Consider the following 111,070-nt stretch of genomic DNA (forward strand, 5'->3'; position numbering starts at 1 on the left):
CTTGGATCGTTGGGGCGGCCGTTTAGCCGGTTGGGGGGCCTGCCCCCCGCCGCCCCTAACGGGGCGACTCCCCCGGGATACTTTGGGCCAGATGAAGTCTGGATCCCCTGTTCATCTGGCCAAAAATATCCCCGCCGGAGGCATCGCGCGGCACGCGCGATTCAGTATTGAACCATCAGTTTTTCCAAGCCGTGGAAATGGTAGCTGTTTGAAAATTGCGGAGGTTCGGTCAATTGCAAATCGGGGCATTTGTCGAACAAGATTGGCAAGGCGATGCGCATTTCAAGCCGGGCGAGCGGCGCGCCGACGCAGAAGTGAAGACCGCCCCCAAAGCTGGAATTGGTTTGGACGGGCCGAGTTGGATCGAAGAGGGTTGGATCAGGCCAAACCGCGGGGTCTCGATTGGCCGCCCCGAGCAGCAATGCCAGCTGATCGCCGCGTTTGAATGGGTGACCGAAGACCTCGATGTCTTCATAGGCGTAGCGTGTGAACATATGTAGGGGCGGGTCGTAGCGCAGGATTTCTTCGACCGTGGAGTCTATGGCATCAGATGCGAGCGCAGTCGGGGCGGTTTGAGTTTGTAGTAGAGTTTTTACCCCATTGCCGAGCGAATGCACCGTTGCCTCATGCCCGGCGTTCAAAAGCAGGATACAGGTCGAGACCAGTTCATCCGTCGAGAGTTTCTCTCCTTCCTCCTCAGCTGCAATCAGGCGGGTGATCAGATCTTCGCGCGGGTCCGAGCGTCGTTGATCGATGTAGCCCAGAAGGAAATTGGCAAACTCGCGCGAGGATTGCGCCGCCCGATGTTCTGTTTCGATCGTTCGGCTGGCCTGGTACATGGCGACCATGTCATGGGACCAGCGCAGAAGATCTGGGGCCATTGCCTCGGGTACACCGAGAAGGCGGCAGATTGTGATGACCGGAACTTGGGTGCAGTAAGCCTGCAGCAGGTCGAACGGCGTATCAGGAAAGTGATCGATCAGTTCATGGCAGAGCGTTTCGATGGAAGGCGCAAGGCTGGTAATAGCCCGAGAGGTAAAGGCGCGGGTAACCAAAGCGCGCAGGCGCGTGTGGCGGGGCGGTTCAGTTTCGAGCAGCGAATGCGCTTCGACCGCAAGCCACGGGGCCAGATGATCTGGCGCGGGTTGGGCGTGTTCGAGTGGAACTTCACGGCCAAATCGTCTGTCACGAAACAGCGCCTGCACAGCTTTGTGTGAGACTGTCGCGACCATCCGGTAGTCCTCCCAATAGAATAGATCGCCACAGGCGCGGGCCGTGTCGTAGAACGGGTACGGGTTTTGGACAAAAGTAGGGTCGGTCGGGGATTGTGACAGGGTCTTCATGTCGCGCAGACTTGCCATCGAGCGTGGTGAATGCAAGACCCTATGTCATGCAGAGGCTTTGGGTCATTGTCGGATTCCTGTTGGCGGTTGGTTTGCTATCGACGGCTGTCTGGTCTTATGGGTATCGGCAAGCCCTGTCGCAGCTGAGTCAAAAGGCTGAGGCCGATCTTGAATTGGCGGCTGACCGGTTGAGTACGCAGATGCAGGTCTATCAAGAGCTTGCTGTCCTGATGGCGAACCATCCGACGCTGCAAGAGCTCAGTACTCCTGAGCAAGAACTGGCGGCCCGTCTCATGCTGCTGGATGTGGCGGATAAGACGGCCGCGATCAACATGATTTATCTGGATCAGTCGGGCCGGGTTCTGGCATCCGCAAAGCCCGTGGGACCGCGTAATATGGCCGAGCATCCCGCATTCAGGCGTGCCCTGCAGGGGGCCATGGGCAGCGCGCATGGGGTTGAGCCGGAGAGCGGAAACAGGATCTATTCCTATGCTGCGCCCAGTTTTGGCCCCGCCGGGCAGGTTGTCGGCGCCTTGATGGTAGTCGCGGATGTGCAGGATGTGGAACAGACCTGGCGCGGCAGTACCGAGGCGGTATTTTTTGTGGACAATGACGGGGTTGTCTTTATCTCAAACCGGTCCGATCTTTTGTTCTGGTCACGTGTCGAGGGGCAACGGGGGCTCACACCGCCCGATGGGACCCCGATTGATTTTGCCACGTCTTGGGTGGATGGGCATGAGTTGTGGTCGTTGAACTGGGGTCGTTACCTGCCTCGGCGGGCTTTGCATCTGACACTTGATCTGCCCGTGATTGACATGACGGCTGAAGTGCTGGTGGACGTCGCCCCGGCGCGGCGGTTGGCGAGCCTGCAGGCGGCGGCGGTTGCGGCCATCTGTCTGGCCTTTGGAGCCTTGCTGTTTCTGGCAACCGAGCGACGGCGCACGCTGGCCGAGGCAAATACGGTGCTCGAAGGCCGCGTGGCGAAACGAACGCGTGATCTGACCACGGCCAATACGGCCCTTCGGCGCGAAGTGGCAGAGCGGCAGGAGGCTGAAGCGGCGCTGAAAAAGGCTCAGGCAGATTTGGTTCAGGCCGGCAAACTCAGCGCTTTGGGTCAGATGTCGGCAGGCATCAGTCATGAGTTGAACCAACCGTTGATGGCAATCCAGCAATTTGCGGACAATGGCGCGGCTTATATGGAGCGCGGGCAGGGCGAAAAAGCCGGGAAAAACCTCGGGCGTATCTCAGAAATGGCGGCACGCATGGCGCGGATCATCAAGAACCTCAGGGCTTTTGCTCGTAATGAGAGCGAGCCTATGGGGAAGGTCGATCTGGTGCAGGTCATCCAGTCGGCAATCGAACTGACCGAGCCTCGCCTGCGAGAGGAGCGGGTGACACTAAACTGGTCGCCTCCCTCGCATCCCGCGAACGCCTGGGGTGGAGAGGTCCGTCTGGCGCAGGTTTTTGTGAATCTGATCAACAACGCTATCGATGCCATGGACGGTCAGGTGGACAAACGGATCAGTATTCAGATCGATAACGGGGATCGTCTGGTTGTGTTCATCCGCGATACAGGCCCGGGGATCGAAGATCCGGACAAGCTGTTTGAACCCTTTTACACTACAAAATCTGTAGGCTCGTCCGAAGGTTTGGGGCTTGGGCTGTCGATCTCTTACGGATTGGTGCAAAGCTTTGGCGGCAATATCCGGGGTGCGAACGCGGAAGGTGGTGCTGTATTCAGCGTGGAACTGGAGCATTTTGCAGAGGGTAAGGTGGCATGACGCGCAAAGTGCTTTTGGTGGACGATGACGCGGCGGTGCGCGAGGCGTTGTCTCAGACGTTGGAGCTGGCGGAATGTGAGCCTCTGTCCGTGGGATCGTTTGTGGCAGCCAAGGATCATATACGCGCCGATTTTCCGGGTGTGATCCTGTCAGACATTAGAATGCCGGGGCGGGATGGGTTTCATCTGTTGGCCTATGCACATGAGATTGACCCGGACCTGCCGGTTGTCCTGCTGACAGGTGAAGGCGATATCCCGATGGCAGTAAAAGCCATGGGGCAGGGGGCTTTCGATTTTCTGGAGAAGCCCTGCGCCGCAGCTGATTTGCTGAACGTGCTTGAACGTGCTTTCTCGGCACGCTGTGAAGTTTTGCGTGAACGTGCACTAAAAACCGAGTTGGAGCGTGGCGACCCAGCCGCACGGTTGCTGTTTGGCTTGTCCGCGCAGGCAGCGGCTTTGCGAGACCGGGTCCGCAATGTTGCAATGACAGGCGCCGAGGTTTTGGTCACCGGTCCGCCGGGCAGCGGCATATCCAAGGTCGCGGAGGTTGTGCACCTGATGTCACCCGTTGCTCAGGGATCGTTTGTGAAACGCCCGTCCTCGGGGCTGAGCGCTGATGATCTGGTACAAAGTGCTGCTTCTGCTGTCGGCGGATCGTTGTTTCTAGACGAGATATCGGCGCTGCCAGTGGCAACCCAATACGCCGCGCTTGAGCTGATGGAACAGGGCACTGAGACGCGGATTATCGCGGGAACAACGGCTGATCTGTCAGCGCTTTCAGACCAGGGTCAGTTCAACGCCGATCTTTTCTATCGGTTGGATGTGATGCGTGTGCGTATTCCGTCACTGGCAGAACGGCCTGAAGATATTCCTGTCATCTTCCGCCACTATGTCGCGCAAGCGGCTGAACAGGCGGGCATTCCCGAGCCAGAGATCACCTCGGAACACCTTGCCTCGCTGATGGCGCGTGATTGGCCGGGCAATGCGCGGTCTCTGATGTCGGCAGCGATGCGGTTTGTTCTGGGGATGCCGGACGATGTGGCGCAAGCGGCTGAGCTTGGGCTTAGCGATCAGATGGCTCGGGTCGAACGATCGTTGCTGATCGCTGCGTTAGGGCGGCACAATGGCAAAGCCTCGGACGCGGCAAAGGCACTGAAGCTGCCACGCAAGACGTTTTATGACAAACTCGCGCGGTACCAGATCAAACCGGAAGACTACCGAAGATAAGCAGATACTCCCGCCAGCTTAACCCGCATGTCATGCGGGCAAGTTGTTGGGCCGGGCAGCCCGCTGGAGCGGGCTGCGGTCGGCGCGTTTGGGTATCAAATGCGATTCGTACCAATTGATTCGAAATCCGTGCGAAAATCCGCACATACAAGATTTCTGATGTGCGGATTTTCGCACAAGCGAGTTGTCTTATGTAAAGGGGTGGTTCGGGATGAAATATAAAATATTGTTATTAAATATAAAAATAGAGGAGTGACTAAAGTCGATCAAATCGTTGTGCCGTTAGAGTTGATTCGTTTGACTGCCCGGCATGCGGTGCCCGTGTGGCACCTATTGAACTGTTTTGAAGTCAGGGAGGAAGACAGATGAAACTTCTAGCAACCGCCGCAACGGCGATGGCGCTTACGGTAACCGCCACAGCAGGCATGGCGGCCTGTGATGACGGCGAGATTGTCGTCAAATTCGCGCATGTGACCAACACCGACAAACACCCCAAGGGCATCGCTGCCTCGCTGCTGGAGCAGCGCGTCAATGACGAGATGCAGGGCGTGATGTGCATGGAGGTCTATCCGAACTCCACCCTCTACAACGATGACAAAGTGCTTGAGGCGATGCTGCAGGGCGATGTGCAATTGGCCGCGCCATCGCTGTCGAAGTTCGAGAAATTCACTAAGCAGTTCCGCCTGTTTGACCTGCCGTTCATGTTCAAGAACATCGATGCTGTGGATGCGTTCCAGGCATCAGCAGATGGTCAGGCGATGAAAGACAGCATGCAGCGCCGTGGCCTGCAGGGGCTGGCCTTCTGGCACAATGGCATGAAGCAGATGTCGGCCAACAAGCCTTTGGTTGATCCGTCCGATGCAGATGGCCTGAAGTTCCGCGTACAATCTTCGGACGTTCTGGTTGCTCAGATGGAAGCCATTGGTGGCAGCCCACAGAAAATGGCCTTCTCGGAAGTCTATGGCGCGCTGCAGCAGGGCGTTGTGGACGGTCAGGAGAACACCTGGTCCAACATCTACGGCAAGAAGTTCTTTGAGGTGCAGGACGGCATCACCGAGACCAATCACGGCATCATCGACTATCTGGTCGTGACCTCGGTGGACTGGCTGGACAGCCTGGACCCGGAAGTGCGTGACCAATTCACGACCATTTTGGCCGAAGTGACCGAGCAGCGGAACAAAGAAGCCTTCGCAGTGAACGAAGAGGCTAAAGCGTCAATCACAAATGCAGGCGGTATCATCCGCGAGTTGAACCCCGAACAACGTCAGGCTTGGGTCGATGCGATGAAGCCCGTTTGGGATCAATTCGCCGGTGACGTAGGTCAGGACAAGATCGACGCCGCTCAGGCGATCAACGCCGGGTTCTGATCCGGATCGGGCCACGCGTCGGGGGACTGGGGAGTATTCGACGCGCAGGCCGGGCGGGCTGCGAAAGCCCGCCCGCTATCACTCTCATCACAAAAATTGCGGGGACAGAAAGATGTCTGGTGCGAAATCCGGCCCGACCGGGCTGGTCGATCATATCGAAGAAACCCTGATCGCATTGCTGCTGGGCCTGATGACGGCCGTAACCTTTGCCAATGTGATCGCCCGGTTCTTCTTTAATTCCAATATTCTATGGGCGCTGGAGCTGACAGTGTTCATGTTCGGCTGGCTGGTTCTGCTGGGCGCTTCTTATGCGGTAAAAAAGCACGCGCATCTGGGCGTTGATGCGATTCTGAATATGCTGGCCCCCGCGCCGCGGCGTATATTGGCGCTGATTGCCGTCGCCTGTTGTCTGGTCTTCTCGCTTTTGCTGCTCAAAGGGTCCTATGACTACTGGGCGGTGTTCGCGGATTTGCCGCCCACATCAGGCCGCTGGTTTCCCACGGGTCTGAATTTTGATGCGCGCAGTCAGAGCTTTTACGAAGTTGACGATATCCCGATGATCGCTCCGCTGCGGTTTCTGGAGGGCCTGATCAACTACGGCGAATACTACGAAAAACTACCCAAGGTCGTTCCTTACTTCATCCTACCCCTTTCGATGCTGCTGCTGGTGATCCGCTTTGCGCAAGTCGCCGTTCAGATCTGGCGTGGTGAGACCGACCGCCTGGTCGCCAGTCACGAGGTCGAGGACGAGATCGAAGAGGTCCGGGCTCAGCAAGGAGAGCACAACTAATGGACGTCGTACTTCTCTTTTCAATGGTCATTGGCCTCCTGCTGATCGGTGTTCCGATTGCCGTGGCTTTGGGCCTCAGCTCGACCCTGTTCCTGCTGATCTATTCCGACAGTTCATTGGCTTCGGTCGCAGGAACACTGTTTGAGGCGTTCGAGGGGCACTTTACCCTTCTTGCGATCCCCTTCTTCATTCTGGCCTCGTCCTTCATGACGACGGGTGGCGTGGCGCGGCGGATCATCCGGTTCTCGATTGCGTGCGTGGGGCATTTGCCGGGCGGTCTGGCAATCGCGGGTGTTTTCGCCTGTATGCTGTTTGCAGCACTGTCCGGGTCGTCCCCGGCGACCGTTGTGGCCATCGGCTCCATCGTGATCGCCGGGATGCGTCAGGTGGGTTATTCCAAGGAATTCGCCGCCGGTGTGATCTGTAACGCGGGCACTCTGGGCATTCTGATCCCGCCGTCGATTGTGATGGTGGTCTACGCCGCGGCCGTCGAGGTTTCGGTCGGGCGGATGTTCCTGGCGGGTGTTATTCCGGGCCTGATGGCCGGTCTGATGCTGATGATCACCATCTATGTCATGGCCAAGGTTAAGAACCTGCCGAAGGGCGATTGGAAGGGCTGGGGCGAAATCTTCGTCTCGGCGCGCGAGGCTGGTTGGGGCCTGTTCCTGATCGTAATCATCCTGGGCGGTATCTATGGTGGTATCTTCACACCAACCGAGGCCGCAGCCGTGGCCGCTGTCTACGCCTTCCTGATTGCCAGCTTTGTCTACAAGGATATGGGGCCGCTCAGCACGGAAGAAGGGACTGCGAATATCTCGCTGTTCAAGAAACCCCACGCGCTGATCACAGCGTTCTTCCATCCTGACACCAAGCACACGCTGTTCGAGGCTGGTAAGCTGACCGTCACGCTGCTGTTCGTCATCGCCAATGCGCTGATCCTGAAGCATGTTTTGACCGACGAACAGGTGCCACAGCACATTGCCGAGGCGATGTTGTCTGCTGGGCTGGGTCCTGTAACCTTCCTGATCGTCGTGAATGTGATCCTGTTGATCGGTGGTCAATTCATGGAGCCTTCGGGTCTGTTGGTGATCGTTGCACCTCTGGTGTTCCCGATTGCAATCGAACTGGGCATCGACCCGATCCATTTGGGCATCATCATGGTGGTGAACATGGAGATCGGGATGATCACACCGCCGGTTGGGCTGAACCTGTTCGTGACGTCCGGCGTTGCCGGCATGCCGATGATGGGTGTCGTGAAGGCTGCGCTGCCTTTCCTGGCGGTGCTGTTCGTCTTCCTGATCATGGTGACCTATATCCCGTGGATTTCGACCTTCCTGCCGAACTCGGTCATGGGGCCCGAAATCATAACGAACTAGCGCGTGGATGGCCGGGCAGCAGATGTTGCCCGGCCAGACTTGAACGTCGGGACAGGGATACCCATCTCTGGATCAGAGGACGACCTCCCCACCACGGGCAGATCATGCGGGACGACCCGCTTTGATATGGGGTCACCTCATGGCATGGATCATGCTTGTTTTTGCCGGAATACTAGAAATTGTTTGGGCGGGTGCGATGAAGCAATCCGCTGGATTTACACGGCTGTGGCCGACCGCGATCATGGGCGTTTCGATGATCGGGTCGTTTGGACTGCTGTCGCTGGCGATGCGAGACCTGCCGCTAGGCACCGCTTACACGATCTGGGTCGGTATTGGTGCGGTTGGCGCGTTTGTGGTTGGCGTCACCGTGTTGGGTGAAGCGCTGACTCCCATGCGCTTGTTGGCCGCGGCTCTCATCATTGCGGGGATCGTAACGATGAAGCTGGCGTGATGGCGGCGTTGACGCCTGCATCTGTATTCGTCACGCTGCTGACAAAACACCGATCCGAGGAGGTTTGCTCGACATGATGACAGACACCGACATGCGCCTACTGCGCATTGCCTATGATGAGGCGAAAGCGGGGTTTGACGAAGGTGGCTGCCCAATCGGGTCGGTGTTAGCCCGGGGTGGAGAGGTTGTGTCCAGAGGGCGCAACCAACGGGTGCAGCGTGGTGACCCGATCGCCCATGGCGAAATGGATGCCTTGCGCAAAGCGGGGCGACAGAAGACCTATCGCGATACGGTCCTCTATACCTCTTTGTCACCCTGCATGATGTGTGCGGGCACCATCGTGCAATTCGGAATCCCACGCGTAGTGATCGGGGACACTCAGAACTTTGGCGGTAATGAAGCGTTTCTGCGTGAACGCGGCGTTGAGGTTGTCTTAGCCGAAGACCCAGAATGTATCGCCTTGATGAAGCGGTTTATCGCAGAGAAGCCCGAGCTTTGGGCGGAAGATATCGCTGAGTAACATCCGTCTCACATCGCACGCAATGCGTCGACAATGCCCGAGAAATCATCTGCTTTCAGACTTGCGCCGCCCACCAGCGCGCCATCCACATTGGATACGCCAAAAATCTCCGCCGCGTTCGACGGCTTGACCGAGCCACCGTAAAGCACGCGCACCGAACGTCCAACACCCTCGCCAAATCGGCGTTCAAGACGGGCACGAATGAAATCGTGTACGGCCCCAATCTCGTCCAGCGTTGGGACTTTGCCGGTGCCAATGGCCCAGATCGGTTCATAGGCGACGATCAGGTTCGCGCCAGTGGATTGATCGGGGATCGAGCCTGACATCTGACCGCCGATGATGTCCAGCGTGTTGGCCGCTTCGCGCTGTTCCAAGCTTTCACCGACGCAGATGACGGCTTGCAGCCCTGCGTTCATGGCAGCACGGGCCTTTGCGCGGATATCCTCATTTTGTTCGCCATGGTCCACACGGCGTTCCGAATGGCCCAGGATCACCGCTGAGGCACCCGCATCCCGCAGCATCTCGGCGCTGATGTCGCCGGTATGTGCCCCCGCGCTTTCCGCGTGGCAATCCTGGCCACCAACGGCCACACCAGAGCTTTCGACGGTTGTCGCCGCACGCTCTAGCAACGTGGCTGGCGGGCAGATCAGGATATCGACCTCAGGCGTTGGATAGCGCGCTGCCAATGCTTCAAGCTCGGCAAGGGCCGCGCCGGTTCCGTTCATTTTCCAGTTTCCCGCCGCCAGCTTGCGCCGCATATCCGTTTCTCCTGCTAGATCCGCGATTTGCCTTTCGGATAGCACCGTTGATCGGAGCTTACAATTCAGGTTGCAGTTCCGGCTGCACCTCGGCACGGTCCGCCGTGATTCGGTGAGGGCGCCATGATTGATAATCTTGATCTCGAAAAACTGGATAGCCGCGATAAGGACGAACTTGCCCGGCTTCAGCAAGCCATCGGGCAGGTGGGTTTTTTAACCATCGGGAATACCGGGCTGAGCGCTGAACGGGTGCAGCAGGTGATTTCGACTTACTTCGACTTTTTCCGGCTGCCTGAGCAGGATAAGAAACTGGTCGATATGGCTGCGACCGGGTCAAACCGGGGGTGGGGCGCGCCGAAATCCGAACAGGTGGATCCGAACGCCAACCCGGATTTCAAAGAGGTCTTTGATTGCGGCTATGAACTGCCTGAACTGAGCCCGTATCGCGCGCGCAAACTAAGCGTCTATGCGCCGAACCAGTGGCCCGAGGCACCGGAAAGCTTCGAGCAGACCATCCGTGCCTACTATGCGGATGCGTGTGGTGTAGCAATGCGGGTACTACGCGCCATCGCCGTGGCCCTGGGTCGAGATGCTGACAGTTTCGACACGGCCTTTGACACACCAATGGCTCTGCTGCGCGGGAACTATTATCCGCAGCGGCCTATCTGGGCGGGCGAGAAGGATTTCGGTATCGGGGCCCATACCGATTATGGCTGCCTGACCCTGCTGGCGACCGACGGAACCGCAGGCCTGGAAGTTCGTATGCCCGACGGGACCTGGGAAAAGGTCGAGGCCGCGCCGGGTACGTTCATCATCAACTTTGGTGAAATGCTGGAGTTCTGGACCGCAGGTCGCGTCAAGGCGACCGAGCATCGGGTGGTTGGCGGGGCTCATGAACGGATTTCGGTCCCGTTGTTCTTTAACCCGTCCTACGACACCAATGTTGCGCCGCCTGAGTCAGATCAGGTGATTTCGGCAGGTGAGCACCTGACGAAACGCTTCAACGAAACCTACGTGCATTTAAAGTCGGCCTAAGCCTGCGAAGACAGGCTTTCGTCAAATTTGATTGACTCGCCGCATCCGCAGGCGTCGACCACGTTCGGGTTTCTGAACTTGAAACCGGATTCAAGCAGCGAGACCTCATAGTCAATCTCGGTGCCGAACAGGAACATCTGCGCCATCGGGGCGATCATCACGCGTGCGCCATCTTGCTCGACGACCTCATCATGGGGGTCGGCCTCATCCACATAGTCCATCGTGTATTCCATGCCAGCGCAGCCGCCCTTTTTAACGCCGATGCGCAAACCGGCATGCCCACCTGTTGTCATCAGGCGGGTGATCTGCTCTGCAGCCTTGGGCGTCATGGTCACGGCTTGTTTGCCGGGAATGCCGAACATCTGTGTCTCCGTCGTCGCGCGTTTGTTCTAATCTAGGCCCGACACGGGCCGGGCTCAAGAGAGCGCGCATTCAATTTCTGTTTCCGCTGCGGGTTGTCATCGGTGGCTGCGTCGCTTTAGCCTGCGAGCAGACTGTTTTGAAAGAGGTCAGACGCGATGACGGTGCAACACATAGTTAGAAAAAGCATCTTGATGGGTTTGCTCTGCTTCGCTGTTGCGCAACCGGCGATGGCTGCCGATGATACAAAGCGGCATCCAGTTAACTGCGCGACCGCACCCGGTGATTTACGCGCGATCGCGGCTGAGAAACGACATGCTGAAGATCAGCAGGTCGAAAGTGTTGTTTCGATTCTGCCTGCTGGCGCTCTGCTGGGTCTGGTGACGGGAACTGAGAACAAACATCTTAAGATGTTAGCAGGCGACTATATCAAACAGCTTGATGCACGCGCGGCCGAGATCAGATCGACTTGTGGCATACCATAAGTGTTAGTTAGACAATGAAAAAGACCGCTCTCGGGCAAGAGCGGTCCAAATTCGGGGCCGAGCGACGGGGGGCGGCGCATTGGTCACGGCCCAAGTGCATCACTGCGTTCAACCTGTGCGATTGTAGATGCGCCGTATATGTCCCTCACCAATGTGACAGCCGACACACAGCAAGGTAACGCAAAAGCTAATGTTTTGTGACAATCAGCCTTCAGCAGGCTGTTCAGGCTGAATTACATAAAGCCGAGTTCTAGCCGCGCTTCGTCGGACATCATGTCCATGCCCCAAGGGGGTTCCCATGTCAGTTCGACATCAACTTCTTTCACGCCAGCCACGGGTTCGATGGCTTCGACAATCCAGCCTGGCATTTCCCCGGCAACCGGGCATCCGGGTGCGGTCAGGGTCATGATGACTTTAACAGCGTTATCTTCCTTGATGTCGATTGTGTAGATCAGGCCCAGGTCATAGATATTGACTGGAATTTCAGGGTCATAAACCGTTCGGCACGCATCCACCACTTGATCGTATAGAGGATGTTCGATTGTCGAGGGCGCAATCAAGGGTGCACCTTCAAACTGTTCGCTGGGATGGGTCATCATTGCCTCGGGTCAGTTGCCTGACTTTTTATATAGGGAATGGCCTGCCCAGCGTCCAGTCATGCCGTCCGGGCAATGCCAGAATGGTGTCAGTCATTGATATCGTGTTGGAAGGTTTTCACTTGGCCGTGCGGCAGCGCGAACAGCTTACGCAGGATCAGCCAGGCAATCAGCGACAGAACCGCAAAAATCAGCAACAGGATGGGCAGCGACGGCGCGACTCCGGGGATGACCAGAATCAAACCTGTGATCGCGGCTCCGATGGCAAAGCCCAAAAAGATGAACCCGGGCAGAACCAGTTCCAGTATGCCGAGCGCCAGGGCGCCCGCCAACCAGATCCACCATGTCAGCCAAAAGGGATCAGCCATTACTTTGCTCCTTTCAGCATCTTAAACGCATCTCCAAATGCTTCCAAGGCGTTGGCCGGAACAACGATAGTCTGTTTGCCCGAACCATTGCCCAATGCGTTGAGCGATTCCACCTGTTTCAGGGCAACTTGGTACTGGGCGGCCTCAATCCCGTTGTCCTGAATGGCCTTGGCCACGACACCGGTAGCATAGGCTTCGGCATCGGCCTGAATGCGGCGCGCTTTGGCCGATTGCTCGGCGGCGTATAACTCAGCATCTGCCTGTAGCTCAACCGCGCGTTTCTGACCTTCCGCCTCGGTCACCTGCGCACGGCGCGCACGTTCGGCGTTTAACTGCTGCAACATCGCGTCCCGTGTTGCTTGGTCAAGGTTCACGTCCAGAATTTCTGCACGCGTCACCTCAATCCCCCAGTCATCCACGGCAGTTTCAACGCTTTCCTGAATCCGGTTTATCAGTTGGGCTCGGTTCGATTGAACCTCATCCAGATCCATTTTACCGATCTCGGCGCGAACGATACCGGCGACGGTGGTGGCAATCGCGCCGTCCACATCGCGGATACGGTAGACAGTCTTTTCAGGCTCCAGAATCCGGTAGAAAACCGAGGTGTCGATCTGCACCAACACGTTGTCCTTGGTAATCGCGTCCTGCGTTGCATTTGGCAGCTGACGTTCCAGGATCGAGATCTTGTGGCGTGCAACATCCAGAAATGGAACGATAAAATTGATTCCGGGCCCCAGCACCGAGTGCAAACGCCCGAACCGTTCAACTACGTATTTCTCAGATTGTGGCACGATTTTAATGCCCTTGAGAATAACGATGACGACCAGGACGGCGCCAAGCAGGTAGATAATGTTCGATGAAAGCAATCCGATAATCTGCTCTTCTGTCATATCTGTCCTCTTTTATTGTGTACTATAGTATACATTTGGGGATTGAGTCGCCCGTTTTCAACTCTGGTATGGCGCGAATGCAGTTGGATGCAAATAGTGTAGCGCCTGAGCGAAGACGACAGTGATCGCTTTGCATCTGCATTTGACTGCGGTATCGGGGCGGAATGAAACTGATAATTGATACAGACCCCGGCATCGATGACGCGATGGCCATCGCTTACGCTGCTGCGGCACCCGAGATTGACCTGATCGGTCTGACAACGGTTTTTGGCAATACACATGTCAACCAATCCAGCCGGAACGCTCGGTTTCTGGTCGACAAATTGGGTTTGGATATCCCTGTTGCCCAAGGCGCGAGTGCGGCTCATGGCAAAGACGATCACAGCCCGTCCGAGCATGTGCACGGGCCAGAAGGCTTTGGGGATCTGACCGATATCCCCGAGATCGGGCAGAACCATGACCTGACAGCGGCTGAGTTTCTGGTGGAAATGGCGCGTGAACATGCTGACGAACTGGTGATTTGTGCCATCGGTCCGCTCACCAATATCGCCGAAGCGATGGCGCTGGACCCGCAGTTTTCAAAGAACCTTGGACGCTTGGTGATCATGGGGGGTGCTGTCTATTGCCCCGGAAACATCACTCCACATGCCGAAGCCAATATCTATCACGATGCGCATGCCGCCGATACGGTTTTTGCCGCGCCGCCCGAAACGGTTCTGGTGGGTTTGGATGTGACGCTGAAAACGCTGTACCAAAACGCCGATTTTGAGGCGCTGGCGCAGAAATCATCCGATATGGGGGTGTTCCTGCGCGACATCTCCAAGTTCTATTTACAGTTCTACAAGGAGATTGGCGGCCTGGATGGCTGTGGCCTGCATGACTCGACCGCTGTGATCGCCTGTACCCATGACCATATGTTCGATTTGGTTCAAACAGGGTTGCAGGTGACTACCGAAGGAGATGCGTTGGGCGCGACAATGCCGCAGGATGACCGCCCGCCCGTGACCGTATGTCGAGATGTGGATGGGGCAGGGGTGGTTGACCTGTTCACGGCTCGGGTCGCCTCGCTGCCCTGACGGGTTGCAATGCATCAGCGGATCGGGCAAAGCCTGCCCGGTTCCGCGATCTGAGATGATGATATGACCCAGCCGTTTTCATTTGACCTCAAAGCCACCGATGGCAAGGCCCGCACAGGTGTTATCAACACGCCCCGTGGTGAGGTGCGCACGCCAGCGTTTATGCCGGTCGGAACGGCGGCGACGGTCAAGGCGATGATGCCGGAAAGCGTGCGCGCAACCGGGGCGGATATCCTGCTGGGAAACACCTATCACCTGATGCTGCGTCCCACAGCTGAGCGGATCGATAGGCTAGGTGGTCTGCACAAGTTCATGAACTGGGACCGGCCCATTCTGACGGATTCGGGCGGGTTTCAGGTTATGTCTCTGGCCGGGTTGCGCAAACTGACCGAGAAGGGCGTGACCTTCAAATCCCATGTGGATGGGTCGAAACACGAACTAACGCCGGAACGGTCGATGGAGATCCAACGCCTGCTGGGCTCGGATATTGTGATGTGTTTCGACGAATGCCCTTCGCTGCCCGCTGATCGGGATCGGATCGCCGAGTCGATGCGGCTGTCGATGCGGTGGGCCGAGCGGTCTCGGGAAGCGTTTGGCGACCGCCCGGGCCATGCGCTGTTCGGCATCATGCAGGGCGGGTTGGAACAAGACCTGCGCGAAGAAAGCGCCGAGGCGCTGAAGGCGATTGGTTTTGAAGGCTACGCCATTGGTGGTTTGGCTGTCGGTGAGGGGCAGGAAGCGATGTTCGACTGCCTCAACTACGCGCCCGACTTCCTGCCCACGGACAAGCCGCGCTATCTGATGGGCGTGGGCAAGCCCGACGATATCGTGGGTGCCGTTGCGCGCGGCGTCGACATGATGGATTGCGTATTGCCATCACGCTCAGGGCGCACAGGGCAGGCGTTTACGAGACGTGGTGTCGTCAACATCAAAAACGCCCGCCACGCTGATGATCCGCGCCCGCTGGACGAGGAATGCTCGTGCCCGGCCTGTTCGAACTATTCGCGCGCTTATTTGCATCATGTGTTCCGGTCGAATGAGATGATTTCGGGCATGCTGCTGACTTGGCACAATTTGCATTACTTCCAGGACATCATGCAGGGCATGCGGGATGCGATCGCTGCCGGAACTTTCGACGCGTGGCAGGCTGAGTTTCATGCTACGCGCGCGCAAGGTGATATCGAGCCGCTATAGCCGTCCCGTTCGGGTGACAATAGCGTGGTTTTCAGGTAGTCTAAGACCACTTCAAGCAACGCTATTTTTAGTTCGTGACCCGGAGAGTTTTTATGTTTCGCCTTTTTCTCGGTGCAGCCGTTTTCTGCGCGACACCTGCTATTTCAGATGTCTGGACCTTTGAAACCCCATCCGAAAATATTCAATGTTCGGTGGGCGAAGGCGCTGAGTCTTCTGATATCCAGTGCACGATAATCGAAAAGTCCGGCCAGCCCGCATTGCCGCGGCCTTCGGACTGCCAATCCGACTGGGGCCATGATTTCTTGATGTTCAATACCGGCCCTGTGGAAATGCTGTGCCAGCCGCTGAATCGAAACCGCGACGGGTTTGAACGTGCGGAATATGGGGTCACGGGCCAGTTTGGTGGATTTACCTGCAGTTCCTCTCGGAAAGGTCTGGAATGCCGCAATCAGGACGGCCACGGATTTTTCCTGTCCCGCGCCGTGCAGCGTGTGTTCTGAATTTTGGCTGCGTATTTTGCATGCGTAGGGCTCTAATTTCGGTGGATATCTCGGTCGGGCGCCTTGCAGTCCGGAAAGCCTCGGGTCATGCTGAGAACTGAGACATGATGGTGAGGTTGAAATAGGGCCCATACAGCCCCACCTTTAACCATCCAAGACAGGAGACGGCCAGCGGTTGCCTCAAGCAGGGACCAGAGCCGTCTTGCCAATGATAAGGATAGAGCATGCAAGAGCCTCTGAATTCCTCATACCCCGTCCTGCCGCTGCGCGATATTGTGGTGTTCCCGCATATGATCGTGCCGCTGTTCGTGGGCCGAGACAAATCGGTCCGCGCGCTGGAAGAGGTGATGCAGGATGATAAGCAAATTCTGTTGTCCAGCCAGATTGATCCAGGGGTCGATGACCCGGAAGTGGACGGCATCTATCAGGCCGGCGTTCTGGCCAATGTGCTGCAACTGTTGAAACTGCCCGATGGCACCGTGAAGGTGCTGGTCGAAGGGCAGGCGCGCGTGCAGATTACGGAATTCCTTGAAAACGATCAGTTTTTCGAGGCCCGTGCCGAGTATCTGACCGAAATTCCTGGCGATGTGACCACCACGCAGGCGCTGCTGCGCACTGTGGCGGATGAGTTCGAGCGCTATGCCAAAGTACGCAAGAACATCCCCGAAGAAGCGCTGACTGCCGTTGGTGAAACCACCGAGCCTGCCAAGCTGGCTGACCTTGTGTCCGGCCACCTGGGCATTGAGGTCGAGCAAAAGCAGGAACTGCTTGAGACACTCTCGGTCAGTGAGCGGCTTGAGAAGGTCTATGGCCTGATGCAGGGCGAAATGTCGGTCCTGCAGGTCGAGAAAAAGATCAAGACCCGCGTCAAATCCCAGATGGAGAAGACCCAGCGCGAGTATTATCTGAATGAGCAGATGAAGGCCATTCAGAAGGAACTTGGCGATGGTGAGGACGGCAGCAACGAAGTTGCTGAGCTGGAAGAGAAGATCGCCGAGACCAAACTGTCGAAAGAGGCACGCGAAAAGGCCGAGGGCGAGCTGAAAAAGCTGCGCAATATGAGCCCGATGTCGGCTGAGGCTACCGTTGTGCGCAACTATCTGGATTGGATCTTGTCGCTGCCGTGGGGAACTAAATCCCGCGTTAAAAAGGATCTGGGCCGCGCGCAGGACATTCTGGATGCCGATCACTATGGGCTTGAGAAGGTCAAGGAACGGATCGTCGAATATCTGGCGGTTCAGCAGCGCTCGAAGAAGCTGAAAGGCCCGATCCTGTGCCTTGTTGGCCCTCCGGGTGTGGGTAAAACCTCGCTGGGTAAGTCCGTTGCCAAAGCCACGGGGCGCGAGTTCATTCGCATCTCGCTAGGTGGTGTGCGCGACGAATCCGAGATTCGCGGCCACCGTCGGACTTACATTGGCTCGATGCCCGGCAAGATCATTCAGGCGCTGAAGAAAGCGAAAACCACGAACCCGCTGATCTTGCTCGATGAAATCGACAAGATGGGGCAGGACTTCCGAGGAGATCCGGCTTCGGCAATGCTGGAAGTGTTGGACCCGGAGCAGAACAACACGTTTATGGATCACTACCTCGAGGTGGAATATGACCTGTCCAACGTGATGTTCTTGACCACGTCGAACAGCTATAACATGCCTGGGCCTCTGCTGGACCGGATGGAGATCATTCCGCTTGCTGGTTACACCGAAGAGGAAAAATCCGAGATCGCCAAGCAGCACCTGATCAGCAAACAGGTCAAAAACCACGGTCTTAAGGCCAAGGAGTTTGATCTGACCGATGAGGCGTTGCAGTCGATCATCCGCACCTATACTCGCGAGGCGGGCGTGCGGAACCTTGAACGTGAGATCGCCAAAGTGGCGCGAAAGTCGCTGACCAAGATCATCAAGAAAGAGGCGGAAACCGTGACGGTGACGCCCGACAATTTGGATGATTTCCTCGGCGTGCCGAAGTTTCGCTATGGTCTGGCCGAACAGGACGATCAGATCGGTGTTGTGACCGGTCTAGCCTGGACGTCCGTTGGCGGTGATCTGCTGCATATCGAGGCGCTCAAGTTGCCCGGTAAGGGTCGGATGAAGACCACCGGTAAACTGGGCGATGTGATGAAGGAATCCATCGACGCGGCGTCGTCGTATGTGCGGTCGATCTCGCCGAAGATCGGAGTCAAGCCGCCGCAATTCGACAAGCTGGACATCCACGTCCACGTGCCGGATGGCGCAACGCCCAAGGATGGTCCGTCGGCTGGTCTGGCGATGGTCACGTCGATTGTGTCTGTGCTGACCGGTATTCCGGTGCGCAAAGACATCGCCATGACCGGCGAGGTATCCCTGCGCGGGAACGCTATGCCCATTGGTGGGTTGAAAGAAAAACTGCTGGCGGCGCTGCGTGGCGGCATTAAGACGGTTCTGATCCCGGAAGAAAACGAAAAGGATCTGGCCGAGATTCCGGAAAACGTGAAAGAAGGGCTGGAAATCATCCCTGTCAAACATGTCTCGGAGGTGTTGAAGCTGGCGCTTGTGCGTGATCCTGAGCCCATCGAATGGGATGAGGCCGCTGAGGAAGCAGCCGCCGCGGCAGCGAAAGCGGCCGAAAGTGCGGGGCCTGCAGCGACGGCGCACTGAGCTTTCAAGCAGAATCAAAGAGGCGGGCCAATAGGTCCGCCTTTTTCGTTTTTTGGAAGCGGTTTAGCGTGCAAACCCGCTGCGGGGTTTAAACAAATCTTCAAAGGTAAGATGGTGGGTGATAAGAGATTTGAACTCCTGACATCTTCGATGTGAACGAAGCGCTCTACCACTGAGCTAATCACCCATAGCGCGTGCTGTTATCGCGTCCCAAAAGGCTGCGCAAGCCCGAGCTGCTCGGAAAACGCTGTGTGAGACACGAAAATGGGGCCTTCGATTTGGGCCGCATGGAAAAATCAGGCTTCTGTCAAAAAACTTCAAAACGCCGCTTGACGATGTCGGGGCGGGGCCATAATACACCCCAACGTTCCATAGGGAACGGGCAGTGGGCGGTTGTAGCTCAGTTGGTTAGAGTACCGGCCTGTCACGCCGGGGGTCGCGGGTTCGAGCCCCGTCAACCGCGCCATCACTGTCAGCCTTTGATCCGGGCAAACGGATCGGACATAGACCCAAAATGCGCGGTTGTAGCTCAGTTGGTTAGAGTACCGGCCTGTCACGCCGGGGGTCGCGGGTTCGAGCCCCGTCAACCGCGCCATTTTCTTTCGTATACGCAGTGTCATCAAAGCGCAGGCCGCGCCCTGCGTGTTTGCCTTGCATCCTGTCAGGATGTGTCGGCAATAATCCAAAAGTTCCGCCTTTGTTCTAACTTTTCTGTTGGAGACTCAGCGCCACTCGCCTATTTCTGAGTGACGTGTTTGTTGGGGGCCAGAATGGCTGAGCTGAAAAATATCGAGGTGCGCGGCGCGCGCGAACATAACCTCAAAAGCATCGACGTGGATATCCCACGGGATCAGCTGGTGGTGATCACCGGTCTGTCCGGTTCGGGCAAGTCCTCACTGGCCTTTGACACGATCTATGCCGAGGGTCAGCGCCGCTATGTCGAAAGCCTGTCCGCCTATGCACGTCAATTCCTGGACATGATGGAAAAACCGGATGTGGACCACATCAGCGGCTTGAGCCCGGCGATTTCCATCGAGCAGAAAACCACGTCGAAAAACCCGCGCTCGACTGTGGGTACTGTGACCGAGATTTACGATTATCTGCGTTTGCTCTTCGCGCGGGCAGGGACGCCTTATAGCCCTGCAACAGGCCTGCCGATCGAGGCCCAGCAGGTGCAGGATATGGTCGATCGGATCATGACGATGGAGGAGGGGACGCGGGGCTACCTGCTAGCCCCCATCGTGCGGGACCGGAAGGGCGAATATAAGAAAGAGTTTCTGGAACTGCGCAAGCAGGGGTTCCAGCGTGTGAAAGTCGATGGCGACTTCTATGAGTTGGATGAACCACCCACATTGGACAAAAAATTCCGTCACGATATCGACGTGGTGGTTGACCGGCTGGTGGTCCGCGAGGGGATGGAGACCCGGCTGGCCGACAGTCTGCGCACCGCTTTGGACCTCGCGGATGGCATTGCCGTTCTGGAAACGGCTCCGCGTGAAGGTGACCCAGAGCGTATCACGTTTAGCGAAAATTTTGCCTGTCCGGTCAGTGGTTTCACCATTCCCGAGATCGAACCCCGGCTATTTTCCTTCAACGCCCCCTTCGGCGCGTGCCCGGATTGTGACGGCCTGGGGGTTGAGCTGTTCTTTGACGAACGACTGGTTGTGCCGGACCAGACATTGAAACTGTACGATGGGGCCTTGGCCCCATGGCGCAAAGGGAAGTCCCCGTATTTCCTGCAAACCATCGAGGCCATCGCGCGACATTACGAGTTCGACAAGAACACGCCGTGGAAGGACCTGCCCAAGAAGGTGCAGCAGGTGTTCCTGCGCGGTTCTGGTGATGAGGAGATCCAGTTCCGCTATGACGAAGGCGGTCGGGTCTATCAGGTCACGCGCAGTTTTGAGGGCGTCATCCCGAATATGGAACGCCGCTATCGCGAGACCGACAGCGCGTGGATCCGGGAAGAGTTCGAGCGGTATCAGAACAATCGCCCCTGTGGCACCTGTGAAGGCTATCGCCTGCGTCCCGAAGCGCTGGCAGTGAAGATCGCCGGTCTGCATGTGGGCCAAGTGGTTGAGATGTCGATCCGAGAGGCATTGGCCTGGGTCGAGGATGCGCCAAACCATCTTTCCGTACAAAAGAATGAGATTGCGCGGGCTATTCTGAAGGAAATCCGCGAGCGGCTCGGGTTCCTAAATAACGTTGGTTTGGAATATCTTACGCTGTCACGTTCAAGCGGAACTTTATCTGGTGGAGAAAGCCAGCGTATTCGGTTGGCCAGCCAGATTGGCTCGGGTCTGACCGGCGTTTTGTATGTGCTGGACGAACCCTCCATTGGACTGCACCAACGGGATAACGATCGGTTGCTGGGCACGCTCAAGAACCTGCGGGATCAGGGGAATACCGTGATCGTGGTCGAGCATGATGAAGAAGCCATCCGAGAGGCGGATTATGTGTTCGACATCGGCCCTGGCGCCGGTGTGCATGGTGGGCAGGTTGTCAGCAAAGGCACCCCAGGTGAGATTGCAGCCGATGCGGCCTCGGTCACCGGGCAGTATCTGGCCGGAACGCGCGAAATCGCAGTGCCTGCCGAACGCCGAAAGGGTAACGGGAAAAAGGTCTCGGTCGTCAGGGCGACGGGCAACAACCTCAAGAATGTGACCGCTGATTTTCCACTGGGGAAGTTTGTTTGTGTCACGGGCGTATCGGGTGGGGGCAAGTCCACACTGACCATTGAGACGCTGTTCAAAACCGCCTCGATGCGGTTGAACGGTGCGCGACAAACCCCGGCCCCCTGCGAGACGATCAAAGGGTTGGAGCATCTGGACAAGGTCATCGATATCGACCAGCGACCGATTGGGCGCACCCCACGGTCGAATCCAGCGACGTATACCGGGGCCTTCACTCCGATCCGCGACTGGTTCGCGGGATTGCCCGAGGCCAAAGCGCGCGGCTACAAGCCGGGACGGTTCAGCTTCAACGTCAAAGGGGGGCGGTGTGAGGCCTGCCAGGGCGACGGCGTTATCAAGATCGAGATGCATTTTTTGCCAGACGTCTATGTCACCTGCGAAACCTGCAAAGGTGCGCGGTACAATCGCGAGACACTGGAGATCAAATTCAAAGGCAAGTCCATTGCTGATGTGCTGGATATGACGGTCGAAGACGCGCAGGAGTTCTTCAAGGCCGTGCCCTCGATCCGCGACAAAATGGATGCTCTGGCGCGCGTTGGGTTAGGCTATATCAAAGTTGGTCAGCAGGCCACGACACTGTCCGGGGGCGAAGCGCAACGTGTCAAACTGTCGAAAGAGCTGTCGAAACGCTCAACTGGGCGGACGCTATATATTCTGGATGAACCGACGACAGGTCTGCATTTCGAAGATGTGCGTAAGCTTTTGGAAGTGCTGCATGAATTGGTCGATCAGGGAAACACCGTGGTTGTGATCGAACACAATCTGGACGTTGTGAAAACCGCAGACCACATCATTGATATCGGCCCGGAAGGAGGCGATGGAGGTGGTGAGATCGTGGCGACCGGAACACCGGAAGAGGTGGCTGAGGTCGAGCGCAGCCACACGGGGCGCTATCTCAAACCACTGCTTTCAGGCACACGTGTCGCGGCTGAATAGGCTGCGACACGGGGTTTTCCGGGGCTCCGCCTCCCGCTCCGGGGTATTTATAACCAGATGAATGAAGGATGCTTGCGCCTTATTCTCGACTACGTTTCTCAAATCTGGGCAGCATGGCCGAGAAATCCTGACCCAAGCCCCCTTCGGCTTCGACGAACTGCTGATAGAGCGCGGTTGCAGCTTGGCCCATAGGGGTGTCCGCATCGGCGCTTTCGGCGGCTTGTTGGCTGAGGCGCAGGTCTTTCAGCATCAACTCGGCGGCAAAGCCCGGTTGATAGTCATTGTCCGCCGGGCTGGTCGGGCCGACACCGGGGGCGGGGCAATAGGCGTTCATCGTCCAACTGTAGCCGGAGGAGGTGCTGACCACGTCGAACATCTTTTGGCGGTCGAGCCCCAGTTTGTCAGCCAAGGCAAAGGCTTCGCAAGTCGCGATCATGGTGACGCCGAGGATCATGTTGTTGCAGATCTTGGCCGCTTGTCCAGCTCCGGCCTCACCGCAATGCACAGCCTTTTGCCCCATAATGTCGAAGAGCGGCGCGGCCTTGGCAAAGGCGTCTTCAGACCCTCCGGCCATGAAGGTCAATGTGCCCGCAGAGGCGCCACCGATCCCGCCCGAAACGGGCGCGTCGACCGATAGCAAGCCAGCGGCATTGGCTTGATCAGCCACGGCGCGCGCGCTGTCGACATCGACAGTGGAGCAGTCAACCAGCGCTGCGCCAGATTGCATATGAGGGATGATCTGGTCTGCGACAACTCGGAGAATGGCGCCGTTGGGCAACATCGTTATGACAGCATCGGCTCCAGACACGGCTTCGGCGGCGCTTTCAACCTTTGCCACGCCATCCACACTGACCCCAGCGGTGTCGAACCCCCGCACCTGATGGCCTGCTTTGGCTAGATTGGCCGCCATGGGCGCGCCCATATTGCCCAGCCCGATGAACCCGATTTGCATGACTTATTCCTCCTCGAATGTCAGGGCGTCCTTGCCCAGGGGCTGCAACATTTTTGAAACCGCGACCGCAGGCACGATCATATCGGCGTATTGCCAGCGCGGACTACGGTCCTTGTCGATGATCTGCGCCCGGATGCCTTCCAGAAAATCACCATGCTGCATGGCGCGGAAGGTGAAACGGTATTCCATCTCCAGCGCGCGGCGCATTGTCAAAGAACTCCCGCGCAGGCGGTGTAGAATCTCAACTGTGCAAGCCGTTGAAAGCGGCGCGTTGCGTTCCAGTTTGGCCAGTGTCTTTGCCGCGAACTCTGATCCGTTTCCGCGCAGATTGGTGAGGATATCGCCAAGTGTTTCACCGCCGAAACTATCATCGATTTCGGATTGCAGATTGACAAGGTCACCCGTGGGCGGAGCCACAGCGTGCTCGGCGATCAATTCGGTATTGCCAGACGCCTCAAGCATTTCGATCAGATCGGGCCACTGATCCTGTGGGATGAAGTGATCGGCAAACCCAGCAAGGATCGCATCGGCCGCGCTCATGCGGTGGCCTGTGGTGCCCAGGAATTCTCCCAACCGGCCGGGAGCGAGGGCTAGCATGAGGGTTCCGCCAACGTCCGGAACCAACCCGATGGAACATTCTGGCATCGCAATCTGCGAGCTTTCGCCAACAATCCGGTGGCTGCCATGGCAGCCAATGCCAACGCCGCCGCCCATGGTGAACCCTTGCAGGAAGCTGACGACCGGCTTGGGATATTCAAAGATCAGTGCGTTCAGCCGGTATTCATCACGCCAAAACGTCTGGCCATAGGTGAAATCGCCCTGCGTGCCAGTCTCGTATAATTCGGCAATGTCCCCCCCGGAGCAAAAGGCTTTGTCGCCCTCGGCATCGAAAATGATCAGATCAACCCCATCATCCTCACGCCAGTTGCGCAGGGCAGTATCAATGGCCATGCACATTTCATAGGTCATGGCGTTCAGCGCTTTGGGGCGGGTCAGGGTGACACGCCCGGCGCGCCCGGTTGTGCGGATGTCGATATCGGACATGAACCCTTTAGCCTTGTGCAATCATCTGGCGCGCAACGATCACGCGCATGATCTCGTTCGTGCCTTCCAATATCTGATGCACCCGCAGATCGCGCACAAGCTTTTCGATGCCGTAATCAGCCAGATAGCCGTAGCCGCCATGCAGTTGCAGACATTGATCGACAACTTTCGAGCCGGTCTCGGTCACGAATTTCTTGGCCATTGCGCAGAATTTGGTCGCATCTGGCGCGCCCTGATCCAGTTTCCAGGCGGCTTGGCGCAGGAAGGTGCGGGCCGCATGCAGTTCGATCTCCATATCCGCAAGGCGGAATTGCAGGGCCTGGAACTGGTCGATGGATTGACCAAAGGCTTTGCGCTCTGACATGTATTGCAGGGTCATGTCCAGCCCGGCTTGTGCGGCACCCAGCGAACAGGAGGCGATGTTCAAACGCCCTCCGTCCAAACCCATCATGGCGTATTTGAACCCGTCGCCTTCGACCCCAACCAGATTGCCCGATGGGATTTTGCAGTCGTCGAACTGAACCTGCGCAGTGGGCTGGCTTTTCCAACCCATCTTCTGTTCTAGCGCGCCAAAGCTGAGGCCCGGTGTGCCATCCTCGACATAGACAGTTGAGATACCCTTGGGGCCGTCCTGACCGGTACGCACCATGCAGACATAGGCGTCCGAATACCCTCCACCGGAGATGAAGGCCTTGGAGCCGTTCAGCGTGTAGCCCTCGTTGGTGCGTTCTGCGCGGGTCTTCAGTGCAGCTGCGTCCGAGCCGGAGCCCGGTTCGGTCAGGCAGTAGCTGAGAACTGTGTTCAAGCTCAGTACCTCGGGCATGATGCGGGATTTCAATTCGTCGCCGGCAAAGCTGTCCAGCATCTTTGCGCACATATTGTGGATCGAGAGGAACGCAGCAACCGAGGGGCAGGCCATAGACAAAGCCTCGAACACCAGCGTGGCGTCCAATCGCGTCAGGCCCGAGCCGCCGCTATCCTCGGACACATATAGCGCACCAAACCCTAGCTCGCCGATCTGGGGCCACAGCTCTTTTGGGATGGTGCCGTCACTTTCCCATTGCCGTGCGAATGGGGCGATGTTTTCCTGCCCAAACCCATAGGCCATATCGAAAATCGCGGTCTGTTCCTCGGTCAGCCCGAAATCCATTGCTACCCTCCCGTCGGCATTGAATTGAACGGTTGTTTATTTCTCAATCGTTACAGAAATTTTTCAAGGTCGGCAATTGCAGGCAGCGCGCGTTTTTCAGTGCTGGTACGGGGTCACAGATCCGCGTGGAATTCCTCGATCAGATGCCGCACAACCGCTTGGCCCGGGTCGTCTCCCTTGGCGACAGCCTCAGCATGAATGCGGCGCTGGCGGGTGGCCGAGGTTCCGGTTTCGGCGATCTGGCGCAAGCGGGCAAGTTCGGTCATAGTGCCCAAGGCCTCGGCATCCTCAGCCAGCATGCCCATCAGTTCGCCGATGAGTTCGGCCATGGGTTTGACCGAACGATCTCCAAAATCAATCAAGCCTTCGCCGACTCCGTAGCGTTGTGCGCGCCAACGGTTTTCGCCGATCAGAAAGCGATCATATTGGCGCCAGCGCAGGTTTCGCGCTTTTAAGCGGCACAACATCCGGGTTAGGGCCTGGACTAAAGCGGCTAAAGATAAGGTGTGTTCCAGACGCGGTTGAACATCCATAATTCGCGTCTCAAGTGTGGGAAAGCGATGTGAAGGGCGCAGATCCCACCAGATTTTGGAGGTGTCCTCGATTACGCCGAGCTCTACCAGAACTCCGGTTGTCCGCTCATATTCCGACCAGCCGCTGAAATCCGGCGGCAGGCCGGTGCGGGGCAGGTTGTCAAAGACGGTCAGCCGGTACGAGGACAAACCGGTATCTTCGCCATTCCAGAATGGCGACGAGGTTGAAAGCGCCAGAAGATGTGGCAGGAAATAACACAGCTGAGGCATTAGATCGGCCCGCAATGCCTGATCCTCGACCCCGACATGCACGTGCATCCCGCAGATCAGCATGCGCCGCGCCACGCCGCCCAGTGCGTGCTGAAGGGCATCATAGCGCTCTTTCCGCGTGTGATGCTGGTCTTTCCAATTGGCGAAAGGATGACAGGAAACGGCGATTGGGCTGAGATTGTAATGCGCCGCGTGTTTCGAAACACAGCTGCGCAAGCGCTTGAGATCCTCACGCGCGCTTTTGATCGTGCTATGAGGTCGGGTTCCTACTTCGATCTGGCATTGCAGGAATTCTGGGCTAACCTGACCTTCGAAATCGGTCTGGCAGGCCTCCATCAGGGCGGCGGGTGCCTCGGTCAGTTGCAGGCTGTCGCGGTCGACCAGCAGATACTCTTCTTCGATGCCCAGCGTGAAATCCTGCTGCATGGGCGGACCTCTCTTTATCGTGTTGATCCAGTGAATACGGAAATTGGCCTTTTGCCAAGGGTTTGGCGTTCTGCCGCTTGCAGAGGTCGGTCCTGCACAGGTAAGGAGCGGTAACTGCCCCTCAGACCGGAGCCCGCCGCGTGAAACCCAGAAAATTCCCCCGGATCAATGCCGCGTTGGACCGTTTTGGCGTCACGCTGATCGACAAGGTCACTGAGCGGGAGGAGCGTGCGCGGCTCGAAACCTTTGAGCGGGCAGGGGGCCTGACCCGTCCGGCCTATGCCTTATCGCCGGGAATGGAGACGTTTGATATTGAGCCGCTTAAACAGGAATTTGCGCAGCATCGGGAGGCTTTGGCCGCGCTGAAAGACTCCGCGCGCAACACAACCGGCTATCGCGTCGGCAATGGCTATTACGACAGTCCGGATGCAGATGCTTTGTATCTGATGATCCGTCGGTTCCAGCCAAATCGGGTGATCGAGGTCGGGTGCGGGAACTCAACCCGTGTGACGCGGCAAGCGATCATCGATGGCGGTTTGGACACAACGATAACGGCCATTGATCCGTATCCTCGTGCCGATATCGCTCATGTGGTTGATGCGTTCGAACAAAAACGGCTGGAGGATGTGGACCCGGCGCTGTTCGACCAGCTTGAGGCAGGCGATGTCCTGTTTATCGATTCCAGCCATGTCGTGCGGATGTCCAACGACGTGGCGCACCTGTTCTGCCGGATCATTCCTGCGCTGAAACCCGGTGTTGTGATCCATGTGCACGATGTTTTTTTGCCCTATGAGTATCCCAAGCGCTTCTTCTATGATTGTCCGGGCTGGGGCGAGCAGTACATGCTGCACGCAATGCTGCAATCAGGCGCGTTTTCAATGCTTTGGCCGGGGTACTACCTGCAAAAGGATCGCCCCGGTGCGGTCGAGGCTCTGCCGTTTCTGGCCGATGGGCGCGCGCAGAGTATCTGGGTTCAGATCAAGGAACAGTGATCGCAAAGTGATCCGGGTTAGAATAAGGCCCGTACCCCTTTCCATAACAAGCTGGAGAGGAGAAGACAGCCATGTTTCGTCGTACGTTTATGGGCGCTGCCGCCGCAATCGCACTTGCCATGCCGCTAAAGGCCCAGGCCGCTGATATTGTCGACACCGCCGTTTCGGCCGGATCATTCAGCACTTTGGTTGCAGCCGTACAAGCCGCAGGGCTGGTCGATACGCTGAAGGGGGATGGCCCGTTCACAGTGTTCGCACCAACCGATGAAGCATTCGCTGCGCTACCCGAGGGCACCGTTGAAAGCCTGCTGCTGCCCGAAAACAAGGATCAACTCGTCGCGATCCTGACCTATCACGTTGTACCGGCCAAAGTTATGTCGGGCGACATCGCAGGGAAGCGCGCGAAGGTTCTGACCGTGCAGGGCGACCGCCTAAGTGTGAATGCCAGAAACGGCGTCAAGGTCAATGGCGCCGAGGTTATCCAGGCAGATATTGAGGCCAGCAATGGTGTGATTCACGTCATCGACGAAGTGATTCTGCCGGAATAATCGCCGCCACTCACGAAAAAGCCCCGGTCCTGCTGGCCGGGGCTTTGCTGTTTGTTGGGTGTCGCGTTTCAGACTAAACGCACCTGTGTGCCGACCTGCACCAGCGGATATAGTTCTTCAACATGCTGGTTATAGAGGCCGATGCAGCCGGACGAGCTCTGACGTCCGATTTTGCGCGTATCATGCGTGCCGTGCACCAAATAGGCAGGCCAGCCCAGATACATCGCGCGGGTGCCCAGAGGGTTGCTGGGATCACCACCATCCATCCGTACAGGCAGCGAAGGATCACGTTCCCGCATTGATGCGGTCGGGGTCCAGCTGGGGTTTTCGGCCTTGCGCACCACTTTGGTATAACCGCGTTTTGTCAGCTCTTCGCTCATCGGCACGGAACTTGGGTAGAGCTTATAGGTACCGTCAGGCCCCCAGTAGTGAACGGCGCGGCTGGTGATATCCGCCAGCAAGCATCCGGATCCCAATTCGTCAAAGTGATCCTGCCAGTTCTGTTGTGAGAACGAGGATACATTGCGGCGCACCGGGGGTTGCGTGCTGATCGGGTCTTCCGCCTGCGGAAAAGCGTCCAGGCTTTGGGCGCGCAGCAAAGCGGGTGTCGCCAGTACGGACGCTGCACCCAACAGGGCAGAGCGGCGGGTCATGCGGGAATTAGACAATTCGGCCTCCGAATATTCAAACTGCTCGATCAACAAATCGCGAGTAAGATATTTCCGCAGGGCTTTAAATTCCAGTCCAAGCGATCTGAATTTATCGTGAGTGCGCATGCCTATCTCAAAATCTCGGCAAGTCTTTGCACAAAAAAACCGGCCCTGATCGGACCGGCTTTCGTTTTCGGATTAAATTCTAGAGTTTAATCCATAGCCTTAAAGTTGAACTCGCCACCTTCCTTGATGCCGGACGGCCAGCGTGCGGTCACGGTTTTGGTGCGAGTGTAGAACTTGAAGCTGTCCGGGCCGTGCTGGTTCAGGTCACCGAACATGGATTTCTTCCAGCCGCCGAAGGTGTGATAAGCCAGCGGAACAGGGATTGGCACGTTGATACCAACCATGCCGATGTTGATCCGGCTGGCAAAATCACGGGCAGTGTCACCGTCGCGGGTGAAGATCGCGGTCCCATTGCCGTATTCATGATCCATGGCCAGGCCGATCGCCTCTTCGTAGGAACCTGCGCGGACAGTCGACAGAACCGGACCGAAAATCTCTTGCTTGTAGATGTCCATGTCGGGCGTCACGTGATCAAACAGGTGCGGGCCGACAAAGAACCCATCTTCATAGCCCTGCAAGCTGAAATCACGATTGTCGACAACCAGCTTGGCGCCTTGTTCAACACCCGAGTTGATCAGACCAAGGATACGCTGTTTCGCGGCGCCTGTTACAACAGGGCCCATATCGACGTCGTCGCCTGCGGTGTAGGGGCCAACTTTCAGCTTTTCGACACGCGGGATCAGCTTTTCGATCAGGCGATCCGCGGTTTCTTCACCAACAGGGACGGCGACCGAGATTGCCATGCAGCGTTCGCCCGCCGCGCCGAAGCCTGCACCGACCAGCGCATCGGCGGCTTGGTCCAGATCCGCATCGGGCATGACGATCATGTGGTTCTTGGCACCACCGAAGCACTGCGCGCGTTTGCCGTTGGCCGTTGCGCGGCTGTAGATGTACTGCGCGATCGGGGTTGAGCCGACAAAGCTGACACCCTGAATGATCTCACTGTCGAGGATGGTATCGACGGCTTCCTTGTCGCCGTTGACCACCTGGAACACACCTGCGGGCAAGCCAGCCTCGATGAACAGTTCGGCCAGCATCAGGGGCACCGAGGGGTCACGCTCGGACGGTTTCAGAACCACGGCGTTGCCGCAAGCCAGCGCCGGACCCACATGCCACAGAGGCATCATCGCCGGGAAGTTGAATGGCATGATTGAGCCGACAACGCCCAACGGCTGTCGCATCGAATACATATCGATACCAGGGCCCGCGCTGTCGGTGAACTCACCTTTCAGCATCTGCGGCGCGCCGATGCAGTATTCGATCACTTCCAGACCACGCTGCAGGTCACCCTTGGCGTCCGGGATTGTTTTGCCGTGCTCACGGCTGAGCGCTTCGGCCAGCTTGTCCATGTCGCGGTTCATCAGGCCGACCATGGCCATCATGACACGCGCGCGTTTCTGCGGGTTTGTCGCACCCCACGCGGGTTGCGCTGCGGCGGCGGCCTCGATCGCGGCAGTTGTTTCGGCTGCACTGGCCATGGGGCATTTATACTGAACTTCGCCGGTTGCGGGGTTGAAGACATCGTCAAACCGGCCCGAGGTGCCGGCGACTTGCGCGCCATTCAGGAAATGGGTCAGGTCTTGCATCGAAAACTCCTCTGAATCTGTTGCGCGCAGAATAGGCTTGCAGAAATCACCTGAACAGAGGCAATGTTTCAAAAGGGCTTTGCAAAAATGCAAAAGGTAGATCATGAACCCAAACTGGGATGATATGAGGATTTTTCTGGCCGTTGCGCGCGAGGAAAGCCTGTCTTCGGCGGGCCGCATCCTAAAGATCGATCCCGCAACGGTCGGTCGCCGCATTGCACGGCTCGAGGCCAATCTGGACGCGCCATTATTTACCAAATCTCAGCAAGGCTACATGCTCACGACCGCAGGGGAACGTTTGCTGGATCATGCACAACAGGCCGAAGAGGCGATGCGTGCAGCCACAGGGGCTGTGGTCGGATCCTCCAAATCACTCAGCGGGCAAATTCGGATCGGGGCGCCGGATGGATCGGCCAATTATCTTTTGCCGCAAGTCTGTGCAAAGATCAGCGACGCGAACCCTGATCTGGATATTCAAATCCTCGCCTTGCCCCGGATCATCAACTTGTCTAGGCGCGAGGCGGATATGGCTGTCACAGTCAGCGCGCCGACAGCTGGGAAATTGCTGGTTCAGAAAATCTGTGACTACCAGCTGCACATGGTAGCCACGCAGGACTATTTGGATCGTCACAACGCGATCCGCTCGGTCGCTGATCTGCAGGGGCATCGGCTGATCGGGTATATCCCAGACATGATCTTTGACCGGGAACTTGACTATCTGAATGACATAGGCATCGACCGCGTTGCGCTTGCGTCAAACTCGGTTTCTGTTCAGTTGCGGCAGGTGTCTCTGGGAACCGGCGTCTGCGTCGCGCATGATTTTACACTGCCGTTCCACCCGGGCCTGCGTCAAATCCTGACGGATCAGCTGAGGTTGACGCGCAGTTTCCATCTGGTTCGACATCAGGGCGATCAGCGGAATGAACGGTTGAACCGGTTTGCCGAGGCCCTGACCCAGGGTATTCGGGAAGAGGTTGCCCGGCTGGAAGCTGCCACTGCAACTTGACAGGGTGCCCTAATCGCGCAACGCTTTGGAAAACAGTACGTTATTGCCGGAGGTTTTTTTCATGCTCGTTCAAGCCATTCTGAAATCCAAAGCCACCGAGGGTGTTGTGACGGTCAAGCCTTCAGCGACCGTTTCGGAAGCATCGAAAATACTCGCGGAAAAGCGGATCGGTACGGTTATCGTCTCGGACGATGGGGGTCAGACGGCCAAGGGTATTCTGTCAGAGCGTGATGTCGTCCGCGAACTGGCCGCCAGTGGCAGCGGATGCCTGAACGAACCCGTCAGTTCGTATATGACGAAGGAACTGGTTACGACCACGCGCCAAGCGACGGTGCAGGACATCATGTCCCGGATGACCGAAGGCCGCTTTCGCCACATGCCGGTGGTTGAGGATGGCAAGCTGATCGGGATCGTCACGCTGGGTGATGTGGTCAAGGCACAGCTTGCAGAACTGGCCATGGAGAAAGACGCCCTGCAAGGGATGATCATGGGTCACTAACGGGAGAGGGGCGTTCAACCCCTTGCACCTGCGGCAAAGTTATGTTTGCTAGCGCAGAAATATTGTTGCGCGGGAGAGCCTGATGCGGGTTGGATTATATCCTGGAACTTTTGATCCGATAACCTTGGGTCATATCGATATCATCCGCCGGGCCGCTGCGCTGGTGGACAAGCTGGTGATCGGCGTTGCGATCAACCGCGACAAAGGGCCGTTGTTCACACTGGAAGAACGTGTTGCGATGATCGAGGCGGAATGCGCACAACTGACCCAGCAGACGGGGACAGAGATTGTTGCGCATCCGTTCGAGAACTTGTTGATCGATTGTGCCCGTGATGTTGGCGCTCAGATTATTGTGCGCGGGCTGCGCGCTGTGGCGGACTTCGAGTATGAATTCCAGATGGTCGGAATGAATCGCGCTTTGGATGATACGATTGAAACCGTCTTTCTGATGGCCGAAGCACGGCACCAAGCGATTGCCTCAAAACTGGTCAAGGAAATCGCACGGCTAAACGGGGACGTGTCGAAATTCGTCACGCCCCGCGTGAATGATGCGTTGAAAGGCCGTTTAGGATAGTGCGCCCATGGCGGCAGCGGTATCCAGCATCCGGTTCGAAAAGCCCCATTCATTGTCGTACCAGGCGAGCACGCGCACCAAAGTGCCGTCCGTCACCTTGGTTTCATCCAGCGACACGGTCGAGCTGTGGGGATCGTGGTTGAAATCGATCGAGACCAGCGGGCGGGACTCTGCAGCCAGAACACCGGGGATCTTTGCGGCGGCTTCCGTGAACAGGGCGTTCACCTCATCTTCGGTGGTTGGGCGCGACACTTCAGCCACCAGATCGACGACCGAAACATTCGGGGTGGGAACTCGGATCGCCTGACCGGTCAGTTTACCTGCGAGCTGCGGCAGAACCAGCCCCACGGCCGACGCCGCCCCGGTGGTAGTTGGGATCATGGACAGGGCAGCAGCACGCGACAGGTATGGGTCCTTGCCGGCGTTGTCATGTACTGGCTGGCTGGCCGTGTAGGCATGAACCGTCGTCATGTTCCCATGCACAATGCCCAGCCCTGCATCCAGCGCCGCAGCGACCGGAGACAGGCAGTTGGTGGTGCACGAGGCGTTCGAGACGATCGTGTCCGCTGCCGTCAACTCGTGATCGTTCACGCCGAAGACGACGGTTTTGACACCGCCATCACCGCGTGCGGGGGCCGAAATAAGTACTTTCTTCGATCCGTTTTTCAGGTGACGTTCTGCCGCCTCACGGGTACGGAAAACCCCAGTGCATTCCAGAACCACGTCGACGTCGGACCATTCCAGCGCTTCAGGATCGCGCTCGCTGGTCAGGCGGATCGGACCTGCGCCAACATCCAGGCCTGCTTCGGTTAGCGTGACTTTGTTTGGATAGCGGCCATGCACACTGTCGAATTCGAACATATGCGCGTTCATTTCGGGTTTTCCCAGATCGTTGATTGCGACGATCTGCACATCTGTTCGGCCAGTTTCCATCAAGGCCCGCAGAACACCGCGCCCGATCCGTCCAAAGCCGTTGATTGCCAGTTTGAGTGTCATGTCACGCTCCGTTCGTCAGCTGGCCCCGATATGAGGCTTGGTTAGCGCTAACAATGGCAGATTGGCGCGAATGTCAAGCAAAACCTAGATCAACGCCAGAAGGCGAGCCAGTCCAGAAACGCGTAAAGCTTTTTGCTTAGAAACACCAAATGTTCCGGGCCGAACAGTGCATAGTCCAGAATCACCGCGCCAAGGATCAGAAGCCCAAGCCATATAGCGAGTTGATTTGTCATTCTTTCCCCGAACGAAAAAGGCCCGCCCAGATAACCTGAGCAGGCCTGAAGGTACAAGCGATGTACAAAGGGTCAGTTAAGACGGCCCATTGCAACAGCCACATCGGCCATGCGCACGGAAAAGCCCCATTCGTTGTCATACCAGGCCAGAACACGCACCATGCGGTTGTCGACCACACGAGTTTGATCCGGTGCGAAGATCGAGCTTTCTTCGGTATGGTTGAAATCGGTCGAAACCAGCGGGGCGGGCTCAAAGCCCAGAACGCGTTGCATCGGGCCCTTGGCGGCTTCTTCGACGATGGCGTTAACCTCTTCGACGGTGACATCGCGCGAGGCGCGGAAGCTCAGATCCACAGCCGAGACATTCGGAGTAGGCACGCGGATCGCCGAGCCATCAAGACGGCCCCTCAGATTGGGGAGAACTTCCCCCAAAGCTGCAGCGGCACCGGTCGAGGTCGGGATCATCGACATGGCGGCTGCACGCGCGCGGTACAGGTCGCTGTGGCGGCGGTCCAGCGTTGGCTGGTCGCCTGTATAAGCGTGGATCGTGGTCATGATGCCATGTTCGATGCCAACACCTTCGTCCAGCACCTTGGCAAGCGGAGCAAGGCAGTTGGTGGTGCAAGAGCCGTTCGAGACCATGTTGTCATTGGCGGTCAGAGTGTTGTGGTTCACGCCGAACACGATGGTCTTGTTGACGTTCTTGCCGGGCGCAGACAACAGAACCTTTTGTGCGCCACGTTCAAGATGCGTTTTTGCTTTGGTGCCATCGTTGAACTTGCCGGTGCATTCCAGAACGACATCGCAGCCTTCCCAGTCCAGCTCGTTCATGTCGTAGGTCGAGAACATGTGCATCGGGCCACGGCCAAGATCCATGGTGTTGCCCTCGATCGAGACGTCGCGGGGGAAACGGCCGTGGATACTGTCATATTTCAGCAAATGCGCCGAGGTTTCCAGCGGGCCGGTGGCGTTGACTTTGATCACCTCGATATCATTGCGCCCAGAGGCGGCGATATGCGACAGGGTACAGCGACCGATACGGCCAAAACCATTAATCCCGACCTTGATGGTCATAACAAGTCTCCAGAATGCGCTTGCGTTGTTGGCCATATAGCGGTGAAACCTGAGTCTCAAAAGGGCAAAAATAGCATATTTTGAAGGTGTTAGCGCAAACCTGGTCCGATTGCGCTAACGCTTGCGCTAGCTGTTGGATCAGGTAGGGTCCGAAACGCGACAGGTGACAGGAAAGGAAGCGCGATGAGCGGTCTGTTGGCCCTTTTGGACGATGTGGCGGGGATCGCCAAAGTTGCGGCTGCTTCGGTTGACGATGTTGTCGCCGCTGCGGGCAAGGCTGGGGCCAAGACGGCGGGTGTGATCATCGACGATGCGGCAGTAACCCCGAAATACGTTCAGGGTTTTGCGCCCGCGCGCGAATTGCCGATCATCTGGCGCATTGCTCGGGGGTCCTTTTTTAACAAACTGATATTGTTGCTGCCCGTTGCATTGTTGTTGGCCAATTTTGCACCATGGCTGATCACGCCGTTGCTGATGATCGGCGGCTCATACTTATGTTTCGAAGGGGCCGAAAAGATATTCCACGTGCTGTTTCCCCATGGCAGCCACGTCATCGACGAGGATATGAAAAACCGCGACCCAGGCCATTTGGAAGAACAGAAGGTCAAAGGCGCGATCAAGACGGATTTCATCCTGTCCGCCGAGATCATGACCATTGCATTGGCAGCGATTGAGGCCCCGAACCTGTGGATGCAGGCGGCAACCCTGGCCGTTGTTGGGATCGGGGTGACCGTGGCCGTCTATGGGTCAGTCGCGCTGATCGTGAAAATGGATGACGTGGGGCTGTTCCTGGCTGGCAACGCGCCCACGCCGATTGGCCGCGGGATCGGGCGCGGATTGGTCAAGGCCATGCCTGTAGTGATGAAGCTGTTGTCGATCATCGGCACCGCCGCAATGCTTTGGGTTGGTGGGTCGATTGTTATTCACGGGCTTGAAGTGTTGGGCTATGGCTGGCTGGGTCACCATATCCACGATTGGGCCTATGCGCTGGGGCATATGGCATCCGAGCAATGGGTCGGAGCAATCGAGTGGATTTCCAAAGCAACAATGGATGGCATTTTCGGTCTGGTCTATGGGCTGGCGCTGATCCCGGTGGCAACCAGGGTCGTTGCGCCGTTGATGGGGATGGTTTCAGGATCAAGCAAACAGCACTGAAAATTCTGTTTGTGACGTTGGGTCGTTGTGGCCGCACGCCGAACGGCAGTTAGGCTGTGACCTGAAACACAAGAACTGGAACTCAAATGTCGTCTCATACGCTAACCGAGGTTCTAGAAAGCCGAACGCCGCAGGGCGATGGCCTAAGCTATCCCGTGCCATTCAATTGGATGCAGGGCCGGACTACTTTCGGAGGATTCTCTTCTGCGCTTATGCTGGATGCGGTTCGCGCGCAGCATAAGGATTTGCCGCCCTTGCGCTCGGCTTTGGTGAATTTCACCGCACCGATTGGGACTTCGCCAATCATCGGCACTGAGGTGCTGCGGCAGGGGCGGAATGTGACCATCATCAATGCCCGCGCTCAGATCGACGGGAAAGTCGCCGCTATGGCAACGTTCTCCTTTGGTCATGCTCAGGATAGCCATGTCGCGTTTGACCGCCCGGCTAAACCTGCGGAAGAACCTGAAGACACGGGGCCTTATTTCCCGCCAGATTTGCCCAGACCTCCTATCCCGTTCCTTCAAAACTTCGATGTCCGGCTGGTTGAAGGCGCATTGCCGTTCTCGGGTGCTGAGAAAGGATATCTGCGTCTTTGGGCGCGACACAATGATCCGCGCATGTGGGATCGGATGGAAGGGTTAATTTCGGTTGCCGATCTGCCGCCACCTGCAATCTATCCAACGCTAAAGAAACCGGGTCCAAACTCGTCAATGAATTGGATTTTCAATGTGTTGGACGAGGATATTCAAACGCGTGACGGGTGGTTCTTGCTGGAGCATCAACTGACCGCCGGGCGCGATGGCTACAGCTCACAGGTCATGCGGGTCTGGAACACCGAGGGTGATCTGCTGGTCGACGGAATGCAGTCTGTGATTATCTTCGTCTAACAAAAAAGCCCCGGTGCGGACCGGGGCTTTTGACGTTTTCAGGCAGGGATCAGCCCAGCAGGTCTTTGACCTTCGCAACTGTCGCCTCGGCCGTGATGCCGAAATGCTTGTACAACTCACCCGCAGGGGCCGATGCGCCAAAGCTGGACATGCCAATGAAGCCCGCCTTGGCTTCGCGGCCACGTTCGCCCAGCAGCCAGCGATCCCAACCACCGGCACGTACGGCGGCTTCGATACCGACGCGGACGGCACCGGCAGGCAATACGCGCTTGCGGTAGGCTTCGTCTTGCTGCGCAAACAGTTCCATGCAGGGCATGGAGACGACGCGTGTGCCGATACCTTCGGCCTCAAGCATCGCTTTGGCTTCCATCGCTAGCGAAACCTCGGACCCGGTGGCGATCAGAATGGCCTGACGTTTGTCTTCGGCTTCGGCCAGAACGTAAGCGCCTTGGGCGGTCAGGTTCTTGGCTTTGTGATCCTTGCGCACGGTCGGCACGCCCTGACGGGTCAGCGACAGGACAGAAGGGCTGTCCTTGAAGGTCAGCGCCAGTTCCCAGGCTTCAGCGGTCTCAACGGTGTCGGCGGGGCGGAACACATAGGTGTTCGGCGTCGCGCGGCTGATCGCCAGATGCTCGACCGGCTGGTGGGTCGGGCCGTCTTCACCCAGACCGATCGAGTCATGGGTCATCACGAAGACTGACGGGATTTTCATCAGCGCGGCCAGACGCATGGATGGGCGCGCATAGTCGGTGAAGGCCATGAAGGTCCCGCCATAGGGGCGGATGCCGCCATGCAGCGCCATGCCGTTCATCGCAGCGGCCATACCGTGTTCGCGGATACCGTAATGGATGTAACGACCCTTGCGGTTTTCGGGAAGGAATACACCCATGTCAGCCGATTTGGTGTTGTTCGAGCCGGTCAGGTCGGCCGAGCCGCCAACGGTCTCGGTCATGATCGGGTTCACAACGTTCAGAACCTTTTCAGACGAGGCACGAGTGGCCAGTTTCGGTTGGCCTTCCGACATTTGTTTCTTGAACGAACGGATGGCCCCGGCCAGCTTTTTGGGCGCTTCAAACGCATAGGCGCGGTTGAATTCGGCCTGCTTGCGTTCGGAAAGCTGCGCGAAACGCTCTTCCCAAGCGGTACGCTCGGTGGCCCCACGAGCACCAATGGCTTCCCATGCAGATTTCACATTGGCCGGGATTTCGAACGCATCATGCGGCCAGTCATAGGCTGCCTTTGCCGCCTTTAGCTGATCCTGATCCGTCAGTGCACCGTGACCTTTTGAGGTATCCTGCGCCGCGTGACCCAGTGCGATATGGCTTTCGCACGCGATCATCGTCGGCTTTTTCGACGTTTTTGCCTTGGCGATGGCCGCGTCAATCGCCTCGGGGTCGTGCCCGTCAATCTCAATCACCTGCCAGCCCGAAGCGGCAAAGCGTTTCACCTGATCGGTGCGGTCGGCGATATCGACGGTGCCATCGATGGTGATGTTGTTGTTGTCCCAGAAGACGATCAGCTTGCCCAGTTCGTGGCGACCGGCCAGAGTGATCGCCTCTTGGCTGACGCCTTCCATCAGGCAGCCGTCGCCTGCGATGACATAGGTATAGTGATCGACGACCTTCTTGCCGTAGTGGGCGCGCTGGATTTCCTCGGCAATGGCAAAACCCACAGCGTTCGAAATGCCCTGACCCAGCGGGCCGGTGGTGGTTTCGACACCGTTGATCAGAAAGTTTTCCGGGTGGCCCGCAGTTTTGGCACCCAACTGGCGGAAATTCTTGATCTCATCCAATGTCACATCCGCGTGGCCGGTGAGATAGAGCAGCGAATAGACCAGCATTGAGCCGTGACCGGCGGACAGGATGAACCGGTCGCGGTCGGGCCAGCCGGGGTTTGCGGCGTCGAATTTCAGGTGCTTTTCGAACAGTACGGTCGCAACATCGGCCATGCCCATCGGCATACCGGAATGGCCGGAATTTGCGGCGGCGACGGCGTCAAGGGTCAGGGTGCGGATGGCCGCAGCTTTGTCCCAGTGTTCGGGGTTTGCATTGCGCAGCGCAGTCAGGTCCACGGGCGTTGTTCCTTCGGATTACAAGCAGATTGCGCGCTCAATAACATCCACCCCTCAAAGTGCAAGCAGAACTGGGTTTTGCACAAGGTTTATGCTTCAACAGCGCGGTCCAAGTTGTTGAAACCAAACAGTGGGTATTTTCCGTCGCATTCCGTTAGACTAGGCGCAGGCGGGGGTGAAGTTGATTCGGATCACCCTGTAACAGAACGAACCTTGATAAAGAGGTGACAGGGGCATGAGCCAGATCGAGGAATTACAGCATCGCATCATCGCCGCGATGGAGCGTATCGGCGCAGGTGTCGACGCCATGCAGCACGCGGCCCCCGGCAGCGAACCGGCCGATGATAGCCTGAAAACCGCGCTTGATGAGGAGCGCGTTGCCAATGCCCAGTTGCAGGAGCGGCTGAAGTCCCTGAAAGAACGTCATGATCAGGAAATGGACGGTCTGCGCGCTGAGTTGGATCAGGCGCAGGCTTCGTCTGGTGACAACGCAGAGGTTGAGGGGCTGCGCGAACAGCTAGCGGAAGCATCGACCAAGCTTGCAAGCGTTGAGGCAGCCCGGTTGGAACTGGCCGAGGCCAAAGAGGCGCTGGAGAATTCGGAAGAACTTGATGCATTGAAGACTGAGAATGCGCAGCTTCGATCTGAAATGGATATGCTTGCCGACACAGCGCCGGTTCAAGCAGAATTGGATGAGTTGCGTGGGCTAGTAGAGCAATCCAAGCAGATTGAGGCGGAAAACAGCCGGTTGCGGTCGGAACTTGCCGATACCGAACGGCTGGAAGACCTGAGCGCCGAGCTTGATATGCTGCGTGCCGAACGCGCCAGCCATGGGGCGGCGATGTCGCGCCTGGACAGCGATTTGCAGCGGATGCGGAAGGCGAACGCGGCGCTTCAAAGTGCGATTGATGAGCTGCGCGCGGCGGCAGAGCAGGGGCAGCCCGTTGCCGAACTGCTGGATCAGGTCACCGCCGCCGAATTGGAGGCCACCCGCGCAAAACAGGCTTCGGATGCATCCGAAGCGCATGCCATTCTGGCCCGACTTGAGCCGTTGCTCAGCAAGGCGGAACTGGCAGAAGGTGAGGTAGAATAATGCCCGAAGTGACCATTCATATCGGCGGACGTGGTTTCGAAGTGTCTTGCCAGGACGGGGAAGAGGCGTTTCTGCACACTGCCGCCAAGATGCTGGATGACGAAGCGCAGGTTCTGTCAGATCAGATTGGCCGGATGCCCGAGGCGCGGATGCTGTTGATGGCGGGCTTGATGCTGGCCGACAAAACCGCCGCTACGGATGACAAGGTCAAAGTTTTGGAAAGCAAACTGGCCGAGGTTGAGGCCGAGTTGAATACGCTGCGCGCAGCACCTGCGCCAGAACCGGAACGGGTTGAGGTGGCCGTGGTGCCCCCGTCAGTAACTGACACATTGGCTGAACTGGCCGCACGGGCCGAGGCTTTGGCATCCGTGATCGAGGAGAAGAAATCCCAATGACCATGATGCGATCCTTGGCCTGTACCGCCGTTCTGGCCCTGTCTGCATCCGTTGCATCCGCAGACATCGACATTCTGACCGTAAGCTTCACCTGTGAAAATGGCGTGCCACTGCCCGTGACCTACTTTAACGCGGCAGACGGGTCGGGCGCGGCGGCGACGATTTTGGACAACACCCTTGTCTCGATGCGTCAGGTCGAAAGCGGATCGGGCATTCGGTATGAATCCGTGGACACCAACGGAACCTATATTCTGCGATCAAAAGGGTGGGATGCCAGCGTAAGCTACGCGGCGGCCTCAGGTGCCGCCGACGAGCAGGTCATCTATCAGAATTGCTCCAGCCGCTAAGGCCGGGTCAGGCGTTCGCTTCGCGGATTTTGTCTGCAGCGTCTTTGTTGTAGCCAACACCGTTTTCGTCAAACAGCGTGTCCAGTTCACCGGACAGGGTCATCTCGGTGATGATATCGCAGCCACCGACAAATTCGCCTTTGACATAAAGCTGCGGCACGGTCGGCCAGTCAGAGTAATCTTTGATGCCCTGACGCACAGCCTCATCGGCCAGAACGTTCACATCGGCATACTCGACGCCCATATAGTTCAGCACACCTGCCACACGGGATGAGAAACCGCACTGAGGCATCTCTTTGGTGCCTTTCATATACAGCACAACGTCATTGGCTTTGACGGTTTCGTCGATCTGGGATTTCACGTCGGTCATTTCGCGTTTCCTTTGCTCTTCGGCATCATCGCTTTGGCGTAGTCTTGTGGGTCTTTGGGGACGCGGTACTGAGTGGAGTGTCCGCCTCCTGACCCGCCTGAGTCATAATTTGCATGAATGGTGCGATATCCGATTCCCGGAAGGGAACCTCGCTTCGATTTGGGCTCATTCTTGGAACGGCTCCATGCCAAAAGCGCTGTTATCGAGATAACGACAAAACCGCCCAATATGATGCCCAACCCAAGGTCCATCTCTGCCTTTAAACTACCAAGATTCTAGTCGCGTCCATTGATACGCTCCAATCGTTCATTTTCAGCCTGTATTTTGTTCACGAGGTCGATATCTGTCGCCTCCATACCAAGGGGGGGCTTGCCATCCTGTTTGGGAACGCGCCAGCGTACAATAGCAGCGAGCAGGTCCCAGAACGTCGTCTTCACTCAGGCACCTTGGTGGTCAAAGCCAGTGCGTGCAGCTCCCCATCCGGGCCGTCCATCTTGCCTTTCAATGCCGCGTAAACGGCCCGTTGCTGTTGCACCCGGTTTTTGCCCCGAAAACTTTCATCCACGACCATGGCGGACATATGCACGCCATCGCTGCCGCCAACCTGAATTTCCGCATTCGGAAAGCTCTCGCGCAGCAGGGTTTCAATTTCGTGGGCGCTCATCGGCATGTAGGTTACTCCTGAAAGTCTTTCCCAAGATGTAGAGCGATGGACGGGGGCGTGCAAGATGGCACGGATCGCCCAAGACGCTAAATCCTGCGCCACGAAAGCGCAGGAGTGCATTAGGCTGGTTCGCGTTGTTCGCGTGTGATCAGGCGACGGCCGCCTCAAAGCTGCTGCGGAATGTGTTCTGCAAGTCGGTTAAAGCTGCTTCAGAACCGCCGATCTTCACAGTGTCGCCAGCGAAGCGGCCAACCGAGACCAGCGGCACACCGGCCTGACCGGCCGCAATCATCAGAGCTTCGGCCTGATCAAAGTTGCAAGCCACCAGATAGCGGGCCTGATCTTCGCCAAACAGGAATTCGGTCGGGGCCTCATCGAGATGCACACCAACGCCAGCGGCCTCGGCCAATTCGAACGCCGCCAGTGCAAGGCCGCCATCGCCCAGATCGGTGCAGGCTTTGATCATATCGCGGTTGGCGCGAATGAAATCGCCGTTGCGCTTTTCTGCATCCAGATCGACATGAGGCGCGTCGCCATCTTCACGGTTGAACACCTCGGCCAGTAGGGCGGATTGGCCCAGATGGCCTAGGGTTTCGCCAATCACCAGTGCCACATGGCCCTCACGAACCTCGTTGCCGATGATTTCATCGCTGTGGCTGAGCAAGCCAACCGCACCAATGGTCGGGGTCGGCAGGATCGCCTGTCCATCGGTCTCATTGTACAGCGAGACGTTCCCCGACACGATTGGCATATCCAGCGCGCCAACGGCTGCGCCGATGCCTTGAATGGCGCCGACGAACTGGCCCATGATCTCGGGCTTTTCGGGGTTGCCGAAATTTAGGTTGTCGGTGGTGGCCAGCGGTTTGGCCCCGACAGCGGTCAGGTTGCGATAGGCTTCGGCCACCGCTTGCTTGCCGCCCTCTACCGGGTTGGCGCGGACATAGCGTGGCGTCACGTCGCTGGTGAAAGCCAGTACCTTGTCGGTGCCGTGGACACGCACCATGCCCGCGCCCAGCCCGGGTGTGCGAGCGCTGTCGGCCATGACCATGGTGTCATATTGCTCATAAACCCATTGCTTGCTTGCGTAATTGGGCGAGGCGAGCAGGGCGCGCAGCCCGTCGATGGGGTCGATCTGAGGGACTTCGGCCAGGTCTTCGGCCTCGGGTGTCGCAACCCACGGACGGTCATATTCCGGCGCGGTTGAGGAGAGTTTCGACAGAACCAGATCGGCTTTGACCTCACCGTTATGCATGATCAGAAATCGGTCTTCGGCAATGGTTTCGCCAACGATGGCGAAATCCAGATCCCATTTTTCAAAAACGGCGCGGGCTTCGGCCTCAAGCTCGGGCTTGAGGACCATCAGCATGCGTTCCTGAGATTCCGACAGCATCATCTCGTACGCCGTCATGTTCTCTTCGCGCTGGGGGACGTTTTCCAGATCCAGACGCACGCCCAGACCGCCCTTGTCGCCCATTTCCACGGCAGAACAGGTCAGACCCGCCGCGCCCATATCCTGGATCGAGATCACTGCGCCGGTTTGCATCAGCTCCAGGGTCGCTTCCATTAGGCGCTTTTCGGTGAAGGGGTCGCCGACCTGTACGGTGGGGCGTTTTTCTTCGATGGTGTCGTCGAATTCGGCCGAGGCCATGGTCGCACCGCCAACGCCATCGCGCCCGGTTTTCGCGCCCAGATAGACGACGGGCATACCGACGCCGGAGGCGGCGGAGTAGAAAATCTTGTCGCTGTCGGCCAGACCGGCGGCAAATGCGTTCACAAGGCAATTGCCGTTATAGGCCGGGTGGAAGCGAACCTCGCCACCCACGCAGGGCACGCCGAAGCAGTTGCCGTAGCCGCCAATGCCTTCGACCACGCCGTTGACCAGCTGGCGGGTTTTGTGGTGGCTTGGCTCGCCAAAGGACAGCGCGTTCATCGAGGCAATCGGGCGCGCGCCCATTGTGAAAACGTCGCGCAGAATGCCGCCAACGCCGGTCGCCGCGCCCTGATAGGGTTCGATATATGACGGGTGGTTATGGCTCTCCATTTTGAAGACCACCGCCTGACCATCACCAATGTCAACCACACCAGCATTTTCGCCCGGTCCGCAAATGACCTGAGGGCCTTCGGTGGGAAGGGTGCGCAGCCATTTTTTGGAGGATTTGTATGAGCAATGCTCGTTCCACATGGCAGAAAAGATGCCCAGCTCGGTGAAGGTTGGCTCACGCCCGATGATCTCTAGGATCATGTCGTATTCCTCGGGCTTAAGCCCGTGTGCGGCAATCAAATCCGGTGTGATGGCTGGCTCTTGCATCCTGTATCCGTCCCCGAGATGGCAATGTCTGGCGCCTTTTAGGGGAAGCAGCCGCCGGGGGGAAGAGGAAAGGCGGCTCTGTCAATTGAGACAGGATTTTGAGTGTGTATGCGATGTCTGAAGAAAACAGGGGCCGCCTCATGGCGACCCTGAATTTGATCTTTGAATCACGGAATGATCCGCCGCTTATTTGGGCTGATCTTTCTGTTGCTGGGCCTGCTGAGCAACAGCTCCTGCCGCTGCGCCAATAGCAGTCTTTTGCTCGCCAGACAGGTCATCATTGTCATCCAGCCCGGGGATCGCAACGCGCACCTCGCGGCGGGCAAAGTCGATACCGTTTTCCTTGAACGACGCCTTGACCCGGTTGAAGATTTCCTTGCGCAGTGTGAACTGCTTGCCCGGTTTGGCCATGAATTTGCCGCGGATGATCATTCCCACATCGTCAAAATCGAACACACCTTGCGACTTGAATGGTTGCAGGAAACCATCCTTGTGGGTCTCGTCTTCCATCATCTCGGCACCGATCTTTTTGAAGATCTTCTTGACCTTGTTGGGGTCCGTATCGAACGGCACGGTGAATTTCAGCTTCATGATGACCCAGTCGCGGCTGTAATTGGTTAGTTTCTGAATCTCACCATAAGGAATGGTGTGCACTGGCCCACGGTGGTGGCGCAACTGCATCGAGCGGATCGAGATTTTCTCGACCGTACCCGTGGTGCCACCAACATCGACATACTCACCCACACGAAAAGCGTCGTCGATCAGGAAGAAAATCCCACCGACGATGTCGGAAACCAACTTCTGCGCGCCGAAACCGATGGCGAGGCCCAGGATACCAGCACCGGCCAGAAGCGGTGTGATATCCAGCCCAAGGGCCCCGAGGGCCAGAAGGGCGAAGATGACTGCAATCGCAACCTGTGCCGTCACGCGCAGCAGCGGCAGAACAGTTGCCAAACGAGAGCCGCCCGCGCCGCCACCTTCGCCGGCCTCTTCATCAGGGCTCTGCTCGGATGCGGTCATCTCTTTCGCCAAGCGGCGGTTGATCCAAAGCGAGACAACCTCATTCAAGATGTAACCTACTGCGGCGATAATGAAGAATTGGATGACACGACTGCCTTCTTCCCCACTGCCACCAGCGATTTCGCTGAGGTTCAGGTTCCAGGCGCGGGCAATCATCAGGATTACGAATATTACCGCCACAACGCGGCCAATCCGAATGTAGCTGCGCTTTGTGGATTTATACGCCTGTTCCGCTACAGGTCCATCGCCTAGCATTGGTGGTTGAAGGTGGCGGACCAAACCCCTGATCAATGTGTCGAGAGCCGGAGCGATCAACAACCAGAACATGGTCGTGAAATGCGCCCCCTGAACCAGCAGAGCCAGCGATGCGGGATTGCGCTGCGCCACCAGAAATTCGACCAGCAGCCAGGTCGCAGCCGAGACCGCAACGGCGAAGTAGGGGTAGTATTTTGCTACTTCCTCGTCGAACCTGGTGTGGTCCGGGTCAGTTCCCAGCATCATCTGCGACAGACCTTCGCGCGCTTTCCATGCGATCAGGCCAATATAAATGTGAATACCTGCGTTCAGCCAGAAACCGATACGCGTTTCATCACCCGTGATCCCGTTCAGCCGGTTAAAATGCAGCAGGAACAGAGTGAAACCGATCAGGATCAGCAGCCCGATCAGGTTGCGATGCAGGTACTTTGCCCAGTGATCTTCGATGTTGACCAGACGGTAATGCGGTTTGTTCGGGGCCAGAACAAAGCGCGAGGCGGCCGCACCAAGCCGCGGTACCCAGATCAAGTAGAACACAAACGGCGCCGCGTAAGTGATTTGCTCAGGTGTCAGAAGCCCACGCCCAACCGCACGGATGACCACATAAAACACCACAAGTCCAGCGATCTCGCGACAGAAGCGACCGAAAAGATATCGGACGGCGCCCCAAAGATCACCTTCGGATTCAGCCTCGGTTTGAACATGCCAGCGGCGTGTCAGGATCTCGAACAGTTTTTCGGCGATCAAGCCCACAACCAGAACGCTGGCAACCAACCCCATCAAGACCAATGCACCGTATGAAGTGAAAGTGGCCACAAAATTCTTGATGGCGGTCGCTTGCGCGCTGAAGAGATTGGGGACGGTGGTTATGACATGTGTCCAAGAGGTGACCATTTCGGTCCAGACTTCATTAAGCTCGGTAATTGGATCCTCGCGATCCTCTGCAGCGGCTGCGTTTTTCTCGGCCACCGCGTCCAGACGCTCCAACAGAATCGAGCGGACCTGGTCATCTGACATGCGTGCAACGAGATCATCCACTTGTTCCGGTGTAAGGTCTTCCGGGATTGTCACGCTGGTCGACGTTTCGCTCGAAGTGGTCCCTGGTACCTGTGCATGAAGCGGCAGGGTCAGGAACATGACAGATACTAGCGCCAAAATCAGGCGGAGTGGGTGGAGCATGAATTTTCCCTCGATCTTAGAAATTCGATCATTTTTTAGTGATCTTAAGGCGCACCCGCCTGTTTTCCCAGACTTATTCGCGCCTTGAGGGATGCAAATGTCGGAAAACCAAAAAAAAGGCCGAGCACTAAGCTCGGCCGTAGTCCAACAGGGAGGTATGAAGATGATGAGCGTTTCAGCATCACCGCCTTCGAGAGTTCATTTAGGTGGCAGTTTGTGAACGTTCAAGGAATAACAGCGTGTAGATTGGTCATGTCCGATATGCTGTCAGTGCATATCTAAAGTTTACCCATTCTTTTCATTTGCTTACGCTGTTCAATGATCTCATCTTGAACGAAATCACGGAAGGCTGCGACACGTTTGGAGTGACGCAATTCTTCCGGATATGCCAAATAGACGGGGACATCGGCAGTTTCGATATCGGAAAGAACCGGCAGCAAATGCGGGAAGTCCTGGGTCACGTAGTCAGGTAGAACACCAATTCCCAGATTGTGCAAAACGCCCTGAAGCACCCCAAAATAGTTGTTCACCGTCAAAAGTGACCCCGGATTGTAGGTCATCAGGTGCCGCACCATCGAGGCACTTGCGCCCACCTGAGGGGCTGCGGGTGTTTGACAGATCAGGCGATGATCCTTGATGTCCTCAAGCGTATTCAACATCCCGCCATGCGTTTCGATGTATTCCTGCGTTGCATACAGCATCATCTGAACGGTCATAAGGCGTTTGCGTACCAAATCAGCTTGGCTGGGCTCTTTCATGCGAATGGCCACGTCTGCTTCGCGCATGGGCAAGTCCAGCACACGTTCTTCCAACATCAGGTCGATGTTCAGATCGGGATATTCCTCATAAAGCTTGGGTAGGCGCGGGGCGAGCCACAATGTGCCAAAGCCAAAGGTCGTGGTGACGCGTAAAACGCCAAAAACTTCTTCTTCGCTGTCGCGGATACGGGCAGCTGCTGTATCAAGTCGTTTGGACATGGCCGAGGTGGCGTCAAACAGCAACTCACCCTGTTCGGTCAGGATCAAGCCGCGAGCATGGCGGTGAAAAAGGGTCGCGTCGAGTGATTCTTCCAAAGCGCGGATTTGGCGGCTCACGGCGGATTGAGACAAATTGAGCTTGTCGCCTGCATGGGTCAGGCTGCCCGCGTCCGCAACTGCGTGAAATATTCTAAGCTTGTCCCAATCCATCGCCGCAACTTTCGTTATCCTCGGGAAGACCTATATGAAATAGGTAACAAGTTCCACAAACAAACCACGAAATGCTTAGGTTTCAGTGGATAAACTCTATACAGGTCAGCAATTGTGACCTAATATGCGCGAAGATAAAGCACACTGATCTGACGAAGGGAGACGTCTGATGAGTCAGCCACAGATTTCGCTGAATGACCGGTTTGATCTTGAGAAATCACCTGTTCTTTTGAACGGGACGCAGGCGCTTGTGCGGCTGATGTTGATGCAGAAGGCGCGCGATCAGCAAACGGGCTTAAATACAGCAGGTCTGGTGACCGGGTATCGTGGCTCGCCGCTCGGGGCGGTCGATCAGCAGATGATGCGCGCGCAAAATTACCTGACCCAGAGCGATGTGACTTTTCAATTCGGATTGAACGAGGATCTGGCCGCGACTGCGCTCTGGGGCAGTCAGCAGGCAGGTCTGCGTGGTGATGGCAAATACGATGGGGTTTTTGGCCTTTGGTATGGCAAGGGTCCGGGCGTTGACCGGTCCGGCGACGTGATGCGCCACGCGAATATGGCGGGCACAGCGCAGCATGGTGGCGTTCTGATGGCCATGGGTGATGACCACACGGGCGAAAGCTCGACCGTGTTGCACCAATCGGAATGGTCGCTGGTCGATATGTATATGCCGGTGGTCAGCCCGGCGGGCGTTCAGGAAATTCTGGACTACGGCATCTATGGCTTTGCGCTTAGCCGTTTTGCGGGTGTCTGGGTCGGGTTGAAGACCATGAAAGACACGATTGAGGTCACCTCGGTTGTGGATGGCAGGCCGGATCGGATGCAACTGGTCATGCCTGATTTTGACATGCCCGAGGGTGGGTTGAACATCAGGCTGGGCGATACACCGCATCTGCAAGAGGCACGGGTCATTGATTACAAACGCTTTGCGGCTGAAATGTTCTGCAGGGCCAACAAGCTGGACAAACGGGTCTGGGGTAAACCCGGTGCCAAGGTCGGATTCGTCGCGGCAGGCAAAAACTGGCTGGACCTGACCCATGCGCTGTCGCTGTTGAGTATCGATGAAGCAGAAGCGGAGCGTCTGGGCATTACGACCTACAAAATCGGTCAAACCTTCCCACTGGATATGACCAGTTTCCATGAATGGGCAGAGGGGCTGGACCTGATTGTGATCGTTGAAGAAAAACGAAAACTGATCGAGGTTCAGGTTAAAGAGGCCATCTTTGACGACCGTCGCGGTCGCCGGGTTTATGGCTGGTACAAAGGCGGTGCGGGCGCGCTGCATCGGGAAGAATTGTTCCCGACCCGCGATGCGCTTGATCCGATCATGATTGCCGAGAAGCTGGGCGAGATTTTGATCGAAGAAGGCCGCGACACAGACGGGGTGCGTGCCGGTCTATCAAAACTGTCCGAGGCGCGCCGAGCGGACAACGCACAAGAAATCGCAACACGTCTGCCGTATTTCTGTTCGGGCTGCCCGCATAATAGCTCGACCAAAGTACCTGAGGGCAGCCGGGCTTATGCCGGCATCGGTTGCCATTACATGGTGCAGTGGATGGATCGCGAGACGACTGGTTTCACCCAAATGGGGGGCGAGGGCGCGAACTGGATCGGTGAAGCACCGTTTTCGACCACCGAACACGTGTTTCAGAACCTGGGCGACGGAACGTATAACCATTCGGGCGTCCAGGCGATCCGCGCGGCGCTGTCGGCGGGGACGAACATGACATTCAAGATCCTGTTCAACGACGCGGTCGCCATGACCGGTGGGCAGGGGAACGAGGGTGATCTGACCGCCGAGCGGATCGTGGCCGAGGTAAAGGCCATGGGCGTTCAGCATGTCGCACTTGTCTATGATGAAAAGGAAGACGTGAACCTGAGCGCGTTGCCTGCGGGCGTGGAAAGCTTTGAACGCGCAGAGTTGATGAAGGTTCAAGACCGTTTTCGCGAGATAGAAGGTGTCTCCGTCATCGTCTACGTGCAGACCTGTGCTGCCGAGAAACGTCGCAGGCGGAAGCGCGGCGAGTTTCCGGACCCGGATAAACGCGTGTTCATTAACACCGATATCTGCGAGGGTTGCGGTGATTGCGGGGTGCAATCCAACTGCGTCTCGATCGTGCCGAAAGAGACCGAATTGGGCCGCAAACGTGCGATTGACCAATCCAGCTGTAACAAGGACTTCTCGTGTTTGAACGGGTTCTGCCCGTCTTTCGTCACGCTGGAAGGTGCGAAAATCCGGAAAGAAGCAACGAAGCAGCTTGATCTACCCGATCTGCCAATGCCGAAGCTGCCCGAAATCAACGGGACCCATAACGTCGTCATCACTGGTGTTGGCGGCACGGGTGTTGTCACGCTTGGGGCCGTTTTGGCGCAGGCTGCGCAAATCGACGGCAAAGGCGCCGGCATGATGGAGATGGCAGGGCTCGCCCAGAAAGGCGGCGCTGTGCATATCCATTGCCGTCTGGCCAACAGGCCCGAGGATATCAGTGCCATTCGTGTGGCCACGGGCGAGGCGCATGCGCTGATTGGCGGCGATCTGGTTGTCTCTGCCGGGGCCAAGACGCTGGGCCTGACACGGGCAGGGCAAACCGGCGCCGTGGTGAACAACCACGAAACGGTGACAGGTGATTTCACCCGCGATACCGAGTTCCGTATCCCCAGCGATCAATTGGAAATGGCGTTGCAGGCACGTCTTAAGGATGGGGTGAGCCTGTTTGACGCGACCGATCTGGCAAAAACCGTTATGGGGGACTCGATTTACTCAAACATGATGGTGTTCGGGGCCGCTTGGCAGCGGGGCATCTTGCCCGTCAGCCATTCGGCCATTATGGCTGCGATCGAACTGAACGGCACCGCGGTTGAACGCAACAAACGCGCTTTTGATTTTGGCCGATGGGCGGTTCTGTTTCCGGCAGAGGCACAGGCGGTGCTGGCACCGTCTGTTGCTGAGTTGCCAAAGACTCTGGATCAAATGATCGATTTCAGGGCCCAGCATCTGACCGATTACCAATCGGCCCGTCTGGGCAAACGCTACCGTAAGCTGGTCGATGACATTCAGGATGAAACGGTGCGTGAAGCCGTGGCGAAAGGCTATCATAAGCTGTTGTCCTACAAGGATGAATATGAAGTTGCACGGTTGTTGCTGAGCAGTCGCGACAAGGCCATGGCAGAGTTTGACGGCGATTTCAAAATGACCTTCCACCTGGCGCCTCCGATCCTGGGCGGGGTGGATGGCAATGGCAGACCCCGCAAACGTGCCTTTGGCGAATGGATGATGGGGCCACTGAAATTGTTGGCCCGGATGAAAACGCTGCGCGGCACGCCGCTGGATATCTTTGGCTATACCGCTGAACGACGGATGGAGCGTGCGCTGATCAAGCAATATGAAAGTGACATGAAACAGGTTCTGCCTCTGCTATCGCAGGACACGCACGACGCCATTGCAGCCTTGGCGCATTTACCGCTGGAAATCCGAGGTTTCGGCCCTGTTTTGCTGGAAAATGAGGCCAAAGCTGCAAAACGACGCGAAGAATTGCTGGCAAGCATCCGCAGCGGAGGCCCCGAATTGCGCGCTGCGGCGGAATGAGGCGTCACAAATCTGTCACAAGAGCTAGGCAAAAGTGTCGCTTAATTTATAATGCAGGCGAAATACCGGAGATCTTAGATGCCCTCGCGCCGTCATGCTGTTCGTGACATTTCCTATGCCCATTCTGCCGAAACCAAGGGTGGCCGGATGGTTATCAAGCTTATGGAAAACACAACTGGTCGGATCCGCCTGATCAAACGTGCGGATGGGTACGAAAAAGACGTCGCCAGCGGGCGTGACTTCTGGGCCGTTATGGTTGAACGCTACGGTCTGACCTTGGATGTTGTTGGTGGGGCGTTGTCGAACATCCCCAAAGACGGTCCACTGATCCTGATTGCAAACCATCCCTATGGCATCCTAGACGGATTGATGATGGGGCACATGCTGTCCGAGATGCGCGGCGATTTTCGCATCCTAGCGCATCGGGTGTTTCGCAAAGCCGAAGAGCTGAACCGCATTATCCTGCCGATCTCATTCGATGAGACGAAAGAGGCGATGAAGCTGAACCTAGAAACCCGAAAAACCGCGCTGAACTATCTGAGCGATGGCGGGGCGATTGGCATTTTCCCGGGCGGGACGGTAAGCACGGCAGTCAACCCGTTTGCCTATCCGATGGATCCGGGCTGGCGCGGGTTCACCGCGCGGATGGTGGCCAAATCAAATGCGACCGTGGTGCCGGTGTTCTTTGACGGCCACACCTCGCGCCTGTTCCAGATCGCCAGCCATTTACACAACACGTTGCGCATGGGGCTTTTGATCAAAGAGTTCAAGAAACGCGTCGATACCCCGGTAAAAGTGGTAATTGGCGAACCCATCGGGCGTGATGTTCTAGACCCGCTTGGCAAGGATACGCGCAAGATGATGGATTTCCTGCGCAAAGCCACGTATGAGCTGTCTCCGAAGCCGTTGAAGTCTTATGACTACGGCTATGAATTCGAGGAACGGCATCGCGCCTGAAGGGGCAAATGGCAGTAGGCATCTTTGATTCCGGTTTGGGCGGTCTGACCGTCTTGAACGCCGCGCAGAAACACCTGCCGGACGTTGATTTCCTGTATTATGCGGACAGTGCGCATGCGCCTTATGGCGTGCGCGATTCCGACGATATCTATGAGTTGACCCGTAAGGCGGTGCACGATCTGTGGGATCGCGGCTGCAATCTGGTGATTCTGGCCTGCAATACCGCAAGTGCGGCGGCGCTGCGGCGGATGCAGGAGGCCGGTGTGCCCGAGGGCAAGCGGGTTCTGGGCGTCTTTGTGCCCCTGATCGAGGCGTTGACAGAACGGCAATGGGGCGACAACTCACCCCCGCGGGAAGTGGCGGTTAAGCATGTGGCGCTGTTTGCCACACCTGCCACCGTCTCCAGTCGGGCCTTTCAGCGGGAACTGGCGTTCCGCGCGATTGGTGTCGATGTCGAAGCACAGGCCTGCGGCGGTGTGGTCGACGCCATCGAAGATGGCGATATGATCCTGGCCGAAGCGCTGGTGCGCAGCCACGTGGACGCTCTGAAACGGAAAATGCCAGAGCCTCAGGCCGCTATTCTGGGCTGTACACATTATCCGCTTATGGCCCAAACCTTTCAGGCGGCTTTGGGCCCGGAGGTACAGGTGTTCAGCCAGGGTGATCTGGTTGCCGAAAGCCTGGCGGACTATCTGCAGCGCCACCCCAATATGCTGGGCGAGGGCGGCGGCGGGTTCCTGACCACGGGTAAGCCCGGGTTTGTCAGCGACCGGGCCACACAATTCCTCCGACGACAAATCACGTTCGAGGCGGCCTGACTTAGGTCAAGGCGCATCCTTTTCGAAATTCTGAATATAAAGACCGTCACATCGGCGGTCACATCTCGTGACACATGTAAAGAAGAGGTCTGATATGACCCATAAAATCGCAATTCTGGGCGCCTCGGGCTATACTGGCGCTGAACTGGTGCGGCTGATTGCCGAGCACCCGAATATGGACATCGTTGCCCTGGCCGCCGAGCGCAAAGCCGGGCTGTCTATGGCGCAGGTTTTTCCGCATCTGCGCCATATGGACCTGCCGGATCTGTGCAAAATCTCGGAAATCGATTTCTCGCAGATTGATCTGTGTTTCTGCGCCTTGCCACATAAGACCAGTCAGGAGGTGATCCGGGATCTGCCAAAAAACCTGAAGATCATCGACTTGTCTGCAGATTTCCGGCTGCAGGACCCGGATGAGTATGAGAAATGGTACGGTAACCCGCACAGTGCTTTGGAGCAGCAGGAAGAGGCTGTTTATGGTCTGACCGAGTTCTACCGGGACGACATCCGCACTGCGCGGCTGGTCGCTGGCACGGGTTGCAACGCGGCAACCGGGCAATATGTGCTGCGGCCGCTGATCAGCGCCGAAGTGATTGATCTGGACGATATCGTTCTGGACCTGAAATGCGCGGTGTCGGGGGCAGGGCGCTCGCTCAAGGAAAACCTATTGCATGCGGAGTTGAGCGAGGGTGCAAATGCCTATGCTATCGGAGGCACGCATCGGCATCTGGGGGAGTTCGATCAGGAGTTTTCCAGACTTGCTGGCCGGACCGTGCATATACAATTTACACCCCACCTGATCCCGGCCAACCGAGGTATTCTTGCGACCAGCTACCTAAAGGGCGATCCGCAAAGCGTCTATGAAACGCTTGTGAAGGCCTATGCGGACGAGCCCTTCATCGAAGTGCTGCCAATGGGCGAGGCCCCATCGACCCACCATGTGCGCGGTTCGAATTTCTGCCATATCGGCGTGGTGGCGGATCGGATCGAGCGGCGCGCGATCGTGGTTGCGGCACTGGATAACCTGACAAAAGGTAGCAGCGGTCAGGCCTTGCAGAACGCCAATCTGATGTTAGGTGAGGACGAAACCAAAGGCCTGATGATGGCCCCGCTTTTCCCGTGAGGACGGTATGAAATCGCTCAAGAAACGTCGTCGGATACAGGTTATTCTGGTCGCGGTGGTTGCTTTGGCGGCCTCAACGGCGTTGATTGGGTGGGCCTTGCAGGATGGGATCAATTTCTTCCGATCCCCCAGCGAAGTGATTGCCGAGCCGCCCGAGCCTACGGAAGTTTTCCGGATTGGCGGCCTGGTCGCGGAAGGCTCGATCCAGCGTGGGCAGGGCGAGACTGTTCGTTTTGTCGTGACCGATGGTGGCGAAAGCGTGCCGGTGGCCTTTACCGGTGTATTGCCCGATCTGTTTTCGGAAAACCAGGGCATGGTCGGGACCGGGCGTTACGTGAACGGTGTGTTTGAAGCGACTGAAATCCTGGCCAAACATGACGAGACCTATATGCCGAAAGAGGTGATGGACGCGCTGAAAGAACAAGGCGTTTATCAAGAGCCAAGCGAAGGCTAAACGCAGCGCTGCTGCGTGCCCCCGGCGGAGGTATTTTTGAACAGAAGAACAAGGGGCGTTGCGCGCGAAGGGCGGGCAGCGCCCTGTGTTGTTTGAGGATATTAAGCTTACTGATGGACCGTTTCACCTGACAGAGCATTCGGGGGACGACATGCAGACGGTTCGGGATATAGCGACAGAGATTGTGGCGCGCGAAGGTGGATTTGTGGATGATCCGGATGATCCAGGTGGTGCTACGAATTTTGGTGTGACCATCTACACCATGCGGCGGTTGGGACTTGATCTGACGGGTGACGGGCACATTGACACGAGCGATGTGCGCGCGCTGAGCAAGCGGCAGGCGATTGACATTTTTGTGCGGCATTACTTTGAAAAACCTCGGATTTCAGCGTTGCCCGTGGTGCTGCACGCGTCGGTTTTTGACATGTATGTCAATGCGGGCAGCCAGGCCGTGAAAATCCTGCAGCGTTTGCTGCGCGAGATGGGGTTTGACGTCTCAGTGGACGGCGTGATCGGGCCGCAGACCACTCGCGCCTGCGCGCAGGCGGCCCTGCCGGGGGAGGTAGCCTTGCGCGATGCATATGGGGTGGCGCGACGGAACTACTATTTTCGCTTGGCCGATCGCAGGCCTGCCTCGCGCAAATATGCGCGTGGCCGTGCGGGAGGCAAAGGGGGGTGGATCAAACGCGCCGAGGAGTTCCTTTCTTCGAAGTACCACCTGACCGACGCGCAGTTTGAGGAAAGGGTCGCAGCATGGGGCTGATATCGGGCATTCTGGGTTTTCTGTTTGGTGGCGGGCGCAATGTTGTGCGTGAAACGGCAGAGGTTTTTCGGGAAAACGCCGAAGAGGGTGCGCAGCGGGCATTGACGGTTCAAAGCCTGGCGATGGCGCAGTTCGGGGCCGAGTTTCAGGGGCCGCGTAAGGGCGGTTTTGACCGATTCATGGATGGTTTGAACCGTTTACCCCGCCCAGCGCTGGCTTTGGGGACATTGGGTTTGTTTGTGGCCGCGATGATCGATCCCTTGTGGTTTGCCGCCCGTATGCAGGGCATTGCACTGGTGCCGGAACCGCTTTGGTGGCTTTTGGGTGTGATCGTTTCGTTCTATTTCGGCGCGCGCCATCAGGCCAAGGCACAGGAGTTGCAGCGTGAGATTTCGGATACGATGATGCGTGCACCCAAGGTGCTGGCCAATTTGCGCAGCCTGGCTCAGATGCGCAGTGACAGCCCTGGCATTGCTGATCCGGGCCCGGATGCGGGTTTGCAGATTGAGGTCGCACAAGTGGATGACAATCCGGCCTTGACCGAATGGAAACGGCTGAGGCACGCCTGAGCCGCGACACTATGTTCGGAAGAATTTGGCGAAAGTTATTGGCGCACCATGTAGCTGGGCGGTATATCCTGAGGCATGATTACAGAGCTTGGTCACTTCGCCCTCATCCTCGCATTTATGATTGCCATCGTTCAAAGCGTGGTCCCTCTGATCGGGGCCGCGAAACGCTGGACCGGATGGATGGTCTTTGCCGAACCTGCGGCGATCTCCCAATTTTTGCTGACGGCGTTTTCCTTTGGGGCGCTGGTCTGGGCATTTACGACTTCGGACTTCTCGCTTCGGATCGTGGTGGAAAACAGTCATTCGGCGAAACCGATGATCTACAAGATCAGCGGAACCTGGGGCAACCACGAAGGATCGATGCTGTTATGGGTTCTGATCGTGACCTTGTTCGGGGCCATGGCGGCGCTGTTTGGCGGCGGGCTGCCACCTACCTTGAAAGCGCGTGTTCTGGCGGTTCAATCGGCCGTCGCCGTAGCGTTTTTTGCGTTTATTCTGTTTACATCGAACCCATTTGATCGGCTGGCAGTTGCGCCATTTGATGGGCGTGATCTAAACCCGCTGTTGCAGGACCCCGGCTTGGCGTTTCACCCGCCGTTTCTGTATCTGGGATATGTGGGCCTGAGCATGTCGTTCAGCTTTGCCGTTGCAGCGTTGATCGAAGGTCGGGTTGATGCGGCCTGGGGTCGTTGGGTGCGGCCCTGGACACTGGCGGCCTGGGTGTTTCTGACGATAGGTATCGCACTTGGATCCTGGTGGGCCTATTACGAGCTGGGCTGGGGCGGGTTCTGGTTCTGGGACCCGGTTGAAAACGCCTCGTTCATGCCCTGGTTGCTGGCGGCAGCATTGTTGCATTCGGCCATCGTTGTTGAAAAACGTGAAGCGTTGAAAAGCTGGACCATTCTTCTGGCGATCATCGCCTTTGGATTCTCGCTAATCGGAACATTCATTGTCCGTTCGGGGCTTCTGACATCGGTCCACGCCTTTGCCACCGACCCGGAACGGGGTGTGTTCATTCTGATGATTCTGGTCTTTTTCACCGGCGGTGCGCTAACCCTGTTCGCGGCCCGCGCCCAGACGATGGAGGCCAAGGGCGTGTTTGGCGTCGTCAGCCGCGAAAGCGCGCTGGTCGTGAATAATGTCCTGCTGGCGGTAAGTTGTTTCGTGGTCTTCGTGGGAACGATGTGGCCGATGGTGGCCGAGATGATGTTTGACCGGACGCTTTCGGTCGGGCCGCCATTTTTCAACTTTGCCTTCACGCCATTCATGGTGCTGCTGGGGCTAGTTCTGCCAATCGGTGCATTGCTGCCGTGGAAGCGTGGCAGACTTGGAAAAACCGCATGGTCTTTGCGCTACGCGTTTCTGCTGGCGCTGGCTGTGGCGCTTTTGGTTTGGGCCATGCAGACGGGGCGCAGTGCGCTGGGGCCTGTGGGGCTGTTTCTTGGGGTCTGGATCACCTGCGGCGCAATCATCGATCTTTGGAGCAGAACGGGCCGAAAAGGCAGCCTCAGGCGCTTGTTCCGCCTGCCCGGTGCGGATTGGGGCAAGGCGATTGCCCATACCGGTTTGGGTGTCACGATCTTTGCGATTGCTGGCCTGACCGCGTGGGAGATCGAAGACATCCGTGTTGCTCAGCCCGGAGCACCTTTTGAAGTTGGACAGTTCACCCTGACGCTGGAAGATGTGCGGCGTGTTCAGGGGCCCAACTATTTCTCGACCATGGCCGATATCTCGGTCGAGACAAACGGTCGGCCCTTGGGAATGCTTCACCCTGAAAAGCGGGATTATCCCGTTGCACGTATGCCCACGACCGAAGCTGCGATTGACTATCGCATTTGGCGAGACCTCTATGTGGTGATCGGGGACCAACAGGCCGATGGGGGTTGGGTCGTGCGGACCTATATCAAACCTTTCGCCAACTGGATTTGGGCGGGATGTATCCTGATGGCCTTGGGCGGTGTTTTCAGCCTGTGTGATCGCCGTTTCCGGGTGGCTGCTGGCGCACGTAAGACGCCTGTATCCGGGGTGCCTGCGGAATGAAACGCCTGATCCTGATCCTAATGCTGTGGGTTGCTCCGGCATATGCTGTGCAGCCTGATGAAGTTCTGGATGACCCGGTGCTTGAGCAGCGGGCCCGTGATCTGAGCGCCGAACTGCGGTGTCTGGTCTGCCGGAACGAAAGCATTGATGAAAGCAACGCGGATCTGGCTCGCGATCTGCGCCTTTTGGTCCGCGAGCGTCTGGTTGCCGGGGATAGTGACGAAGAAGCGATGGCCTTTATCGTCGACCGATATGGTGAATATGTGCTTCTCCGGCCCCAGATTTCAGGCGCCAACCTAATGCTGTGGCTTGCAGGGCCGTTCATGTTGTTGGCTGCAGCGGGCATGGGATGGGCGTTTGTCCGCAACCGGTCAAGGGCTCAAGCAGTTGAGGCTGATGATACGCTCAGCGATGAAGAAAAAGAACGGCTGCGCAAGATTCTCGACGGCTGACGTTCGGTTCCACTTTCCCTTGCTGTTCGAATAGGTCAGGGTTCGCAAAACCTGGCGCGAGGGGAGGCTTTATATGAACTACGAAACGATCCTGTTGGATATCACTGACGGTCTGGCCGTTCTGACGTTCAACCGCCCGGACAAAATGAACGCACTGACCACTCAGATGCGGGCAGAGATCACCCATGCGATGAAAGAGGCCGCTCGCAATGCGCGCTGCGTGGTGCTGACCGGGGCTGGACCGGCCTTTTGCTCGGGTCAGGATCTGGGCGATGCCTCATCAACCGGCAAGATCGATCTGGAACGGTCCTTGCGCGACGAATATGAGCCGATGCTCGAAGCGATCCACGATTGCCCGGTGCCAACCATTGCAGCGGTAAACGGCGCGGCTGCGGGAGCAGGGGCGAACCTTGCCTTATGCGCCGATGTGGTGATTGCAAGTGAAAGCGCATACTTCCTGCAGGCCTTTGCCCGGATCGGCCTGTTGCCTGATGCTGGTGGCACCTGGTTCATGCCGCGCCAGATGGGTTTGGCCAAGGCCATGGGCGCAGCGCTTTTTGCCGAAAAGATCAGTGCCCGTCAGGCCGATGACTGGGGCCTGATCTGGGAAGCGGTCGCCGATGACGATTTCGCCGCGCATTGGCGCAAGCGCGCCGAGTATTTGGCGAATGGCCCAACAGCTGGCTTCGCGGCCATAAAAACGGCCCTGCGCGGTACATATGAAAACACGCTGACCCAGCAGCTCAAGACCGAGGCGAGCCTGCAGGGAGACTGCGGGCGCTCGCGTGACTTTGCCGAAGGTGTCGTGGCCTTTCTGGAGAAGCGCCCCGCCAAGTTCGAGGGGCGCTGAGCGCAATCAGGCCCGGCGGCGCCGACGCGTGCGTCGTTCCGGGGCCGCTTCCTCTCCGGTTCCGTCCGAGGCCGAAGAAAATGGCCCCAAAGCATCGGTGATCTGATCAAGCGTCGGGCGTTCGGCCCGTGGGGTCGTATCCAACGCCTCGCGCATTTTCTCTACATGGGCGGGCATTGTGCCACAGCAACCGCCGATGATCTTCGCGCCCGCATCCCGCGCCATGACGGCATATTGGGCCATCAGATCAGGCGTTCCGTCATACTTGATGCTGCCATCTACATATTTTGGGATGCCTGCATTCCCTTTGGACACCAGCGGGCGCTGAGTGCCTTGCGCGACAAATCCTAGAACGGTGCGCATGATATCCGAAGAGCCGGTGCCGCAATTGGCACCAAAGGCCAGTGGCGGGTTCTCGAAAGTTTCAACCAACTGCGCCAGATCGGCGGAGGTTACGCCCATCATCGTGCGACCTGCAGTATCAAAGCTCATGGTGCCGCACCATGGCATATCGGCCAGAGCAAACGCTTCGGCCGCCGCGCGGAATTCTTCGGGGGCGCTTATGGTTTCGACCCACAAGACGTCTGCGCCGCCTTCTTTCAAAGCGGCGGCCTGTTCGTGAAACATCTCGACCGCGTCACCGTGCGACAGGCTGCCGACCGGTTCCATGATCTCGCCCGTTGGTCCGACAGAACCGGCTACAATAACGGTGCGCCCGGATGCATCGGCCACTTCGCGGCCAAGCTCGGCCCCGATCCGGTTCAGCTCGGTCACGCGGTTCTGCGCATCGTGAAGTTTCAAACGCGCCGCTGTTCCGCCGAATGTGTTGGTCAGGAACAGATCACTGCCAGCATCGACCCAGCCCTGATACAAAGCCTTGATTTTTTCAGGCGAATCCACGTTCCACAGCTCGGGCGCGTCACCCGATTGCAGACCCATATTGAATAGGTTGGTCCCCGTTGCACCATCGGCCAGAATTATGTCGGCGGTGTTTAGAAGGTCGGTGAGCGCATTTGTCATGAGAAAAGCCCGAAAATTGGCGCAAAGCGCCATTATGAATAACAGACGCCCCGTGTCACATGACCGGGGCGTCAAATCAAATTCATAATACTCATGAACATCATGAGCGGTGCTGCAAAGAGACTTAGATGTCGGCCTCAGCCATAACCTGTTCTTTGGCTTCGACCAGAAGTTCCGCCATCTTCGCGCGAATTTTGGCTTCATCGGCAAGATCGCCCAAGTAGCCTTTGACCGCATTGACGACGTCATCTTCGTTGACGTGCTTCAGGTCGGTTTGAACCAGTTCCTGACCATATTTGCGCGCCTGTTCTACGGTTTCGCCTTTCAGGGTCGAGGCCCAGACAGCCATGAACCGGTTGCGGCGCATACGGGCGATGAACTGCATTTTTTCGTCATGCGCAAATTTCGTTTCAAACGCATTTTCACGTTCGTCAAAGGTGGTCATGAGACAAGGACCTCTTGGGTTGCTATTACTCTGTTGATGATATGACCATACGGCAGCACGGGTGCAAGGGATTTGCGCTGTGTCAAAGTCTCGCTGCCTTGCAAACTTGCGGGGAAGGGGGGCATGGACTATGAGGGCGCCAACCAGCGGGACTCATTCCCACTGCTCAGACTGGAAAGGTCGCTTATGGCGCGTCGCAAGAAAATCTACGAAGGCAAAGCCAAGATTCTGTATGAAGGTCCTGAACCGGGCACAATCGTGCAGTATTTCAAGGATGACGCCACCGCTTTCAACGCGGAGAAGAAGGACGTGATTGACGGTAAGGGCGTTCTGAATAACCGCCTGTCTGAATTCTTCATGAACGGTCTGAACCAGATCGGTGTGCCGACCCATTTCATCCGTCGCCTGAATATGCGGGAACAGCTGGTGCGCAATTGCGAAATCGTGCCGCTGGAAATCATCGTACGCAACTATGCGGCCGGGACCATGTCCAAGCGTCTGGGCATCGCCGAAGGCACGCAGCTGCCACGTCCGATTGTCGAATATTGCTACAAAGACGATGCTCTGGGTGATCCTTTGGTTACCGAGGAACACATTGCCGCCTTTGGCTGGGCCAGCCAGCAAGATATGGACGATATCCTCAGCCTTGCCCTGCGCGTGAACGATTTCATGAGCGGCGTCATGATGGCCGTTGGCATTCGACTGATCGACTTCAAGATCGAAATCGGCCGCGTCTTTGATGGTGACTATCAACGATTGATCGTCGCCGATGAGATCAGCCCCGACAGCTGCCGCCTGTGGGATATTGAAACAGGCCAGAAACTGGATAAAGACGTCTTCCGCCGCGATCTGGGCAATCTGACAGATGCCTATTCCGAGGTCGCGCGTCGCCTGGGCGTTCTGCCCCAAAGCAACGTGACCAAGCCGACGCTGATCAACTAGGCGATACTGGTCTGAATTCCGTGAAGGCGCCGCTTATCCTTAGCGGCGCTTTTTCTGTTTCAGAACGTTTGACAGCTTATGCGTTCCTGATCATGTTTGGATTTAAGCAGCCAAATAGCTTGCGATCGGGGTGATCTAACGCATGACGGAATTGTTTGATCAGGCAGTTTTCCTGAAGTTCTTGGCCGCCGTGCTGGCAATTTTTAACCCGCTCTATAACATTCCGATCTTTCTCAGCATGACCAAGAACTGTTCGGCAGCGGAACGTCGTCATGTTGCGATTGTCGTTGCAATTTCTGTCACGATAATCGCATTGGCCGCCGTGCTGACAGGCGAAAGAATCCTTGGGATTTTTGGCATAGATGTGCCGTCTTTCCGGATCGCGGGCGGTATCATCATTTTCGGAATAGGTATGTCGATGCTGAAGGCCGAGGATCGCACCCCTGGCGATCAGGCCGCCGTAGCGGACGGACATCAACGAAAGCTGAACTTTGCTGTTGTTCCGTTGGCGATCCCTTTGACGATCGGGCCCGGCACGATTGCAATTACCATTGTGTTTTCGCATCAGCTGTCTGACGGTACGGAAATCCTGACGCTGGGTGCTGCGATATTGATTGCCTGTGCAATAGTCGGGTTGGGATTGTTGTTCGCGGATCAAATCTCGCGCCTTGTAGGCGAGACGATGATCAACGTTGTGACCCGTATCATGGCGATATTGTTAATGGCCGTTGCGGTCGAAATGGTTTTGACCGGCACATTCAATGCGATCGATGCGCACTATCCTGCATTGTCCAAGGGTGACGGCTAGGGTACCACCTGCGGCAAACTGCGGATCATACAGGGTTGTTCAATGCACCCAACCACGCTATCCCCCGCGCAACGGAATAGGGCCGGCCTGCGGCCCCAGGTGGAGTTGCGAAAATGAAAGCACGGGTGCATGTGATGCTCAAGAATGGGGTGCTTGACCCTCAGGGTGAGGCGGTACGGCACGCACTAGGCGCCATGGGCTTTGATCAGGTCGAAGGCGTTCGGCAGGGCAAGGTGATCGATCTGGAGCTTGCAGACGGCGCGACCGAGGCGGATGTGACCGAGATGTGTGAAAAGCTGTTGGCCAATACGGTCATCGAGCGTTACGAGATCGAACTGGTCTGATCCAGGCCCATAAGGAGGGTTTGCCATGCGCGCTGCCGTTATCGTCTTCCCCGGATCGAATTGCGACCGGGATCTTGCCGTGGCTTTCAAGCAAGCCGGTTTTCAGGTCGATATGGTCTGGCACAAGGATGCGACGCTGCCTGACGGCGTTGATATCGTCGGTGTTCCAGGCGGATTCTCCTATGGCGACTATCTGCGCTGTGGGGCGATCGCGGCCCAATCGCCGATCTGTCAGGCGGTGGTCGATCACACCAAACGCGGCGGGTATGCAATGGGGGTCTGCAATGGATTCCAGATCCTGACCGAAACCGGCATTCTTCCAGGCGCATTGCTGCGAAATGCGGGCCTGAAATACATCTGCAAGACCGTGGGCCTGAAGGTTGAAACTAGCAGCAGCCCCTTTACCGAAGGCTACAACGCAGGTGACGTGATCGGAATCCCGATTGCCCATCATGACGGCAACTATTTCGCCGATGACGATACATTGTCCACGCTGCGGGACCAGGACCGCGTTGCGTTCACCTATACCGAGAATCCGAATGGCTCGGTCGGGGATATCGCGGGCATCCTGTCGGAAAATCGTCGCGTTCTCGGCATGATGCCGCATCCGGAACGGGCCGCGGATCAGGGGCATGGTGGCACCGACGGTACGGCATTGTTCCGCGCATTGTCGGGCGTCCTGTCGCCAGCGTGACTTGAGGTCAGATCATAGCGCGCGTACCTTCTGGGGATGAGTACAGAGGTTCGCACTGGCTGGTCCAAACTTCTACGACCCTTTCGCGGCGCGCCGCTTGGTTGGCGATTGCGACTGGCCGTTTTTGTCCTATTGGCCGCCACGGTTGTGACGGTCTGGACGACGAACCGTTTGCTGACGGATCGTTTTACCCAAGATACGCGCAATAGAGCCGAGCTCAGGCTGACACTCGACTCGGGCAACCTGGTCAGTGAGCTGCGCCGCAATGCCATTGTGCCGCAATTGTTGGCGCGCGATCCGACGCTGATTTCTGCCCTGCGCTCCAGCGACTATACGCTGTCGACCCAGCGTTTGATTTCATTTGTCGAAGAGATTGGTGCAGCGTCGCTGATGCTTCTTGATAGCGATGGGCGGTCTGTTGCCGCAACCGATCGTAACCGTCTGGGTGAGGCACATCGCAACGCGCCTTATTTTGTGGATGCGATACGGTCAAATTCGACGATTTTCTCGGTCATCCCGCGAGAGGCCGGTGGCTATAGTTTTGTCTATTCACGCCGTATCCAGGGAAACTCGGACATACTCGGCGTGATCGTGGTCGAGGTCGACCTGCAGAAGTTCGAAACCGCCTGGGCGCGGATTGCACATGCGGTGCTGGTCACTGACAGCGCCGGCAACATCATCCTGTCGACCGAACCACAATGGCGCGGGTTGGATGAAGAGGCGGCGATGCTGCGCCAACCGCCGCTCAGCGCTATTCAACGCGCGATCCGCGTGACCACAGATTGGACCGCGCTGCCGCCGGATGCCTATCTTCAGGGTGAGGCGGTGATGCGGATGGAAAAACGCATTCCGTTTCGCGGCTGGCAAATGACATCCTTCACCACATTCGAGTCAGTGCGCGAGCGGGTGAACAGCGTTTTAGCGCTTGAGATCATGGGATTTGCGATTCTTCTGGCGCTGGCCTTCTACGCACTCAGCCGCCGCGCCACCTTGCGGATGGCGCTGTTCCAGCGCGAGTCGGCAGAGCTTCGCGCATTGAACACAAGGCTGCAGCGGGAAATTGCTGAGCGGGAACGGGTTGAAAAGACGCTGGATTTGGCCGAGCAGACGCTTGCCCAAAGTTCGAAACTGGCGGCGTTGGGAGAGATGTCGGCAGCGGTGAGTCACGAGTTGAATCAACCTTTGGCTGCAATGAAAACCTATCTGGCGGGTGCGCGGCTGCTTTTGCGCCGAAACAGGCCCGAAGAGGCATTGGCCAGCTTTGGCCGCATCGATGGTCTGATCGAGCGGATGGGCGCAATCACCCGACAGCTCAAATCCTATGCGCGCAAGGGTGCGGATGCGTTTTCGCCCGTAAATCTTGGAGAAGCGCTGGCTTCGTCGCTGTCGATGATGGAGCCGCAATTGCGCCAAAGACATGTTAAGATCACTCAGATTCTGCCCGAAGAGCCGGTGTTGGTGAACGGAGATCGGATGCGGATCGAACAGGTTATGGTCAACCTGTTGCGCAATGCTCTGGACGCCACCAAGTCGGTAGCTGAGCCGGATGTGGAAATCATCTTGGCCGCGGGAGATATGGCGGTGCTAACCGTGCGCGACAATGGCTATGGGATCGATGACATCGAGAACCTGTTCGAGCCGTTCTATACCACCAAACAGCCCGGCGATGGCGTCGGGCTGGGGCTTGCCATCTCGTCCGGGATCGTGAACGACCATGGCGGACGGCTGACTGCGCGTAACGGCCAGCACGGCGGCGCGGTGTTTGAAATGCAATTGCCCATCTTGGGCAGCGACGGCCTTGAGGCCGCAGAATAAAAGGGAAGACTATGGCCCAAGCCATGAAGATCGCCATTGTGGATGATGAACAGGACATGCGCCAGTCAATCAGCCAATGGCTGGCATTGTCGGGGTATGACACCGAAACCTTTGCCAGCGCTGAGGATGCGCTGAAAGTTCTGGGCCCCGAATATCCGGGGATTGTGATCTCGGACATCAAGATGCCCGGCATGGATGGCATTCAATTGCTGAAAAAGCTGATGGGGGCGGACAGCACTCTGCCTGTGATCATGATCACCGGTCACGGCGACGTCCCTATGGCGGTTGAAGCGATGCGCGTTGGCGCGTTTGATTTCCTTGAGAAGCCCTTTAACCCGGATCGTATGTCGGAATTGGCGAAGCGGGCCAGCAATGCCCGCCGTCTGACCTTGGACAACCGGGCCCTGCGCCGAGAGCTATCGGGTGGCACCCAGATCATGAACAAACTGATTGGCGCTAGCCCTGTGATGGAGCGTTTGCGCGAGGATATACTGGACCTTGGTCAAGCCGATGGCCACGTGCTAATTGACGGTGAAACCGGGACTGGGAAGACCCTTGTTGCGCATGCTCTGCATGCAGTGGGCAGCCGAGCTGGCAAGAAGTTCGTTCTGGTTTCCTGCGCAGCGCTGGAAGAAGAGGCTTTGTCTAAACGTCTGTTTGGCCCGATGATGCCCGAGGACGCGCAACTGCCCGCGATTGAAGAGGCGCGCGGTGGAACACTGGTTCTGGAAGACGTTGAAGCGCTGAGCGACACGCTACAGGCGCGCTTGCTAAGCGTGATGAACGAACAGGGCACCCCGGCAGAAACGCGCATCGTTGCGATTTCCAACCTGCAAGAGGCCGGAAAGACCAGCGAGGACGTGCTGCGCCCCGATCTGTTCTACCGTCTGGCGGCACTACGGATAACCATGCCGCCTTTGCGGCAGCGGGGCGAAGACATTCTGACCCTGTTCACGCGCCTGAGCGAGCAGTTTGCCGAGGAATACGGCTGCGAGGCACCGCAGGTGAGTGCGCAAGAAGCCGCACAATTGTTGCAGGCCCCGTGGCCGGGCAATGTGCGTCAGTTGATCAACATCGCGGAACGCGCTGTGCTGCAATCGCGGCGCGGGTCGGGGACGATTGCGTCATTGCTGATGTCGGATCACGAGGAAATGCAGCCGGTGATGACCACCGAAGGTAAGCCTTTGAAGGAATACGTCGAAGCGTTCGAACGGATGCTGATCGACAACACGATGCGCCGTCACAAGGGATCGATCGCGTCAGTGATGGATGAGCTATGCCTGCCGCGCCGGACGTTGAACGAGAAGATGGCCAAGTACGGTCTTCAACGGTCGGACTATTTGTGAACAAGGGGAGGGGGCCAGCCCCCTCTTGAGCCGTTGGCTCAATTCACCCCCGGGATATTTTTTGGCCAGATGAAGGGGATCCTGCGCTGTGTTGGCAGGCGGGATGCAGTTTGCCCATTGTGTTTTCCACAGGACTGCTTTTATTGTGTCCGGACGGGCCGGACCTTTTTCGTGTCTTTAAGTCCCGATTTTTTGAGTTTCGCTGTTTTGCCGAAGGTGAACGTTGGTTTTCATCGCAAAGCAGACCGATTGTGCCCCTTTCCCCGGGGCAGTGGAGTGCCTGAGCCCGATGCGTCGGGCGAAAGGAATAAATGGGCAGGCAGCGGTGAGCCGCGTCTGTCGGAGAAGAACCGCGATGACGCGCGCGCAACGTTTGAAAGACCGGGCAGGGGGCCAGAGCGCCAGACCCTGCCGCGCGCCGTCTAATATCGCCCTGACAAGACACCTTCCCAAATGCGCCTGTCCGCCTGGACAGGTCAGGACAACGCGTTTGGCGCGGTGCACCAAGGACACATGGCTAAGAAAATGCTTATCGATGCCACCCACGCGGAGGAAACCCGCGTCGTGGTGGTCGACGGAAACAAGGTCGAGGAGTTCGATTTTGAATCCGAAAACAAACGCCAGCTTGCTGGCAACATCTATCTTGCAAAAGTAACCCGGGTAGAGCCGTCGCTGCAGGCGGCCTTTGTGGATTATGGTGGGAACCGGCATGGATTCCTGGCGTTTTCTGAGATTCATCCCGATTACTATCAGATCCCCGTCGCCGACCGTGAGGCGCTGATGGAGGAAGAGCGCGCTTATGCCGAAGCGATGAGAGCGCGCGATGAGGCGGAAGAGGTCAAGCCGAAAAAGCGCCGCCGCTCGCGCACCAAAGCGGCGGATGTGAAATCCGATGATGCGGTTGACTCGATTGAAGTGTCGAACGAACCGACCGGCATGGAAACCATCGACCTGGAAGAGGGGGAAGAAGCGGATCTGGCGGTTGAGGAAGGAACCTCGCCTGCGGATCGTGTCGCCGAAACACCCGTCGAAGAACCGGTTGATGAAGTTGAGACCTCCGATGACACGGTTGCCGAGGAGATAACCCAAGAGGGTGTGGAAGACGCGGCGCCGGAAGAAGCATCTGAGGCCGAAGCAGAAGCGGTGGCTGAAGAGGCTGCAGAATCTGAACCGGCAGATCCTGCCAACGAGATCGAACAAGCCAAGTCTGACTCCGATACCGATGAAGGTGAAGAGGGTGAAGCACGATCGGACGCGGCTGAAAAAGACGCATCCATCGAATCTGTGGCTGACGAGGATGACAGCGAAGATATTCGCCCGCCGCGCAAGCCCCGCCCGCGCCGGTACAAAATTCAGGAAGTCATCAAGGTCCGTCAGGTTCTGCTGGTGCAGGTGGTCAAGGAAGAGCGTGGCAACAAAGGGGCAGCGCTGACCACCTATCTGTCTCTGGCAGGGCGCTATTGTGTTCTGATGCCCAACACAGCCCGTGGCGGCGGCATTAGCCGTAAGATCACCAACGCACCTGATCGTAAGAAACTGAAAGAAATCGCCGCCGAGATCGATGTGCCAACGGGCGCTGGGTTGATTATCCGTACTGCGGGGGCCAAGCGCACGAAGTCCGAGATAAAGCGCGACTATGAGTATTTGCAGCGCCTGTGGGAGCAGATCCGCGAGCTGACGCTCAAATCCATCGCACCTGCAAAGATCTATGAAGAAGGCGATCTGATCAAACGGTCGATCCGTGATCTTTATAACCGCGATATCGATGAGGTTCTTGTCGAAGGCGAGGGCGGCTATCGCATCGCCAAGGATTTCATGAAAATGATCATGCCGTCCCACGCCAAGAACGTGAAACGATATGAGGACGCGTTGCCACTATTCGCGCGCTATCAGGTCGAAAGCTATCTGGCCGGGATGTTCAACCCGACCGTTCAGCTGAAATCGGGTGGCTACATCGTTATCGGCGTGACCGAAGCGCTTGTGGCGGTTGATGTGAACTCAGGGAGAGCAACTAAGGAAGGCTCGATCGAGGAGACGGCGCTGAAGACCAACCTTGAGGCAGCGGAAGAGGTGGCACGCCAGCTGCGTCTGCGCGACCTGGCGGGTCTGATCGTGATCGATTTCATCGATATGGACGAGCGCAAGAACAACTCGGCCGTAGAGAAGCGCCTGAAAGACAAGCTTAAAACCGACCGTGCGCGCATCCAGGTGGGCCGCATTTCGGGCTTTGGCCTGCTGGAGATGTCGCGCCAGCGCCTGCGCCCCGGCATGCTGGAGGCAACCACGCAGCCGTGCCCGCATTGTCATGGCACCGGCCTGATCCGCTCGGACGACAATATGGCACTGTCGATTCTGCGTCAGATCGAAGAGGAAGGCACCCGCCGCCGTTCGCGCGAAGTTCTGGTGCGTTGCCCGGTTGGGATTGCCAACTTTCTGATGAACCAGAAGCGCGAGCATATCGCTCAGATCGAGGCGCGCTATGGTCTCTCTGTGCGTGTCGAAGGGGATTTGCATCTGGTCAGCCCGGATTTCTCGATGGAGAAATTCAAGACGGCCAGCCGGATCGTGCCCGAGGCGACCGCGCCGGTTGTATCTGTTGATGCGTCGCTGATGGATATGGTTGACGAGACTGATGAGGACGAGGTCGAGGACGAAACCGTTCAGGCCGAAGAAGAGGTCAAGCCCAAGCGTAAACGTCGCCGTCGTCGCCGCAAGAAGGGTGGAAATTCTGGCGAGCAACAGGATGGCGAGGCTGACGCGTCCGAGGCAACTCCCGAAGAGGTAACGCCGGACGACATCCCAGCGGAAAGCGCTCAGGAAGACCGAGAGGCCACAGGCGAAGAGGAAAAACCCGCCAAGCCGAAACGCCGCCGGGCGCCGCGTCGCAAGAAAAAAGACACCGAACCCGTTGCGGCAGAGGTTGAGGTGGCAGATGCCGAAGTTCAGCAAGACCCTGAAGTGCAAGCGGCTGAGGATGCCTCGGTTGAACCTTCAGAATCTGCGACAGGGCCTGAAGTGGCTGAGACGGCCGTAGAAGAAGCACCCGTTCCGGCTGAGGGACTTGCGCCGGAGCAAGACGAACCTGAACAGGCAGCTGAAGAGTCCGTTGCTGTGGAAGAGGTTGCAGAACCTTCCACCCAAGAAGTTGTAGAGCCTGCCGTAGAAGAAGCTCAGGCCGAACCCGTTCTGGAAACGGTGGCAGAAGAGCCAGAGCAACCAAGCGAACCCGCCAAACCCAAACGGCGCGGCTGGTGGTCGCTGGGCAGCTAAACCAAATAGAAAAGGCGGGTTTGGCGCCCGCCTTTTTCGTTGCCTCTTCGGGCCTCGATCAGCCTTGTTTCTGGATCAGATAGACCTGATGCCCGTTCTCTTCGCCTTGCGAAACGAGTTTGTGGCCAGACTCAGTGCAGAAATGCGGTACATCTACGATTGCGGCGGGGTCATCAGCCAATACGCGCAGCACCGCGCCGCCGGGCATGGATTTCAGCCGTTTGCGCGCCTTCAGCACAGGCAGGGGGCAAAGCAGCCCAAGCGCATCAAGGGTCTCAGTTGGATTTGACATAAGGGTCAGATATTTCCACTTTGCCATGGTGTCCAGTGTGCAACCACGAGGTTGTGACTGATTGGCCCCGTGACGAAGCCGCTTTCATGCCATATGTGCAGGTCTATGTTCGGAATAGATATCATCGACGCGGGACTTCTGCCTGCCATGTTCATCGCCATGATCGGCGGGTTGATTAGCTTTCTGTCACCCTGCGTTTTGCCGATTGTGCCACCCTACCTGGCCTATATGAGCGGTGTGACCATCAACGAGATGCAGGATGAGGCGCGTGCCCGACGCAAGGCGACGCTGTCTGCGCTGTTTTTTGTGCTGGGTCTGTCAACCGTCTTCTTGCTGCTGGGGTTCACTGCATCGGCCTTTGGGGCGTTTGTTCTGAAGAATCAAGAGCTTTTTGCCAAAGCTTCCGGCGCGGTGGTGATCATCTTTGGCCTGCATTTTCTGAACGTGTTCCGTATCCCGCTCTTGGATCGTGAGGCGCGGGTTGAAACTGGTGATTCCGGAGGGTCCGTATTTGGAGCCTACATTCTGGGTCTCGCCTTTGCCTTCGGGTGGACACCCTGCATCGGCCCGCAGCTTGGGGCGATCCTGTCACTTGCCGCGTCCGAGGCTTCGGTCGCGCGCGGCACGCTTCTGTTGGGCGTATATGCGGCAGGTTTGGGCATTCCGTTTCTGCTGGCAGCGATGTTCCTGAACCGCTCGATGCATGTGATGAATCGGATCAAGCCCTATATGGGTACGATTGAAAAGGTGATGGGCGGGCTGTTGCTGTTTGTTGGCATCATGCTGATCACCGGTCTGTTCACCGAATTCAGCTGGTGGCTGCTGGAAACTTTCCCGGCGCTAGCGGTACTGGGCTGATCCATCTTACCTTGGCCGCAATGCTGCGTTAACCTGCGCAGCAGAAGGTAAGGCCATGAGCAGTCAGACAAAACAGCCACAGGTGCGCAGACGGCGGGTGTTCTATATCCCGGGCTACGACCCGATTCCTGCCCGGCGCTATCGTGAGCTGTATCGGACCGAATCCCACCAACAGGCTGCGATTTCAGGATATGAAATCTCTATTTCGCCGAAATCAGGTGAGGGGCCGTTTGGTTGGCATGTCACCTCAACTCAGGACGGGGTTGAGGTGCAAACGGATATCGAGGTTCTGGTCTGGTCTGACATCGTGCGCGACAGCATGTCCGGTTCGATCCTGGGGACCTACCTGCAGCTTGCCCGTACGGCCTGGATTTATGTCTCAACCGGAACGCTGCGACGTCTTCGTAAGCTGAGAAAAGGGCCGGTGATTGCAGCGCTTTATCCTGTCGGGATGCTGCTGTTACAACTGCTTGCCGCATTGGGCGTCGTGGCCGGAGTAACGGCAGTACTGGGGATTTGGATTGGCGTTTGGGCACTGCTCTCAGCTCTGGCTTTCGCCTATTTGCTGTTGCGTTGGTTCCGGAAGATCGACAACCGCCTGTTTGCTTACTACCTGATGCATGACTACGCCTATTCCGCGCGATTGAATGGGGAAACGCCAGCGGTACTGCAGGATCGTCTGGATCAGTTCGCCGCGCTGATCAGCGCATCCTTGCAAGACAATGTGGATGAGGTTCTTGTGGTTGGCCACAGTTCCGGGGCGCATTTGGGCGTTTCGGTGTTGGCCGATGTCATCCGTGGCAATGGCCACGCGTCGGAAGGTCCGGCGCTTTCATTCCTGAGCCTGGGGCAGGTGGTCCCGATGGTGTCATTCCTGCCAGATGCCAGGAAACTGCGGGGCGATCTGCAATTTCTGTCAACTCAAGAAAATCTGACCTGGGTAGATGTCTCGGCCCCTGGCGATGGATGCTCCTTTGCGTTATGCGATCCGGTTGCGGTTTCCGGTGTGGCCGGGCCGGACAAGATCTGGCCCTTGGTCCTGTCTGCGGCTTTCACGCAGACATTGTCGCCTGAGCGTTGGCAGGCATTGCGCTGGAAATTCTTCCGGCTGCATTTCCAATATCTCTGTGCCTTTGATCAACCTGGCACCTATGACTATTTCCGCATCACCGCTGGGCCACAGACGCTGGGTGCGCGATTTGCGGGGCGGCAGCCGTCTAAAACGCGTATCGAAACCCCGGTTTCCAAATACAGAAACGTTAGCCCATGACGCCGCCCAAGCCAAAATCCCGCCCGGATGGTGTTTCATTATGGCGTTATCTGAAACTGTTTCGGCGGGATTTGCTCTCGGCGCAGCCTCAGCGCCTTTATCGCGCCTGGATGGCTGAGTTTCGCACGCCGTTCTTCCGATCTTACATGATCAACCAGCCTGATCTGATTGATACGGTCCTTAAGAAAAGACCGGATGATTTTCCAAAATCCAGTCGGATCAGCGAGGGGCTGCGGCCGTTGTTGGGTAACTCAGTATTCCTGACCAATGGCGAGACCTGGAAACGGCAGCGGCGCATCATTGATCCGGCCTTCGAGGGCGGTCGTCTGAAAGATACCTTTCCGGCCATGCGTGAGGCTGCCGAGGCCTGCGTAGCAAGACTGCGCGACAAAACAGGCCAGCAGATCGAATGTGAAGAAATCACCAGCCACGCCGCAGCCGATGTGATTTTTCGCACGTTGTTTTCTGTACCAATCGACAATGAAATCGCCACTGAGGTCTTTCAGAAATTCCGCGTCTATCAGCGCGCGCAGCCTTTGTTGAACCTGGCCGCTTTTGTGCCTCTCCCACACTGGTTGCCCCGGTTTCATTCCAGGAACACCCGCCAAAGTGCACAGGATATTCGCTCTCTGATTGGTCGGCTGACAGCAGAACGGGCGAACGCGATCGAACAGGGCCGGGCACCAGATGATCTGGCCACGAAGATCATGACCACGGCTGATCCCCATACAGGCAAGCGGTTCAGCACGGATGAGATGGTCGATCAGGTGGCGATCTTCTTTCTGGCAGGGCATGAAACCAGTGCCTCCGCCCTGGCGTGGACGCTGTACCTGATGGCGCTTTATCCCGAGTGGCAGGACAAGGTTGCATCCGAGGCAGAGGCGTTGGACGACCGCACATTCGCGGCCATGTCACGCCTCAAGGTCAGCAGGGATGTCTTCCGCGAGGCACTGCGCCTATATCCGCCTGTTCCGATGATGGTGCGGCAGGCCAGCTGTCCTGAACAGTTCCGGGGTCGCGAAATCCGCAAAGGCTCACAAATCGTCATAAGCCCCTGGCACCTGCACCGGCAGGAGAGGCTATGGGACCATCCGGATGCGTTCGACCCCGCCCGTTGGAGCACAGAGAATGGCAAGACCTGTCAGCGAGAGGCTTACATTCCGTTCTCGGCCGGCCCCCGCGTTTGCACAGGTGCTGGGTTTGCTATGGTTGAAGGGCCGTTGATCCTGTCTATGCTGCTACGCGCCTACAAATTCGAAACAATCCGCGGCAAAACACCTGTTCCCGTCGCACATCTGACCGTCAGATCAAAGGATGGCATCTGGTTGCGCATGGTTGAGCGCTAACAAACTACCATCCCCTCACGCCGTACTGTATTCGGAGGGCAACGGAATCAGTTTTGAACGGGAAAGCATTATGTCCAAGGCAGAACAGCGCGCGCAGATGTCCACAGGCGCAGGGTTTATCGCAGCACTGGATCAAAGCGGCGGGTCGACACCAAAGGCGCTGGCTCTTTATGGCGTGGAAGCTTCGGATTACGGATCAGATACCGAGATGTTTGGCGAGATCCAGAAGATGCGTGCGCGGATCATTCTGGCGGATGATTTCACCAAGGACAAAGTAATTGGTGCTATCCTGTTTGAACGCACGCTGGGTGAGCAAATCGAAGGCCGCAAAGTGGCTGACTACTTGTGGTCGATCAAAGGCATCGTGCCGTTTCTAAAAATCGACAAAGGTTTGGAAGATCAGGCAAATGGTGTGCAGTTGATGAAGCCAATTCCCGGTCTGGCAGAAACCTTGGGCAAGGCTGAAGGTGTGTTTGGGACCAAGGAACGCTCAGTCATTCACGAAGCAAATGCCGAAGGTATCGCAGCCGTGGTTGCACAGCAATTCGACGTTGCAAGCGAAGTTCTTGCCGCCGGAATGGTTCCCATCATCGAGCCCGAGGTGAACATCCATTCCGAAACCAAGGCCGAGGCCGAAGACATCCTGAAGACAGAGATCATCAAGAACTTGGACCAGCTGGGCGAAGGCCAGGATGTGATGCTGAAGCTGACGATCCCCAGCGTTGCGGGTCTGTATGATACGGTCGCGGATCACCCGCGTGTTGTACGTGTTGTCGCCTTGTCTGGCGGCTATTCGACCGAACAGGCCTGTGATCTGCTGGATCAGAACAGCAAGATGATCGCGTCCTTCTCGCGCGCGTTGACAGAAGGGCTGTCTAAGCAACAGTCTGATGCGGAGTTCAACGCAGCCCTGGGCGGGAACATTGACAAGATTTTTAACGCCTCCTGCTAAACCTTAGATGGGTTTGACAAAATCGCGGCGCATCTGCGCCGCTTTTTCCCGAAAGGCGCAGCCTTCGGCGTGATCATTGATCAACCCCATCGCTTGCATAAAGGCAAAGACGGTGGTGGGCCCCACGAACTTCCACCCGCGTTTTTTAAGATCTTTGGACATGGCGATGGATTCTGCTGAGGTTGACGCGGTTTGCGGCGGCGGAGGGGTTTCTGGCTCGAACCGCCAGACATAGGCCGCAAAGGAGCCTTCAGAGGCCGCTAGGTCCTGCGCGCGGCGGGCGTTGTTGATCACAGCTTTGATTTTGCCACGATGACGGATGATGCCAGTGTCCTGTAACAGGCGCTCGACATCTGCATCAGAAAACGCGGCCATCTTGTTGAAATTAAAATCACAAAAAGCCGCGCGAAAGTTCTCACGCTTGCGCAGGATCGTCAGCCAACTGAGACCGGACTGAAAGCTCTCGAGGCAGATTTTTTCGAACAACCGCTGGTCATCGGCCACGGGATAACCCCACTCATTATCGTGATACTCCAGAAATTCCGGCGCGGCCTTGGCCCAGGCACATCTGGGTTGATCATCCGGGCCAATAAAGGTGTCGCTCATGAATGTACCCCTTTTGTTCCAATTTGACGCTACACCTATCATGGCGCGGCTGGCAAGGGTCAAAGCTTGTCGCGATACCAGTTTAGAATGAAAACACGAATGGCTGAGGCAAGACCCGTTTCCGGATCCCGATCGACATCAATCTCAGCGGCCAAGGCATTGATTGGCTGATCTTTTTCAAGCGCGATATCTCGAAATGCCCGCCAGAATTCATCCTCCAGCGACACCGATGTGCGATGTCCTTTGAGTGTCAGAGAGCGTTTGACAGGTCGACCGCTCATTCGTCCAACTCATGATTGTCGAGATCGCGTTTCTGCTTGTTTTGCCGCAGTTTCACGACGTCTTTTTCGGCTTTGCTCCGCCCAAAGGCGACAGCGTTCTGATCTGCGCGGGCCTTTTTCTCGGCCCGCGCTTTTTCCTTTCGGTACCGGTTCAGATTGACCGGCTTGCCCATCAATCTTTCGGGCCGATCATCTGTTCTGGCCGAACAACGGCATCAAAGGTCGCCTCATCCACAAAGCCCAGGGCGATAGCCTCTTCCTTCAGCGTGGTGCCGTTCTTGTGGGCCGTTTTCGCAACCGTGGTTGCGTTGTCATAACCGATCGTGGGCGCCAGCGCGGTAACCAGCATCAGCGATTCCTTCATCAGCTTGTCGATGCGCGGCTCGTTGGCCTTGATGCCCAGCAGCATTCGTTCGGTGAAGCTGTCGGCAGCGTCGCCCAACAGTTGGATCGATTGCAACAGGTTGTAGGACATCATCGGGTTGTAGACGTTCAACTCGAAATGACCCTGCGACCCGGCGAAGGTCATCGCGGCGTTGTTGCCCATCACATGGGCCGCGACCTGTGTCAGCGCCTCGGCCTGGGTCGGGTTCACCTTGCCCGGCATGATTGATGATCCGGGCTCATTCTCGGGTAGGATCAGTTCACCCAGACCGGAGCGGGGACCAGAGCCCAAGAACCGGATATCGTTGGCGATCTTGTAGCAACTGCCTGCAATCGTTGCCAAAGCGCCTGACAGAAAGACCATGGCGTCATGGGCGGCCAGCGCTTCGAACTTGTTCGGCGCGGTTACGAAGGGCAGGCCGGTGATCTCGGCCATATGGCCTGCAACGGCCTCACTCCAGCCGTTCTGCGTATTCAGGCCGGTGCCAACAGCGGTTCCGCCTTGCGCCAGTTCATAAATCCCCGGCATCGCTGCGTGAACACGGGCAATCCCTTGACGGATCTGATGGGCATAGCCACCGAATTCCTGCCCCAGTGTCAGAGGCGTTGCGTCCTGCGTATGGGTCCGACCGATCTTGATGATGTCTTTGAATTCACCAGCCTTTTGTTCAAGGCCCGAGGCCAGCTTCTCAAGGCCCGGCAGCAGCACGTCGCGCACGCTCATGGCAGTGGCGATATGCATGGCGGTCGGGAATGTGTCGTTCGACGACTGGCCCATGTTGCAGTGGTCATTGGGGTGCACCGGGTCTTTCGAGCCGATAACGCCGCCCAGAATCTCGATGGCGCGGTTGGCGATGACCTCGTTTGAGTTCATGTTGGACTGCGTGCCGGACCCGGTCTGCCATACGACCAACGGGAAGTTGTCGTCGAACTTGCCTTCAATCACCTCACCTGCGGCCTGAATGATCGCATCGGCGATCCTGGCATCCAGTTTGCCGGTTGCCTTGTTTTCAATCGCGCATGCTTTCTTGATCACGCCCAGCGCACGCACGATGGCGACGGGCTGTTTCTCCCACCCGATGGGGAAGTTCATGATCGAGCGCTGTGTTTGCGCGCCCCAATATTTATCGGCAGGAACCTCTAGCGGGCCAAAGCTGTCGGTTTCGGTGCGGGTCTGAGACATCGGGTACTCCGTCTGGTATGCAGTCGTATGCCGTTTAGCTGCCTTAAGCGTATCGCGCAATCGGCTAGTTGCGCGCACCTTAGCCCTAAGGCTGCCAAAGGTATAGCGCCGGGCTGCGTCATTTTGCTCTTGCAACAAGGGATTGTGGCATTGTGCAGCGATCATGCTTAGCTAGAATAAACAGGCTTCTGTTGAGGAGGACGAGATGCCCGGTACCCTAAGGTTTGTGCCCTTGAAATCCATGGCGGCGGTTTTGGTTGCAACTCTGTGGCTTGGGCTGCTGAACATTGCTGCCCATGCCGCCAATATCGAGCCCTTTGTCGGGGATTATATCGGATCGGCGAATGTGGTGGATGCGGATGGTACATCAACCCCCCGGGATATGAGCGTTTCCATCCACGACACTAAAAACGGGTTCAATGTCAGCTGGAAAACCACCACCTACAAGGCCGATGGGCGGGTGAAAGAGCAGAAATTCTCGATTGATTTCCAAACCTCCGAGCGGCCCGATGTGTTCTCGGCTGCGATGAAACGCAATGTATTTGGGCATGAGGTGCCACTGGACCCGATGCAGGGTGAACCCTTTGTCTGGGGCCGGATCGAAGGTGATACTCTGACCGTGTTTTCGCTGTTTATCAACGAATCCGGCGGGTACGAGTTGCAGCAATATGACCGGACATTGGCTGATGGCGGGCTGAACCTGTCATTCTCGCGCTTTCTCGATGGGAAAAAATCGCGCTCAGTCGAAACTTTCCTGAAAAAGCAATAAACCCCGCGTTGCGGCGGGGTTTAGAAGACTATTTGCGGAAGCTGTCCAGCGAGACCACATCAGCGTCGTGATGTTCTTCGGGGTCTTCAACCTCGATCGTCTCTTCGACAAGTTCGTCCTCGTCCAATTCATCCTCGGGGCTTTCAAAGCGAAGGCCAAATTCAACTGAAGGATCAACGAATGTCTTGATCGCCGCGTAGGGGATATACAGCGGTTCGGGCGCGTCACCGAAATTTAGCGTGATGGCAAAACCGGTATCCCCGACCTCAAGGTTTTCGAACCAGTGCTGCATCACGATTGTCATCTCTTCGGGATAGCGCTCATGCAGCCATTCCGCGATTTGCACACCCGGTTCGCGGGTGTCAAAGGTAATGAAAAAGTGGTGGGCACCGGGCAGCCCGGTTTCGGACACGTCGGTCAAAACGGTTTTGATGAGACCGCGCATGGCAGTGTGCATCAGGTTTCCATAGTCAATGTCTTGCGACATGGGGCATCCTCGAAAGTGGTCGTCCCCAGCATAGGCGTTTTAACCGGAAACGAAAGGGCAGGAATCGCCGGATTGATCAGAGCAGATGAAAGCAAATTCCCGCGCCCATCATCAGCGTCAACACCGTGGCCATTCCCAGATTTGCCCTAAGAATCAACACCCCAGCTACAAAAGTGAGCAACAGCGCGGTGAAATTCAGTGATCCGAAACCTGGAACAGGAAGCGAAAGTGGGCCCCATTGAAACTGGGATATATCATGGAACAAGACGTTCAGGGCAAACCATAGTGACAGGTTCAGAATCACGCCTACGACCGAGGCCGTGATTCCATGCAGCGCTGCGGCCAGCCGTGGTCTTGAAGCCAGCCGGTCCAGATAGGGGGCGGCTACGAAAATCCAAAGAAAGCAGGGTACAAATGTTGCCCATAGCGCCACCGCACCCGCAGCTAGCGCCAACGAAAGCCCACCGCTGATTTGCCCCGTCAGCATCGCCACAAACTGGGTAACCAGGATCAGGGGTCCAGGGGTGGTTTCTGCAAGGCCCAGCGCATCGATCATTTGGCCCGTGCTGATCCAGTTGTACTGGTCCACGACGGTCTGAGTCATATAGGCCAGTACAGCATAGGCCCCGCCAAAGGTCACAACGGCCAGACGAGCAAAGAACCAACCTAGATCGCTCAGCAATTGCTGCCCGGACAGCGACAGCGCAATCAGCGGCCCAAGCCACAGCGTCAGCCAGATCGCGGCAGTGCGAAAGGGATTGGCAAGAGTAGGGGCAGGAGGTGCTTGTTCTTGCGATGCAGAACCTCTGAATGAGGCATAGCCCCAACAGGCCGCTGCCAGAATAATTAGTGGAAACGGGATGTTGAACAGAAATATCCCCAGAAAACCCAAGGCTGCGAGAACGCGGTGCTGGGTGTCATTCAAAGCCTTGCGCGACAGGTTTCGCAGGGCTTGCAGAACGATAACGATCACGGTGGCCTTGATCCCAAGAAACCCTGCCTGAACCAGTGGCAGATCGCCAAAGGCCGCATAAAGCGCGACAAGAACCGCGATCACAAGGGCTCCTGGCAGCACAAACAGCGTTCCAGCGATCAATCCACCCATGACCCCGCGCAACCGCCAACCGGCATAGGTGGCAAGCTGCATGGCTTCGGGGCCCGGAAGCAACATGCATAGCGATAAGGCGCGCAGATAGGTTTGTTCATCCAGCCAGGGGCGGCGTTCGACCAGTTCCTGATGCATCAGCGAGATCTGAGCGGCTGGGCCACCAAAGGACAGCAGCCCGATCCTGCCGAATACGCGTATCAGATCGCGGAGTGTTGGCGTCATGACTTCCGGTCCGTTGGCCAGTCGTGGGTTTCACCAAACCCGTCACGGGCCCAACGGTACAGCGCATCATAGAGATGCAGTCCCGCCTCAAGGTTTTGGTGATCGTCGCGGTATTGCCGGGACAAACCAACCGAAACCGCCAGTAAGCCAGCAGCCTCAGGGGCGAGGTCGTGGCGATTAGTATCAGCCGCCCGAACCACAGTCGAAAGCCGGTCGAGAGCATCCGATCGCAGGTATAGCTTGTCGAGTATGGTGTCGAACGTGCAGCGGTCGCCTTGATGGCTCCATTCTGTGTTTTCAACATCAAATGGCGTCGCGTTGAACTTTTCCGCCACGCTTTCAACTTCGGAGGGCGCGACGAATAAGAACTTAGCTTTCGGGTCAACAAAACGCCGGATCAGCCAGGGGCAGGCGATACGATCTATCTTTGGTCGGTGCCGCGTCACCCAGACAGTATGTCGATCTATTGAGCGCGGCAAAGATGCCGCTGGTATACGCAGATTTCCCGGCAAGTCCCGCCAGGCGTACATGCCACCTTCAAGATACTCAGCCTTGCAACCTTCGCCACGCAGCCACGAGACGATACCTTGGCTGAGTTTCTTACCCTTTTGGCAGATAATCACGCTGTCATGGTTCCCAACACGTTTTATCAGACCGTCAATATCGGAAGCCGGATGTCGGCCCGATCCGGGGATCAGAAACGGGTCGGCCTCAAAATCTTCGTCCACGCAGATATCGATAAGCATCGGGGCCTGAGGTGTTCCGATCAGACGCAACAGTTGCTTTGGGGTAATTGAGTTCGGCGATGCCATGGCATGTTTCCTTGCAATCTCGGATACATGCGAAACTTGGGCTGGCGCCTCACGGGGCGTTCGCAATCTTACCCCATGGCCCTTGCTAACGTGCAAGCAACCAAAGGGTCAAGATTGTACGGCGGTGACTTAGGCCCAATCCAACCGTTGGCCGGTCATACAAACGGGCAGCGTATCCTGTGGAAACTGACCAAGCTGTTCGAAAAGCGAGACAAAATCAAACTGATTGTAGGCCTCGACCATTTTGTCATCTTTGAAGCGCGCCATGACTTGGCCTGTCACCTCCAGCGGTGCGCCATTGTCGGCGCGGAAGGTTTTGACATGCAGGATTGCCGATACCCAGTTACCGTTTTCGATGATCTTGGGCATTTCAACAGAAATCTCACCCAGAATATGCCGAAATGCCATAACGAGATCGCGGAAGTCATCCGCACCGACCTGCATTTCAGGGATCAACCCTTCTGCCATTGTATCCGGTGCGAAATACTGATCGATCGCGTCGGTATTTCCCTGTTCCCAAACCTCAGCATACCATGCTTTGAGGATATCAGTGTGAGTCATCCCGGCTCTCCTATCTGTTTGGAACGACAATCAGCAAAAGGGATGAAGAAACTCTAAATCTTTGCAGAAAAAGAATTAAACTCAGACATAAGATGTTTTGGAAATGCAGGTTTCTGTTGCCAGGTACCTGCGAACCCCGCCTTACACGGCTAGGCGCAAGGGCTTAAGTTTCGGTCTTGCTACTGCTTACGCAGCAACTGCAACCGGAGCACGATTGTCGTTTGCAATTGTACTAGTTTCGCCGATAACGGTGGCAGACAGCCGAGACAAAGCTAACCCCTTTAGACGTTCGTCGATCCTATTTCGGCCCCAGAATCCTCAAACGAAGGATGGTTGGTGGAGCCGCCGGGTACCGCCCCCGGGTCCGATCCGCTTATTACGAGCGCGTTTATGTCCATAGTCCCGAAGGACATACCCTATATAGGGGAGGTTCCTTCGGGTTGCAAATCCCGAATAAATGAGCGCTGATCTTTATTTAACAGTATGTTACGCAGTTTTATTGAAGTTCGCTGCGATCAGCCAGATCGCCAACACAAGCTCGATTCCACCAAACGTTGCGGCTTTAACAAACGGTGGGTTGTCCAGCACAAGAGACACGAACCGCCCCAATGCAGCCCCGGCATAGACCACGCCCAGCATGGTATAGGCCATCGGCGCATTCAGCCAGATCACCGCGATCCCGGTAACAACAAACAACCCGCCGACCGAGGCGCGCATCTCGCTTAACCCCATGGTGCTGCCCGTGGGTGCAAGATCCAACGCGTTGGCCGTGTAGGCCGGGGCCAGAAACCCAAAGAGTCCAAAGCCGATTGTAAGCAACGCGGCAATAACGTTCAGGATGGTGATCATATCGGCCTCAGATATTGTTCAGTCCGCTACAGATAATCTATTGGTTTGCAAAGGAAAGGTATTGTGTGTTCAGGCTGGCTTGCGCTTGCGTTCGGCCACATCCTGGGCCAGTTGCCGTGTATAGGTTTCCAACTCAACCAATGCGGAATCGACGGTCTCAGCGTCCATGGCTTCCAGCGCATCTGTGATTTTCGTGTGGTAGGCGATGATCGCTTCGCGGGAGCGCGCTGTGAAGGTGATCATATTCATCAGGGGTTGCATCGCCTCAACCGCCCCAGCCAGTTGATAGGACAGAACCGGATTGGCCGCACCATCGACAAGCGCCCGGTGAAAGGCCACATCCGAGGCGCAGAACGCTTCGTCTGTTAGACCCGGCTGGGCTTGTCGGAAAATCTCGGCTCGCATCGTGGCCAATTGGTCCGCTGTTCGACGTTTGGCCGACAAGGGCGCACAGGCGCGCTCCAGCGCGTACCGCGCCTCGCACGCCGTATCGAACCGCACCGCATTCATCGACAATAGCAAAGTCGAGGTGGTGATCTGCTGAGAATAAGCATCCTCAAAGCTGAGCCGATTGACAAAGGCTCCGCCCGTCGCCCCGCGTTGGGTGCGGATCAGCGATTGTGCTGCCAATCGTTTCAATGCCTCACGCACTGTGGGGCGCGACACCTGAAACTGCTCGGCAAGTTCCGCCTCAGACGGCAGGCGTTCATCGACGATCAATTGGCCTGAGATTATAGCGTCCCGTATGGCCTGCGCGATTTGGGCAGATAGATCAGCCGGTTTCTGAGGATCGATTTTCATAATTACTTGCCCGAAAGTCAGATTTTATTTGTCTGACATTTAAAAGTCTGACATTTGAAAAGCAAGAACTGAGTCGGGAGGGGCGCATGAGTCGCGCGGTTCTACGCACTGGAATGTGGCTGGGCTTTTACGCAGCCATCCTGTGGGCGTGGTGGATGATGTTCTCGATGAGCCGCGAGATGGATCTGGACTGGATCGGTCGGCCCGGTCCGATGGGTCAGGCCATGGCGGCGATGGACCCGCGGATGGACATGTATATGCCCATGGCCGAGTTCGGGCCGTTGTTTTGGATGTGGGCCATCATGATGGCAGCGATGATGCTGCCGACCCTGGTGCCAACCCTGCGCAGCTACGATGATCTGATAAACAGCGCCAATGGAACGCGCGCCGGATGGCTGGGCGTGCTGGCTGGATATGCGGTCGTCTGGGTCGGATTTGCGGCTTTGATCACCGGGGTTCAACTTGTTTTGCTGTTCGGCGGGGTGGTCGATATGCTGGGGATTGCCAAATCCGGCTGGGTCGCCGGTGGGCTAATGATTGTTGTTGGCACATTCCAGTTCTCGCGCGTGAAAGAGGTGTGCCATGGGGTGTGCCACGCACCCATGACTTACTTTCTGGGACATTGGAAAACAGGCTTCACCGGCGGAGTGCGCATGGGCTTGGACCTAGGCACGTTCTGTGTCGGATGTTGCTGGGGTTTCATGGCGCTCGGCTTTGTGGGCGGCGTCATGAGCTTGCTTTGGATGGGTCTGGCGACTGTGTTCATGGTGTTGGAGAAATTGCCCCAGATCGGGCACCGCGTGACGCGGCCCATGGGGTTTCTATTGATTGCAGGTGGTGTGCTGTTACTGGCGTTCCCCCTGAGCTACGGAGGATAAGCGAATGGCTAAGAACAGAAAGATTGATGCCGACAGGCTTCCAATCAGCCAGCGGATCGACAGTCGGATGCCCAATCCCAAGCGGCGCGAGATGAGCCCGACGGAGTGGAATATCAAAGGCGAGCTGATCCTGAACTGTTCCTGCGACGTGTTTTGTCCCTGCGTGGTCTCGTTGGGCGCACATCCCCCAACCGAGGGCCATTGCCATGCGTGGATGGGCGTGATCATCGACGAGGGCCACTATGAGGGCGAAGACCTCAGCGGTCTGAACGTGGGTCTGCTGGTCGATATTCCCGGTCGCATGGGCGAGGGGCAATGGAAGGTTGCCGCCTATGTTGATGAACGCGCCAGCGGCAAGGCCTATAACGGGTTGCTGCAGATCTTCAGCGGTCAAGCAGGTGGCACCACGGGTCTGTTTACCATGCTGGTGAGCGAGATTATCGGTGCTGAGCGAGCTCCGGTCCAGATCGAACGCGATGGGACCAAGCGCCGGATTGTGATCGGCCGTAAAATTCAGGGTGAGATTGAAATGCTGGCCGGGAAAGACCCCGAACATCCGGTGATGGTCTCGAATTCGAAATACTGGATGGGGCCGGACATCATCGTTGCACGCGGAGTCAAATCCAAGGTTCGGGACTATGGTCGCGTGTGGGATTTCGGTGGCAAATCCGCCGAGATTTGCCCGATCGACTGGCACGGACCAAAGTGATGATTACCGGAGCCTATGCCCGTGAAATGGCGCGGTATAATCATTGGCAAAACAACCAGTTGTCAGAGTTCCTTGAGGCGCTGACCGAAGAAGAGTTGACCCGCGAACGCGGTGCGTTTTTCGGCTCGATCTTGGGCACCGCGAACCATCTTCTCTGGGGCGACTGGATCTGGATGTCACGTTTCGACAAGGGCGACGGGCCAGAGGCCAATATTCACCGTCCCGGCGGTGGCATACATGAAAGCGTGTATCTGTGCCCTGATCTGGAAAGCTGGCTGAGCCTGCGAAACACTATGGACACCCGTATCTCAGACTGGGCAGAGACGCTGGGCAATGATCCCATATCAGGGCCATTTATCTGGTATTCAGCGTCAAAAGAGGCCGAAGTCACATTGCCTTATGCGCAATGCATCATGCACTTTTTCAACCATCAGACGCATCACCGTGGTCAGTTACACAAAATGCTGACCGAGACCGGCTCTGGCGCGCCGGTCAGCGATCTGTGTTTCATGCCAACGGAGGGCTGAATGCCGCAAATATCATTGTCTCGCCGTCTGCGGCGCACACCCTTCTCGGAAGGTGTCACGGCTGCAGGGGTCAAAGGCTATACGGTTTACAACCGTATGCTGTTGCCGACGGTGTTCGAAAGCGTCGAGGCAGACTACCGTCATCTCAAGTCCCATGTTCAAGTCTGGGATGTCTCGTGTGAGCGACAAGTGGAACTGCGCGGGCCGGATGCTGCGCGATTGATGCAGATGCTGACGCCGCGCGATCTGCGGGGTATGCTGCCGGGGCAGTGCTACTATGTGCCTATCGTGGATGAGACTGGCGGTATGCTGAACGATCCGGTGGCGGTGAAACTGTCCGAAGATCGTTGGTGGATATCCATTGCCGACAGCGATTTGCTGTTGTGGGTCAAAGGCCTGGCCAATGGCTATCGGCTGGACGTACTGGTGGATGAGCCCGACGTATCACCTCTGGCCATTCAGGGTCCCAAGGCAGACGAGCTGATGGCGCGCGTGTTCGGGGACCGGGTACGTGATATTCGGTTCTTCAAATTCGATATGTTCGAGTTTGAGGGGCGCGATTTGGCCGTCGCCCGCTCGGGCTATTCCAAGCAAGGCGGGTTCGAGATTTATGTCGAAGGCGGCGATATCGGGATGCCTCTGTGGAACGCGCTGTTCAACGCGGGCGAAGACCTGCAGGTGCGCGCCGGCTGCCCGAACTTGATCGAACGGATCGAGGGCGGGTTGCTGTCATATGGCAATGACATGACAGACGACAACACGCCGCATGAATGCGGTTTGGGCAAGTTCTGTAACACGCACACGGCCATTGGCTGCGTGGGTAGGGACGCTTTGTTGCGCGTTGCCAAGGAAGGCCCGGTGCAGCAGATTCGCCCGATTGCGATTGAGGGTGATGCCGTGCCGCCTTGCGTTGAGCCTTGGCCGGTTTATGCAGAGGGGAAACAGGTCGGTCAGGTGACATCTTCCGCCTGGTCTCCTGATTTCACGACCAATGTTTCGATTGGGATGATGCGATTGAGCCATTGGGACACTGGGACCAAGCTTGAGGTGGAAACGCCTGACGGGATGCGGAACGCTACAGTACAGGGTCATTTTTGGATCTGATACGTGGGAAGGGGGCTCTGCCCCCGTCGCTGCGCGACTCCCCCGGGATATTTTAGGCCAGGTGAAGTGATGGGCCGGTCGAGAAAAAGCGAAAGGAATATGAATATGTTCAATGCGTTGGTGATGGATAAGGATGAAGAAAGCGGGCTGGCGAGCGCGTCGGTTAAACAGCTTTCAACCGAGGATCTGCCGCATGGTGAAGTGACCGTTGCAGTGGAATACTCGACGGTGAACTACAAAGACGGGCTTTGCCTGTCACCCAAAGGCGGTGGTCTGGTCCGAAATTACCCTCATGTACCCGGGATCGACTATGCCGGGACGGTCGAGGCCTCGTCGGATGCGCGCTACAAGCCGGGCGACAAGGTCGTTTTGACCGGCTGGCGCGTGGGAGAGGCGCATTGGGGCGGATATTCGCAAAAAGCCAATGCGCGGGCCGATTGGCTGGTTCCCTTGCCAGACGGTTTGGATGCCCGGCAGGCGATGGCGGTGGGGACGGCAGGCTTTACCGCAATGCTTGCGGTTATGGCGCTGCAAGATCATGGGCTGCAACCGGGCCATGGGCCTGTGCTGGTAACCGGGGCCGCCGGGGGTGTTGGGTCGGTTGCGACCGCGATTCTGGGGCATCTGGGCTATGAGGTCGCGGCTGTGACCGGGCGACCTGAGACCGGGGACTATCTGAAATCCTTGGGTGCGACGACGATTGTTCCACGCGACGAGTTGAATGAGACCACCAAACGCCCGCTGGAAAGCGAAACCTGGGCCGGGTGTGTTGACGCCGTTGGCGGTGACATGCTGGCGCGTGTTTTGGGTCAGATGAAATATGGCTGCTCGGTTGCGGCTGTAGGTCTGGCAGGCGGTGCGGCGCTGCCAACGACGGTGATTCCCTTCCTGCTGCGTGGTGTGAACTTGTTGGGGATCGACAGCGTGATGCAGCCCTATGACAACCGCGTTCGGGCCTGGCAGCGGATCGCGACCGACCTGCCGATGGAAAAACTCGAGGCGATGGTGCATGCCGCGACCCTGTCTGACCTGCCAACACTTGGGGCAGAAATTCTCAAAGGTCAGGTCAAAGGGCGCGTTGTGGTCGACGTAAACGCCTGATTTGATACCACGGTAAGGGCGGGTCATGTTATAGGCTTGCCCTTGCTGATCAAAAGCCGGCAAAAAGGACCGAAACTCTGCTGGTTATTGCCGCAATTCCTGCCCATGATTGCTATACATCCCATATGTGATGGCGTAAGACCCATCCAAACAGCACTTGAAGACGGGGAGTGAGCAGCATGTCTGACGACTTCGAACTGGACACCGATGATCTGAAGCGCCGCATGGATGGCGCTATGTCCAACCTCAGAACTGAATTTGCCTCTTTGCGGACCGGTCGGGCCTCGGCTTCGATGCTGGAGCCGGTAATGGTCGACGCTTATGGGGCGATGACACCGATCAATCAGGTTGGCACGGTCAATGTTCCGGAACCGCGGATGGTGACGGTGAATGTCTGGGACAAGGGCCTTGTGGGCAAGGTCGAAAAAGCGATCCGCGAAAGTGGTTTGGGGATCAATCCCCAGCTGAATGGCACGATCATTATGCTGCCGATCCCTGAATTGAACGAAGAACGCCGTCGCGAGCTGGGCAGGGTTGCTGGGCAATATGCCGAAAGCGCGCGGGTTTCGATCCGAAATGTACGCCGCGATGGGATGGACCAGATCAAAAAGGCCAAATCGGATGGCATGTCCGAGGATGACCAGAAGTTCTGGGAAAGCGAAGTGCAGGACCTGACGGATGAGATGATCAAGGCTGTCGATACCGCACTTGAGACGAAACAGTCAGAAATCATGCAGGTCTGAGCCGGTCTTATGCCCAAAGATCCCCAAACCGAGCCAGGGTCTGGCCCGCGCCATGTGGCGATCATCATGGATGGTAACGGTCGCTGGGCGCAGGCACGTGGGCGGCCTCGGTTGTTCGGTCATCACGCGGGTGCGCGTCGGGTGCGCGAGGTGGTTGAAGCCTGTCCGGGGCTGGGCATCAAGTACCTGACCATCTTTGCCTTTTCGACCGAGAACTGGAAGCGTACGCAGGTCGAAGTGGCAGGGCTGATGAGCTTGTTTCGCCGCTATATCATCAAGGAAACCAAGACGCTGGCCGAAAATGGCATTCGCGTGCGGTTTATAGGGGATCGGGTGCGTTTGGATTCAAAGCTGACCGATCTTATGGATTCTCTGGAAGAAGAAACCAAAAACAACGATCTGGTGCATCTGACCGTCGCGCTGAACTACGGCGGCCGGGATGAGGTAGCGCGTGCGACCAAACGACTGGCCCGTGATGTGGCCGAAGGGCGCTTGCATCCCGATGATGTGGACGAAGAAACGCTGCCCAAATACCTGGATACACGGGTTCTGCCGGATCCTGATCTGGTGATCCGCACCAGTGGTGAGGCGCGCATCTCGAACTTCTTGCTGTGGCAATCCGCCTATTCTGAATACGAGTTCATCGACACGTTGTGGCCTGATTTCACCGCCGCCGAGCTGGAGCGCTTGTGCAACAACTTTGGATCACGTGAGCGGCGTTTCGGGGCAGTTATCGCATGAGCGATGGCCGATGGTCTGATCTGACGACGCGGGTTCTGTCTGCCATTGTGCTTGTCGCCATTGGTGCGATTGAAGTCTGGCTGGGCGGTATCTGGTTCGAAACCTTCATCGCGGTGGCCTGTGGGCTGATGGCATGGGAACTCGTTCGGATGATCGAGCCGCAGCGCACAAGCGTCGCGGTGCAATTGGGAATCCTGACCTGCGCGGTGGTGTTTGGCGTCGCAGAGCTTTGGCGTTTTGAATTTTCTCAGGTTTATACTCTGCCAATCGTTGCCGCGCTTGCTTTGGTTTCGGCCGGGCAGGTTAACCATTCCCGCGGGTTGTGCGCGGTTTTTATGCTGTGGATTGCCGGGGCAGGGCTGGGCTTTATTTCGATACGAGAGACGTTGGGTTTTACCGCGATGATCTGGCTGATTGCCTTGGTCGTGGCAACCGATGTCGCGGGGTATTTTGTCGGCAAGGCCGTGGGTGGCCCGAAATTCTGGCCCAAGGTCAGCCCCAAAAAAACATGGTCAGGTACAGCAGGGGGCTGGGCAGCTGCTGCCTTGGTCGGCATCCTGTTCGCCGTCCAGGGCGGGTTTGGCGTGATGTTTGTGGTGATTTCGGTGCTGGCTTCGATGGCCAGCCAGGCTGGCGACATTGCTGAAAGCGCGGTCAAACGCCGGTTTGGGGTCAAGGACAGCTCGAATCTGATCCCCGGTCATGGCGGGTTTCTGGATCGGTTTGATGGAATGATGGGTGCGGCGCTGTTCGTGCTTTTAGCGGGTTTGATCTATTCACCCGGGGCGATGTGATGCGCAAGGTTTCGATTTTCGGTGCGACCGGTTCGATCGGCCAGAACACAGTTGATCTGATCGCCCGTGCGCCGGATCACTATGACGTGGTCGCCCTAACCGGGGGCGCCAATATCGCGCAGCTGGCTTCAGATGCCCGTCAGTTGCGTGCAGATATCGCTGTGACGGCTTATGAGGATCGGTTGCCCGACCTGCGTGATGCGCTGGAAGGCTCAGGTGTTGAAGCGGCCGCTGGTGCGCAGGCCCTGACCGAAGCAGCGACGCGGCCTGCAGATTGGGTCATGTCGGCCATCGTGGGCGCGGCCGGGCTGGCACCAGGGATCGAGGCGCTGAAGCAAGGCGCGACGCTGGCGCTGGCCAACAAAGAAACGCTTGTTTGTGCCGGTGCTTTGGTGCTGGACACAGCCAAAACGCATGGCGCGCGCCTGCTGCCGGTGGACAGTGAGCATTCAGCGGTTTTTCAAGCGCTTGTGGGCGAGGACATGAGCGCGGTTGAGCGGATCATCATCACGGCCAGTGGCGGGGCCTTTCGGGACTGGCCCGTCTCAGATCTGGCCAAAGCGACGGTTGAACAGGCCTCAAGCCACCCGAACTGGGATATGGGGCAGCGGATCACCATCGACAGCGCCTCGATGTTCAACAAGGCGCTTGAAGTGATCGAGACCAAAGAATTCTTTGGGTTAGACCCGCAGCGGATCGAAGTTCTGGTGCATCCCGAATCTATTGTACACGCGCTGGTTGGGTTTCGGGATGGCGCGGTGATGGCCCATATGGGCGCGCCCGATATGCGCCACGCGATTGGCTATTCGCTGCACTGGCCGGACAGGCAGGGCCTGCCGGTCGAACGGCTCGACTTAGCGGCGATTGGCCAGCTGAACTTTCAGAAACCTGATCTGGCCCGTTACCCCGCGCTTAGACTGGCGTGGGACGTCATGGAACGCGGAGGATTGTCGGGCGCGGTTTTCAACGCCGCTAAAGAGCGGGCGCTGGATCATTTCATCGCGCGTCGGATCGGATTTCTGGACATGGCAGATTGTGTCGCCATGGTTCTGGACAGATTTGATGCGGAACAATGTCTTATTGATGCCCCTTTGACACTTGATAACGTACAGCAAACGGACCATCTGGCACGGCAATGGGCAGATGACGCCGTGCACAAACGAGCAGGATAGAATATTGGACGTACTTTCCCTGATCCCGCAATTCGGCAATTTGCTTTGGACGATTGTGGCCTTTGTGATCGCTTTGTCCGCCATCGTGGCTGTGCATGAATACGGGCATTATATCGTTGGTCGCTGGTCCGGCATTCATGCAGATGTGTTTTCCATAGGGTTCGGCCCGGTGTTATGGAGCCGGTTCGACAAGCGTGGCACAAAATGGCAGATCGCGCTGCTGCCGTTTGGGGGCTACGTCAAATTCAAGGGCGATTCCAACGCGGCCTCGGGTAAGGACGAAGAGGCGATGGAAGAAATCGCCGAACAAAGCCCGGAAGAGCTGCGCAGTACCATGCATGGCGCACCGCTTTGGGCCCGTGCTGCAACCGTTGCAGCGGGTCCGGTATTCAACTTTGCCATGTCGATCATCGTCTTCGGTATGATCTTTTGGTCGCAAGGCGTGTCACGCGAACCTCTGACAGTGGGTGAATTGCAACCTTTGCCGGGAACCGTTCAAGGCCTTCAGGTTGGCGATGAGATCGTCGCGATTGCTGGTATCACAACGCCGGATTTCGATGAGGAAAGCAACTGGAGCGAATTCACCGGATCGCTGCCTGTTGAACCTGTTCTGGACTATACCGTAATCCGCGATGGTGAGACGCTGGATGTCGAAGCGCCTTGGTTGTTCCCGCCGCTGATCCGTCAGGTTGCACCGCGCAGTGCCGCGATGGATATCCAGTTGGAACAGGGGGATGTAATCACCGCTGTCAATGGGCAGCCAATCTTTGCCTTCGACCAGCTTAAGGAATTTGTCGAAAGCTCGGATGGTCGCGTATTATTGCTGAACGTTTGGCGCGACGGGGTTGATCTGGAATTTGCTCTGGCCCCACGGCGCACGGATGAGCCCCAGTCCGAAGGCGGCTTTATCACTCATTGGCGTATCGGGATCGTGGGCGGCATGATGCTGGAACCTGCGACTCAGCCCGCTGGCATTTGGGATTCGCTGACGGGCGGTGTCAGGCAGACCATCCGCATTATCGACGGATCGCTATCGGGGATGTGGCACATGATCACCGGCGCGATCAGTACCTGCAATATCTCCGGCCCGATTGGTATTGCCGAAACCTCGGGTGCGATGGCCAGTCAGGGTGCGCAGAACTTCATCTTCTTTATTGCGGTTTTGTCGACCGCTGTTGGACTGCTGAACCTGTTCCCAATTCCGGCTTTGGATGGCGGGCACCTGGTCTTCTATGCGTATGAAGCCGTTGCCGGAAAGCCGCCCAGCGACCGGGCGCTCCGGATTTTGATGACGGTGGGAATCACCCTGATTCTCAGCCTGATGCTGTTTTCGGTAACAAACGATCTGTTCTGCTGATTGTGACACCGCGCGCACAACAAAGCCGCATTCTTGCCTCAATCTGACGTTAGTGTTTTCGCCAAATTGAGGGCGAACAATGACACAAGCACTGCGCAAATCATATAAAAGCTTCAGTTTCCTGTTCATGCTGAACTGGGATGTGTTGCTGAGTTTTGCAGTCACCGCTTTGGCCCTTGGTTTAGGTGCTTATCTGGCCGGTTTCTGATTCTGGCCCAGCGTATCGGCGCAAGACAAAGGTAATCAAATGCCAGTTGGGCATTTTGGCCTTTTGACAAGCACATCCAGACCCGTTACTCAGCATTAAAGTCTTAGAATTCTGGGTTGAGATAAAAATGACCGACGGGCGAGGCGCGGGCACATCCTGCGGGGGGCGTAAGTCTTCAAACAAGATTTTGTGGCAAACGCTCACGTTTCTTTTCCTTTTTGTTGCGGCAAGTTTACTGGCAATGCCAAACGTTGCGACCGCGCAAAGTTTCACGATCAATTCGTTTGACGTAGATGGAAACCGGCGTATCGAGACCGGTACGATCATCGCCAGAACCGGGATCGAACCGGGCCAGACGGTGACAAGCGGTCAGCTGAACGACGCCTATCAGCGTTTGCTTGACAGTGGTGTTTTTGAAACAGTCGAATTGACACCTCGCGGCACGACCCTGGTGATCGAGGTTCAGGAATACCCGACAATCAACCAGATCAGCATCGAGGGGAATCGGCGTGTCAAAGACGACGTCTTGCTCGAAGTGATTTCATCGCAGCCCCGTCGGGTGTTTACGCCTCAGGCCGCCGAGGCCGACTCCGATCTGATCGCTGAAGTCTATTCGGCACAAGGTCGTGTGGCTGCGACCGTGATCCCCCGTATCATTCGCCGTAGCGACAACCGGGTCGATCTGGTTTTTGAAATCTCTGAAGGCACTACGATTGAAGTCGAACGTGTCAGCTTTGTCGGCAACCGCGCTTATTCTGATCGCCGCTTGCGCCGCGTGTTGGAGACGAAACAGGCCACCATCCTGCGCACCTTTTTCCGCAGCGATACATTCATCGGCGACCGGATCGAATTCGACAAGCAGGTCATTCGTGATTTCTACCTATCGCGCGGCTATATCGATTTTCGTGTAAACAGTGCCAATGTAGAGTTCACGCGCGAACGCGATGCGTTTTTCCTGGTCATGAACGTGACCGAAGGGCAGAAATTTTCATTCGGCAAGATCACAACTGTAAGTGAAATCCCTGGCGTGGACCCGGCACCCTATCAGGACGCACTAAAGATCAAGCCCGGCGTAACGTATTCACCTACGCTGATCGAAAATTCGATCGCTCGGCAGGAACGGTTAGGGGTGAAACAGGGCGTCGATTTTCTTCGGGTCGAGCCGCGTGTCACCCGGAATGATCGCGACCTGACACTGGATATCGAATTCGTACTCAGCAAAGGCCCGCGCGTCTTTGTGGAACGGATTGATATCGAAGGGAACACAACAACGCTGGATCAGGTGATCCGTCGTCAGTTTGAAACTGTCGAAGGTGATCCGTTCAATCCGCGAGCGATCCGTCAGGCGTCAGAGCGCATCAACGCATTGGGTTTCTTTGCCACAGCGAGTGTTGAACCGCGCGAAGGGTCAAGCCCAAGCCAGGTCATTCTGGACGTGGATGTTGAAGAACAGCCTACAGGTTCGCTTTCGCTGGGCGGTAGCTACTCGGTATCGGACGGTATCGGACTTGCTGTTGCGTTGAACGAATCCAATTTCCTTGGGCGTGGTCAGAATCTTGGTTTTTCCATCTCGACTGCGCAGGAATCCGAACAGTACACCATCAATTTTACGGAACCTTACCTGTTAGGTCGCAGACTGCGCTTTGATCTTGGGCTTGGTCTCTCAGGGACCAACTCTGGTTTTGCAAGCTACGACACCCAGCGCCTATTCTTTAATCCCCAGTTGACCTACTCGATTGGCGAACTGTCCGCATTGCGCCTTCGCTATGGCTGGGAACGCAGCGAGATGACGCAGCAGGATGATGAGATCAACGGTGCTGTTATTTCGTCTGAAATCGCACAGGGAAAACGAACCAGCAGTTCGATTGGCGTGTCATATATCTATGATAGCCGTATCGGTGGTTTGAACCCAAATGCAGGTGTTTTGTTCGAAGTCGGTGTTGATGCGGCCGGTCTGGGTGGCGACAATGAGTTTTTTAAGACGACGGCTCGTGGTATCGCGCAGACGCGCATCCTAAGCGAAGAAGTCGTGTTGCGGGCCACACTTGAAATGGGTGCACTTCACTGGAGAGGGGACGACTTTAGCCGCACAGTTGACCGTTTCTTGTTGGGTCCCAGCGTCTTCCGTGGCTTTGAACCCGCCGGCCTTGGCCCGCGTGATCTGTCCAACGGTCAGAATGATGCCATTGGTGGCAATTACTACTGGGTTGCACGCTTCGAGTCAGACTTCCCATTGGGCTTGCCCGAAGAATTGGGTCTGCGCGGGGGCGTGTTCTACGATATTGGCAATCTCTACAATATCAGCAACGTCAACACAGCCGGTGCGGATATCGTCGGTGCAAACGGATCGATCCGTCAGGTTATTGGCGTGTCCGTCCTGTGGGAAACACCCTTCGGTCCGCTGCGGTTTAACTTCTCGCATGCTTTGAAGAAAGAAGAGTTCGATAAAGAACGCAGCTTTGATTTGACCGTTCAGGCCAGGTTCTGATTTTTCATGGCGGACTACGGTTTCAACCTACTACAGGGCCCGCTTCGGGCCCTGTGTGTTTTTCTAGCCTGCGCTTGGTCTATCCCCGGTTTTGCACAGCAGTTGGGTGTGACCCAAAGCGAAGTCGTAACGATCTCTAGTGATCGCTTGTTTACGGAATCCCAATTTGGTCAGCGCGTCCTACGCGAGATTGAACAGGAAGGCGCGTTGCTGGGCGAGGAAAATGAACGCATCGTCGCTGAACTGAGCACTGAAGAAAAAACTCTGACTGAGAAGCGTAGCGAACTGACGCCGGAAGAGTTTCGCCCCTTGGCTGAAGCGTTTGATATCAAAGTGCAATCTCACCGCGAAGGTCAGCGGGCCAAACTGGACGCTTTGGCCCGTCTCAGCGAAGACAGTCGGCAACAGTTTTACGAACTGGCGCGCCCGGTTCTGATCGATATTCTGCGGGAAAGCGGCGGCTCGATCATTCTGGAACGCTCAAGTGTGCTGCTCAGCTCGGACGCATCGGACATCACCGATGTTGCGATAGACCGGATCAATGCGGTCATCGGGGATGGAACCGGCTTGCAGGACGGACAAGGCGAATAAACAGGTTTGCTTGCCCTTACGCGCCTGTATTGCTAACCACGCGAGAACTGAGACTTCCAAGACGGGATTTGTGACTTATGACCTCGGAAACCAAAAGCGCCGACATTCAGCTGATTCAGCGCATATTGCCGCATCGCTATCCGTTTCTACTGGTCGACAAGGTGGTTGATATCGAAGGCTATCAATCTGCCATAGGCATCAAGAATGTCACCATGAACGAGCCTCATTTTCAGGGCCATTTCCCCGGTACTCCGATCATGCCAGGTGTCACCATCGTCGAAGCGATGGCGCAAACGGCCGGCGTCATGCTGGGTGTCGGCATGGATGTGATCGACACGGAACTGCTGATCTACTTCATGAGCATCGACAAGTGCAAATTCCGCCGCAAGGTTGTGCCCGGCGACGTTCTGGAGATGCATGTGGAAACCCTGCGTGGCAAGAAAGGCGGAAAGCTGTTCAAGTTCAATGGCCGGGCTACCGTCGATGGAGAAGTCGCCGCCGAAGCCGAGTTCTCGGCCTATGTTGATTGGGACATGGAAAAAACGGCATGAGCGGTGTTCATCCCAGCGCAATCATAGAAGAGGGCGCTCAGATCGGGCAGGGCTGTTCGATCGGCCCGTTCTGCTATGTCGGGCCTCAGGTGCGTTTGGGCGACCGGGTCGAGTTGAAATCGCATGTGGTTGTCACGGGTGACACTTCGGTCGGTGGAGATACGGTCATCTTCAACTTCTCGGTCATAGGTGAGATCCCTCAAGATTTAAAATTCGGGGGTGAAAACACGCGGCTGGAAATCGGCCAGCGCAACAGGATTCGGGAACATGTGACGATCAACACCGGCACCGATGGCGGTGGTGGCGTGACGCGTATCGGTGATGATTGCCTGCTGATGGCGGGCGTGCATGTGGCCCATGACGTTCAGATGGGCGATCGGGTGATCATGGTAAATCACGCGGGCGCGGCCGGTCACTGTGTCATTGAGGATGATGTGATAATCGGCGGGATCTCGGGCCTGCATCAATGGGTGCGGGTTGGTCGCGGCGCCATCATCGGCGCGCTGACCATGGTGCCGAACGACGTCATTCCCTACGGTTTGGTCCAGGCCCCGCGCGGGGAACTGGACGGGCTCAACCTGGTTGGCCTGAAACGGCGGGGCGTATCGCGCGAAGACATCTCGGCGCTGCGGGCTGCGTTCAAGGAACTGACCGGTGGAGAGGGGACGTTTCAGGAACGTGCCCATCGGGCAGGTGAAGGCACCGACAGCGAATATGTCCGGCGCATTGTCGAGTTTGTCACCGGTGACACGGATCGTTCTTTCCTGACACCAAGGAAGTAAGCGCATGCTGGCATTGATCGCAGGCACAGGTGTCTTGCCGGATGAGGTCGTCGCCGCTTTGCCAGAGCGCCCGTTGATCTGCGCGATGGAAGGGTTTGAGCCGGATACGCTAGGACCAGACATCGTGTTTCCGCTCGAACAGCTAGGCAGCTTTATCGCCGAATTGAACGCGCGCGGTGTGACCGAGCTTTGCATGGCCGGGGCAGTTCGGCGACCGCGGGTTGATCCCGCGCGCATTGATGCGGCGACCTTGCCATTAGTTCCGATCTTGCAAAAGGCGATGACCTCTGGCGACGACGGGGCGTTGCGCGCGGTCATCGGTATCTTTGAGGATGCGGGCCTGTCGGTCAAAGCCGCTCATGAGATAGCACCGGACTTATTGCCGTCTGTGGGTTGCCTGACCGAGGCGCAACCATCTGACGCCGATTTGGTCGATGCAGACCGTGCGGCCGGTATTCTACGTGCCATGGGCAGCGCCGATATCGGGCAGGCTTGCGCCGTGTCCAAAGGGCAGGCTTTGGCTGTCGAAAGCATTTTTGGCACCGCCTGGATGTTGCAATCCTTGACCCAACGTCCGGATGCAGGTGGTGGCGTTCTGTTCAAAGCGCCAAAGCCAGCTCAGGATCGGCGGGTGGATTTGCCTGCAATAGGCCCCGAAACCGTGGCCAGCGCCGTGGCAGCCGGATTGACCGGTATTGTCATCGAAAAGGGCGGTGTCATGGTATTGCAGCGCGACCGGGTGATCGCCGAATGCAACCGTCTGGGCCTTTTCCTGTTCGTCCGTGAAAGGGCGGTCTGATGCGCGTCTTTCTGGTCGCCGGTGAACCTTCGGGTGACCGGTTGGGCGGTGCGCTGATGGAAGGGTTGAAGACCCTTGTTCCAAACGTTGAATTCAGTGGAGTTGGCGGGCCATTGATGGAGGCACAGGGCCTGAACAGTCAGTTCCCGATGTCCGAGCTCAGCGTTATGGGCCTTGTCGAGGTCCTGCCCAAGTTCTTTCACCTAAAGCGCCGGATCGCTGAAACCGCGCAGGCGGTTTTGGACACGCAGCCGGATGTGCTGATCACCATCGACAGTCCGGACTTCTCACTGCGTGTGGCCAAGATCGTCAAAGCCGCCAGCGATATTCGCACCGTGCACTACGTGGCCCCAAGCGTCTGGGCCTGGCGTCCGGGGCGGGCGGATAAGATGGCCAAGGTGATTGATCACGTTCTGGCGCTGCTGCCGTTTGAGCCGCCCTATATGGAACGCGTGGGGATGGAATGTGATTTCGTTGGCCATCCCGTGGTGAACGAACCGATTGCCTCTGATCAGGACATCCAGAAATTTCGTGCGGATCATGATCTGGGCAATGCGCCAATCGTGCTGGCGTTGCCAGGCTCCCGGAGAGGGGAGGTCGAACGGTTGGCCCCGATCTTCGGTGCGGCACTAGACGAGTTCCTGACAGATCGTACCGACACCCGCGTCGTGGTTCCGGCGGTTGCGCATATGGTCGATATGGTTTCGGACCACATCAACGACTGGCCTGGTCACCCGGTTGTTGTCGATCCGCGCAAACTGCCCTCGGACGAAGCGCAGAGCCAGAAAAGAGCAGCCTTTGCCGCCGCCGATCTGGCATTGGCGGCCTCGGGTACGGTCTCGTTGGAATTGGCAGCGCAGGCGACGCCCATGGTGATCGCTTACAACCTGAACTGGCTGACCACGCAGATCGCCAAACGTATGGTGAAGCTGGATACGGTCACTCTGGTCAATCTGGTCTCGGACAGCCATGCCGTGCCCGAATGCCTGCTTGAGGATTGTGATCCAACGAAGATCGCGGATTCGTTAAAGCAAGTGGCCGCCGCACCGGACGCTCAGAACCGGGCCATGGCAACGACCATGGAGCGTCTTGGGCGCGGTGGCGAGGCACCGGGTCTGCGCGCAGCAAGGGCCGTTTTGGACAGAATGAACGCGTGATGCTGGATCATGTGATCTTTGCTGCTTCGGCCTTTGCGGCGCAGATATTGACCAATCTCGACAATCTTGCCGCGTTAGTTGCGCTGATGATGGTATCTGGTCCACGTCGCGCCATTGCAGGGTTCCTGTTTGCGCAGATAATCGTGATCACCATCGCTTTCCTACTGGCATTGGGGGTCGATGACGTGGTGCCGCACTGGGCGGGCTATTTGGGATTGATCCCTTTGGGGCTTGGCATCATCGGAATACTCCGTCAATTCCGGGGGGAGGAGATGCAGCAGGCTGCGCGCTTATCTGCAGGCGCGTCGACCTTGGTGACCATGCTGCTGTTTGTCAGTATGTCGATGGATACGTTTGCGGTTCTCGCACCGCTTTTGGCGGACTCCACCCCGAGCTATCGCTTGGCAGGGGTCGCTGGGGCTGTAGCCGCGGCGTTGACCCTAAGTGCGCTCGCACTCTTGGGCGCGCGCGCGCCAATCATGACCGGAGGCTGGGCGCAACGGCTTGAGGCGCTTGTGCCTTACGTAATGATCTGCGCTGGGATCTACATCCTCAGTAACTCATGGACTGACGCGATTTAGTACCCGCGCCAGATCCAGCCACCGCCAAAGATACGGCTGCCTTCATTTGCGTAGAACACACAGGCCTGACCCGGAGAGATCCCTTCCTCAGGCGTCAACAACTCCACCTCGGCGGTCGTGTCGGACAGGGGGCGAATAATCGCCTCGCGCGGGGGGCGGGTCGAGCGGACCTTGACCGACAAGTGCCATTCGCTGCGCGCGGTGAAGGGCTCGTCCCCCAACCAGTTGATTTCGCGCACCGGAATGGTTCTGGTCGCCAGCATTTCTTTGGGGCCGACGACAACCTGTTTCTTGTCCACATCCAGCTTGACCACGTAAAGCGGCTCGCTCAGGCCACCAATGCCTAAGCCCCGGCGCTGACCGATCGTGTAGTGGATCACCCCGTTGTGCTTCGCCAGAACCCGGCCATCGGCATGCACGATCTCACCCGGTTCCGCAGCACCCGGGCGCAGTTTCTCGATCACGCTGGCATAGTCGCCATTGGGCACGAAGCAGATGTCCTGACTGTCGGGTTTGTCCGCCACGGCCAGCCCGTACTGCGCCGCCATATCGCGGGTTGCATCCTTCGAAGGCAGGTGCCCCAGAGGGAAGCGCAGGAAATCCAACTGCTCGGGCGTGGTCGAAAACAGGAAGTAGGACTGGTCGCGGTTCGCATCCTCGGCGCTGTGCAGTTCCGGGCCACTAGGGCCCATCATGCGCTGAATATAGTGCCCAGTGGCCATGCAATCGGCTTCAAGGTCTTTGGCAGTTTCCAAAAGGTCCTTAAATTTCACCCGCTCATTGCAGCGGATACAGGGCACTGGGGTCGCGCCTGCCAGATAGCTGTCGGCGAATTCATCAATCACCGCGTCTTTGAAGATGTTCTCGTAGTCCAGAACGTAATGCGGGAAACCACGCTCTTCGGCCACGCGCCGCGCGTCATGAATGTCGATCCCGGCACAGCACGCGCCTTTTTTGGCCAGCGCCGCGCCATGGTCATAAAGCTGTAGTGTCACACCGACCACGTCATAGCCTTGGTCCGCCAGATAGGCAGCAACGACCGAGCTGTCGACACCACCGGACATGGCAACAACCACCCGCGTTTCCGAGGGCGGTTTGGCAAAGCCAAGCGAATTGAGTTGGGTCTCGGCGGCGAGGGCCATGGCGATTCCGTTCGGATTAAGAAAGACCGGCAGAATATAGGAAAATTCTACACACTCTCAAGGGGCGGTTTCACGCGGCATTAAGTAGGCTGATGTCAGCTTTGTCGCAGCAGGAAAAGGGTAGAAAGATGTATTTGCACAAAGTTGAAGGGCCGCGATCTGTTACCTTGCCGGATGGCTCGGTTCTGTCGCGCGCAGATCTTCCACCCGCTGACACACGACGCTGGGTCGCGTCTCGCAAAATCATTGTTGTGCGTGGCGTTCTTTACGGCCTGATCACTCTGTCGGACGCCAAGAAACGATATGGCATCAGCGATGAAGAGTTCAACACATGGGTATCTGCCGTCGCCGAACACGGAATCGAGGCATTGAAAGTAACAGCCCTAAAAAAATATCGACAACCTAAAGATGAAAGTGAATAAATGATTCAACGGTAACGTCAGATTAACCATTTTTGATCAGGTTTGAATTGAATTGAAGTTTTATGACCTGAATTGGAGCAGTGAAATGAGAATACTTCTTGTCGAGGATGATCCAACCACATCCAAAAGCATCGAATTGATGCTGACGCATGCAAACTTGAACGTATATGCGACGGATTTGGGGGAAGAAGGGATCGATCTGGCAAAACTCTATGATTACGATCTCATTTTGCTGGACCTGAACCTGCCGGACATGAACGGGCATGAAGTACTGCGCCAATTGCGGATCGCGCGGGTGGAAACTCCGATCCTGATCCTATCTGGGGCTGACGATACGGAAAGCAAGATCAAGGGCTTTGGATTTGGCGCGGATGACTATCTGACCAAGCCGTTCCATCGCGAAGAACTGGTTGCCCGTATCCATGCGATTATCCGACGTTCGAAAGGGCATTCACAATCGGTGATCCATACCGGGCGCGTTGCTGTTAACCTGGATGCCAAGACGGTTGAGGTTGATGGCCAGACTGTTCACCTGACTGGCAAGGAATATCAGATGCTGGAGCTGTTGAGCCTGCGTAAGGGCACAACCCTGACAAAAGAGATGTTCCTGAACCACCTTTATGGCGGCATGGATGAGCCAGAACTGAAAATCATCGATGTGTTTATCTGCAAGTTGCGCAAGAAACTCAGCAATGCAACCGGTGGCGACAACTATATCGAAACGGTTTGGGGCCGCGGCTATGTGCTGCGTGATCCGCAATCCGACAGCATGGACGATACCCGTATCGCAGTCGGCGCCTGACATCCGAACACTTGTGCCGCTGTTGGTCCAGGGCGGCACCCACACTCACGGCTCAGCACGTCTGGACCTAGCCGTGGCCTCGCCCTATCACTGATGTCCAAGAAGACGTGACAGGGCGAGGCCATGGGCAATTCAATTCCAACAGCAGACCTGACCGAAGACCAGGCCCGGGCCGAGCTTGCTCAACTGGCCAAGGTGCTTTTGCAGGCCAATCAACTGTATCACGGCGCAGATGCGCCCGAGATTTCGGATGCAGACTACGATGCGCTGAAACGGCGCAATGCCGAAATCGAGATGCGATTCCCACATCTCAAACGCGCCGACAGCCCCAGTGATCAGGTCGGTGCCCGGGCAGCAGACGGGTTTTCCAAGGTCACCCATGCCGTGCGCATGATGTCACTGGGCAATGCGTTCGACGATGAGGATGTGGCCGATTTTGACCGGTCGATCCGCAAATACCTCGGGCTGGATGACGCAGCACCACTCGCCTATACTGCGGAACCCAAGATCGATGGCCTATCCCTTTCGCTGCGCTATGAAAACGGCAAGCTGATTCAAGCGGCTACGCGCGGCGATGGAGAGGTTGGTGAGAATGTCACAGCCAATGCCCGAACGCTGGCCGATATTCCCCAAACCATCGAGAATGCACCCGCTATTTTAGAGGTTCGTGGCGAGGTCTATATGTCGCACGCAGATTTCGACGCACTCAATCAGCGTCAAACCGAAAGCGGCGGGAAGACTTTTGCCAACCCTAGAAATGCAGCGGCCGGGTCGTTGCGGCAGTTGGATTCGGAAATCACCCGCGCGCGGCCGCTCCGGTTCTTCGCCTATGCCTGGGGTGAGGTGTCAGAACCGCTTTCTGATACTCAGAAAGGCGCGATTGACCGCTTAAATGCGTTTGGTTTCTCAACGAATGAGTTAACTCAAGAATGCAAAACCACGGATGAAATGTTGGCCCAGTACCGACAAATCGAAGCACAGCGCGCCACGCTGGGCTATGATATCGACGGTGTCGTCTACAAGGTCAACGATCTGGCGTTACAGGCGCGGTTAGGGTTCCGCTCAACCACGCCCCGCTGGGCGATTGCCCACAAGTTTCCTGCTGAACTGGCCTGGACTCGGCTTGAAGCAATTGACATTCAGGTTGGTCGGACCGGCGCGCTTAGCCCGGTTGCACGATTGCATCCGGTTACGGTGGGCGGCGTCGTTGTCTCAAACGCCACATTGCATAACGAAGATTATATCGCGGGCCGTGACGCCAAGGGCGGTGAAATCCGCGATGGCAAGGATATTAGGGTCGGTGATTGGGTACAGGTGTACCGCGCCGGCGATGTGATCCCCAAGATCGCAGATGTCGACATCTCCAAACGCCCAGATGACGCAGTGCCTTACGATTTTCCAACGCGATGCCCCGAATGCGGCAGCGAGGCAATCCGGGAAGAAGGCGATGCGGTTCGGCGCTGCACAGGTGGCTTGATCTGCCCTGCGCAAGCTGTTGAGAAACTGAAGCATTTCGTCTCGCGCAAGGCGTTTGACATCGAAGGTCTGGGTGCCAAGCAAATTGAGATGTTCTATGACGATCCCGAGTTGCCGATCAAAACGCCGGTCGACATCTTCACGCTGCAACAGCGCGATGCGGGCAATCTGACCAAACTGGCCAACCGCAAAGGGTGGGGCGCGCAAAGCGCGGGCAACCTGTGGGCCGCAATAGATGAAAAACGCAATATCGGGTTCGGGCGTTTGCTGTTCGCTTTGGGCATTCGCCACATGGGTGAGGCCGCGTCGAACCTGATTGCCACTCACTATGGCAGTTGGGCCGAATTCGAAACCGCCGTGATCGCAGCGGCCACCTTCGAGGGACCCGAATGGGAGGACCTGCTGGGTATCGACGGAGTGGGCGAAGTCATGGCCCGCGCGCTGGTTTCGGCCTTTGCACAAGAAGCGGAACGAGCCAGCATCGATGATCTTGTTGCCCAGTTGCAGGTAGAGGAGGCAAAGCGCCCGGATACAACAGGCAGCCCGGTTGCGGGTAAAACCGTCGTCTTCACCGGAACGCTGGAAAAGATGACCCGTGCCGAAGCCAAAGCCCGGGCTGAGGCATTGGGCGCCAAGGTCTCTGGTTCGGTCAGCAAGAAAACCGATCTGCTCGTCGCTGGTCCAGGTGCCGGGTCCAAGGCCAAGAAAGCCGTTGAACTGGGGATCGAAACACTGGATGAGGATGGCTGGCTACAGCTGATTGACGGCGCATGAGTGGACGGCCCGAACAGCTGTTCCCGCTGTTTGCCGGGTTGGAAACGTTAGAGGGTGTCGGCCCAAAAACGGCGCAAGCCATGGCGCAAAGCGGGATCGAAAGCCCGCGCGACGTGCTGTTTGGTCTGCCTTATGCGGTGGTTGACCGGCGTCGGCGCGATACCATTCAAGGTGTTGATTTGCCATCGACTTTGACGGTTGAGGTCACCGTTGGCCCGCACAGACCGTCGCGCAACAAGGGCGGTGCCTATCGCATCCATGTCGAAGACAGTCAGGCCGATTTCCAGCTCGTGTTCTTTCACGCGCGGGGCGATTACCTGAAAAAACTGCTGCCACAGGGTTCGCGCCGTGTGATCTCGGGCAAGCTGGAGCTGTTTGATGGTATGGCGCAGATGGTCCATCCCGATCATATGCTGCCTGTCGAGCAGGCACAGGATATCCCTGAATTCGAACCTGTTTATCACCTGACCCAGGGCGTCACCCAAAAGACGGCCTTCAAAGCCGCCCGCAGCGCTTTGGCGCGCGCGCCAGACCTGGCGGAATGGATCGATCTGGCCCAGGTGGCACAACAGAAGTGGTCAGGTTGGAAGGGGGCCGTCGAGGCGGCCCATAACCCGCAGGGCGCAGATGATGTGGCGGCGTTTTCACCCGCACGAGAGCGTCTGGCCTATGATGAGCTTCTGGCCCATCAGTTGACGCTGGCTTTGGCGCGCCAGATCGAGCGTAAAGCGCGGGGTATCGTCAGCGCTGGAACCGGCGCGTTGCAATCGAGGGTCTTGGGTAGCCTGCCTTATCGCCCAACCAAGGCACAGACCCGCGCCATCGAAGAGATTTCTGTTGATATGGCCTCTGATGCGCGGATGAACCGTCTGTTGCAGGGCGATGTGGGGGCCGGGAAAACACTGGTCGCCTTCATGGCGCTACTGATTGCGGTCGAAGCTGGCGGGCAGGGCGTGATGATGGCCCCGACCGAGATCTTGGCGCGGCAGCATCTGGAAGGATTGCGCCCACTGGCTGAAGAGGCCGGCGTGGTGCTGGAAATCCTGACAGGGCGCGACAAAGGGGCCGAGAGGCGGGCGAAGCTGGCAGCCCTGAAAGCTGGGGATATTCAGATTCTGGTTGGCACACATGCGGTGTTCCAGAGCGATGTGGAGTTTCACGCGCTGCGTCTTGCCATCGTTGACGAACAGCACCGGTTTGGCGTGCGCCAGCGGATGGAATTGTCAGAAAAGGGGCAGGGTGCGGATGTGCTGGTGATGACGGCCACTCCGATTCCACGCAGTCTTGCACTGGCGCAATATGGCGACATGGATGTCTCGGTTCTGGATGAAAAGCCGCCCGGTCGGAAGCCAATCAAGACAGCCATTGTCAGCACGGACCGTATGGATGAGGTTGTCTCGCATTTACGTCGTGCGATTGATGAGGGGCGGCAGTGCTACTGGGTCTGTCCTTTGGTGGACGAATCCGAAGTATCGGACCTGACCGCTGCAGAAGAAAGGTTCAAACGCCTGCGTGCTATTCTAGGTGAAGGAGTTGTGGGTCTTGTTCACGGCCAGATGCCGCCAGCCGAGAAAGACGCGGCCATGGCAGCTTTTCAGAGCGGTGACACCAAAGTTCTGGTGGCCACGACCGTCATCGAGGTTGGTGTAAACGTGCCAAATGCCACGATCATGGTGATCGAACGGGCCGAGATTTTTGGACTGGCTCAACTGCATCAGCTTCGCGGGCGTGTTGGTCGAGGTGATGCGGATTCAACCTGTTTGTTGATGTATCAACCGCCGCTTAGCGAAGGGGGGCGCAAACGATTGGAAGTGCTGCGAGAGACCGAGGATGGCTTTCGTATCTCGGAAACCGATCTGCAAATGCGTGGTGCGGGTGACCTGATCGGGACCGCGCAATCAGGATTGCCAAAGTTTCGCATTGCCGATCTCGAACGGCAGGCCGGGTTGATGGCGGTGGCGCAATCAGATGCCCGCGCGCTGCTGAACCAAGACCCGAAGTTGACCTCGGACCGAGGGAAAGCCGCGCGTGTTCTGCTATGGCTGATGAAACAGGATCAGGCGATCCGTTTGATTTCAGTGGGTTAGGAAAATAATCCCTTAAAGTTCACAAATGTTCTTAAAAAGTTCTTTACTGACTTGAGGAAATATGAGAACAAAAGGTCAACAAAGGATTAAATCTTCGACCGGAGGTGGCCCAATGCTGACCCAGATCAAGACCGCGTTTAGCCGTTCGCACACGACCATCCTGCAGGATGTCGCGGGGGTTGCGTCCTTGGTTGTCATGCTGATGGTTGCCCTTCACCTTCCCGTTGGATTCTAAGCCTTTCTGCCTGCGATCTCGTGCCGATCAACCCGCGCCTGTCATCCCCATTACGATCAAGGGTGACCTGCCTGTCCCAAACCCCTTGAAGGGGCCTTGCCTCGGCCCCGCGCGGCGTTCCGGACCCCACGCGAGACACGCATAGACTGCCGCCGCCCTTTCCGCCCGGAAGGAGCGGCGGTTTTTTTACAGCTGACCAGTTTTCATGATTTCCAGCATGGCTGATAAAACCGAATTGACGGCGACTGAGGCCAGGATCATGCCCATCACGCGACTGATGATGGCAGCCCCGGAATGACCGATCAGACGAATGATCGGCTCGGCCAGCAACATGAGAATAAATGCGATCACGAGCACAGACAGCATGACTAAGGCTGTGATGCCCTGGTCTACTGCGCTGTAGCGGTTGTTGTCGGTCAGAATGACGATCGCCAGCATCGCGCCGGGTGAGGCGAGGGACGGCACCGCCAACGGAAAGATCGCTGGGTTGTGCTTATGGGTTTTGTCGTCTTTGTCATCTTCGGCTGCGCGTTGTTCGATATCCTGCTTGCTTTCACCAAAGATCATGGTCAACGCGAACAGGAATAGAATGATGCCGCCAGCGACCTGAAACGAGTTCAAGCCGATATCCAGCGCTTCGATCAGCAATTGGCCGAAGATGAGGAAGAACAGCAGGACCCCGGCGCTGATCAGTGCGGCCAGAACGGCGACCCGTCTGCGGGCCGATGCCGCAAGACCTGCGGTCACTGCGATGAAAACCGGGATCGTACCGATCGGGTCGATCACGACCCATAGGGTTACAAAATGCTCTAGTAAATTGTCCACATCGAACCCCTCTAACCAGTTGTTGGCGAGGTTAGACGGGAAAGTGTGGAAAAGCTACGCTCAGGCGCAGTTGGCCTGTTCGGCAAGTGCTATGGCTTCGGCCGTGGCGTCCAGACACAGCAGGATCGAGGCGTGACGGTTTTTGTACTCGCGTGCCGGCATCAGAACCTCAAGCCCGTCAAACGGTGCATCCGGAACCGGGCCGTCCTTTTTTAACATCGCTGCAAGCTGATCCCGGGCCGTTTCGATCTGTACGCGCGTCGCGCCGATCACTGCGTCACCCACAACAGAGGCCGAAGCCTGACCCAATGCGCAGGCTTTGACATCCTGCCCAAAAGCACTGACACGCCCATCCTGCATCTTTACATCCACGGATACCGTTGATCCGCACAGAGGTGAGCGCTTTTTCACCGTTGCGTCGGCGTTCTCCAGCCGTTCGAGATGGGGGATATCTGCGGCCAGCGCAAGAATTCTTGCCGAGTACAGCTTTATCAGATCGTTTTCGCCACTCATGGCTTTCCCTCGTTGCGTGTTCCCCATACATAGTGGCCAGCCCTTGGGATGCAAAAGGTTTTTCTGATGACTGATCCAATTGTGTTTGACCCCGCAACCTTGAAATATAATGAGGCGGGGCTGGTTCCAGCCATCGCACAAGACCATGCATCGGGCGAGGTTCTGATGATGGCTTGGATGAACGCGCAAGCGATTGAACGCACCTTGGAAACAGGTCGGGTTACCTATTGGTCAAGGTCGCGGCAATCCTTCTGGATAAAGGGTGAGTCTTCGGGGCATACGCAGGCGTTGATCGATTTCCGCGTTGATTGTGACCGGGATTGTCTGCTGGTTCTGGTTGATCAGAAAGGTCCTGCCTGTCACACGAACCGGCGCAGCTGTTTCTATACCGCCATCCGGGACGGGGATGAGACCGAGTTGATGAAACCGATGGAATAAAGGCCCGCGCTCTGCCTTGAGTGCGCATATTCCTGATTCTAATCAGCGTGGTCAAAGACCAACCATCGCGCGGATGTCTTCGGGGCTTGCACCGTCGGATCTGTATTTCGATATCGCGCGGGCATCGTCTCGTTTCGCCAAGCGCTTGCCTGCGTCGTCACGGATCAAATCGTGGTGGAAGTATTCGGGGACTGGCAGCTCCAGAAGGGCCTGTAGCAGGACATGGATGCGCGTGGCGTCAAACAGATCCTGACCTCGCACAACCCGCGTGATGCCCTGTGCTGCATCATCCAGAACGACGGACAAATGGTACGACGTCCCCATGCCTCGACGAGCGAGGACAACGTCACCGATCGTTGTGATCAACTCTTCCGGCGTAAACTTGACCGTTCCGGTTTCGCCCTTGGGGCCTGTGCCATGTTCGGTGAACTGTCCGGCTATGGCGTCACTGTTAAAAACGTGTTGCGCCGCTTTGGCCATATCCAAGCGCAGCGCTTCGTTTTGTGGGCGGGGTGTATCTTCTGATTTTGGTACGCGGTGCCTACATGTGCCCGGATAGATCACGCCATCAGGGCCCAATAGCTGTGCGCCTTCCTGCGGGGCGCTGACCGCTGCAGCAATATCTTTTCGGTTGCAGCTGCAGGGGTACAGAAAGCCACGCCGCCAGAGTTCATCCAGCGCTGCATCGTAGATTGCCTGACGCTCGGATTGGCGCATGACGGGTTTGGGCCAACGCAGGCCAAGCCATGTGAGGTCGTCATAGATCTGTTCTTCCCAGTGCGGGCGCGATCTGGATTGATCGATATTTTCGATCCGCAATAGGAATTCACCGTCTTCAGACGTCGCCATATCATGGGCCAGCAACGCCGAATAGGCGTGCCCCAGATGCAAAGGACCCGTCGGTGATGGCGCAAAGCGCGTGGTGAATGTCACGTTTTTTCTAGTACATACACGTCGGAGTTCATGTCCAGACCCGGCAAATGAGGACCGTGTTCACGGAACAACAGTCGTGCAGCGCCCATATCCAACCAGTCGTTCAGCCGCGCTGTATACGTGTGATCCGCAAGTGTGTGATCGTTGAAGGAAAACGACAGCATTCCACCTTTGGGCAGCGCGTGCATCAGCATATCCAGCGTTTCAGGCGGGGCTGCACCTGCTCCGATGACACCGATGGCCGTGATCGCAGTATAAGCTTCATTGGTAAGCGGCGCAGGATCGGTGATCTCAAAGCTGGACAGTGTTCTGTAGACGCCTTTGGTTTTTGCAACTGCCAGCATATTGATGGTTGGATCCATGCCGTCGATGACTGCGAAACCGGCATTTCGCAACGCGACCCCTGACAGACCGGTGCCGCAACCATAGTCCAGAACCGGCATCTGAGATTCGGGCTTTTGCGACCAGAGCGCCTGAGCCACGCGATCCGGTGTAGCATAACCTTGCTCGGCCACTTCGGCCTCATAAGTTGCGGCCCATTTTTGGTAGTGGGCCTCAGTCTGTTCGGGGGTTTCCAGATCGTAGGTGCTTTTGAAGAATTCGTCGCTCATATGCCGATGGTAGGCTGAACCTCTACGCTTCGTCCAGTCAGCAAGCGGCTAACCAGTTGTTCCATTCAGTTTTGGCGCGATCTGTGTAGGCTTTGTAACGGTCCTTGCGTCCCCGACGACCGCCTTTCAGGCCGTCGACCGGACGGAACAGGCCGAAATTCACATTCATCGGCTGAAAGGTCTTTGCCTCAGCCCCGCCCGTGATGTGGTGGATCAAAGCACCCATCGCACTGTCTTGCGGCACCTCGGGCAGCGAGTGCCCCAGAATTTCTGCTGCGGCCAGTCGCCCGGCCAGCAGACCCATCGCAGCGCTTTCAACATAGCCTTCGACTCCGGTGATCTGACCGGCAAAGCGGATGTTCGGTTTCGATTTCAAACGCATCTGCCCGTCCAAAAGGGTAGGCGAGTTGATGAACGTGTTCCGATGGATACCACCCAGACGCGCAAAGCTGGAGTTTTCCAGGCCAGGGATCATGCGGAACACCTCGGTCTGGGCGCCGTATTTCATCTTGGTCTGGAAGCCCACAATATTGAACAGCGTGCCCAGGGCATTATCGCGGCGCAATTGCACAACGGCATGCGGTTTTACATCCGGCTGATGTGGGTTGGTCAGGCCAACGGGCTTCATCGGGCCGTGGCGAAGGGTTTCGCGTCCGCGTTCCGACATCACCTCGATGGGTAGGCAGCCGTCGAAATAGCCCGCGGTTTCGCCTTCGTGGAACTCGGTTTTGTCGGCGGCCAGCAGGGCATCGATAAAGGCTTCGTACTGATCGCGGTCCATGGGGCAGTTCAGATAAGCCGTCCGCTCTTCCTCGGTCTCGCCTTTGTCATAGCGAGACTGCATCCAGGCCTGGCTCATGTCGATACTGTCGGCATAGACAATCGGCGCGATCGCATCGAAGAAGGCCAGCGCCTCAGCCCCGGTTTCAGCCTGGATCGCTTTACCCAGAGCCGGCGAGGTCAAAGGACCCGTGGCAAAGATCCAATGCCCATCATCAGGCAGCGTCGTGACCTCTTCATCGGTGACGCTCACGCGGGGATGGGCGCGTAGCTTGGCGGTGACGTCTTCGGCAAACGGATCGCGATCAACCGCCAGCGCACCACCAGCGGGCAGGCGGTGCGCATCAGCCGTGGTCATGATCAGCCCGTTCGCGGCGCGCATCTCCCAATGCAGCAAACCAACGGCGTTTTGTTCATCATCGTCAGAGCGAAAAGAGTTTGAGCACACCATTTCGGCAAGGTTGCCTGTCTGGTGCGCAAAAGTGCCGATAGTGGGGCGCATTTCATGGATAACTACATCCACGCCCATCTCTGCGGCTTGCCATGCGGCCTCGGACCCGGCCATGCCGCCGCCCACGATATGCAAAACTTGTGTCATGCGCTGCCACATAGGGCAGGGGGCAAGTGGACGCAACTCACCCGAAGGAATGTAGCGCTGATTTTACGGGAGGTCTTGGGGTCGCCGCTGCGGGAATGTCAAC

110 protein-coding genes, 3 tRNA genes and 1 other RNA gene are annotated in these 111,070 nt (G+C 57.1%); 72 read left to right on the forward strand and 42 right to left on the reverse strand.

The features are described 5' to 3' along the window. Positions 1 to 161 precede the first annotated feature (161 nt). Positions 162 to 1,343 (reverse strand): cytochrome P450, encoded by a 1,182-nt coding sequence (locus ACR0JE_RS00005; RefSeq protein WP_480862159.1) that lies wholly within the window; start codon positions 1,341 to 1,343, stop codon positions 162 to 164. Between the two features lie 47 nt (positions 1,344 to 1,390). Between ACR0JE_RS00005 and ACR0JE_RS00010 the strand changes: the two genes are divergently transcribed. From ACR0JE_RS00010 to ACR0JE_RS00040, 7 genes are all read left to right on the forward strand, one after another. Next, positions 1,391 to 3,124 (forward strand): sensor histidine kinase, encoded by a 1,734-nt coding sequence (locus tag ACR0JE_RS00010; protein WP_480862161.1) that lies wholly within the window; start codon positions 1,391 to 1,393, stop codon positions 3,122 to 3,124. After that, positions 3,121 to 4,350 carry a sigma-54-dependent transcriptional regulator gene (locus tag ACR0JE_RS00015; protein WP_480862163.1) on the forward strand — a complete coding sequence of 410 codons (1,230 nt, stop codon included), beginning with the start codon at positions 3,121 to 3,123 and terminating at the stop codon, positions 4,348 to 4,350. The genes ACR0JE_RS00010 and ACR0JE_RS00015 overlap by 4 nt, the downstream gene beginning before the upstream one ends. A 365-nt stretch (positions 4,351 to 4,715) precedes the next feature. Next, positions 4,716 to 5,717: a DctP family TRAP transporter solute-binding subunit gene (locus ACR0JE_RS00020; RefSeq protein WP_480862165.1), complete on the forward strand. Its 1,002-nt coding sequence runs from the start codon at positions 4,716 to 4,718 to the stop codon at positions 5,715 to 5,717. Between the two features lie 112 nt (positions 5,718 to 5,829). Then, a complete protein-coding gene (locus ACR0JE_RS00025) occupies positions 5,830 to 6,507 on the forward strand; it encodes a TRAP transporter small permease (RefSeq protein ID WP_480862167.1) in 678 nt (225 codons plus the stop codon). Then, on the forward strand, positions 6,507 to 7,883 hold the full coding sequence (locus ACR0JE_RS00030) for a TRAP transporter large permease (protein ID WP_170537003.1): 1,377 nt from the start codon (positions 6,507 to 6,509) through the stop codon (positions 7,881 to 7,883). Before ACR0JE_RS00025 ends, ACR0JE_RS00030 begins: the two co-directional genes overlap by 1 nt. 139 nt (positions 7,884 to 8,022) lie before the next feature. Next, entirely contained in the window at positions 8,023 to 8,334 is a 312-nt protein-coding gene (locus tag ACR0JE_RS00035; protein WP_170537001.1) for a DMT family transporter, read from the forward strand. Between the two features lie 73 nt (positions 8,335 to 8,407). Continuing rightward, positions 8,408 to 8,854 (forward strand): nucleoside deaminase, encoded by a 447-nt coding sequence (locus tag ACR0JE_RS00040; RefSeq protein WP_480549420.1) that lies wholly within the window; start codon positions 8,408 to 8,410, stop codon positions 8,852 to 8,854. Positions 8,855 to 8,862: 8 nt separating this feature from the next. On the opposite strand, the gene tpiA is transcribed toward ACR0JE_RS00040, so the two are convergent. Beyond that, positions 8,863 to 9,612 (reverse strand): triose-phosphate isomerase, encoded by a 750-nt coding sequence (tpiA, locus tag ACR0JE_RS00045; protein ID WP_480862168.1) that lies wholly within the window; start codon positions 9,610 to 9,612, stop codon positions 8,863 to 8,865. Between the two features lie 123 nt (positions 9,613 to 9,735). On the opposite strand from tpiA, the gene ACR0JE_RS00050 reads away from it, so the two are divergent. Next, positions 9,736 to 10,647, forward strand: a complete 912-nt coding sequence (locus ACR0JE_RS00050) for an isopenicillin N synthase family dioxygenase (RefSeq protein ID WP_480541689.1) — start codon at positions 9,736 to 9,738, stop codon at positions 10,645 to 10,647. On the opposite strand, the gene ACR0JE_RS00055 is transcribed toward ACR0JE_RS00050, so the two are convergent. Next, entirely contained in the window at positions 10,644 to 11,009 is a 366-nt protein-coding gene (locus ACR0JE_RS00055; protein WP_170536994.1) for a HesB/IscA family protein, read from the reverse strand. The two genes, ACR0JE_RS00050 and ACR0JE_RS00055, sit on opposite strands and share 4 nt — an antisense overlap. Positions 11,010 to 11,201: 192 nt before the next feature. Here ACR0JE_RS00055 and ACR0JE_RS00060 point away from each other — a divergent pair, with 192 nt between their 5' ends. Then, positions 11,202 to 11,492, forward strand: coding sequence for a hypothetical protein (locus tag ACR0JE_RS00060; protein WP_480498104.1), 291 nt, complete (start codon positions 11,202 to 11,204; stop codon positions 11,490 to 11,492). A 233-nt stretch (positions 11,493 to 11,725) separates the two neighbouring features. On the opposite strand, the gene ACR0JE_RS00065 is transcribed toward ACR0JE_RS00060, so the two are convergent. The 3 genes from ACR0JE_RS00065 to ACR0JE_RS00075 form a co-directional block, all read right to left on the reverse strand. Next, positions 11,726 to 12,088, reverse strand: a complete 363-nt coding sequence (locus ACR0JE_RS00065; protein ID WP_170536990.1) for an SUF system Fe-S cluster assembly protein — start codon at positions 12,086 to 12,088, stop codon at positions 11,726 to 11,728. A gap of 89 nt (positions 12,089 to 12,177) precedes the next feature. Continuing rightward, positions 12,178 to 12,456 carry an NfeD family protein gene (locus tag ACR0JE_RS00070; protein WP_480541684.1) on the reverse strand — a complete coding sequence of 93 codons (279 nt, stop codon included), beginning with the start codon at positions 12,454 to 12,456 and terminating at the stop codon, positions 12,178 to 12,180. After that, complete coding sequence (locus tag ACR0JE_RS00075) at positions 12,456 to 13,346, reverse strand: SPFH domain-containing protein (RefSeq protein WP_480541682.1); 891 nt, start codon at positions 13,344 to 13,346, stop codon at positions 12,456 to 12,458. Before ACR0JE_RS00075 ends, ACR0JE_RS00070 begins: the two co-directional genes overlap by 1 nt. Positions 13,347 to 13,510: 164 nt before the next feature. On the opposite strand from ACR0JE_RS00075, the gene ACR0JE_RS00080 reads away from it, so the two are divergent. The 4 genes from ACR0JE_RS00080 to lon all read left to right on the forward strand — a co-directional run bounded on the left by ACR0JE_RS00080 (position 13,511) and on the right by lon (position 18,749). Continuing rightward, a complete protein-coding gene (locus ACR0JE_RS00080) occupies positions 13,511 to 14,422 on the forward strand; it encodes a nucleoside hydrolase (protein WP_480862171.1) in 912 nt (303 codons plus the stop codon). 63 nt (positions 14,423 to 14,485) lie between these two features. Next, a complete protein-coding gene (gene tgt / locus ACR0JE_RS00085) occupies positions 14,486 to 15,616 on the forward strand; it encodes a tRNA guanosine(34) transglycosylase Tgt (protein WP_480549410.1) in 1,131 nt (376 codons plus the stop codon). Positions 15,617 to 15,708: 92 nt separating this feature from the next. Further along, a complete protein-coding gene (locus ACR0JE_RS00090; RefSeq protein ID WP_480541675.1) occupies positions 15,709 to 16,116 on the forward strand; it encodes a DUF6636 domain-containing protein in 408 nt (135 codons plus the stop codon). Positions 16,117 to 16,340: 224 nt separating this feature from the next. Continuing rightward, on the forward strand, positions 16,341 to 18,749 hold the full coding sequence (lon, locus tag ACR0JE_RS00095) for an endopeptidase La (RefSeq protein ID WP_480862173.1): 2,409 nt from the start codon (positions 16,341 to 16,343) through the stop codon (positions 18,747 to 18,749). Positions 18,750 to 18,861: 112 nt separating this feature from the next. Here the strand turns inward: lon and ACR0JE_RS00100 are convergent. Beyond that, a tRNA-Val gene (locus ACR0JE_RS00100) sits at positions 18,862 to 18,936 on the reverse strand. A gap of 202 nt (positions 18,937 to 19,138) precedes the next feature. Between ACR0JE_RS00100 and ACR0JE_RS00105 the strand changes: the two genes are divergently transcribed. From ACR0JE_RS00105 to uvrA, 3 genes are all read left to right on the forward strand, one after another. After that, positions 19,139 to 19,215: transfer RNA gene (locus tag ACR0JE_RS00105), tRNA-Asp, on the forward strand. 52 nt (positions 19,216 to 19,267) lie between these two features. Next, positions 19,268 to 19,344 (forward strand) — tRNA-Asp (locus ACR0JE_RS00110). Between the two features lie 175 nt (positions 19,345 to 19,519). Next, a complete protein-coding gene (uvrA, locus tag ACR0JE_RS00115; RefSeq protein ID WP_480862175.1) occupies positions 19,520 to 22,378 on the forward strand; it encodes an excinuclease ABC subunit UvrA in 2,859 nt (952 codons plus the stop codon). Between the two features lie 79 nt (positions 22,379 to 22,457). Here the strand turns inward: uvrA and mmsB are convergent, their stop codons facing one another. From mmsB to ACR0JE_RS00135, 4 genes are all read right to left on the reverse strand, one after another. Next, a complete protein-coding gene (gene mmsB / locus ACR0JE_RS00120; protein ID WP_480541669.1) occupies positions 22,458 to 23,330 on the reverse strand; it encodes a 3-hydroxyisobutyrate dehydrogenase in 873 nt (290 codons plus the stop codon). 3 nt (positions 23,331 to 23,333) lie between these two features. Continuing rightward, on the reverse strand, positions 23,334 to 24,374 hold the full coding sequence (locus ACR0JE_RS00125) for an enoyl-CoA hydratase/isomerase family protein (RefSeq protein WP_480862177.1): 1,041 nt from the start codon (positions 24,372 to 24,374) through the stop codon (positions 23,334 to 23,336). A gap of 7 nt (positions 24,375 to 24,381) precedes the next feature. Next, the gene (locus ACR0JE_RS00130; RefSeq protein WP_480862179.1) at positions 24,382 to 25,524 is read right to left on the reverse strand and encodes an acyl-CoA dehydrogenase family protein; all 1,143 of its coding nucleotides are present in this window, start codon (positions 25,522 to 25,524) and stop codon (positions 24,382 to 24,384) included. Positions 25,525 to 25,637: 113 nt separating this feature from the next. Then, complete coding sequence (locus tag ACR0JE_RS00135; RefSeq protein ID WP_480549399.1) at positions 25,638 to 26,753, reverse strand: carboxylate-amine ligase; 1,116 nt, start codon at positions 26,751 to 26,753, stop codon at positions 25,638 to 25,640. Positions 26,754 to 26,893: 140 nt separating this feature from the next. Between ACR0JE_RS00135 and ACR0JE_RS00140 the strand changes: the two genes are divergently transcribed. Together ACR0JE_RS00140 and ACR0JE_RS00145 are read left to right on the forward strand one after the other, a co-directional pair. After that, complete coding sequence (locus ACR0JE_RS00140) at positions 26,894 to 27,745, forward strand: class I SAM-dependent methyltransferase (RefSeq protein ID WP_480541661.1); 852 nt, start codon at positions 26,894 to 26,896, stop codon at positions 27,743 to 27,745. A gap of 71 nt (positions 27,746 to 27,816) precedes the next feature. Next, on the forward strand, positions 27,817 to 28,293 hold the full coding sequence (locus tag ACR0JE_RS00145) for a fasciclin domain-containing protein (RefSeq protein WP_480541659.1): 477 nt from the start codon (positions 27,817 to 27,819) through the stop codon (positions 28,291 to 28,293). A 68-nt stretch (positions 28,294 to 28,361) separates the two neighbouring features. On the opposite strand, the gene ACR0JE_RS00150 is transcribed toward ACR0JE_RS00145, so the two are convergent. Together ACR0JE_RS00150 and ACR0JE_RS00155 are read right to left on the reverse strand one after the other, a co-directional pair. Then, the gene (locus ACR0JE_RS00150) at positions 28,362 to 28,946 is read right to left on the reverse strand and encodes a L,D-transpeptidase (RefSeq protein ID WP_480862770.1); all 585 of its coding nucleotides are present in this window, start codon (positions 28,944 to 28,946) and stop codon (positions 28,362 to 28,364) included. Between the two features lie 209 nt (positions 28,947 to 29,155). Then, positions 29,156 to 30,655, reverse strand: coding sequence for a CoA-acylating methylmalonate-semialdehyde dehydrogenase (locus tag ACR0JE_RS00155; protein WP_170536963.1), 1,500 nt, complete (start codon positions 30,653 to 30,655; stop codon positions 29,156 to 29,158). Positions 30,656 to 30,758: 103 nt separating this feature from the next. On the opposite strand from ACR0JE_RS00155, the gene ACR0JE_RS00160 reads away from it, so the two are divergent. The 3 genes from ACR0JE_RS00160 to coaD all read left to right on the forward strand — a co-directional run bounded on the left by ACR0JE_RS00160 (position 30,759) and on the right by coaD (position 32,734). After that, complete coding sequence (locus ACR0JE_RS00160) at positions 30,759 to 31,661, forward strand: LysR family transcriptional regulator (protein WP_480827371.1); 903 nt, start codon at positions 30,759 to 30,761, stop codon at positions 31,659 to 31,661. 61 nt (positions 31,662 to 31,722) lie between these two features. Beyond that, the gene (locus ACR0JE_RS00165; protein WP_353007339.1) at positions 31,723 to 32,160 is read left to right on the forward strand and encodes a CBS domain-containing protein; all 438 of its coding nucleotides are present in this window, start codon (positions 31,723 to 31,725) and stop codon (positions 32,158 to 32,160) included. Positions 32,161 to 32,242: 82 nt separating this feature from the next. Next, entirely contained in the window at positions 32,243 to 32,734 is a 492-nt protein-coding gene (coaD, locus tag ACR0JE_RS00170) for a pantetheine-phosphate adenylyltransferase (RefSeq protein ID WP_170536957.1), read from the forward strand. Here the strand turns inward: coaD and gap (ACR0JE_RS00175) are convergent. From gap (ACR0JE_RS00175) to gap (ACR0JE_RS00185), 3 genes are all read right to left on the reverse strand, one after another. Further along, complete coding sequence (gene gap, locus ACR0JE_RS00175; protein ID WP_480541653.1) at positions 32,726 to 33,730, reverse strand: type I glyceraldehyde-3-phosphate dehydrogenase; 1,005 nt, start codon at positions 33,728 to 33,730, stop codon at positions 32,726 to 32,728. The genes coaD and gap (ACR0JE_RS00175) overlap by 9 nt on opposite strands. 89 nt (positions 33,731 to 33,819) lie before the next feature. Beyond that, complete coding sequence (locus ACR0JE_RS00180; protein WP_480498130.1) at positions 33,820 to 33,963, reverse strand: hypothetical protein; 144 nt, start codon at positions 33,961 to 33,963, stop codon at positions 33,820 to 33,822. Between the two features lie 72 nt (positions 33,964 to 34,035). Beyond that, positions 34,036 to 35,037: a type I glyceraldehyde-3-phosphate dehydrogenase gene (gene gap, locus ACR0JE_RS00185; RefSeq protein WP_480541651.1), complete on the reverse strand. Its 1,002-nt coding sequence runs from the start codon at positions 35,035 to 35,037 to the stop codon at positions 34,036 to 34,038. Positions 35,038 to 35,220: 183 nt separating this feature from the next. Between gap (ACR0JE_RS00185) and ACR0JE_RS00190 the strand changes: the two genes are divergently transcribed. Beyond that, positions 35,221 to 36,192, forward strand: coding sequence for a DUF808 domain-containing protein (locus ACR0JE_RS00190; RefSeq protein WP_480541649.1), 972 nt, complete (start codon positions 35,221 to 35,223; stop codon positions 36,190 to 36,192). 86 nt (positions 36,193 to 36,278) lie between these two features. After that, a complete protein-coding gene (locus tag ACR0JE_RS00195; protein ID WP_480862183.1) occupies positions 36,279 to 37,079 on the forward strand; it encodes a thioesterase family protein in 801 nt (266 codons plus the stop codon). Positions 37,080 to 37,128: 49 nt separating this feature from the next. On the opposite strand, the gene tkt is transcribed toward ACR0JE_RS00195, so the two are convergent. Continuing rightward, positions 37,129 to 39,150, reverse strand: a complete 2,022-nt coding sequence (gene tkt, locus ACR0JE_RS00200) for a transketolase (protein ID WP_480862185.1) — start codon at positions 39,148 to 39,150, stop codon at positions 37,129 to 37,131. Between the two features lie 235 nt (positions 39,151 to 39,385). Between tkt and ACR0JE_RS00205 the strand changes: the two genes are divergently transcribed. The 3 genes from ACR0JE_RS00205 to ACR0JE_RS00215 are packed head-to-tail and all read left to right on the forward strand — an operon-like array spanning position 39,386 to position 40,985. After that, positions 39,386 to 40,243: a hypothetical protein gene (locus ACR0JE_RS00205; RefSeq protein WP_480862186.1), complete on the forward strand. Its 858-nt coding sequence runs from the start codon at positions 39,386 to 39,388 to the stop codon at positions 40,241 to 40,243. Further along, positions 40,243 to 40,638, forward strand: coding sequence for a cell division protein ZapA (locus tag ACR0JE_RS00210; protein WP_480862188.1), 396 nt, complete (start codon positions 40,243 to 40,245; stop codon positions 40,636 to 40,638). Before ACR0JE_RS00205 ends, ACR0JE_RS00210 begins: the two co-directional genes overlap by 1 nt. Further along, complete coding sequence (locus ACR0JE_RS00215) at positions 40,635 to 40,985, forward strand: MliC family protein (RefSeq protein WP_480827377.1); 351 nt, start codon at positions 40,635 to 40,637, stop codon at positions 40,983 to 40,985. Before ACR0JE_RS00210 ends, ACR0JE_RS00215 begins: the two co-directional genes overlap by 4 nt. A gap of 7 nt (positions 40,986 to 40,992) precedes the next feature. On the opposite strand, the gene grxD is transcribed toward ACR0JE_RS00215, so the two are convergent. The 5 genes from grxD to ACR0JE_RS00240 form a co-directional block, all read right to left on the reverse strand. Next, entirely contained in the window at positions 40,993 to 41,355 is a 363-nt protein-coding gene (gene grxD / locus ACR0JE_RS00220) for a Grx4 family monothiol glutaredoxin (RefSeq protein WP_480469910.1), read from the reverse strand. Between the two features lie 433 nt (positions 41,356 to 41,788). Beyond that, positions 41,789 to 42,025, reverse strand: a complete 237-nt coding sequence (locus ACR0JE_RS00225) for a BolA/IbaG family iron-sulfur metabolism protein (protein WP_039530494.1) — start codon at positions 42,023 to 42,025, stop codon at positions 41,789 to 41,791. A gap of 142 nt (positions 42,026 to 42,167) precedes the next feature. Next, a complete protein-coding gene (purL, locus tag ACR0JE_RS00230; protein ID WP_480862190.1) occupies positions 42,168 to 44,327 on the reverse strand; it encodes a phosphoribosylformylglycinamidine synthase subunit PurL in 2,160 nt (719 codons plus the stop codon). A 186-nt stretch (positions 44,328 to 44,513) separates the two neighbouring features. Next, the gene (locus tag ACR0JE_RS00235) at positions 44,514 to 46,781 is read right to left on the reverse strand and encodes a mechanosensitive ion channel family protein (protein ID WP_480862192.1); all 2,268 of its coding nucleotides are present in this window, start codon (positions 46,779 to 46,781) and stop codon (positions 44,514 to 44,516) included. Positions 46,782 to 47,059: 278 nt separating this feature from the next. Continuing rightward, a complete protein-coding gene (locus ACR0JE_RS00240) occupies positions 47,060 to 47,968 on the reverse strand; it encodes a LysR family transcriptional regulator (protein ID WP_480862194.1) in 909 nt (302 codons plus the stop codon). 169 nt (positions 47,969 to 48,137) lie between these two features. Here ACR0JE_RS00240 and ACR0JE_RS00245 point away from each other — a divergent pair, with 169 nt between their 5' ends. The 10 genes from ACR0JE_RS00245 to ACR0JE_RS00290 all read left to right on the forward strand — a co-directional run bounded on the left by ACR0JE_RS00245 (position 48,138) and on the right by ACR0JE_RS00290 (position 59,583). Continuing rightward, positions 48,138 to 51,557, forward strand: a complete 3,420-nt coding sequence (locus ACR0JE_RS00245; protein ID WP_480862196.1) for an indolepyruvate ferredoxin oxidoreductase family protein — start codon at positions 48,138 to 48,140, stop codon at positions 51,555 to 51,557. Positions 51,558 to 51,635: 78 nt separating this feature from the next. After that, complete coding sequence (locus ACR0JE_RS00250) at positions 51,636 to 52,514, forward strand: lysophospholipid acyltransferase family protein (protein WP_170536929.1); 879 nt, start codon at positions 51,636 to 51,638, stop codon at positions 52,512 to 52,514. An 8-nt stretch (positions 52,515 to 52,522) separates the two neighbouring features. Continuing rightward, positions 52,523 to 53,332, forward strand: a complete 810-nt coding sequence (locus tag ACR0JE_RS00255) for a glutamate racemase (protein WP_480541629.1) — start codon at positions 52,523 to 52,525, stop codon at positions 53,330 to 53,332. 94 nt (positions 53,333 to 53,426) lie between these two features. After that, positions 53,427 to 54,455 (forward strand): N-acetyl-gamma-glutamyl-phosphate reductase, encoded by a 1,029-nt coding sequence (gene argC / locus ACR0JE_RS00260; protein WP_480549355.1) that lies wholly within the window; start codon positions 53,427 to 53,429, stop codon positions 54,453 to 54,455. Positions 54,456 to 54,462: 7 nt separating this feature from the next. After that, positions 54,463 to 54,909 (forward strand): cytochrome c maturation protein CcmE, encoded by a 447-nt coding sequence (gene ccmE, locus ACR0JE_RS00265; RefSeq protein ID WP_480549353.1) that lies wholly within the window; start codon positions 54,463 to 54,465, stop codon positions 54,907 to 54,909. Positions 54,910 to 55,060: 151 nt separating this feature from the next. Next, on the forward strand, positions 55,061 to 55,672 hold the full coding sequence (locus ACR0JE_RS00270) for a holin-associated N-acetylmuramidase (protein ID WP_480827387.1): 612 nt from the start codon (positions 55,061 to 55,063) through the stop codon (positions 55,670 to 55,672). Continuing rightward, positions 55,663 to 56,241, forward strand: a complete 579-nt coding sequence (locus ACR0JE_RS00275; RefSeq protein WP_480862198.1) for a holin family protein — start codon at positions 55,663 to 55,665, stop codon at positions 56,239 to 56,241. Before ACR0JE_RS00270 ends, ACR0JE_RS00275 begins: the two co-directional genes overlap by 10 nt. A gap of 75 nt (positions 56,242 to 56,316) precedes the next feature. Next, positions 56,317 to 58,281, forward strand: coding sequence for a heme lyase CcmF/NrfE family subunit (locus ACR0JE_RS00280; RefSeq protein WP_480862200.1), 1,965 nt, complete (start codon positions 56,317 to 56,319; stop codon positions 58,279 to 58,281). Beyond that, on the forward strand, positions 58,278 to 58,733 hold the full coding sequence (locus tag ACR0JE_RS00285) for a cytochrome c-type biogenesis protein (RefSeq protein WP_170536916.1): 456 nt from the start codon (positions 58,278 to 58,280) through the stop codon (positions 58,731 to 58,733). Before ACR0JE_RS00280 ends, ACR0JE_RS00285 begins: the two co-directional genes overlap by 4 nt. 73 nt (positions 58,734 to 58,806) lie before the next feature. After that, positions 58,807 to 59,583, forward strand: a complete 777-nt coding sequence (locus ACR0JE_RS00290) for an enoyl-CoA hydratase-related protein (RefSeq protein ID WP_480541619.1) — start codon at positions 58,807 to 58,809, stop codon at positions 59,581 to 59,583. A gap of 6 nt (positions 59,584 to 59,589) precedes the next feature. Here ACR0JE_RS00290 and bmt read toward each other — a convergent pair whose 3' ends face one another. Then, positions 59,590 to 60,603, reverse strand: coding sequence for a betaine--homocysteine S-methyltransferase (gene bmt, locus ACR0JE_RS00295; protein ID WP_480862202.1), 1,014 nt, complete (start codon positions 60,601 to 60,603; stop codon positions 59,590 to 59,592). Positions 60,604 to 60,727: 124 nt separating this feature from the next. Continuing rightward, positions 60,728 to 61,048 carry a DUF1476 domain-containing protein gene (locus tag ACR0JE_RS00300; RefSeq protein ID WP_480498172.1) on the reverse strand — a complete coding sequence of 107 codons (321 nt, stop codon included), beginning with the start codon at positions 61,046 to 61,048 and terminating at the stop codon, positions 60,728 to 60,730. A 186-nt stretch (positions 61,049 to 61,234) separates the two neighbouring features. Here ACR0JE_RS00300 and purC point away from each other — a divergent pair, with 186 nt between their 5' ends. The 7 genes from purC (at position 61,235) to ACR0JE_RS00335 (ending at position 70,267) form a co-directional block, all read left to right on the forward strand. Further along, a complete protein-coding gene (gene purC / locus ACR0JE_RS00305) occupies positions 61,235 to 61,990 on the forward strand; it encodes a phosphoribosylaminoimidazolesuccinocarboxamide synthase (protein ID WP_480541761.1) in 756 nt (251 codons plus the stop codon). A gap of 142 nt (positions 61,991 to 62,132) precedes the next feature. After that, a complete protein-coding gene (locus ACR0JE_RS00310; protein WP_480827390.1) occupies positions 62,133 to 62,798 on the forward strand; it encodes a MarC family protein in 666 nt (221 codons plus the stop codon). 113 nt (positions 62,799 to 62,911) lie between these two features. Beyond that, positions 62,912 to 63,142 carry a phosphoribosylformylglycinamidine synthase subunit PurS gene (purS, locus tag ACR0JE_RS00315; protein ID WP_117872765.1) on the forward strand — a complete coding sequence of 77 codons (231 nt, stop codon included), beginning with the start codon at positions 62,912 to 62,914 and terminating at the stop codon, positions 63,140 to 63,142. 25 nt (positions 63,143 to 63,167) lie between these two features. After that, positions 63,168 to 63,836 carry a phosphoribosylformylglycinamidine synthase subunit PurQ gene (gene purQ / locus ACR0JE_RS00320; RefSeq protein WP_353007408.1) on the forward strand — a complete coding sequence of 223 codons (669 nt, stop codon included), beginning with the start codon at positions 63,168 to 63,170 and terminating at the stop codon, positions 63,834 to 63,836. Between the two features lie 36 nt (positions 63,837 to 63,872). After that, positions 63,873 to 65,651 (forward strand): ATP-binding protein, encoded by a 1,779-nt coding sequence (locus ACR0JE_RS00325; protein ID WP_170536903.1) that lies wholly within the window; start codon positions 63,873 to 63,875, stop codon positions 65,649 to 65,651. Positions 65,652 to 65,662: 11 nt separating this feature from the next. Beyond that, entirely contained in the window at positions 65,663 to 66,997 is a 1,335-nt protein-coding gene (locus ACR0JE_RS00330) for a sigma-54-dependent transcriptional regulator (RefSeq protein ID WP_480549335.1), read from the forward strand. Between the two features lie 513 nt (positions 66,998 to 67,510). Next, the gene (locus ACR0JE_RS00335) at positions 67,511 to 70,267 is read left to right on the forward strand and encodes an Rne/Rng family ribonuclease (protein ID WP_480862772.1); all 2,757 of its coding nucleotides are present in this window, start codon (positions 67,511 to 67,513) and stop codon (positions 70,265 to 70,267) included. Between the two features lie 58 nt (positions 70,268 to 70,325). Here ACR0JE_RS00335 and ACR0JE_RS00340 read toward each other — a convergent pair whose 3' ends face one another. Beyond that, the gene (locus tag ACR0JE_RS00340) at positions 70,326 to 70,559 is read right to left on the reverse strand and encodes a sulfurtransferase TusA family protein (protein ID WP_480498428.1); all 234 of its coding nucleotides are present in this window, start codon (positions 70,557 to 70,559) and stop codon (positions 70,326 to 70,328) included. A 105-nt stretch (positions 70,560 to 70,664) separates the two neighbouring features. On the opposite strand from ACR0JE_RS00340, the gene ACR0JE_RS00345 reads away from it, so the two are divergent. From ACR0JE_RS00345 to ACR0JE_RS00360, 4 genes are all read left to right on the forward strand, one after another. Next, on the forward strand, positions 70,665 to 71,417 hold the full coding sequence (locus ACR0JE_RS00345; protein WP_480549331.1) for a cytochrome c biogenesis CcdA family protein: 753 nt from the start codon (positions 70,665 to 70,667) through the stop codon (positions 71,415 to 71,417). A gap of 55 nt (positions 71,418 to 71,472) precedes the next feature. Then, positions 71,473 to 72,687, forward strand: a complete 1,215-nt coding sequence (locus tag ACR0JE_RS00350) for a hypothetical protein (protein ID WP_480862205.1) — start codon at positions 71,473 to 71,475, stop codon at positions 72,685 to 72,687. Next, a complete protein-coding gene (locus ACR0JE_RS00355; protein ID WP_480862207.1) occupies positions 72,684 to 74,033 on the forward strand; it encodes a cytochrome P450 in 1,350 nt (449 codons plus the stop codon). Before ACR0JE_RS00350 ends, ACR0JE_RS00355 begins: the two co-directional genes overlap by 4 nt. Positions 74,034 to 74,103: 70 nt before the next feature. After that, positions 74,104 to 74,985 (forward strand): fructose bisphosphate aldolase, encoded by an 882-nt coding sequence (locus ACR0JE_RS00360; protein WP_480862209.1) that lies wholly within the window; start codon positions 74,104 to 74,106, stop codon positions 74,983 to 74,985. 3 nt (positions 74,986 to 74,988) lie between these two features. On the opposite strand, the gene ACR0JE_RS00365 is transcribed toward ACR0JE_RS00360, so the two are convergent. From ACR0JE_RS00365 to fumC, 4 genes are read right to left on the reverse strand one after another with little or no spacing between them, the layout of a single operon-like run. Next, positions 74,989 to 75,591 (reverse strand): DNA-3-methyladenine glycosylase I, encoded by a 603-nt coding sequence (locus ACR0JE_RS00365; protein WP_480862211.1) that lies wholly within the window; start codon positions 75,589 to 75,591, stop codon positions 74,989 to 74,991. A gap of 59 nt (positions 75,592 to 75,650) precedes the next feature. Further along, entirely contained in the window at positions 75,651 to 75,872 is a 222-nt protein-coding gene (locus ACR0JE_RS00370; protein WP_480862213.1) for a ribbon-helix-helix domain-containing protein, read from the reverse strand. Then, positions 75,869 to 76,045, reverse strand: a complete 177-nt coding sequence (locus ACR0JE_RS00375; protein WP_480862214.1) for a DUF4169 family protein — start codon at positions 76,043 to 76,045, stop codon at positions 75,869 to 75,871. The genes ACR0JE_RS00370 and ACR0JE_RS00375 overlap by 4 nt, the downstream gene beginning before the upstream one ends. After that, a complete protein-coding gene (fumC, locus tag ACR0JE_RS00380) occupies positions 76,045 to 77,439 on the reverse strand; it encodes a class II fumarate hydratase (RefSeq protein WP_480862215.1) in 1,395 nt (464 codons plus the stop codon). Before fumC ends, ACR0JE_RS00375 begins: the two co-directional genes overlap by 1 nt. 205 nt (positions 77,440 to 77,644) lie before the next feature. Here fumC and ACR0JE_RS00385 point away from each other — a divergent pair, with 205 nt between their 5' ends. Continuing rightward, positions 77,645 to 78,208, forward strand: coding sequence for a hypothetical protein (locus ACR0JE_RS00385; RefSeq protein ID WP_480862217.1), 564 nt, complete (start codon positions 77,645 to 77,647; stop codon positions 78,206 to 78,208). A 28-nt stretch (positions 78,209 to 78,236) separates the two neighbouring features. Here ACR0JE_RS00385 and ACR0JE_RS00390 read toward each other — a convergent pair whose 3' ends face one another. From ACR0JE_RS00390 to ACR0JE_RS00420, 7 genes are all read right to left on the reverse strand, one after another. Beyond that, positions 78,237 to 78,695, reverse strand: a complete 459-nt coding sequence (locus ACR0JE_RS00390) for an SspB family protein (protein ID WP_480549315.1) — start codon at positions 78,693 to 78,695, stop codon at positions 78,237 to 78,239. Between the two features lie 76 nt (positions 78,696 to 78,771). Beyond that, positions 78,772 to 80,025: a chromate efflux transporter gene (chrA, locus tag ACR0JE_RS00395; protein WP_480862219.1), complete on the reverse strand. Its 1,254-nt coding sequence runs from the start codon at positions 80,023 to 80,025 to the stop codon at positions 78,772 to 78,774. After that, positions 80,022 to 80,837 carry a chromate resistance protein ChrB domain-containing protein gene (locus tag ACR0JE_RS00400; protein ID WP_480862220.1) on the reverse strand — a complete coding sequence of 272 codons (816 nt, stop codon included), beginning with the start codon at positions 80,835 to 80,837 and terminating at the stop codon, positions 80,022 to 80,024. Before ACR0JE_RS00400 ends, chrA begins: the two co-directional genes overlap by 4 nt. A gap of 129 nt (positions 80,838 to 80,966) precedes the next feature. After that, complete coding sequence (locus ACR0JE_RS00405) at positions 80,967 to 81,398, reverse strand: ester cyclase (protein WP_480541584.1); 432 nt, start codon at positions 81,396 to 81,398, stop codon at positions 80,967 to 80,969. A gap of 102 nt (positions 81,399 to 81,500) precedes the next feature. Continuing rightward, positions 81,501 to 81,848: a transfer-messenger RNA gene (gene ssrA / locus ACR0JE_RS00410) on the reverse strand. A 36-nt stretch (positions 81,849 to 81,884) separates the two neighbouring features. Next, positions 81,885 to 82,247, reverse strand: coding sequence for a DUF4345 family protein (locus ACR0JE_RS00415; RefSeq protein ID WP_480862222.1), 363 nt, complete (start codon positions 82,245 to 82,247; stop codon positions 81,885 to 81,887). Between the two features lie 69 nt (positions 82,248 to 82,316). Then, a complete protein-coding gene (locus tag ACR0JE_RS00420) occupies positions 82,317 to 83,048 on the reverse strand; it encodes a FadR/GntR family transcriptional regulator (RefSeq protein WP_480862224.1) in 732 nt (243 codons plus the stop codon). Between the two features lie 86 nt (positions 83,049 to 83,134). On the opposite strand from ACR0JE_RS00420, the gene ACR0JE_RS00425 reads away from it, so the two are divergent. The 18 genes from ACR0JE_RS00425 to ACR0JE_RS00510 all read left to right on the forward strand — a co-directional run bounded on the left by ACR0JE_RS00425 (position 83,135) and on the right by ACR0JE_RS00510 (position 99,331). Further along, the gene (locus tag ACR0JE_RS00425; RefSeq protein WP_480862226.1) at positions 83,135 to 83,926 is read left to right on the forward strand and encodes a DUF2182 domain-containing protein; all 792 of its coding nucleotides are present in this window, start codon (positions 83,135 to 83,137) and stop codon (positions 83,924 to 83,926) included. A 4-nt stretch (positions 83,927 to 83,930) separates the two neighbouring features. Next, positions 83,931 to 84,635, forward strand: a complete 705-nt coding sequence (locus tag ACR0JE_RS00430; protein WP_480549304.1) for a DUF1326 domain-containing protein — start codon at positions 83,931 to 83,933, stop codon at positions 84,633 to 84,635. Beyond that, positions 84,635 to 85,162 carry a DinB family protein gene (locus tag ACR0JE_RS00435; RefSeq protein WP_480549302.1) on the forward strand — a complete coding sequence of 176 codons (528 nt, stop codon included), beginning with the start codon at positions 84,635 to 84,637 and terminating at the stop codon, positions 85,160 to 85,162. The genes ACR0JE_RS00430 and ACR0JE_RS00435 overlap by 1 nt, the downstream gene beginning before the upstream one ends. Beyond that, complete coding sequence (locus ACR0JE_RS00440) at positions 85,163 to 86,266, forward strand: dimethylsulfoniopropionate demethylase (RefSeq protein ID WP_480541572.1); 1,104 nt, start codon at positions 85,163 to 85,165, stop codon at positions 86,264 to 86,266. A gap of 105 nt (positions 86,267 to 86,371) precedes the next feature. Then, positions 86,372 to 87,367, forward strand: a complete 996-nt coding sequence (gene acuI, locus ACR0JE_RS00445; RefSeq protein WP_480862228.1) for an acryloyl-CoA reductase — start codon at positions 86,372 to 86,374, stop codon at positions 87,365 to 87,367. 179 nt (positions 87,368 to 87,546) lie between these two features. Then, entirely contained in the window at positions 87,547 to 88,110 is a 564-nt protein-coding gene (gene frr, locus ACR0JE_RS00450; RefSeq protein ID WP_480862230.1) for a ribosome recycling factor, read from the forward strand. A 9-nt stretch (positions 88,111 to 88,119) separates the two neighbouring features. Beyond that, the gene (locus ACR0JE_RS00455) at positions 88,120 to 88,851 is read left to right on the forward strand and encodes an isoprenyl transferase (RefSeq protein ID WP_480862232.1); all 732 of its coding nucleotides are present in this window, start codon (positions 88,120 to 88,122) and stop codon (positions 88,849 to 88,851) included. After that, the gene (locus ACR0JE_RS00460) at positions 88,848 to 89,645 is read left to right on the forward strand and encodes a phosphatidate cytidylyltransferase (RefSeq protein ID WP_480549294.1); all 798 of its coding nucleotides are present in this window, start codon (positions 88,848 to 88,850) and stop codon (positions 89,643 to 89,645) included. The genes ACR0JE_RS00455 and ACR0JE_RS00460 overlap by 4 nt, the downstream gene beginning before the upstream one ends. After that, positions 89,645 to 90,817 carry a 1-deoxy-D-xylulose-5-phosphate reductoisomerase gene (dxr, locus tag ACR0JE_RS00465; RefSeq protein WP_480862234.1) on the forward strand — a complete coding sequence of 391 codons (1,173 nt, stop codon included), beginning with the start codon at positions 89,645 to 89,647 and terminating at the stop codon, positions 90,815 to 90,817. The genes ACR0JE_RS00460 and dxr overlap by 1 nt, the downstream gene beginning before the upstream one ends. Before the next feature lie 4 nt (positions 90,818 to 90,821). Beyond that, entirely contained in the window at positions 90,822 to 92,174 is a 1,353-nt protein-coding gene (gene rseP / locus ACR0JE_RS00470) for an RIP metalloprotease RseP (protein ID WP_480862236.1), read from the forward strand. A gap of 79 nt (positions 92,175 to 92,253) precedes the next feature. Next, positions 92,254 to 92,382, forward strand: coding sequence for a hypothetical protein (locus tag ACR0JE_RS00475; RefSeq protein WP_480541564.1), 129 nt, complete (start codon positions 92,254 to 92,256; stop codon positions 92,380 to 92,382). 127 nt (positions 92,383 to 92,509) lie between these two features. Further along, the gene (bamA, locus tag ACR0JE_RS00480; protein ID WP_480862238.1) at positions 92,510 to 94,870 is read left to right on the forward strand and encodes an outer membrane protein assembly factor BamA; all 2,361 of its coding nucleotides are present in this window, start codon (positions 92,510 to 92,512) and stop codon (positions 94,868 to 94,870) included. Positions 94,871 to 94,876: 6 nt separating this feature from the next. Next, positions 94,877 to 95,461: an OmpH/Skp family outer membrane protein gene (locus ACR0JE_RS00485; RefSeq protein WP_480862240.1), complete on the forward strand. Its 585-nt coding sequence runs from the start codon at positions 94,877 to 94,879 to the stop codon at positions 95,459 to 95,461. A 77-nt stretch (positions 95,462 to 95,538) separates the two neighbouring features. Then, the gene (fabZ, locus tag ACR0JE_RS00490; protein ID WP_480498222.1) at positions 95,539 to 96,012 is read left to right on the forward strand and encodes a 3-hydroxyacyl-ACP dehydratase FabZ; all 474 of its coding nucleotides are present in this window, start codon (positions 95,539 to 95,541) and stop codon (positions 96,010 to 96,012) included. Next, on the forward strand, positions 96,009 to 96,794 hold the full coding sequence (gene lpxA, locus ACR0JE_RS00495; RefSeq protein WP_480862242.1) for an acyl-ACP--UDP-N-acetylglucosamine O-acyltransferase: 786 nt from the start codon (positions 96,009 to 96,011) through the stop codon (positions 96,792 to 96,794). Before fabZ ends, lpxA begins: the two co-directional genes overlap by 4 nt. A 4-nt stretch (positions 96,795 to 96,798) precedes the next feature. After that, the gene (locus ACR0JE_RS00500) at positions 96,799 to 97,593 is read left to right on the forward strand and encodes an LpxI family protein (RefSeq protein WP_480862244.1); all 795 of its coding nucleotides are present in this window, start codon (positions 96,799 to 96,801) and stop codon (positions 97,591 to 97,593) included. Next, a complete protein-coding gene (lpxB, locus tag ACR0JE_RS00505; protein WP_480862246.1) occupies positions 97,593 to 98,750 on the forward strand; it encodes a lipid-A-disaccharide synthase in 1,158 nt (385 codons plus the stop codon). Before ACR0JE_RS00500 ends, lpxB begins: the two co-directional genes overlap by 1 nt. Then, positions 98,750 to 99,331 carry a cadmium resistance transporter gene (locus ACR0JE_RS00510; protein WP_480862248.1) on the forward strand — a complete coding sequence of 194 codons (582 nt, stop codon included), beginning with the start codon at positions 98,750 to 98,752 and terminating at the stop codon, positions 99,329 to 99,331. The genes lpxB and ACR0JE_RS00510 overlap by 1 nt, the downstream gene beginning before the upstream one ends. On the opposite strand, the gene mnmA is transcribed toward ACR0JE_RS00510, so the two are convergent. After that, positions 99,328 to 100,473, reverse strand: coding sequence for a tRNA 2-thiouridine(34) synthase MnmA (gene mnmA, locus ACR0JE_RS00515; protein WP_480862250.1), 1,146 nt, complete (start codon positions 100,471 to 100,473; stop codon positions 99,328 to 99,330). The genes ACR0JE_RS00510 and mnmA overlap by 4 nt on opposite strands. A gap of 128 nt (positions 100,474 to 100,601) precedes the next feature. Between mnmA and sciP the strand changes: the two genes are divergently transcribed. From sciP to ACR0JE_RS00540, 5 genes are all read left to right on the forward strand, one after another. Further along, complete coding sequence (gene sciP, locus ACR0JE_RS00520; protein WP_480541548.1) at positions 100,602 to 100,895, forward strand: CtrA inhibitor SciP; 294 nt, start codon at positions 100,602 to 100,604, stop codon at positions 100,893 to 100,895. 85 nt (positions 100,896 to 100,980) lie between these two features. Further along, on the forward strand, positions 100,981 to 101,697 hold the full coding sequence (gene ctrA, locus ACR0JE_RS00525) for a response regulator transcription factor CtrA (protein ID WP_480549277.1): 717 nt from the start codon (positions 100,981 to 100,983) through the stop codon (positions 101,695 to 101,697). A 123-nt stretch (positions 101,698 to 101,820) separates the two neighbouring features. Further along, positions 101,821 to 103,947 carry an NAD-dependent DNA ligase LigA gene (gene ligA / locus ACR0JE_RS00530; RefSeq protein ID WP_480862252.1) on the forward strand — a complete coding sequence of 709 codons (2,127 nt, stop codon included), beginning with the start codon at positions 101,821 to 101,823 and terminating at the stop codon, positions 103,945 to 103,947. Further along, complete coding sequence (recG, locus tag ACR0JE_RS00535) at positions 103,944 to 106,034, forward strand: ATP-dependent DNA helicase RecG (RefSeq protein WP_480862254.1); 2,091 nt, start codon at positions 103,944 to 103,946, stop codon at positions 106,032 to 106,034. The genes ligA and recG overlap by 4 nt, the downstream gene beginning before the upstream one ends. Positions 106,035 to 106,146: 112 nt before the next feature. Continuing rightward, entirely contained in the window at positions 106,147 to 106,269 is a 123-nt protein-coding gene (locus ACR0JE_RS00540) for a hypothetical protein (protein ID WP_353007504.1), read from the forward strand. Between the two features lie 186 nt (positions 106,270 to 106,455). Here the strand turns inward: ACR0JE_RS00540 and ACR0JE_RS00545 are convergent, their stop codons facing one another. Both ACR0JE_RS00545 and ACR0JE_RS00550 read right to left on the reverse strand, forming a co-directional pair. Further along, positions 106,456 to 107,094 (reverse strand): MarC family protein, encoded by a 639-nt coding sequence (locus ACR0JE_RS00545; RefSeq protein ID WP_480862256.1) that lies wholly within the window; start codon positions 107,092 to 107,094, stop codon positions 106,456 to 106,458. A 60-nt stretch (positions 107,095 to 107,154) separates the two neighbouring features. Further along, entirely contained in the window at positions 107,155 to 107,607 is a 453-nt protein-coding gene (locus ACR0JE_RS00550; protein ID WP_480862258.1) for an iron-sulfur cluster assembly scaffold protein, read from the reverse strand. Between the two features lie 48 nt (positions 107,608 to 107,655). Between ACR0JE_RS00550 and hisI the strand changes: the two genes are divergently transcribed. Next, on the forward strand, positions 107,656 to 108,045 hold the full coding sequence (gene hisI, locus ACR0JE_RS00555) for a phosphoribosyl-AMP cyclohydrolase (RefSeq protein ID WP_480549270.1): 390 nt from the start codon (positions 107,656 to 107,658) through the stop codon (positions 108,043 to 108,045). A gap of 51 nt (positions 108,046 to 108,096) precedes the next feature. On the opposite strand, the gene gluQRS is transcribed toward hisI, so the two are convergent. The 3 genes from gluQRS to trmFO are packed head-to-tail and all read right to left on the reverse strand — an operon-like array spanning position 108,097 to position 110,967. Then, entirely contained in the window at positions 108,097 to 108,978 is an 882-nt protein-coding gene (gene gluQRS, locus ACR0JE_RS00560; RefSeq protein WP_480862260.1) for a tRNA glutamyl-Q(34) synthetase GluQRS, read from the reverse strand. Further along, complete coding sequence (locus tag ACR0JE_RS00565; RefSeq protein WP_480862262.1) at positions 108,975 to 109,589, reverse strand: class I SAM-dependent DNA methyltransferase; 615 nt, start codon at positions 109,587 to 109,589, stop codon at positions 108,975 to 108,977. The genes gluQRS and ACR0JE_RS00565 overlap by 4 nt, the downstream gene beginning before the upstream one ends. 37 nt (positions 109,590 to 109,626) lie before the next feature. Beyond that, on the reverse strand, positions 109,627 to 110,967 hold the full coding sequence (gene trmFO, locus ACR0JE_RS00570; RefSeq protein WP_480541531.1) for a methylenetetrahydrofolate--tRNA-(uracil(54)-C(5))-methyltransferase (FADH(2)-oxidizing) TrmFO: 1,341 nt from the start codon (positions 110,965 to 110,967) through the stop codon (positions 109,627 to 109,629). Positions 110,968 to 111,070: the final 103 nt, after the last annotated feature.

Source organism: Ruegeria sp. H3, assembly GCF_056533095.1.

What these genes read in the sequence shown, in the direction of transcription:
- ACR0JE_RS00005 (WP_480862159.1), bottom strand. Translation starts at nt 1,343, where the DNA reads ATGAAGACCCTGTCACAATCCCCGACCGACCCTACTTTTGTCCAAAAC.
- ACR0JE_RS00010 (WP_480862161.1), top strand. Translation starts at nt 1,391, where the DNA reads ATGCAGAGGCTTTGGGTCATTGTCGGATTCCTGTTGGCGGTTGGTTTG.
- ACR0JE_RS00015 (WP_480862163.1), top strand. Translation starts at nt 3,121, where the DNA reads ATGACGCGCAAAGTGCTTTTGGTGGACGATGACGCGGCGGTGCGCGAG.
- ACR0JE_RS00020 (WP_480862165.1), top strand. Translation starts at nt 4,716, where the DNA reads ATGAAACTTCTAGCAACCGCCGCAACGGCGATGGCGCTTACGGTAACC.
- ACR0JE_RS00025 (WP_480862167.1), top strand. Translation starts at nt 5,830, where the DNA reads ATGTCTGGTGCGAAATCCGGCCCGACCGGGCTGGTCGATCATATCGAA.
- ACR0JE_RS00030 (WP_170537003.1), top strand. Translation starts at nt 6,507, where the DNA reads ATGGACGTCGTACTTCTCTTTTCAATGGTCATTGGCCTCCTGCTGATC.
- ACR0JE_RS00035 (WP_170537001.1), top strand. Translation starts at nt 8,023, where the DNA reads ATGGCATGGATCATGCTTGTTTTTGCCGGAATACTAGAAATTGTTTGG.
- ACR0JE_RS00040 (WP_480549420.1), top strand. Translation starts at nt 8,408, where the DNA reads ATGATGACAGACACCGACATGCGCCTACTGCGCATTGCCTATGATGAG.
- tpiA (WP_480862168.1), bottom strand. Translation starts at nt 9,612, where the DNA reads ATGCGGCGCAAGCTGGCGGCGGGAAACTGGAAAATGAACGGAACCGGC.
- ACR0JE_RS00050 (WP_480541689.1), top strand. Translation starts at nt 9,736, where the DNA reads ATGATTGATAATCTTGATCTCGAAAAACTGGATAGCCGCGATAAGGAC.
- ACR0JE_RS00055 (WP_170536994.1), bottom strand. Translation starts at nt 11,009, where the DNA reads ATGTTCGGCATTCCCGGCAAACAAGCCGTGACCATGACGCCCAAGGCT.
- ACR0JE_RS00060 (WP_480498104.1), top strand. Translation starts at nt 11,202, where the DNA reads ATGGGTTTGCTCTGCTTCGCTGTTGCGCAACCGGCGATGGCTGCCGAT.
- ACR0JE_RS00065 (WP_170536990.1), bottom strand. Translation starts at nt 12,088, where the DNA reads ATGACCCATCCCAGCGAACAGTTTGAAGGTGCACCCTTGATTGCGCCC.
- ACR0JE_RS00070 (WP_480541684.1), bottom strand. Translation starts at nt 12,456, where the DNA reads ATGGCTGATCCCTTTTGGCTGACATGGTGGATCTGGTTGGCGGGCGCC.
- ACR0JE_RS00075 (WP_480541682.1), bottom strand. Translation starts at nt 13,346, where the DNA reads ATGACAGAAGAGCAGATTATCGGATTGCTTTCATCGAACATTATCTAC.
- ACR0JE_RS00080 (WP_480862171.1), top strand. Translation starts at nt 13,511, where the DNA reads ATGAAACTGATAATTGATACAGACCCCGGCATCGATGACGCGATGGCC.
- tgt (WP_480549410.1), top strand. Translation starts at nt 14,486, where the DNA reads ATGACCCAGCCGTTTTCATTTGACCTCAAAGCCACCGATGGCAAGGCC.
- ACR0JE_RS00090 (WP_480541675.1), top strand. Translation starts at nt 15,709, where the DNA reads ATGTTTCGCCTTTTTCTCGGTGCAGCCGTTTTCTGCGCGACACCTGCT.
- lon (WP_480862173.1), top strand. Translation starts at nt 16,341, where the DNA reads ATGCAAGAGCCTCTGAATTCCTCATACCCCGTCCTGCCGCTGCGCGAT.
- uvrA (WP_480862175.1), top strand. Translation starts at nt 19,520, where the DNA reads ATGGCTGAGCTGAAAAATATCGAGGTGCGCGGCGCGCGCGAACATAAC.
- mmsB (WP_480541669.1), bottom strand. Translation starts at nt 23,330, where the DNA reads ATGCAAATCGGGTTCATCGGGCTGGGCAATATGGGCGCGCCCATGGCG.
- ACR0JE_RS00125 (WP_480862177.1), bottom strand. Translation starts at nt 24,374, where the DNA reads ATGTCCGATATCGACATCCGCACAACCGGGCGCGCCGGGCGTGTCACC.
- ACR0JE_RS00130 (WP_480862179.1), bottom strand. Translation starts at nt 25,524, where the DNA reads ATGGATTTCGGGCTGACCGAGGAACAGACCGCGATTTTCGATATGGCC.
- ACR0JE_RS00135 (WP_480549399.1), bottom strand. Translation starts at nt 26,753, where the DNA reads ATGCAGCAGGATTTCACGCTGGGCATCGAAGAAGAGTATCTGCTGGTC.
- ACR0JE_RS00145 (WP_480541659.1), top strand. Translation starts at nt 27,817, where the DNA reads ATGTTTCGTCGTACGTTTATGGGCGCTGCCGCCGCAATCGCACTTGCC.
- ACR0JE_RS00150 (WP_480862770.1), bottom strand. Translation starts at nt 28,946, where the DNA reads ATGACCCGCCGCTCTGCCCTGTTGGGTGCAGCGTCCGTACTGGCGACA.
- ACR0JE_RS00155 (WP_170536963.1), bottom strand. Translation starts at nt 30,655, where the DNA reads ATGCAAGACCTGACCCATTTCCTGAATGGCGCGCAAGTCGCCGGCACC.
- ACR0JE_RS00160 (WP_480827371.1), top strand. Translation starts at nt 30,759, where the DNA reads ATGAACCCAAACTGGGATGATATGAGGATTTTTCTGGCCGTTGCGCGC.
- ACR0JE_RS00165 (WP_353007339.1), top strand. Translation starts at nt 31,723, where the DNA reads ATGCTCGTTCAAGCCATTCTGAAATCCAAAGCCACCGAGGGTGTTGTG.
- coaD (WP_170536957.1), top strand. Translation starts at nt 32,243, where the DNA reads ATGCGGGTTGGATTATATCCTGGAACTTTTGATCCGATAACCTTGGGT.
- gap (WP_480541653.1), bottom strand. Translation starts at nt 33,730, where the DNA reads ATGACACTCAAACTGGCAATCAACGGCTTTGGACGGATCGGGCGCGGT.
- ACR0JE_RS00180 (WP_480498130.1), bottom strand. Translation starts at nt 33,963, where the DNA reads ATGACAAATCAACTCGCTATATGGCTTGGGCTTCTGATCCTTGGCGCG.
- gap (WP_480541651.1), bottom strand. Translation starts at nt 35,037, where the DNA reads ATGACCATCAAGGTCGGGATTAATGGTTTTGGCCGTATCGGTCGCTGT.
- ACR0JE_RS00190 (WP_480541649.1), top strand. Translation starts at nt 35,221, where the DNA reads ATGAGCGGTCTGTTGGCCCTTTTGGACGATGTGGCGGGGATCGCCAAA.
- ACR0JE_RS00195 (WP_480862183.1), top strand. Translation starts at nt 36,279, where the DNA reads ATGTCGTCTCATACGCTAACCGAGGTTCTAGAAAGCCGAACGCCGCAG.
- ACR0JE_RS00205 (WP_480862186.1), top strand. Translation starts at nt 39,386, where the DNA reads ATGAGCCAGATCGAGGAATTACAGCATCGCATCATCGCCGCGATGGAG.
- ACR0JE_RS00210 (WP_480862188.1), top strand. Translation starts at nt 40,243, where the DNA reads ATGCCCGAAGTGACCATTCATATCGGCGGACGTGGTTTCGAAGTGTCT.
- ACR0JE_RS00215 (WP_480827377.1), top strand. Translation starts at nt 40,635, where the DNA reads ATGACCATGATGCGATCCTTGGCCTGTACCGCCGTTCTGGCCCTGTCT.
- grxD (WP_480469910.1), bottom strand. Translation starts at nt 41,355, where the DNA reads ATGACCGACGTGAAATCCCAGATCGACGAAACCGTCAAAGCCAATGAC.
- ACR0JE_RS00225 (WP_039530494.1), bottom strand. Translation starts at nt 42,025, where the DNA reads ATGCCGATGAGCGCCCACGAAATTGAAACCCTGCTGCGCGAGAGCTTT.
- purL (WP_480862190.1), bottom strand. Translation starts at nt 44,327, where the DNA reads ATGCAAGAGCCAGCCATCACACCGGATTTGATTGCCGCACACGGGCTT.
- ACR0JE_RS00235 (WP_480862192.1), bottom strand. Translation starts at nt 46,781, where the DNA reads ATGCTCCACCCACTCCGCCTGATTTTGGCGCTAGTATCTGTCATGTTC.
- ACR0JE_RS00240 (WP_480862194.1), bottom strand. Translation starts at nt 47,968, where the DNA reads ATGGATTGGGACAAGCTTAGAATATTTCACGCAGTTGCGGACGCGGGC.
- ACR0JE_RS00245 (WP_480862196.1), top strand. Translation starts at nt 48,138, where the DNA reads ATGAGTCAGCCACAGATTTCGCTGAATGACCGGTTTGATCTTGAGAAA.
- ACR0JE_RS00250 (WP_170536929.1), top strand. Translation starts at nt 51,636, where the DNA reads ATGCCCTCGCGCCGTCATGCTGTTCGTGACATTTCCTATGCCCATTCT.
- ACR0JE_RS00255 (WP_480541629.1), top strand. Translation starts at nt 52,523, where the DNA reads ATGGCAGTAGGCATCTTTGATTCCGGTTTGGGCGGTCTGACCGTCTTG.
- argC (WP_480549355.1), top strand. Translation starts at nt 53,427, where the DNA reads ATGACCCATAAAATCGCAATTCTGGGCGCCTCGGGCTATACTGGCGCT.
- ccmE (WP_480549353.1), top strand. Translation starts at nt 54,463, where the DNA reads ATGAAATCGCTCAAGAAACGTCGTCGGATACAGGTTATTCTGGTCGCG.
- ACR0JE_RS00270 (WP_480827387.1), top strand. Translation starts at nt 55,061, where the DNA reads ATGCAGACGGTTCGGGATATAGCGACAGAGATTGTGGCGCGCGAAGGT.
- ACR0JE_RS00275 (WP_480862198.1), top strand. Translation starts at nt 55,663, where the DNA reads ATGGGGCTGATATCGGGCATTCTGGGTTTTCTGTTTGGTGGCGGGCGC.
- ACR0JE_RS00280 (WP_480862200.1), top strand. Translation starts at nt 56,317, where the DNA reads ATGATTACAGAGCTTGGTCACTTCGCCCTCATCCTCGCATTTATGATT.
- ACR0JE_RS00285 (WP_170536916.1), top strand. Translation starts at nt 58,278, where the DNA reads ATGAAACGCCTGATCCTGATCCTAATGCTGTGGGTTGCTCCGGCATAT.
- ACR0JE_RS00290 (WP_480541619.1), top strand. Translation starts at nt 58,807, where the DNA reads ATGAACTACGAAACGATCCTGTTGGATATCACTGACGGTCTGGCCGTT.
- bmt (WP_480862202.1), bottom strand. Translation starts at nt 60,603, where the DNA reads ATGACAAATGCGCTCACCGACCTTCTAAACACCGCCGACATAATTCTG.
- ACR0JE_RS00300 (WP_480498172.1), bottom strand. Translation starts at nt 61,048, where the DNA reads ATGACCACCTTTGACGAACGTGAAAATGCGTTTGAAACGAAATTTGCG.
- purC (WP_480541761.1), top strand. Translation starts at nt 61,235, where the DNA reads ATGGCGCGTCGCAAGAAAATCTACGAAGGCAAAGCCAAGATTCTGTAT.
- ACR0JE_RS00310 (WP_480827390.1), top strand. Translation starts at nt 62,133, where the DNA reads ATGACGGAATTGTTTGATCAGGCAGTTTTCCTGAAGTTCTTGGCCGCC.
- purS (WP_117872765.1), top strand. Translation starts at nt 62,912, where the DNA reads ATGAAAGCACGGGTGCATGTGATGCTCAAGAATGGGGTGCTTGACCCT.
- purQ (WP_353007408.1), top strand. Translation starts at nt 63,168, where the DNA reads ATGCGCGCTGCCGTTATCGTCTTCCCCGGATCGAATTGCGACCGGGAT.
- ACR0JE_RS00325 (WP_170536903.1), top strand. Translation starts at nt 63,873, where the DNA reads ATGAGTACAGAGGTTCGCACTGGCTGGTCCAAACTTCTACGACCCTTT.
- ACR0JE_RS00330 (WP_480549335.1), top strand. Translation starts at nt 65,663, where the DNA reads ATGGCCCAAGCCATGAAGATCGCCATTGTGGATGATGAACAGGACATG.
- ACR0JE_RS00335 (WP_480862772.1), top strand. Translation starts at nt 67,511, where the DNA reads ATGGCTAAGAAAATGCTTATCGATGCCACCCACGCGGAGGAAACCCGC.
- ACR0JE_RS00340 (WP_480498428.1), bottom strand. Translation starts at nt 70,559, where the DNA reads ATGTCAAATCCAACTGAGACCCTTGATGCGCTTGGGCTGCTTTGCCCC.
- ACR0JE_RS00345 (WP_480549331.1), top strand. Translation starts at nt 70,665, where the DNA reads ATGTTCGGAATAGATATCATCGACGCGGGACTTCTGCCTGCCATGTTC.
- ACR0JE_RS00350 (WP_480862205.1), top strand. Translation starts at nt 71,473, where the DNA reads ATGAGCAGTCAGACAAAACAGCCACAGGTGCGCAGACGGCGGGTGTTC.
- ACR0JE_RS00355 (WP_480862207.1), top strand. Translation starts at nt 72,684, where the DNA reads ATGACGCCGCCCAAGCCAAAATCCCGCCCGGATGGTGTTTCATTATGG.
- ACR0JE_RS00360 (WP_480862209.1), top strand. Translation starts at nt 74,104, where the DNA reads ATGTCCAAGGCAGAACAGCGCGCGCAGATGTCCACAGGCGCAGGGTTT.
- ACR0JE_RS00365 (WP_480862211.1), bottom strand. Translation starts at nt 75,591, where the DNA reads ATGAGCGACACCTTTATTGGCCCGGATGATCAACCCAGATGTGCCTGG.
- ACR0JE_RS00370 (WP_480862213.1), bottom strand. Translation starts at nt 75,872, where the DNA reads ATGAGCGGTCGACCTGTCAAACGCTCTCTGACACTCAAAGGACATCGC.
- ACR0JE_RS00375 (WP_480862214.1), bottom strand. Translation starts at nt 76,045, where the DNA reads ATGGGCAAGCCGGTCAATCTGAACCGGTACCGAAAGGAAAAAGCGCGG.
- fumC (WP_480862215.1), bottom strand. Translation starts at nt 77,439, where the DNA reads ATGTCTCAGACCCGCACCGAAACCGACAGCTTTGGCCCGCTAGAGGTT.
- ACR0JE_RS00385 (WP_480862217.1), top strand. Translation starts at nt 77,645, where the DNA reads ATGCCCGGTACCCTAAGGTTTGTGCCCTTGAAATCCATGGCGGCGGTT.
- ACR0JE_RS00390 (WP_480549315.1), bottom strand. Translation starts at nt 78,695, where the DNA reads ATGTCGCAAGACATTGACTATGGAAACCTGATGCACACTGCCATGCGC.
- chrA (WP_480862219.1), bottom strand. Translation starts at nt 80,025, where the DNA reads ATGACGCCAACACTCCGCGATCTGATACGCGTATTCGGCAGGATCGGG.
- ACR0JE_RS00400 (WP_480862220.1), bottom strand. Translation starts at nt 80,837, where the DNA reads ATGGCATCGCCGAACTCAATTACCCCAAAGCAACTGTTGCGTCTGATC.
- ACR0JE_RS00405 (WP_480541584.1), bottom strand. Translation starts at nt 81,398, where the DNA reads ATGACTCACACTGATATCCTCAAAGCATGGTATGCTGAGGTTTGGGAA.
- ACR0JE_RS00415 (WP_480862222.1), bottom strand. Translation starts at nt 82,247, where the DNA reads ATGATCACCATCCTGAACGTTATTGCCGCGTTGCTTACAATCGGCTTT.
- ACR0JE_RS00420 (WP_480862224.1), bottom strand. Translation starts at nt 83,048, where the DNA reads ATGAAAATCGATCCTCAGAAACCGGCTGATCTATCTGCCCAAATCGCG.
- ACR0JE_RS00425 (WP_480862226.1), top strand. Translation starts at nt 83,135, where the DNA reads ATGAGTCGCGCGGTTCTACGCACTGGAATGTGGCTGGGCTTTTACGCA.
- ACR0JE_RS00430 (WP_480549304.1), top strand. Translation starts at nt 83,931, where the DNA reads ATGGCTAAGAACAGAAAGATTGATGCCGACAGGCTTCCAATCAGCCAG.
- ACR0JE_RS00435 (WP_480549302.1), top strand. Translation starts at nt 84,635, where the DNA reads ATGATTACCGGAGCCTATGCCCGTGAAATGGCGCGGTATAATCATTGG.
- ACR0JE_RS00440 (WP_480541572.1), top strand. Translation starts at nt 85,163, where the DNA reads ATGCCGCAAATATCATTGTCTCGCCGTCTGCGGCGCACACCCTTCTCG.
- acuI (WP_480862228.1), top strand. Translation starts at nt 86,372, where the DNA reads ATGTTCAATGCGTTGGTGATGGATAAGGATGAAGAAAGCGGGCTGGCG.
- frr (WP_480862230.1), top strand. Translation starts at nt 87,547, where the DNA reads ATGTCTGACGACTTCGAACTGGACACCGATGATCTGAAGCGCCGCATG.
- ACR0JE_RS00455 (WP_480862232.1), top strand. Translation starts at nt 88,120, where the DNA reads ATGCCCAAAGATCCCCAAACCGAGCCAGGGTCTGGCCCGCGCCATGTG.
- ACR0JE_RS00460 (WP_480549294.1), top strand. Translation starts at nt 88,848, where the DNA reads ATGAGCGATGGCCGATGGTCTGATCTGACGACGCGGGTTCTGTCTGCC.
- dxr (WP_480862234.1), top strand. Translation starts at nt 89,645, where the DNA reads ATGCGCAAGGTTTCGATTTTCGGTGCGACCGGTTCGATCGGCCAGAAC.
- ACR0JE_RS00475 (WP_480541564.1), top strand. Translation starts at nt 92,254, where the DNA reads ATGACACAAGCACTGCGCAAATCATATAAAAGCTTCAGTTTCCTGTTC.
- bamA (WP_480862238.1), top strand. Translation starts at nt 92,510, where the DNA reads ATGACCGACGGGCGAGGCGCGGGCACATCCTGCGGGGGGCGTAAGTCT.
- ACR0JE_RS00485 (WP_480862240.1), top strand. Translation starts at nt 94,877, where the DNA reads ATGGCGGACTACGGTTTCAACCTACTACAGGGCCCGCTTCGGGCCCTG.
- fabZ (WP_480498222.1), top strand. Translation starts at nt 95,539, where the DNA reads ATGACCTCGGAAACCAAAAGCGCCGACATTCAGCTGATTCAGCGCATA.
- lpxA (WP_480862242.1), top strand. Translation starts at nt 96,009, where the DNA reads ATGAGCGGTGTTCATCCCAGCGCAATCATAGAAGAGGGCGCTCAGATC.
- ACR0JE_RS00500 (WP_480862244.1), top strand. Translation starts at nt 96,799, where the DNA reads ATGCTGGCATTGATCGCAGGCACAGGTGTCTTGCCGGATGAGGTCGTC.
- lpxB (WP_480862246.1), top strand. Translation starts at nt 97,593, where the DNA reads ATGCGCGTCTTTCTGGTCGCCGGTGAACCTTCGGGTGACCGGTTGGGC.
- ACR0JE_RS00510 (WP_480862248.1), top strand. Translation starts at nt 98,750, where the DNA reads ATGCTGGATCATGTGATCTTTGCTGCTTCGGCCTTTGCGGCGCAGATA.
- mnmA (WP_480862250.1), bottom strand. Translation starts at nt 100,473, where the DNA reads ATGGCCCTCGCCGCCGAGACCCAACTCAATTCGCTTGGCTTTGCCAAA.
- sciP (WP_480541548.1), top strand. Translation starts at nt 100,602, where the DNA reads ATGTATTTGCACAAAGTTGAAGGGCCGCGATCTGTTACCTTGCCGGAT.
- ctrA (WP_480549277.1), top strand. Translation starts at nt 100,981, where the DNA reads ATGAGAATACTTCTTGTCGAGGATGATCCAACCACATCCAAAAGCATC.
- ligA (WP_480862252.1), top strand. Translation starts at nt 101,821, where the DNA reads ATGGGCAATTCAATTCCAACAGCAGACCTGACCGAAGACCAGGCCCGG.
- recG (WP_480862254.1), top strand. Translation starts at nt 103,944, where the DNA reads ATGAGTGGACGGCCCGAACAGCTGTTCCCGCTGTTTGCCGGGTTGGAA.
- ACR0JE_RS00540 (WP_353007504.1), top strand. Translation starts at nt 106,147, where the DNA reads ATGCTGACCCAGATCAAGACCGCGTTTAGCCGTTCGCACACGACCATC.
- ACR0JE_RS00550 (WP_480862258.1), bottom strand. Translation starts at nt 107,607, where the DNA reads ATGAGTGGCGAAAACGATCTGATAAAGCTGTACTCGGCAAGAATTCTT.
- hisI (WP_480549270.1), top strand. Translation starts at nt 107,656, where the DNA reads ATGCAAAAGGTTTTTCTGATGACTGATCCAATTGTGTTTGACCCCGCA.
- ACR0JE_RS00565 (WP_480862262.1), bottom strand. Translation starts at nt 109,589, where the DNA reads ATGAGCGACGAATTCTTCAAAAGCACCTACGATCTGGAAACCCCCGAA.
- trmFO (WP_480541531.1), bottom strand. Translation starts at nt 110,967, where the DNA reads ATGACACAAGTTTTGCATATCGTGGGCGGCGGCATGGCCGGGTCCGAG.